Consider the following 112693-nt stretch of genomic DNA (forward strand, 5'->3'; position numbering starts at 1 on the left):
CTACATCATCTACACGTCGGGGTCGACCGGTCGGCCCAAGGGTGCCGCAAACCGCCACGGCGCGCTGTTCAACCGGCTCTGGTGGATGCAGCGGCAATACCGGCTCGATGGCGCCGACACCGTGCTGCAGAAGACGCCGTTCAGCTTTGACGTGTCGGTCTGGGAGTTCTTCTGGCCGCTGATGACCGGCGCGCGGCTGGCGCTGGCCGCGCCGGGCGATCATCGCGATCCGCAGCGCATTGCCGCGCTGATCGCGCAGCATCGGGTCACGACGCTGCACTTCGTGCCGTCGATGCTGCAGGCGTTCGTCGCCGATGCGGCCGTGGCGGACGCCTGCGGCACGCTGCGTCATATCGTCTGCAGCGGCGAGGCGTTGCCCGCCGACCTGGCGCGCCGCACGCTGGCGCTGCTGCCGCACGCGGGGCTGCACAACCTGTACGGCCCCACCGAGGCGGCCATCGACGTCACGCACTGGACCTGCCGCACCGACCCCGGCCACGTGGTGCCGATCGGGCACCCGATTGCCAACGTCAGCGCCCACGTGCTGGACGCGGCGCTGCAACCGGTGCCCGATGGCGTGGCCGGCGAACTCTATCTTGGCGGCGCCGGGCTGGCGCGCGGCTATCTGGGCCGCGCGGCGCTGACGGCCGAGCGCTTCGTGGCCGATCCGCACGGCTCGCACGGCGAGCGGCTCTATCGCACCGGCGACCTCGCGCGGCGGCTGGCCGGCGGGCAGATCGAGTATCTGGGCCGCCTGGACCATCAGGTGAAGATTCGCGGGCTGCGCATCGAACTGGGCGAGATCGAGGCGCGGCTGCTGGCGCACGACAGCGTGCGCGAGGCCGTGGTGATCGCGCAGACGCAGGACGGCCCGGCGCGGCTGGTGGCCTACGTGGTGCCGGTCGCCGGTGCCACGGCGCAGGCCGACACGCTGCGCCAGTGGCTGGCGCAGGCGCTGCCGGACTACATGGTGCCGGGCGCGGTGGTCGTGCTGGACCGCATGCCGGTAACGCCGAATGGCAAGCTGGACCGCCGCGCGCTGCCGTCGCCCGACTTTACGGGCACGGCCGCCTACGAGGCGCCACAGGCCGGGATCGAGGAAACGCTGGCCGGGGTCTGGCGCGACGTGCTGAAGGTGGCGCGCGTGGGCCGGGCCGACAACTTCTTCGAACTGGGCGGCGATTCGATCCTGAGCCTGCAGATCGTGGCCCGCATGCGGGCGCTGGGCTGGCACCTGACGCCGAAGCACCTGTTCGAGGGCCAGACGCTGGCCGTGGTGGCCGCGGCCGCGACCGTGATGGCCGAGTCAGCGGCAGCCGCCCCGCAGGCGCCCCGGCGCCGCGACGCGCTGCGCAGCGGCGATTTTCCGCTGGCGCGGCTGTCGCAGCCGCAACTGGACAGCCTGGGCCTGGACGCCGCGCGCGTGCAGGACATCTATCCGCTGTCGCCGATGCAGGCCGGCATGCTGTACCACAGCGTGGCGCGGGCCGATGCCGGCCATGCCTACATCAACCAGTTGCGCGTTGACATCGACGGGCTGGACCCGGCCCGTTTTGCGCGGGCGTGGCAGGACACGCTGGCCTGCCACGACACGCTGCGCACGGGCTTTGTCCCGCGCGGCGAGCAGCCGCTGCAATGGGTGGCGCACGACGTGGCACTGCCGATTGCCGAGCATGACTGGTCGGGCCGCGACGACCACGCGGCCGCGCTGGACGCCCTGGCGGCCGACGAACTGGCACGGGGCTTCGACCTCGAACAGCCGCCGCTGATGCGGCTGGCGCTGGTGCGCACCGGTGCCGCCCGCCATCATCTGGTGTGGACGGTCCACCACCTGCTGGTCGACGGCTGGAGCACGTCGCAACTGCTGGGCGAAGTGCTGCAGCGCTATGCCGGCGAGCCGGTGAACGCGCCGGCGGGCCGCTTTGCCGACTACATCGGCTGGCTCCAGATGCGCGATGCCGATGCGGCACGGACGTTCTGGGCCGGTGCGCTGGACGGTTTCGACACGCCGACGCGGCTGGCGGAGACCGTGCAGGCGCCCGGGTCGGGCCAGGGCTACGGCCTGTTGCAGCAGGCGTGCAGCCAGGCGATGACCGACCGGCTGGCCGCCTTTGCCCGCGCGCACAAGGTGACGCTGAACACCGTGGTGCAGGCCGCGTGGCTGCTGCTGTTGCAGCGCTACACGGGCCAGCGGCGCGTGGCGTTCGGTGCCACCGTGGCGGGCCGTCCGGCCGACGTGCCGGGCGCGCAGCAGATGCTGGGGCTGTTCATCAACACGCTGCCGGTCATCGCCACGCCGCGCGCCGAGCAGGATATCGGCGAGTGGCTGCGGCAGCTGCAGGCGTTCAACGTGGCGGCGCGCGAGCACGGCCACACGCCGCTGTCCGATATCCAGCGCTGGGGCGGCCAGGCCGGGCAGCGTCTGTTCGACAGCATCCTGGTGTTCGAGAACTTCCCGCTGGAAGACGCGCTGGCGTCGGCCACGCGCAGCGGGCTGCGGCTGGAGACCCAGGGCAGCACGGGCCTGACCGAGTACGAGATGGACGTCGAGGTGAGCCTGCGGCAGACGCTGCGGCTGAGCTTCACGTACATGCGGCGTGCGTTCGACGCGGCGCAGGTGGAACGGCTGGGCGCACAGATGATGGCGCTGCTGGCCGGCATCGACACGGCCGGCACGGTGGGCCGCTGGAGCCTGCTGACGCCGGACGCGCTGGCGGCACTGCTGCAGATCGGCCACGGCATCGCGCCGGCCGATGACTGCCTGCCCGTCCACGCCCATATCGCCCGCCATGCCGCCGCGCAGCCTGACGCCATCGCCGTGATCTGCGGCGAGCAGTCGCTGCGCTATGGCGATCTGCTGGCCCGTGCGGGCCGGCTGGCGGCCACGCTGCGTGCGCGCGGCATCAGCGCAGAGGATCGCGTCGGCATCGCGCTGTCCCGCTCGCCCGACATCATCGTGGCGCTGCTGGCCGTGATGCGGGCCGGGGCGGCCTATGTGCCTTTTGATCCCAGCTATCCGAAGGACCGGCTGGCGTACCTGTTCGACGACAGCGCAATCCGGCTGCTGGTGACCGAGCCGGCGCTGCTCGACGTGTTGCCGGCCCCCGCCGCGCTGCCCGTGCTGACGCTCGACATGGTCAGTGCCGATGTGGCGCCGCTGGGCGAGGTCGCCGTCCATCCGGACCAGCTGGCCTACGTGATCTACACGTCGGGCTCGACGGGCCGGCCCAAGGGCGTGTGCGTGTCGCACGGGCCGCTGGCGATGCATGTGGCGGCGACCATCGACCTCTACGAGATGACGCCCGCCTCGCGCGAGCTGCACTTCCTGTCGTTCGCGTTCGATGGCGCCCACGAGCGCTGGCTTTGCGCGCTGGCTTGCGGCGGCTCGCTGGTGCTGCGCGATGACACGCTCTGGACGCCCGAGCAGACCGCCGAGGCCATGGCCCGCCACGGCGTGACCAACGCCGGTTTTCCGCCGGCCTACCTGCGCCAGTTGGCCGAGCATTGCGAGCAACGCGGCGAGCATCCGCCGGTGGCGCTCTACTCGTTCGGCGGCGAAGCGATGCCGCGCGGTGCCTTTGCGCAGGCGCGCCGGGCGCTGGGTGCCCAGACCTACATCAACGGCTACGGCCCGACCGAGACCGTGGTCACGCCGATGGTGTGGAAGGTCCGGGCCGACGCGGCCGACTTCACCGGTACGTATGCGCCGATTGGCCGCCCCGTGGGCGACCGCCGCTGCTACCTGCTCGATGCCGAACTGAACCTCGTGCCGCCCGGCGTGGCCGGGGAGTTGTATATCGGCGGCGAGGGCCTGGCGCGCGGCTACCTGAACCGCGCGGCGATGACGGCCGAGCGCTTCGTACCGGACCCGTTTGCCGACGACGGCGCACGTCTCTATCGCACTGGCGACCTCGCCCGCTGGCTGCCCGACGGGCAGCTTGAATACCTGGGCCGGATCGACCAGCAGCTCAAGATCCGGGGCTTCCGGATCGAGCCGGGCGAGATCGAGGCGCGGATTGCCGCGCAGGCTGGCGTTGCCCATGCGGCGGTGCTGGCGGTGGACGGGCCATCCGGTGCGCGGCTCGCGGGCTATGTCGTCGCCGCCGACGGGGTGCGCATCGACGTCGACGCAATCCGCGCCGCGCTGGCTGCCGAACTGCCCGACTACATGGTGCCGGCCGCGTTTGTGGTGCTCGACGCGCTGCCGATGACGCCGAACGGCAAGCTGGACCGCCGCGCGCTGCCCGCGCCCGAGGCCGTGACGACCGACCAGTTCGTTGCGCCGCGCACCGAGGCCCAGCGCTGGCTGGCGCAGGTCTGGCAAGACGTGCTGGGCGTGGCGCGCGTGGGGCTGGACGACAACTTCTTCACGCTGGGCGGCGATTCGCTGCTGAGCCTGAAGGTGATTTCGCGGGTGCGGGCCAACAAGACGCTTGGCATCGACCTGAAGCTGCGCGACCTGATGCGTACGCCGACCATCGGCCAGTTGCTGCCCGACGGGCAGGCCGAGGCACCGTCCGCGCCGACGGCGCTGCGCGTGCTGGTGCAGGGGCCGGCCGCCGGCGCGCTGCCGCCGGTGGCGGTGGTCCACGCGGCGCTCGGCACGCTGTTCGACTACGACGCCATCGCCGCCGCGCTGGGGCGCCACTGCACCGTCTACGGCTTCCAGTCGCGCGCGGTGGGCGATCCGGCGTGGCGCGACACGTCGCTGGCCGCGCTGGCGGCCGACTACGTGCGCGAATGGCGCGCCGCGCAGCCACAGGGGCCGTATCGCCTGCTCGGCTGGTCGGTCGGCGCCACGCTGGCTACCTGGATGGCCCGCGAGCTCGAACAGCAGGGGCAGGCAGTGGAATGGCTGGGCCTGGTGGACCCGTTCGTGCCCGAGGCCGCGCCAGCGGACGATACCCAGGCACCGGGCTGGCCCGCCGCGTTGCAGGCGTTCGCCGCGCGCCTGCTGCCCGGCAGCGCGCCGCTGGCGATCTCCACGCCGGTGGCCGCCGCGCCCGATGTGGCTGGCGTGGCCGCACTGCTGGTGCCACTGGTGGCGTCGACGCAGGGGGTGCCCGGCGCCGACGAACTGGCCCAGATGTTCGTCGCCGCGCATCGGCTTGGCGGGCTGGTATCGGCGGAGGCGGCCGTACCTGTCGTACAGGCGCCACGGTTTGTGTGGTGGCGCACGGGTCGTGACGATGCCATCGCACGGCTGGCGCAACGGGCTGGCGAGCCGGCCGGCCAGGCCGTGCTGGACGGCGTGGACCACCACGCCATCGTCCGGGATCCCCGGCTGCTGGCCGATCTTGCCCGCTGGCTCGATGCCCCCGCGCCGGCGCCTGGCACGACAGGGTCCGCCGCCGACGTAGCAGACCGCCGTGCCGCAACCCTCCCGACGTAGGTATTCCGCAATCGCCTCGCAATAGAAATGCGAATGATTTGTATTTAGAATGTGCGCGCCATCAGAAAAACTGCAGAAATCAGGAGAAATATGAAAAGGGGTAGAAGCGGTGGGTCGAGCCAGACCCAGGGGAGCCGTCAACCGTTCGCGCTGACCGCGCTGGCATTGGCCGTATCGATGCAGGCCGCGTACGCGCAGACCAGCGCACCGGCCACGGGTAGCGAGACCACGCTGCCCACGGTCAGCGTACGCGCCGACACCGTGGCCGAAAACTACGGGCCGGCGGGCAAGAAGTCGACCTCGGGCACCAAGTCCGACGTGCCGATCGAGGACACGCCGCAGTCGATCAGCGTGATCACGGCGGACCAGATCCGCAGCCAGGGCTCGACCACGGTCGAGGAATCGCTGCGCTACAGCGCCGGCGTGCGCACGCAGCCGATCGTCGACACGCGGCGCGGCACGTTCTACATCCGCGGCTTCAACGCCGCGCAGAACGGCCAGTACCTGGACGGCCTGAAGCTGCCGTGGTCCGGCGGCTATGCCTACTGGGACATCGACCCGTACAGCCTGGAGCGCGTGGATATCGTGCGCGGGCCGTCGTCGGTGCTGTACGGCCAGACGTCGCCGGGCGGGCTGGTGAACCAGGTCAGCAAGCGTCCGCAGGCCGAGTCGTCCAACGAGATCAACCTGAGCTTCGGCAACTACAACCGCAAGGAAGTCTCGGGCGACTTCACCGGCGCGCTGGACCAGGACGGCAAGGTGCTCTACCGCGTGACCGCGCTGGCGCGCGACAGCGGCACCCAGACCGACCACGCCGACGACAACCGCTTCTTCATCGCGCCGCAGATCACGTGGCGCCCGACCGCCGATACGAACTTCACGTTCTACACGCAGGTCCTGCACGACGACGCCGGCAACAGCGCCAACTTCCTGCCCGCGCTGGGCACCATCACGCCGCTGGCCAACGGGTCGAAGATCCCGACCAGCCTGTTCACCGGCGAGCCCGGCTTTGACCGCTTCAAGCGCGAGCAGTACGTGGCGGGCTACGAGTTCTCGCACCGCGTCAACGACACGCTGACGCTGCGCCAGAACCTGCGCTACGCGCACCAGTACGCCAGCTACGAGAACATCGGCAGCAACAGCGGCCTGGTGGCGAACCCGCCCAACGGCCCGTACCTGCTGCGCCGCCTGGGCCTGCGTTCGAGCGAATCGTTCGACGTGTTCACGGTGGACAACCAGGCCCAGGTCAAGGTCAAGCACGGCATCTTCGATCACACGATCCTGGCCGGCGTGGATTATTCATGGTCGCACTTCGACCGGCTGCTGGGCCAGACCGCCGTGACGCCGGCCTCCGGCATCCCCACCGCCACCACCGAGCCGCCGCTGAACATCTTCAACCCGCAGTACGGCAACTTCGTGCGCACGGCCTACCAGACCGACAGCGACGTGCGCCGCAGCCAGATCGGCTTCTACCTGCAGGACATGCTGCGCGTGGCGGACCGCTTTGTCTTCCAGGCCGCCGGCCGCTACGACAAGGCCCGTGTCGATACCGATACCAAGACGCTGGCAACGGGTGCGGTGGCCAACACCGGCACCAACGACGGCAAGTTCACCGGCCGCGCCGGCGTGCTGTGGGAAGGCCCGTACGGGCTGTCGCCGTACTTCTCGTACTCCACGTCGTTCGAGCCCACCGGCGCCACCACGCTGTTCGGCGGCGGCACGCCCAAGCCCACCACCGGCAAGCAATACGAGGCCGGCCTGAAGTTCCAGCCCGCCGGCAGCCGCAGCTTTGCGCAGCTGTCGCTGTTCAACCTGACGCAGGAAAACGTGCTGACCACGTCGCCGGTGTCGGGCCAGTTCTCGCAGATTGGCGAAGTACGCTCGCGCGGCGTGGAGCTGGAAGGCACCTGGGCTGTCACGCCGAACCTGAACGTGCTGGCGTCGTACACGTACACCGACGCGGAAGTCACCGCGGCCGGCCCGAGCGCGCCGAACGCGGGCAAGACGCCGCAGTACATTCCGAAGCACATGGCGTCGCTGTGGGCCGACTACCGCCTGGGCAGCAACTTCGGCTTCCTGCAGGGCGTGTGGTTGGGCGGCGGCGTGCGCTACGTAAGCAAGACCTACGACCAGACCAACGTGACCGAGGTGCCGGCGTTCACGCTGTTCGACCTGGCCGCCAGCTACTCGTTTGCCAAGCACTACACGTTGCGCCTGAACATCAACAACCTGTTCGACAAGACGTACGTGGCGGCCTGCGACAGCGCGACCAACTGCTACTACGGCCGCCGCCGCACCATCATCGGCACGGCCAGCTACCGCTGGTAAGCTGCGCGTCACCGGCCTGAACGGCCCCGCCTCCGGTACCTGCCGGCGGCGGGGCCGCGCCGCTCAGGAGCCCACATGAAAGCCCCCACCCTGCGCATCTGGTATGCCATCCACCGCTGGACCAGCCTGCTCTGCACGCTGAACCTGCTGGTGCTGTGCGTGACCGGGCTGCTGCTGATCTTCCACGAGGACATCGACGCCCTGCTGGGCCAGGAGCACCACGGCCTGGTGGCCGCCGAGCGCACCGTGGCCGTGCCGGCGCAGCGTCCGCCGCTGCAGTCGCTGGTCGATGCCGCACAGGCCGCGCATCCCGGCCAGGTGGCCAAGTCGATATCGTTTGCCGACGACGATGCCGATGCCGTGGGCGTGCGCGTGGGCCCGCCCGGAGAGCCGAAGCTGCGCAACGGCACGACCACGCAGTTCGACGCGGCCACGGGCGCCACGCGCAAGCCGGGCCCGCCGGGCGAGACGTTCAGCGGCTTCATCCTGAAGCTCCACCTGAACCTGTTCCTGGGGCTGCCCGGGCAGTTCTTCATCGGCTTCATCGGCGTGCTGTTCGTGCTGAGCCTGATCAGCGGGCTGGTGGTCTACGGGCCATTCATGCGCAAGCTGGCGTTCGGGCTGGTGCGGTTCGGCAAGCCGGTGCGGATCGTGCAGGCCGACCTGCACAACCTGTTCGGCATCGTCGTGATGGTCTGGGCGCTGGTGGTGGGGCTGACGGGCACGTTCCTGTCGTTCTCGCCGCTGATCATCGGCGTGTGGCAGAAGACCGAGCTCCAGCACCTGATCGCCACGCTGCCCGGCCCCACGCCGGCCACGTTCGTGCCGGTGGACCGCGCGCTGGAGCAGGCGCACCGCGAGGTGCCGGGCAAGGACCCGGCCTTCGTGTTCTATCCCAATACCGAATTCTCGACCGGCCGCCACTATGGCGTGGTGCTGCGCGGCCATACCGAGCTGCAGAAGCGCGTCTATGCCATCGTGCTGGTCGACGCCGGGGACGGCAGCGTGGCCGCCGTGCGCGGCATGCCGTGGTACCTGCAGGTGCTGCTGCTGTCGGCGCCGTTCCACTTTGGCGACTATGCGGGCCGGCCGTTGCAGATCCTGTGGGCGCTGCTGACCGTCATCACGGCCGGCGCGACGGTCACCGGCTTCATCTTCTGGCTCAAGCGGCCGCGCCGCAGCCGCGAGGACGCGCGCGCGCCGCTGCCACCGCAGTTGTCGGGAGACCAGGCATGAAGCTGATGGACGATACGTGGCCGATGCCGGGGCTGCTGGGCGCGCTGTCGCTGGCAGGGCTGGCCGCCGGCATCTTTGGCGATGGCGCGTGGGACGCGCTGTGCTGGGTCGGGCTTGGCGTGCCCGTGGCCGTCACGGCGTGGTGGCTGTGGCGCCAATGGCGCGCGCGGGACGCGCAGCACTGACCGCCACGCGCGGACACGTGCCGCAGTGGCCTTCCGCCGGCAGCCGGTAGCTGAGGCAGCAGATGCGCCGCACCGGCGCCACGCCCGGCACACCGGGCTCCGCGCCGGGGCGGAACGCGCCATGCAACGGATTGGCGAGGCCGTCGGCGGACACCGCGTGGCCGATCCACGCCAGCACTTCTTCCCTTGCCCCGGCGGACAGCGCCGGATGGACCGCCACCTGGCGCGCGATGCCGGTTGCGGCGACGCCCCCGGTGCACCAGAGCAATCGCTCGGGCACCCTGGCAGCCGCGGCCAGCGCCGCGACGACCTTCGGCATTTCCACATGGACCAGCGGTGACAGCAAGGCCGGCAACGGGGTACCGGCTGGCGCCTGCTCGCCATCGTCGGGCAGGTTCAGGCGGCCGAGATACCCGTTTGCCGCGAGCTGCAGCGACGCCCGGTCGAACGGCAGGCACCGCCGATACACGGCCGCCGCCACCAGCGCGCCCGGCAGCACAGCCTTCGTGTAGTCGCGGAACCACGCAGCCGCCAGCGGGCGGCGATCGGCGCAGCCCAGCGCCTGCGCGACGCGTGCCAGCGCCTCGGTGACCCACGGCTGCGGCACGGCGTCAGCCGGCGCCGCCAGGCACAGGCGGTCCGCGAAGGGGCGCAGCGGGCCGGGGAAGTAAGGGGCCAGGAAGGGAAGCATGGGTTGGGCTTGAGGGTGGCGGTGCTGGAGGCGCTGGCCTTTACTCCCGGCCCCTCCCCCCGCGTGCGGGAGAGCGGAGGAAACATGGCGCACCGCTTTCCACAGCAGACGGATAGCCCGCCGCGAAATTTACCCCTGCCTGGGCCCTAACTTTCGGCCGTCGCCACCCGTCTTCCAGACAGTGTCGATCCGATCCCCTTCCCGCATGTCGCTCATTGCTTCGTTGCCGCGCAAACTGCGGCTGACCATCGTCCTGGCCGCCGGGGCCAGTCTTGCCGCGGGCCTTTGCGCCGTCAGCATGGTCGCGCTGATCAACCGTGTGCTGGCCACCCAGGGCGCCGACGCGCCGCGGCTGGCGCTGCCGTTCGCGGCGCTGGCCATTGCGGTGCTGGCCTGCCGCACGCTGGCGTCCACGCTGTTCGTGCGCGTGAGCCAGAGTGCGCTGGCGCGCATCCGGGCGCAGATCTGCGAGCGTTTTATCGGCGCGCCCTACCCCCACATCGAGCAGACCGGCAACGCGCGCGTGCAGGCCGCGCTGGCCGACGACAGCCAGCACGTGGCCAATGGCCTGTCGGTGATTCCCGTGGTGCTGACCAACGCGATGGTGGTGCTGGGCTGCCTGGGCTACCTGGCGTGGCTGTCGCTGCCGACGTTCGGCATCGCCTGCGCGATCCTGGGCATCGGCTCGTGGGTCTATCACCTGAACCACCGCCGCGCGCTGGTGCACCTGAAGCAGGCCGGCACCGCGCAGGATGCGCTGCACGGCCAGTTCAAGGCGCTGGTGGCCGGCGCCCGCGAACTGAAGCTGAACCACGACAAGCAGCGCAGCTTCCTGCGCGACAGCCTGGGGACCACGCTCGAAGCGGTGCGCAGCGCGCGCACGCGCGGCCTGTCGATCTTCTTCGTCGCGCTGGGCTTTGGCAGCTTCCTGTTCTTCGCGGTGATCGGCGGCGTGCTGTTCGCGCCGCGCGCCACGCCGCTGGACCCCGCCGTGATGACCGGGTTCACGATCATGTTCCTGTACATCATGTCGCCGCTGGAATCGCTGCTCAACGCGCTGCCGGCGCTGAGCATGGGCCGCGTGGCCTACGCGCGTATCGAGGCGCTGGGCGCCGATGCCGAGCCGGAGGCGCCACCGCGCGCGCCGGCCGCCGCGCCGTTTGCGTCGGTGGCGCTGGACGGCGCCAGCCATCGCTACTTCCACGAGGCCGAGAACAGCTTCTTTGCGCTGGGGCCGGTCGATTTGACGCTTCACGCCGGCGAGATCGTGTTCCTGGTGGGCGGCAACGGCAGCGGCAAGACCACGCTGGCCAAGCTGATTGCGGGGCTGTATCCGCCGCTGTCGGGCCACCTGCTGCACAACGGCCGGCCCGCCGATGCCGCGCATCTGGCCGACTATCGCGCGCTGTTCTCGGCCGTGTTCTCGGACTTCCACCTGTTCGACACGCTGCTGGCCCACGACCCGCAGGACGAGGCGCTGGCCAACCGGCTGATCGCGCGCTTCCAGCTTGGCCACAAGGTCAGCGTGCGCGATGGCCGCTTCAGCACGCAGGCGCTGTCGCAGGGCCAGCGCAAGCGGCTGGCGCTGATCGTGGCCTGCCTGGAACGCCGCCCGGTGCTGATCCTGGACGAATGGGCCGCCGACCAGGACCCGCTGTTCAAGGACATTTTCTATCGCGAGGTGCTGCCGGAACTGCGCGCGCAGGGCAAGGCCGTGCTCGTGATCTCGCACGACGACCGCTACTTCGACCTGGCCGACCGCATGATCAAGATCGAGAACGGCCAGATCGTGGCCGATTCCGCCGCGCCGACGCACAGCCAGCCGCTGCCCGTGGCGTCCGCCGCCTGACGCATTCCCAGCCCCGTATCCCATGCCCCTGCATCCCGATCTCGAAGCCCTGCTCGACATGGTGGAAATGGCCACCGCCACGGGCAAGCGCCCGGTCATCCATGAACTGACGCCGGCGCAGGCGCGGCGCGAATTCGACGCGGCGTCGACAGCGCTGGATCTGCCGCCCGCCCCGCTGCCCCGCGTCGAGCCGTTGTCGATTCCCACGCGCGACGGCCAGCGCATCGACGCCCGGCTTTACGCCCCTCGCGCGCATGGCGATGGCGATCCGCTGCCCGTGCTGCTGCACTTTCACAGCGGCGGCTTCACGGTGGGCAGCCTGGACTCCCATGCAGCGCTATGCAGTGCGCTGGCCGCGCGCACGCCGTGCGCCGTGGTGTCGGTAGCGTACCGGCTGGCGCCCGAGCACAAGTTTCCGACGGCCGTGCATGACGCCATCGACGCGCTGGCGTGGCTGGGCGCGCAGGCGCCGGCGCTGGGGCTCGATCCGGCACGCGTCGCCGTGGGGGGCGACAGTGCCGGCGGCACACTGAGCGCCGTGCTGGCACTGGCCGCGCGCGACGATCCGGCGCTGCCCCGGCCTTGCCTGCAGGTGCTGTGCTACGCGGGGCTGGGCGGCACCACGGACACGGCTTCGCACCGGCAATACGGCCAGGGCCACCTGCTCGATACCGACACGATCGAGTGGTTCTACAGCCAGTACCTGCGCGACGCGCGCGACCGCGAGGACTGGCGCTTTGCGCCGCTGCGCGCGGCCGATCACGCTGGCGTGGCGCCCGCGTGGATCGTGCTGGCCGAGTGCGACCCGCTGTGCGACGAGGGCCAAGCCTACGGCCGCAAGCTGGCCGCAGCCGGCGTGCCGATGACCGTGCGCGAGTACCCGGGCATGGTCCACGAGTTCCTGCGCATGGGGAACATCGTGGCCGAGGCCGGGCAGGCGCTCGACGACATCGCCGGGGCGCTGGCCCGGCATTTCACGGCGACGGTGCAGCAGACGGCCGACGCGCTGTAAATCGCGCGCCACGTCCATCGTCTCAACAGGCATGCCGATCCACGCAGCGATGCCCGCTCATTCCGCAGGACAGTAACGATGCCGACTCCGATTCCCGCCTTCACCCACCTATCCTTTGCCGCCCAGCCGGCGCTGCGCTGCACGAGCCGCCATGACGGCCAGTGCCTCACGGTGACGCAGGACGAGCGCCAGCTCGCGCGCTTTGCGCTGGACACCAACGCGCTGCAACTGCTCGAAGGCGACGCCGACGCGCTGGTGCCGGCGGCGATGGCCGCGCTCGATGCCGCCTTTGCCCATGGCGCCGCACGCACGCTGCGGCTGCGCATCGAATCGCGCGACGCCGAGCGGCAGCTTGCCAGCCTGGGCGTGTTCGACAACGGCAGCGCGCACGCCAGCCAGCTCTGGCAGCGGCCGGAGCTGTACCTGGCGCCGTCCGCCGGCCCGTATCCGCTGCGCTACGCGATCACGGACGGCAAGCGCCACCCGCAGCGCCCGCCCAAGCCGTCCGGCGTGGTCTACGCGCGGTACATCCCCTGGCTGGGCCAGACGCTGACGCTGCGCGCCGCCGAACTGGCGCGCGACCTGCCGCTGCTGCATCGCTGGATGAACGACCCCGACGTGGCGTACTTCTGGAACGAGGAAGGCGACGAGGCCAAGCATCGCGCCTATCTGCAGGGGCTGATCGACGACCGCCACATGCTGCCGCTGATTGCCGCGTTCGACGACACGCCGTTCGGCTACTTCGAGGTCTACTGGGCCAAGGAAAACCGCATCGCGCCGTTCTACGACGCGCAGGATCACGACCGCGGCTGGCACGTGCTGATCGGCGAGCCGGCGTTCCGCGGCAAGCAGTTCCTGACCGCGTGGTTCCCGGCCATCCAGCACTACCAGTTCCTGGACGATCCGCGCACGCAGCGCATCGTCGGCGAGCCGCGCGCCGACCACGTGCGCCAGATTGCCAACCTGGACAAGGCAGGCTTCTCGAAGATCAAGGAGTTCGACTTCCCGCACAAGCGCGCGATGCTGGTGATGCTGCTGCGCGAGCGGTTCTTCGGCGAGCACCTGCTGCTGCCGGCGCCGGACGCCCCGCGCCCCTGATTCCCCTGCCAGCCCGCGGGAGCCGTCCCGCCCTTCCCGACTTGTTTCAGCCAAGGACCGAACCCATGACGCTTCGCGACCTCTCACCCGCCGTCCATGACGTGATTGGCATCGGCTTCGGGCCGTCCAACCTGGCGCTCGCCATCGCGCTGCAGGAGCAGGCCGATGCCGGCCGCCCGCTGGACGCCCACTTCCTGGAAAAGCAGCAGCAGTACCACTGGCACGGCAACACGCTGGTATCGCAGAGCGAGATGCAGATCTCGTTCCTGAAAGACCTGGTGTCGATGCGCAACCCCACCAGCCCGTACAGCTTTGTCAACTACCTGCACCGGCACGGCCGGCTGGTGGATTTCATCAACCTGCGCACGTTCTATCCGAGCCGGATGGAATACAACGACTACCTGCGCTGGGCCGCCAGCCACTTTGCCGACCAGTGCAGCCTGGGCGAGGACGTGCAGCGCGTGGAGCCCGATGGTCAGCGCGGCGCCGATGGGCGCATCGACCGCGTGCGGGTGGTGTCCGTCGACGGCCAGGGCCGCGAGCGCGTGCGGGTGGCGCGGTCGGTGGTGCTGTCCACGGGCGGCACGCCGCGCATTCCGGCAGCGTTTGCCGGGCTGCGCGGGCATGCCCGCATCACCCATCACAGCGGCTACCTGAACTGGGTGCGCCAGCAGCCGTGCGCGGCCGGCGAGCCGATGCGGATTGCCGTGGTCGGCGCGGGCCAGAGCGCCGCCGAGGCGTTCATCGACCTGCACGACAACTATCCGTCGGCCAAGGTGGACTGGCTGGTGCGCGGCGCGGCGCTGAAACCGGCCGACGACAGCCCGTTCGTCAACGAGATCTTTGCGCCGGCCTACACCGACGTGGTCTACGAACAGACGCAGGCCGGCCGCGACCGGCTGATCGACGAATACCTGAACACGAACTACTCGGTGATCGATGCCGACCTGATCGAGCGCATCTACGCGATGCTGTACCGCCAGAAGGTGAGCGGCCAGTTCCGCGTGAACCTGCTGACCTGCAAGGCGGCGCTGGCCGCCCACGCGGGTGCGCATGGCGTGGAGCTGACGATCGGGTCGACGGCGCCGACGGCGATGTCCGGTGCGGACGGCGGGTCCGGGCGCGCTTCCGGCGGGGCATCCGATACCGAGACGCGCCGCTATGACGCCGTGGTGCTGGCCACCGGCTACGAGCGCGAGAGCCACCGGCGGCTGCTGGCGCCGCTGGCGGACCACCTGGGCGACTTTTCGGTCGACCGCAACTATCGCGTGCAGGCGTCGGCGGAACTGGCCGTGCCGGTCTATCTGCAAGGCTTCTGCCAGAGCAGCCATGGCCTGAGCGACACGCTGCTGTCCGTGCTGCCGGTGCGCGCCGAGGAAATCGCCAGCGCGATCCACGACGCGCTGCACGCCGGCCGTGGCTGGACGCCTCAGTCGGCGGCCGCCGCAAGCCAGGCCGCCGCGGCCTGAGCGCCAGCCTTCCACTCGCCCGCTTTCCGGGTCCGCATCGGCACATGGCCGGGCGGACCCGCCCGCCTCGCCTGCCGCCCGTCCATCGCGGCGATCCCCTTCCGTCGACAAGGCTTTTTGCCGGAGTTGCCCCGGCGCCACAGCGGTCTGGCGCTGTCCGCGACCAGCCCGGTGTATCCCTAATCGAATGGTGACGAGCGGCGCGGTCGGAAATTTAATCGAGCCGCTCCCGCATGGCCGTTTCCCTAGACGAACCAGCCATCGCGCAATTTAATGGCTTCCACATGCTGGAATCGTGACAGTTTCGGCGCCTGAAGTAACAACAGGGTTACAGTTTAGTTAATTGACTATCATTCTCATTATTATTAACGTACCTGCTCCTGACTGCATCAGCCCCTAGGAGCCGCCCCCGTGATTCCCGCAACCGAAGTTGAGAAACGCCCCGCCGCGCCCGTGGGCGCAGACACGCTATTAGGGTTGTTCATGGAAAACCGGCGCGCGCTGGTGGGTGCCGCCGCCCGCATCGTCGGCTCGCGCGACGTGGCCGAAGACGTGGTGCAGGACGCCTTCCTGCGGCTGCGCGACATGACCGACGACGGCGCCATCCGCTGCCGGCTCAGCTACCTGTTCCAGGTGGTGCGCAACCTGGCCATCGACACCTATCGGCGCCAGTCGCTGGAGCAGCGATGGATGGCCGACGAGGACGAGGGCATCAACGCGCCGTCGCCCACCACCGCGCCGGACCTGATCATGATCGGCCGGCAGGCGCTGTGCGCGCTGGCCGGGGCGCTGGCGGAGCTGCCCGAGCGCACCCAGCGGGCGTTCGAGATGTGCCGCGTGCAGGGGATGGCGCAGAAGGACATCGCGTCGCAGCTGGGCGTGTCGCCCACGCTGGTGAACTTCATGGTGCGCGACGCCTGCATCCATTGCCGCGCCCGGCTGACGCGCCAGCAGGCCATCTGAGCGCGCCCGGCGGCGCCGCGTAGAATGCCGGGCCTTGCCTGCGCACGCGGGCCGTACCGGAGCTTTCCATGCAAGACACCGACATCGACGCGATCACGCAGGCGTTCGCGCTCGTCAGCGAATTCGGCGAAGGCCGCAATCCGCGCTACCGCCCCGCCAGCGAGGCCGAGGCGCTGAAGCTGGCCACCCATCGCCATTACAAGGGCGGGCTATACCGTCGCGTCTTTGAGGCGAAACATTCGGAAGACGGCGACGTGCTGACTGTCTACGTCCATCTCTGGCCGCATGACACGTCGCCGTGGGTGCGCCCGGCGGAGATGTTCCACGGGCGGCTGGAAGACGAGCGGCTGCGCTTCGCGCCGCTCTGAGCCGGGACTGACCGGGCGGCCGGCGGCTCAGGCCTGCGCCGGCACCTGGAACGACGACACCGAGGCGCGCAGCACGTCGGCCTGTTCCTCCAGCGCCTGGGCCGCCGCGGCGGCCTCTTCCACCAGCGCGGCGTTCTGCTGCGTCATCTGGTCCATCTGCGTGACGGCCTTGCCGACCTGGTCGATGCCGGCGCTCTGCTCACGCGACGCGGTGCTGATCTCGCCCATGATCGACGTGACGCGGCCCACGGCCTGCACCAGGTCCTGCATCGTCGTGCCGGCCTTGTCCACCTGCCGCGTGCCGGCTTCCACCTGATCGACAGTATCGGTAATCAGCTGCACGATCTCCTTGGCCGCCGACGCCGAGCGCTGCGCCAGTTCGCGCACCTCGCCCGCCACCACGGCAAAGCCGCGGCCCTGCTCGCCGGCCCGCGCGGCCTCCACGGCGGCGTTCAGCGCCAGGATATTGGTCTGGAACGCGATGCCCTCGATCACGGCCGTGATTTCGCCGATGCGGCGCGACGCCTGCTGGATGCCGCTCATCGTCGACACCACGTTGCGCATGTCCTCGCCGCCGCGCGACGCGGTGTCGGACGCTTCGGCGGCCAGCAGGTTGGCCTGGTGGGCGTTCTCGGCGTTCTGGCGCACGATGGCCGTCAGTTGTTCCATGCTGGCCGCCGTTTCCTGCAGCGCGCTGGCCTGCTGCTCGGTGCGCTGCGACAGGTCCAGGTTGCCAGCCGCGATCTGGCGCGTGGCCGTGGCGATGGCGTCGCTGCCACCGCGCATCGTGTGGATGGCATCGACCAGCCCCGACTGCATCCGCTGCAGGCCCTGCGTCAGGTCGCCCATTTCGTCGTGGCTGGTGGCGCGGATGCGCTCGGTCAGGTCGCCCTGCGAGATACGGCCGAAACTTTCCAGCATGCGCACCAGCGGCACCGAGATGGCGCGGCGCAGGCCGATGGCGCAGGCCAGCGCGCCGGCGATGCCCACGCCGATGGCACCGATCACCATCCACAGGAACCGTTGCGAGCGGGCCGTGGCGTGCTCGTACATCTGCTGCGCCTGGTCGCTCTGGTTGCGTTCCAGCGCGTTCACGGCGGCGGTCAGTTCGACGAACATTGGCGGGATGCGAGCCATGACCTGCTGGTCGACGGCGGCCGTGTCGTGGGCGCGCAGCGCAGCCACCAGCGGCTCGACACCTTCGGTGAAGAACCGCTGGCGCAGCGCCGCCACCTTGTCGGACAGCGCCTGCTCCTCCGGCGACTTGGCCAGCGCCTGGTAGGCGCGCCACGCCTGCTCGGACTTGTCGCGGTAGGCGGCGGCCTTGTCAATGGTGGCCGGCACGTCGGCCGCGTCCGGGTGGAACACGGCGCGGTCCAGCGTGGTGCGCACCACGGCCGCGTTCAATTGCGACGCCGCCACGTAGCGCGTGGAGGCAAGCTGGTTGGTGTAGATCTCGCGGATATCGGCAATGGACGCCCGCATGCCGAACACGCCGATGATGCCGATCAGGGTCAGCAAGGCGGCCAGCACGGCCAGGGCCGCGTTGAGGCGGAAACGGATCGAAAGTCTGGTGGGCATGGTCGCGTATCAGGAAAACCGTTGTCGATGCTGCAGCGCACTAACGGCCGGCCGCCGCCCCGGCTGAAGCTTTTACACGCATGTAGACATATGTAGACATTGGCGCGCGGCGTCGGGCCCACATTGCAAACAATCCGTCCGGATGGTATCTTCCGCCGCCATGAGCGAAGCCCACCGCCGCCCCAAGCAGCCCCAGCTGATCCGCGACCGCCTGATCGCCGCCACCATCGACCTGCTGGTCGAGGAAGGCATTGGCGCGGTCACGCTCAACGCCGTCGCGGCCCGCGCCGGCGTGTCCAAGGGGGGCCTGCAACACCACTTTTCGAGCAAGCAGGAACTGCTGCAGGCGCTGTCGAGCGAGGTGCTCGACCATTTCAAGCGCCAGGTGGAGACCGTGGCGGCGTCTGATACCGAACCGCACGGCCGCCATACGCGCGCCTACCTGCGCGCGTCGGCCGACGGCTTTGTCGAGGCCGGCGAGCGCGAGCTGTGGAAGGCCGCGATGATGCTGGTCATGGCCCGCCCCGAATTCCGCATGCCCTACCAGGCATGGGAGGCCGCGTCGCTGCAGCATGACGCCGCGGGGTGCGACGATGCCACGCGGCTGCTGCTGTGCCGGCTGGCCGCCGACGGCCTGTGGCTGGCCGACCTGCTCGGCCATCGCTCGATCGATCCCACACAACGCGCGGCGCTGGTGCGCCAACTCGAACAGATGACCCGCCCGCGCCCGGCAACAGAACAAGCATGACGCCCCAAGACATTCCGGCATCGGATCTCGATGCCGCGCTGGAACGCGCCCGCGACGCCCTGCTGGACCTGCAGCAGCCCGACGGCCACTGGTGTTTCGAACTTGAATCGGACGCCACGATCACGGCCGAATACATCCTGATGATGCATTTCGTCGACGAGATCGACACCGCGCTGCAGGCCCGCATGGCGCGCTACCTGCGCGCGCTGCAGCGACGCGACCGGCACGGCGCGTGGGACCTGTACTACGGCGGCGACGTCGACGTGTCGTGCAGCGTCAAGGCGTACTTTGCGCTGAAGGCCGCCGGCGATTCGCCCGACGCTCCGCACATGGTGCAGGCGCGCGACGCCATCCTGGCGCACGGGGGCGCGGCGAAATCCAACGTCTTCACGCGCATCCTGCTGGCCACGTTCGGCGAGGTGCCGTGGCGCGCCACGCCGTTCATGCCCGTGGAGTTCGTGCTGTTCCCGCGCTGGGCGCCGATCCACATGGACAAGGTGGCGTACTGGGCGCGGACCACGATGGTGCCGCTGCTGGTGCTGTGCTCGATGCGGGCGCGCGCCAGGAATCCGCTCGGCATCCACGTGCAGGAACTGTTCGTCACGCCGCCCGAGCTGGAGACCGGGTACTTTCCGCGCAAGCGCGGCCTGCAGGGCCTGTTCCTGAAGCTGGACCGCGTGGTGCGCCACGTGGAACCGCTGATCCCGCGCGCGCTGCGCCGCAAGGCCATCGAGCGGGCGGTGCGCTGGAGCGAGGAGCGGATGAACGGCGAGGACGGCTTCGGCGGCATTTTCCCGCCCATGGTCTACGCCTACGAGATGATGGTGCTGATGGGCTATGCCAAGGACCATCCGATGCGGCGCGACTGCATGGACGCGCTGAAAAAGCTGGTGGTGCATCGCGACGACGGCGTGTCGTACTGCCAGCCCTGCCTCTCGCCGGTCTGGGACACCGCGTGGAGCCTGATGGCGCTGGAACAGGCGCCGGCCAGCCCGCGCTCGGCCCAGGCCATCGCGCGCGGCTACGACTGGATGACCGCGCGCCAGGTGCTGGACCTGACCGGCGACTGGCAGCACAACGCCGCGCCGGGCACCCGGCCGGGCGGCTGGGCGTTCCAGTACGAGAATCCCTACTACCCCGACATCGACGATACCGCGGTGGTGCTGGCCATGCTGCACGCGCACGGCCAGCGCACGGGCCAGGCGGAACGGTTCCAGCCGCACGTGGACCGCGCGCTGGACTGGTCGATCGGCCTGCAGTCGAAGAACGGCGGCTTTGGCGCGTTCGACGCCGACTGCGACCGCGACTACCTGAACGCCATCCCGTTCGCCGACCACGGCGCCCTGCTGGACCCGCCGACCGAGGACGTGTCCGGCCGCATGCTGCTGGCCATGGGCGTGACCCGCCGCCCACAGGACGCCACGGCGCGCGACCGCTGCATCGGCTACCTGCGCGACACCCAGCAGCCCGACGGTAGCTGGTGGGGCCGCTGGGGCACCAACTATATCTATGGCACGTGGAGCGTACTGGCCGGCCTGGCGCTGGCCGGCGTCGACCGCAAGCTGCCGATGGTGCGCAAGGCGGTGGACTGGCTGCGCGGCAAGCAACTGGCCGACGGCGGCTGGGGCGAGACGAACGACAGCTACCTGCATCCCGAACTGGCCGGCACGCACGCGGCCGGCAGCACGGCCGAACATACCGCCTGGGCGCTGCTGGGCCAGCTTGCGCTGGGCGAGCATGAATCCGATTCGGTGAAACGCGGCGTGGCGTGGCTGGTGCGCAACCAGGGCGACGACGGCTTCTGGACGCACCCGTTCCACAACGCCCCGGGCTTCCCGCGCATCTTCCACCTGAAGTACCACGGCTACACGGCGTACTTCCCGCTGTGGGCGCTGGGCCGGTACCGGCGGCTGGCCGGCAGGCGGCCGGCAGAAGCCACCCGTCCGGCAGCGGTGCCGGAGCGGGAACTGGCCTGAGGGGCTGGGAGAAAGAAAATGGGGCGCCGGAGCGCCCCATTTTTCCATAGCGCCCGCCATGGGCGCCCTTCCATTCGCGTCAGGCTGGCACCTGCGTACCCGCCCTCTGCTCGTCCGCGTATCGCTGTTTCGCGGCCGCCACGTGGTTGGAGAACACCGGTCTCAGTACCGTGAACGCCAGGAACGCGGCCATCAGGTCCATCGTCGCCACGGTGTAGAGCACAGTGGACCATGTGCCCGTGGCCTCCATCATCAGGTTGCCGATTGGCACGAACAGCGCGCCGATCCCCTTCGCGGTATAGAGCACCCCGTAGATCTTGCCGATGTGCTTGGTGCCGAACGCGTCGCCGGCCAGTGCCGAGAACAGCGAATACACCTCGCCCCACGCCAGGAACACCAGCCCCGACAGGATCAGGAACGCGTACGGGTTGCTGCCGAAGTAGCCCAGCGCGATGATCCCGATGCCTTCGAGCGAGAACGCGATCACCATCGTCTTCTCTCGGCCGATGTTGTCGGAAATCCATCCGAACAACGGTCGGGAGATGCCGTTCATCACGCGGTCGAGCATCAGCGCCAGCGGCAGCGCGGCCATCGTGAAGAAGTACAGGTTGACCTTGAACTCCTTGACGCCGAGGTCCTTGGCAATCACGCCCAGTTGCGCCACGGCCATCATGCCGCCCGTCACCACCAGCACGAACATCACCAGCATCAGCCAGAACAGCTTGGTGCGCAGCGCTTCGCCCAGCGTGTAGTCGCGCGTGGACTGGTAGATCTTGCTGGACGCCTTCACCTCGTTCGCCTGCGGCGCGCGCAGGAACCACGCGGCCAGGAACGCCAGCGAGCCCTGCAGGATGCCGAAGAACATGAACGTGTGCTGGAAGCCCTGCGACTCGATCATCGCCGCGATCGGCAGGATCGTGGCCGCCGAGCCCGCGCCGTAGCCGCCGGCCGTCAGGCCCACGGCCAGGCCGCGGCGGTCCGGGAACCATTTGATGGCGTTGTTGATACAGGTGGCGTAGATCGACCCCACGCCCAGCCCGCCCACGGCGGCGCCAACGTAGAAGCCCATCAGCGTGGTGGCCTGCGAATTGATCACCCAGGCGAAGCCGATGAATAGTGCGCCAAACGCCACCATCAGGCGGGGCCCGAATTTATCGATGAAATACCCCTCGATCGGCGCCAGCCAGGTCTGCACCAGCACGAAGATCGTAAAGGCGATCTGGATATTGGCGCGTGACCAGCCGAATGTGTCCTGGATTTCCGGCACGAACAATGTCCAGGCGTACTGGATATTGGCCGTGGCGATCATGCAGACCACGCCGACCAGGAGCTGCAGCCAGCGGCGGCGTTCCGAAACCTGCGGATTGGGGCGCATGGCCCCCGACGTTGCGTAAGTCATTGCGCGCTCCCTGTAATCGAATGGCCTGCCTTTGTGGGAAATGTCGTTCGATACACCGGCACCGTGCGTTCGAACCTTAATGCGGTCGTGTGCATTTGCGTGTCTCCTGTGTCATCGTTATTTTTGTTGTTGTGCTTATGGATTTGCTTGAAATGCTGCGCAGGACCGCCATTGCCCGATTGCGAGTTGGTACCGAAGCGCGCCAGAACTGTTGCCCGGTGGTGGATCCCAGGCACCGCACCAACGTGTTATTCGTATCCCATATCAAACCTCCGACATATTGAAAAACGCCGAATGAATTACAGATTTGTAATGTTCGACGTAATGTTCGCGTAATCGTGAGCCGCGATAGGTATAAGGTATGTGATATGCCAGGTTAGTCAAGATAAAGGCTGGGCAGGGTTTTCACCATGCCGGGAGGGATTGATGCGGGGGAAAGATCAACCATTTGCCATTAATAATCGCGGGGAATGCATGGATTATCGACAGGCAAAAAAAAGCCCGCAGGCTAGCACAAGCGGGCGGAGGCGTGGAGCGTGACACCAGTTCGCAACACGTAGGCATATTTATAGGTGAAGTTTTGCGGCGCGAAAGGTATATGCAGGGTTTTCGCCAACCATTAATGCATTACATTTTTGTCAGAATTCAAATAGGCGCGGGAAAATAACCCGTTTGCAGTACCCGCCCGCCACGGGCCAACCCGAATGGCCCGGGCATCACAAACCGTGGCGCCCTATGTCTGTGTTGTTCGCGCAACGTATTCCCTCCGCGTGATATGCCCATTTATTTGACAGACGCGTCAGCTTTCTGTTAATAATAATGATTCTCATTTGTGACAATAGTTAGCTGCATGGCTCGCCGGAGACCGCTCACGGGGCTGCGTGTAGTCGACCCACGACGGGCTAGATCATGAGTACGCCAGGCTCCCTCTTTCCTTCGACCATCGAGTCGCTCTATTGCGACCACCATGCATGGCTCAAGGGCTGGCTGCAACGGCGGCTGGGCAGCGCCGAGCAGGCGGCCGACCTGGCCCACGACACCTTCGTCCGGCTGCTGCACAGCGAACGCGTGCCGGCCCGTCTGGACGAACCGCGCGCCTACCTGACGACGGTGGCGCGCAACCTCGTCTCCAACCACTGGCGCCGCGAGCAACTGGAGCGCGCGTATCTGGAAGCGCTGGCCCTGGCGCCGCGCGACGTCGAACTCTCGCCGGAAGACCGCGCGATCCTGTTCGAAACCCTGCTGGAACTCGATCAGTTGCTCGACGGCCTGCCACCGCTGGTGCGGCAGGCGTTCCTGCTGTCGCAGCTCGATGGCCACACGCACGCCCAGGTGGCCGAAGCCCTGGGCATCTCGATTCCCACCGTCAAGCGCTACGTCGTCAAGGGGCTGCAGCAATGCTACTTTGCCGACCTGTCGTTCGTGAGCTGACCGGTGCCCGCATCTTCCTGGTACCGGGCGACCGCCGACGCGGCGACGATTCCCCCGCACGTGGCCGAGCGCGCGCTTGAATGGCTGGTGGAATTGCAGGCCGAGCCCGTCTCGCCGCAGGTGCGGCAGGCGTGGATGCGCTGGCGCGCCGAACATCCCGATCATGAACGCGCGTGGCAGCGCATTGAATCCGTGCGCGGCCGGCTGGCGCCGCTGTCCGCGCCGCAAACGGCCGGACTGGCGCGCGCCGCCCTGGCCACGCCACGCCCGAAGCCACGCCGCCAGGCCATGAAGACGCTGGCCGTGCTGGCCTTTGCCGGCGGGCTCACCTGGACGGCCCGCGAGCACACGCCCTGGCGCCAGTGGATAGCCGACCACCGCACCGCCGTGGGCGAGCGGCGGACCGTGGTGCTGGCCGATGGCACCCGGCTGCAGCTCAATACCGATACCGCCGTGGACGTGCGCTTCGACGCCACCGCGCGCCGCGTGCGCCTGCTGGCCGGCGAAATCCTCGTCACCACGGCAAAGGACCCGCAGGCCGCGCCGCGTCCGTTCTTCGTCGAGACCGCCCAGGGCAGCGCCCACGCGCTGGGTACGCGCTACGCCGTGCGACAGGACGATGCCGACACCGAAGTCTGCGTGTTCGAAGGCGCCGTCGAGATCCGCCCGCACGCGGCGCCCGACCGGCCGCGCGTGCTGCAGGCCGGCGCCTGCGCGCGCTACAGCGTGCAGGCCATTGGCGCGCCCTTCCCCGCCGAAGCGGCGCGCATCGCCTGGGCCGACGGCTTCATCGTCGCGCGCAGCATGCGGCTGGATGCCTTCATCGCCGAGTTGCGGCGCTACAGCCGTGCCGCGCTGTCGTGCGATCCGGCCATCGCCGGCGTGCGCGTGAGCGGGTCGTTCCCGCTCGACGACCTCGGCAAAGTGCTGCAGACGCTGGCCAGCACGCTGAACCTGCGCAAGGAAACCACCACGCGGCTCTGGGGCCAGGACGAGATCCGCCTGGTACCGGCGCCGCGGGCCTGACTGCCGTGCTGTCGCACCGATCGAAAAAAAATGCGCTGGACCTGATCCGTTTTCGAAACTCGCGGGTCAAGGAGGGCAAGAACGTCATTTCACCTCCTATTCGAAAGGTCTGATCATGGGTCCGGTCCCTGCGCGCCAGCGTCCATCCAATCGTGTTTTCCGCCGCAAGCTGCTGACGACGCTGGTCGGCCGCGTCGCCTTTGGCGCCGTGGTGGCCGCGCCGGCGCTGTCCGTGCCGATGGCGGCGCACGCCCAGGCCGCCGCGCGCGCCTACAGCATCCCGGCGGGCTCGCTCGAAGACGCGCTGAGCCGCTTTGGACGCGATGCCGGCATCATGCTGTCGTTCAAGCCCGAAATCACGGCCGGGCGCCAGAGCGCCGGCCTGCAAGGCACCTACACCCCGCGCGCCGGCCTGGACGCGCTGCTGGCCAACACCGGCCTGGAAGTGGCGCAGCAAGCCAACGGCAGCTACCTGATCAACGGCCCGGCCGGCGGCGGCACGGCCGATGGCGCCCGCACGCTGCCGGTGGTCACCGTATCGGCGGCCGGTGCCCATGACCTGCCCGGCGCCTACGCCGGCGGCCAGGTGGCGCGCGGCGGCGGCCTGGGCGTGCTCGGCACGTCCGACGTGATGGACCAGCCGTTCAGCACCACCAACTACACCAGCGACATCATCGAGAACACGCAGGCACGCACGCTGGCCGACGTGGTCATCAACGACGCCTCGGTGCGCACGCTGACGTCGCGCGGCGGCTTTGGCGAGGACTTCCAGATTCGCGGCTACACCGTGGCCAGCGGCGACGTGGGCCTGAACGGCCTGTACGGCATGGCATCGTCCAGCCGCATGCCGGCCGCCATCATGGAGCGGGTGGAGGTGCTCAAGGGCCCCGGCACGCTGATGTACGGCATCGGCCCCAACGGCAGCATCGGCGGCGCCATCAACGTGGTGACCAAGCGCGCGGGCGACGAGCCGCTGACCCGCCTGACTACCACCTACGAGAGCAAGTCGCTGTTCGGCGTGCAGGCCGACGTGGGCCGCCGCTTTGGCGAGAACAAGGAATGGGGCGTGCGCGTCAACGGCGTGTTCCGGGGCGGCGATACCACGCTCGACGACGGCCGCCAGAAACAGGGCGTGGGCGCGCTGGCGCTGGACTATCGCGGCAAGAAGCTGCGCTGGTCGCTGGATACGTACACGCAGCACGAAGGCACCGACAACTTCCGCCCGCAGATCGGCTTCCAGGCCGGCGTGACGAAGATTCCGGACGCGCCGTCGGGCCACCGCAACTTCTACCCCGGCACCGAGCTGTGGCTGCACGACACGGCCGTGATGTCGCGGCTGGAATACGACATCCTGCCGAACCTGACCGTCTACGCGGCCGGCGGCTACCGCGACGGGTCGGCCTACCAGACCTTCCCGCTGGGCCCGGCCAACGCGCAGGGCAACTTCAACGTCACGAACGCGTTCTACGACTCGTACAGCAAGACCTGGACGGCCGACGTGGGCGCGCGCACGTCGTTCAGCACGTTCGGCATTGGCCACACGGTCACGGCCAGCTTCTCGCGGCTGGAGCAGGAGCTGGGCAACGCCTACGTGCCGTCGTCGGCACCGGCCCAGGCGTCGAACCTCTACAACCCCGTGCCGCTGACGCCGGTGGTGGGCACCCGCATCGACGCCACCAAGGCATCCGAATCGGCGCTCACGAGCTTCACGCTGACCGATACGCTGGCCATGTTCGACGACCGCCTGCTGCTGACCGGCGGCCTGCGCCACCAGCGCGTGGGGTTGGACAACTTCAGCACCACCACGGGCGCCCGGCAGTCCAGCTACGACGAAAGCGCGGTGTCGCCGCTGGCGGGCATCGTCATCAAGCCGGTGAAGAACGTGTCGCTGTACGGCAACTTCACCTCGGGCCTGTCGCGCGGCGGCGTGGCACCCACCACGGCCGCCAACGCGGGCCAGGTCTTCCCGCCGTACAAGTCCAACCAGTACGAGGGCGGCGTGAAGGTGGACTGGGGCACGGTCACCACGACGGTGTCGGCCTTCCAGATCGAGCGCCCGAGCGCCATCACCGACCCCGCCACCAACCTCTACAGCTTCGACGGCGAGCAGCGCAACCGCGGCATCGAGCTGTCGGCCTATGGCGAAGTGGTGCGCGGCCTGCGCCTGATGGCCAGCGCCACGTTCTACGACGCCAAGCTGACGCAGACCGCCGGCGGCGTGAACGACGGCAACAAGGCCAACGGCGTGCCGAACAACGCGTTCAACCTGGGCGCCGACTGGGACGTGCCCTGGGTGCCGGGCCTGAGCGTCAACGGGCGGATCATCCACACGTCGTCGCTGTACTTCAACGCGACCAACACGCTGAGCATGCCGAGCTGGACCCGCTACGACATCGGTGCCCGCTATCGCACCAAGGTCATGGGCAAGTCGGTGGTGTTCCGTGCCAACATCGAAAACCTGTTCAACTCGAACTACTGGCTCGTGAGCGGCACTTACGCTACTGTTGCGGCACCGCGCACGGTCTTCCTGTCCGCGCAGTTCGATTTCTGACCCAACACGACGAGGCCCTATGCACCCGCGCATTACCGTAGCTGCTGCCCTGCTTGCCCTGACCGGCGCCGCCCAGGCGCACCAGATCTGGATCGAACAGCCGGCCGGGCAGCCGGCCACCATCCGCTTCGGCGAATTCGGCGAGAACCTGCGCGAAGTCTCGCCGGGGCTGCTGGACAAGTTCGTGGCGCCCACGGCCACGCTGATCTCGGCCAGCGGCGAGAAAACCGCCACCGCCAGCAAGACCGGCAACGGCCTGCAACTGCCGTTCACGCTGGGCGAGCGCGACGCGCTGGTGGCCGAGGACGCCCGCTACCCGCTCTACACGGGCAAGCGCGCCGACAAGGAATTCACGAACCGCTACCATCCGGCCGCGCGCTGGGTGTCCGACTTCGCCGCCCAGCCGCCCCGGCTGACGCTGGATCTGGTGCCGGCCGGCCAGCCGGGCGCGTTCAAGGCGTACTACCAGGGCAAGCCGCTGCCCAAGGCCAAGGTCGCGCTGGTCACGCAGTCGGGCTGGGCCAAGGAAGGCCGCACCGACGAGCAGGGCCTGGTGACGTTCGACATGCCGTGGAAGGGCATGTACGTGGCCGAGCTGCAGCACAACGACCCCGCCGGCGGCGAGCGCCAGGGCACCAACGGCGTGGAGAAGTACACGGCGGCCAGCTACGTCACGTCGGTGACCTACGTGAAGCGCGACGGCATCGACCCGATCCCGGCCGGCCCGGCGGCCACGCCGAACAAGTAAGCCGCCCGGCCTGCCTTCGCTTGCTGCCGGCGGTTGGGTGTCTGGCTGCTGCGCGGTGTCGCGATGGGGAACGCCGGCCCTCTCCCCCACCCCTCTCTCGCGCGCGGGAGAGGGGAGCGCATAACCAAGTCACGCGCCTTGCGGCAGCGCGCGTCCGTCTACCTGCCTGCTACCGTCCCTTCACCGTCTCCACCGCGTCCAGGATCACCTTCGCCACGTCGGCCGGGCGCGATTGCTGGGGGACGTGGCTGGTCGGCAGCGTGGTGACCTTGGCGTCGATCCGCTTGGCCATCGCGCGCTCCAGGTCGGGCGGGATCATCCGGTCGTTGGCGCTGACGATGTACCACGACGGCCGGCTGGCCCACGCTGCCACGGTCGTTTTCTCGCCGAACGCCTTGGCCTGGATCGGCCCCTGCGTGGCTGCCATCACGCGCGCCTGCGCCGCGGGCACGTCCTGCGCAAAGTCGCTGGCCACGGCCTCGGGCGGCAGCGACAGGTAGCCGTCCTTGTCGGCCACGAGCTTGCCGATGCCCGGCGCGGGCGGAAATGCCTTGCCGGCTTCCTCGGTGGACTGCCCGGCCTCGGGCGCGAACGCGGCCACGTAGACCAGCGCCGATACCTTGTCGTTGGCGCCCGCCTCCGTAATCACCGTGCCGCCCCAGGAATGGCCCACCAGCACCACCTTGCCGGGCTGGTTGTCGATCGCCCGGCGCGTGGCCGCCACGTCGCCCGCCAGCGATTCCAACCCGTTCTGCACCGCCTGCACCTTCACGCCGCGCGCCTGCAGCAGCGGGATCACCTTGGCCCAGTCCGAGCCATCGGCAAAGGCGCCGTGGACGATGACGACGGTGGGCGTCTGCGCCTTGTCGGCAGCCTGCGCCGCGGGCGCGGCCGAGACCGCCGACGCCGCGCCCAGACCCAGGGCAGCCACCGCCAGCGATGCAATCGTTCGTTTCAACATGGGATCTCTCCAGATTCACTATTGGGTGAAGGCCGGCATGGAGCGCGCCTGCCACGCGACGGCCAATGCCGCGCACGCGGTAGCCACGGCGAGCATCGCCGCGGCCAGCGTCAGCCCCTGGAGCGCACCGGGCGGCAGCGACGAGAACGCGGCCCTCGCCATCTGCACCGCAATATTCCATTTCGACATGGGTGGCTCCTGCCTGACCGTGGTTTGGCGGCGCCCCGTGCGCCGGCCATGGAGCCTATTGGAAGGGATGGACGTATCGCGCCCGTGTGTCGCACCCGGCCGTTGCGTGTGCCGACGTATCGCCGGTCCGCGCGGATACAGAACGGTACAAACCGGGCGCCGGCACCGGCCGGCCAGACCTCAGATGCGCCGGGCCTGCGCGCGCAGCCCGGCAAAGACGCGCTCGGCCACGTCGGCGGGAAATCCGGCGGGCAGTTCGCTGGCCGTGGCGTCGATGGCCGGCGCCACGGCGTCCTTCAGGCCGGCCAGGATGGCCTCGACCTCGTCGGCGGGCAGCCCCACCCGGCGCCCCTGCTCCAGCCAGTGCCGCCGCAGGATCTGCGCCACGCGATAGTGGTTCTGGCTGCCGCGTACCGCCATGGCCAGCCGCGCCTTCTGCGGAGCCAACTGGTTGGTGCCGCTGCCCATGATCGGATACGCGGAGAGCACGTCGTAGAGCGGCGTGGACCAGTAGCGGCCGCCGGGCCCGATCGACAGGCTGAAGTTCTTGGCATGGCCGTCCGTGGCGGCCAGCAGCCAGAACAGGATCTGCGCGGTGAAGAACTGCCGCCGGTCATGGCCCGGCGTCTCGGACCCGGCCAGCACCGCCATGATGTCGGCAATGCCCGGCCCGCCGTCGGCCTGGTACTTCGACAGCGGCGACAGGCCCAGCGCCTGGCAGAAATCCTCCTGGGGCAGGCGGATGATCCAGCTTCCATCGGGTGCCAGCCGGCGGTCGAAGCGCGTCACGGCCAGCACCTTCTGGTCCTCGAACGTGGCGATGGCGCAATCGGCCACCGCCAGCCCGAAATGCCGCACCAGCCGCGCGCACAGCCATTCGTTCTCCACCGACGTGCGCATGTCGGCCCGCATGTTGCCCACCAGCCCCAGCGGCAGCTTGAGGATGTGCGAGGTTGGCGTGCTGCCGTGGGGCAGCAGCCAGCGGCCTTCGTGATACAGCAGCGCGGTCTTTTCCTGCGCGCCGGCGATCGACAGGCGCAGGTCGCTGTCGTCGTCGTGCTGGCCCAGCGGCACGCTGCGCGTGGCGTCGCGCAGCAGCCGGGCGATGGCGGCTTCGTCCAGCGGCGTGCCGTCGATGCTGCGCAGGTGCTCGGGCGCCGCATCGGCCGGCAGCAGTTGCAGCGCGCCGACGCAATCGCGGCCCAGCGCGGCCAGCAGCTCGAACGGCCCCGTGCCCTGCGTGCGGTGCCGCTGGGCCAGCCGGCGGCGGATGGCGTCGCTGTCGGGCAGCAGGTTGTCGAAATAGTCGGTCACCACCCGGCCACGGTACGGCAGCGCGTCGGAGCGGAACGGCAGCGACAGCGATAGCGGCCGGCCCTGGCTGCTGGCCATCCAGTCGGCGTCGTAGGCGAAGGACTCGCCGTCCGGGCCGTGCTCCCAGATGCCGGTCAGCCAGCCGTTCATCCACACGCCCAGCCGGCGCCGCAGCGCGCGTCGACCCATTTACCAGTCCTCCCCCGGCGCCGTCCGGGGCTTGCGCGAACGGGCCGGCCTGGCTGTCTTGGCGGCGGGCGGGGTTTTCGGGGCGTTGGCTTTCGGGGCTTTCGACGCCTTGGCCGCCGTCCCGGCATCGATCTGGCCGCGCGGCGTCAGGGCCAGGTCCACCTCCAGTGCCTGCAGCGCCGCCAGCACGCGTGCCATGCTGGCCCGGCCGGGATTGGCTTCCAGCCGCGCGTAGCTCTGCTGGCTGACGCCCAGCCGCGCGGCCAGTTCGGCCTGGGTCAGGCCGCGCGCCTTGCGAAACCCCTGCAGCACGGGGCTGAGCTGGCTCAGGATGCGGATCGGGTAGGTCGTGGACATGGCGGGACAGGATGGATGGGGGCGGCCGACATCGTATCGGTTGTAAAGGCGTTTTACACCGTAAACGTTGTATTGGCAATTTACAACGTATTGGTTGTAAAACGTCGATACAACCGATAGGTTGTACGAGTTGGCGTGCCGGGCGCCGCTGGTCGCCTCGTGGCCCGGTGCCGTGCTACAGTCGCGGCCGATGGCGTCCGCCCGATCCGAACCCGAACCGCCGCCCATGCCAGAGCGCCCAGAGCCCACCAAGACCCCGGCGATGAACGTCAAGACCGCCTTGCGCGTGATCGAGATCATCGAGACCTTCGCGCGCGAGCGTCGCGCGCTGTCGCTGTCCGAACTGGCCCGCCTGCTGGCGGTGCCCGCGTCGAGCTGCCTGGCGCTGATCCGCACGCTGACCTCGCTCGGCTACCTTTACGAAACCGCGCGCCGCCAGGGCTACTACCCCACCGGCCGCCTGCTGGCGATGGCCCAGCAGATCGCCCGGCACGACCCCGTGCTGGACCGCGTGCACGGCACCATGAGCGAACTGCGCGATGCCACCGGCGAAACCATCGTCATCGGCAAGCTCCACGAAGGCACGGCGGTGGTCTATCTGGACGTGCTGGAGTCCCCGCACGCCATCCGCTACATCGCCACGGCCGGCGAGCGGCGCGAGCTGCATGCCAACTCCATCGGCAAGGCGCTGCTGGCCGCGATGGACGACGGCGAGCGCGCGGCGCTGCTGCCCCGCCTGACGTTCCAGCATTTCACGCCGCGCACGCTGACCACGCCGGACGCGCTCGAAGCAGACCTGCGCCAGGCGCGCGAGCGCGGCGCCTATGTCAATCTCAGTGAATCGATGCCCGACGTGGGCGCGTTGGCGTGGCCGGTGCGGCTGTCCGGCGAGTGCTACGCGATCTCGATTGCCGGGCCGGTGTACCGGATCGAGCCGCATCTGGACCGCTACGCCGCCATCCTGCGCGCGGCCTGCGCGTCGCTGGAAAAGACCTGAACCGGCCGGCGGCCGGGGCGTTCAGTCGACCGTTTCGCGCGCATCCAGCCGCCAGCCCGTGGCCTGCGGCAACTCCAGTTCGTCGACCAGCGTGGCAGCCGCCAGCGCCAGCACGGCGTTCTTGCGCTGCCAGGTCAGCCCGTTGGCCTGTTCCAGCGGCGCCGGCACGGCCTGCACCACGTGACCCACCATCGTCTGGAACAGGTTGCCGCCATGGCACTTGATCCACGCTTCCTTGAGCGTCCAGAGCTGGAAGAACGCGAGCATGCGCGCATCGTCGTCGCCGCGCGCCAGCAGCGCCGGCAGCGCGGCCCGCTCGGCCTCGGTCGTGGTGGCCTCGATCAGCGTGTCGAGATGCTTGCGCGGCTGCAGTTCCTCGATGTCGACACCGACAGGCATGTCCGACACCGCGCACGCCAGATGGTCGCCCGAGTGGGCAATCGACACGAACACCGGCGTGCCCACCATCCCGCCCGTGTGCGTGGCCAGCGGCGGCGCATCCTCGGCCGCCGACAGCGCCCATTCGGACGCATCCCCGCCAAACGTCACCGCCAGCAGCCGGCGCGCCAGCCAGCGCCCGGCGGCAAACTGCTCCGCGCGCTGCTGCGCCCGCATCTCGGCCAGCCGCGCCAGTTCCTCCGGCGACATCCACCGGCTGACAGGCGGCGCCATGGCGGCAAAGGCCATGACCGATCCGGTGCGCAGGGCGAGCGGCATGGCTTTGGTCTCTATGGGCGGCGAGGCTGGGGGCGCCGTGCGTTACTGCGCCACGCGGGCGAAGGTGCCCTTGAGCGCCACGCCCACCACCACGGCGCCGGCATGGCATTCGTAGTCGGTGGCGTTCGCGTTGGTGTCCTTCCTGTAGTAGCTGACCATGTCGATCACGGCGTTGGCGCCGAGCGTCCTGGCCTTGTCCTGGAACGAGATCAGCGCCGACAACGCGGCCCATCGGCAGGCATCCTCGTCGCTCTTGCCCACGCCGTTCGTCTTGCGGTTCGATACGTCGCTGTCCTTCTTCTCCAGCACCGTCGGCGTGGGCGCTCCCGCCAGGTAGAACTTCACCGAGCCGTCGAGCTTTTCCTTGGCCTCGGGCATGTTGAGCACGTCTGCCAGCGGCAGCATGTACTTGGTATCGCGCGCCGCGGCGGGCGTCGAAAGCAGCGAAGCAGCACAGGCCACGGCGGCCAGCGGGAGGGCGAATTTCATTGATCTTCCTTTTTCTGGTTGTGGATCAGGTTGAAACAACTGCCGTACGGATGACTTGACTGCTGCCACTGGCGGGGCCCGCCCACCTTCAATCGGTCCAGCGGCGGAACACCAGCGAGGTGTTGATGCCGCCGAACGCGAAATTGTTGCTCATCACATGATCGGTGTCGATCCGGCGGCCCTCGCCCATGATGTAGTCGAGCGGCGCGCAGCGCGGATCGGGGTCCGACAGGTTGATCGTCGGCGCGAACCACCCGTCGCGCATCATCTCGATCGACATCCACGCTTCCAGCGCCCCGCAGGCGCCGAGCGTATGCCCCATGTAGCTCTTGAGCGAACTGACTGGCACGCGGGCGCCCAGCACCTCGTGCGTGGCATGCGATTCGGCCACGTCGCCGTGGTCGGTTGCCGTGCCATGCGCGTTGACGTAGCCGATGGCCTCGGGCGACAGGCTGGCGTCTTCCAGCGCAAGCCGGATGGCATCGGCCATGGTCCGCGCCTGCGGCTGGGTGACGTGCGCGCCGTCGCTGTTGGTGCCGTAGCCGACGATCTCCGCCAGGATCCGCGCGCCGCGGGCCCGCGCATGCTCCAGCTCTTCCAGGACCAGCGTGCCGGCGCCCTCGCCAAGCACCAGGCCGTCGCGGTTCACATCGAACGGCCGGGGCGTGGTTTCCGGCGCATCGTTGCGCGTGCTCGTGGCAAACAGCGTGTCGAAGACCGCCGCTTCGGTCGCGTCCAGTTCTTCGGCGCCGCCCGCCAGCATCAACGTCTGACGGCCCGCGCGGATGGTCTCGAACGCGTACCCGATGCCGTGGCTGCCCGACGTGCACGCGCTCGACGTGGTCAGGATGCGGCCCGTGATGCCGAAGAAGACGCCGATATTGACGGCCGTGGTGTGGGGCATCATGCGGATGTACGTGGTCGCGCTGATGTCCTCGGTGGTCCGGTCGACCATCATGCGGGCGAAATCCTGCACCGCCGCCGGCGAGCCGGTCGACGAACCATAGGCCACGCCCATGCGGCCACCGGTCACCAGCGGGCTGCCCGTCAGGCCGGCATCGGCCAGCGCGGCCTCGCTGGCCATCACGGCCATCAGCGACACGCGTCCCATCGACCGCGTCAGCTTGCGCGTGTAGTGCGACGGCGGCGTGAAAGCGGGCACGGGCGCGCCCAGCCACGTGTTCAGGCCGCGGATGTCCTCCCAATCCGGCATGCGGACCACGGCACTGCGCCCGCCGGCCAGGCGTTGACGCACCGTGGCCCAGTCATTGCCCAGGGCGCTGATCGCCCCGGCGCCGGTTACGACGACCCGCTTCATCCGAACATCCCCCCGTTCACCGAAATCACCTGCCGTGTAATGTAACCGGCATCCGGCGACAGCAGGAAAGCCACCGTGGCGGCCACCTCGTCCGGCGTTCCCATCCGCCGGGCGGGGATCATTTTCAGCGCCTCCTCCAGCACATGCGCGTCCACCATCTCTGTGTCGATCAAGCCCGGCGCCACGCAGTTCACCGTGATCTGGCGCTTGGCCAGTTCGATCGCCAGCGCCTTGGTGGCGCCGATGATGCCGGCCTTGGCGGCGCTGTAGTTGGTCTGGCCCCGGTTGCCGACCAGCCCCGATACCGAAGACAGCGTGACGATACGGCCGGGCTGCCGCCGCTGCACCATCGGCATGACCAGCGGATTCAGCACGTTGTAGAACGCGTCGAGGTTGGTGTGCACGACGTCGTCCCATTCCTCGCCCGTCATGGCGGGAAATGCCGCGTCGCGGGCAATGCCGGCGTTGCACACCACACCGTAGTAGCAGCCGTGCTTCTCGACGTCCGCCAGCAGCACTTCCGCCGTGGCGTCGCGCTGCGCGATGTCGAAGGCGAGCACGCGCGCGTTGCGGCCGAATGCGCGCACGGCATCGGCCACGGACTCCGCTTCGTCGCGGCGCGAGCGGTAATGCACCACCAGGTCGTAGCCGTCGCGCGCCAGGCGCAATGCGATGGCGCGGCCAATGCCCCGCGAGGATCCCGTGACCAGCACGGTCTTGTTCGTCATGCTTGCTGCCCCTGGAGAAAAGCCTCCGCATCCCCAGGCTGGAACACGGAAACGTTGGCGCGGGCCACTTCACGGCCATCCAGCGCCAGTGTGCAGGCGAACATGCCCAGGCCGTTGTCGCCCACCAGTTCGGCCTGCACGGAAATCGTCAGTACGCCGCCGACCGGGAATGCGGCCACGTCGCACGCGTAGCGGCGCGACCCGAGCAGAAAGCCGATGCCGGGCGCCCGCCCCGCCGCACGGTCCTTCACCCCGGCCCATGCCGCGATCGTCTGCGCCATGTACTCGATGCCGACCCAGCCAGGCATGCCGTCGTCGGCCACGAACAACTGCGTGGGACGCACCGTGGCACGCGCCACACAGTGCTCCGCATCCGCCTCGACCAGTTCGTCGATCAGGCGCATGGCCCCGGCATGGGGCACCACCTCGGCCACCGGGGGCAACGGTATATGCGATATCGGTTCGGTTGTCGCCATCTTTACCCCTCCGCCAGCACCAGCACGCTGTTGCTGCCGCCAAACGCAAACGAATTGCTCATCACATGGCGCACCGGCCGGCCCAGCGATTCGTCCGCACCCACCACATGCAGGGCCGGAAGCGTGGCGTCGGCCGCGCGATCCCACCAGTGCGCGGGCAGGCGCCCTTGCGAATTGTCGGTCAAGGTCAGGAACATCAGCGCGGCTTCCACCGCGCCGGCCGCCCCCAGCGTGTGGCCGGTCTGCGGCTTGGTGGAACTGACGGGCACGTCGGCGCCAAGCAGGTCCATCACGGCGCGGGACTCCATCGCGTCATTCTGTTCGGTCGCCGTGCCATGCAGGTTCAGGTAGTCGATATCGGCGGCCTGCAGGCCCGCGCGGTGCAGCGCCTGCGCCATGGCCGTCCGTGCGCCCAGCCCGTCCGGATGGGGCGCCGACATGTGATGCGCATCCGAAGTCTCGCCCCAGCCGGCCAGGCGCACCGGCCCGGCTTCGCGCGACATCAGGAACAATGCCGCCCCTTCGCCGAGGTTGATGCCATGGCGATGGGCGGACAACGGATTGCAGCGCTCCGCGCTGATCGATTCGAGCGAACGGAACCCGGCAATCGTGAAGGCGCAGAGCGTGTCCACGCCGCCGGCAATGGCGACGTCGACCACGCCCTGCTCCAGCAGCCGGCCCGCCGCCGCCAGCGCCTTGGCACTGGAAGAACAGGCCGTGGAAATGGTATAGGCCGGCCCGGCCACGCCCAACGCCAGGGCGAGATACTGCGCCGGCGACCCCAGTTCCTGCTGGCCGTAGTGGAACGCCGCCGGCCACTGACCGGTCTGCTGCCGTGCCCGCACGGCTGTCTCGCCGTCGCTGATGCCCGACGTACTGGTGCCGAGCACGATTGCCACCCGCGTCGGGCCCACCCGCGCGACGGCGGCGTCCACGGCCGGCCGCAACGCTGCCAGCGTGCGGTCCAGCAGCGCGTTGTTGCGACTGAACAGCGCCGGTGGGACGCCTTCGGGCAGGTCGGACGCCGCAATCGGTTCGCGTACCGTCCCCAGGTGCAGCGGTGTGCCCGGCGTATAGCGGTCGGTGGTTTCGCCACCCGACGGCCCGTCGGTCCGCCAGAGCGCCGCGCGCACCGCATCGTTGCCGCTGCCGAGCGCGCAGATCACGTTCATCGCATTGAGATAGACCGTCATCGCGCGCCTCCTGTCTCCTGCAGCGTCCGAATCGTCAGCCGGTAGCCGTCGCGATGCTGCACGAACAGCGTGGTTCGGGCATCGGGATAACGGATTTCCGCGACGACCTCGTCACCGGCGCGCAACTGGCGCAACCCTGGCGAGGCATCCACCCGCCAGCCAGCGGGCAGTGCGGCCTGGATGGCCGGCACGGGCCACAGCGACAGTTGCAGATCACTGAGGATACGCTCGGGCAGCAACTCCTGGGGCGCCCACGGCGCGCGCGTGACGCGCAGGTCGCGCCCGTCCCAGTCGAGCCGGGCCAGCACCTGCCCGCCCGCCACGGCGGCAAGCCGCGTGCGCTGTGCATCGGCCTCAAGCAAGGCCACGATGTCGCGCGTCTGTTCGCCTTGGGGCGACGGGTACTGCACGGTGATCTGCTGCTGCAGTTGCAGCGTCCGGCCCAGCGATGCAGGCGGCAGCCGCAGCAACGGTACCGCTTCGGCGGACTGTGTGCGGGCCGGCGGCTCCACGGCACGCGGCGCGGACGCGCAGCCGGCCAGCGCCACCGTCCCCGCCAGTGCCACCCCTGCGATCCATCGGAGAAAAGGACTCAGGCCGTGCAAAGCTGCTCCAGCACCTTGAGACGCCGCTTCGATTCGGCCACGTACGGGTTATCCCGGTCCCACGCATAGCCGGCCAGGATCGAGGAAATCATCTGGCGGATCTCCGGCGTGCTGTCCGGATAGAAGATCACCTTCTGGAAGGTGCCGTCATACCAGCCCTCCACATAGGTGCGGAAGCAGTCCACGCCGCCCTTCAGCGGCCTGGCAAAGTCCGCGTCCCAGTCGACCTGCTCGCCCGCGAGCTGGCGCGCCACGCATGCCGCCGCCAGGCTGGCCGACTTGAATGCGATGGTCACGCCCGACGAGAACACGGGGTCGAGGAACTCGCCGGCATTGCCCAGCAGCGCATATCCCTTGCCCCACAGCGAACTGACATTGGCCGAGTAGCCGACGATCTGCCGGGCCGGCGTGTCCCAGTTGGCATTGCCCAGCAGCCCGGCCAGCCCCGGCTCCTCGAACACCAGCGTCTTGAGCCTGGCCATTTCGTCGCCGGGATAGCGGTCGAGGAACGACTTCTCCGCCACCACGCCCTGCGAGCAACGGCCATTCGAGAACGGAATCGTCCAGTACCAGACGTCGGTGTGCTCGGGATGCACGCTGATCAGGATCTTGTTGCGGTCGAACGCGCCCACCGGCACGCGATCCTCCACATGCGTGAAGATCGCGGCCCGCACCGGGAAGTTCGACGGGGATTCGAGCTGCAGCAGGCGCGGCAGGATGCGGCCGAAGCCGGACGCATCGAGCAGGAAGCGCGGCTCGACCAGGTAGGATTGGCCATCCGGGGCGCGAACGGTCACCAGCGGCTGGGCGCCATTCACGTCGACGGCTTCCACCACATGCCGGAAGCGGACCTCGGCACCCTGCTTCTCGGCCTCGCGGATCAGCACGTTGTCGAAATCCGCGCGCTGCACCTGGTAGGTGGTGCCCCAGCCGGGCGAGAACTTGTCGCGGAAGTCGAACGCCGTATGGCGGCCCGCGTGCGAGAAGGCCGCGCCGTTCTTGTGCTGGAAGCCGGCCTCGACCACGGCCTGCAGCATCCCGGCCTCCTCGATGTACGCCATGCTCTGCGGCAGCAGGCTCTCGCCGATCGAAAAGCGCGGAAACTGCTCCTTCTCGATCACCAGCACGCCAATGCCCCGCTTGCGCAGCAGCCCCGCCGCCACCGACCCCGCAGGACCGGCGCCGACGATCAGCACATCAACCTGTTCCTTCTTCATGAGGATCAACCCTGTTCAATGTTGTGATGGGGTGGACTGGCCGCCGGGCGAAGCCACGGCGACAAGAACCATACGGCACCCACGCCCGTCAGCATGGTCATGCCAAACGCATGCAACGCCGGCGTCGACGACAGCGCAAGCAGGCCGAACGCAAGCAGCGTGCTGGCCGCGCCAAGGACGATGGCCGTCCACGACACGCCATCGCCCGGATGCTCCAGCAGAAAGATGCCGTAGTCGACACCCACGCCAAGCAGCAGTGCCAGCGCGAGCACCGAGAACAACTGCAACGGCACGTGCAGCCAGCCGAGCGCGGCCACGCTGATGGCCGCCGCCAGCAGCGTGGGCACCAGTGCGCGCCATCCGGCACGCCCGTAGCGCCACGCCAGCAACAGCGCAACCCCGGCCGCACCGGCCAGCAACAGCCAGCTCATCAGCACGCGGTAGTGGCGCAGCAGGCCCGACAGATCCGCGATGCGGTCCACCCATTCGGCGCCCCGCACTTCACCAACCGCCCGCGCGATGCCCGGCATCACCGCCGGCTTGTCCAGCCCGCGCAGCAGCATCACGCTGGCGTAGCCATTGCCTTCGCGTCCCAGCCAGAGGTGGCGCAGCGTGCCGGACACCGGATGCGCGAGCCATGCATCGAGGGTCAGCACGGCATCGCCACCCTTCGCGCCGGGCGCGGCGATGGTACCGCCGAGCGCCCTCGCCACGCTTTGGCGTACCGCAATTTCCTGCCGATCAGCGAGCGCCGCATCGGCGCGCTGGCGGGCAGCGGACGGTACCCAGTCGGACACCGAAAGGAATCCCGCCAGATCGCCGCGCGCGATCGCATCGCCGAGCCTTGCCTTGACCACTTCCTCGCGCGCCAGCACCTCGTCCGGCGTGGCGCCACGCACGAGCACGAACTGCGCCGGGCTGGGCGTGCCGAGCAATCGGCCAGCGGTGCGCTGCGCCTCCACCAGCGCAGGCGGCGAACTCTGCAGTTGGCGCACATCGTCGACCACACGTACCTGCAAGACGCCTGGCACGATGAACAACGCCAGCACGGCCAGCGCCATCCACGTGCGTCGATCGTTGCGGACGCTGGGCCAGCGGCCCAGGCTGCCGGCCAGCCACGTGGACAGCCGGGTCTGGCGCAACGTGCCGCGATCGAGCAGCGGGAACCAGAACGCCACGGTCAGGAAGGCGCAGACAAGCCCGACGGCCGAGAACAGCGCCATCTGGCGCAAGCCAGGAAAAGGTGCGACGCCCAGCGCCATGTACGCCACGACACTCGTGAGCAGCGCAAGCGCGAGGCCCGGCAACAGGAACCGCATCACGGCGGGCGGCGTCGCGCGCGGCATGGACTGCCGCGTGACGAAGTAGTGGATGCCGAAATCCTCGGCCACACCGACCAGACTGGCGCCGAACACCAGCGTGACGAGGTGTACCCGGTCGAAGACGATGGCGGTGGCGGAAACCGCCGCGGCCGTGCCGATCACCAGCGACAGCCCGACCAGCAAGATCGGCCGCAGCGACCGGAACGCCAGCCACACCAGCAGCAGCACGGCGGCCAGCGAGCCCCAGCCGATCACGTTCATCTCCCAGTTGGCTTGCGCGGCGGCGGCCTCCGCATGCAGCGGGATGCCGGCGGCAATCACCCGCACGCCATCGTCGCCCTGCCGCGCCGCGTGCTCGGCCGCGACCAGCAGATCGCTGTAGTCCGTGCTGCCACTGACGGAGAAAGCCGGCTTGGTGATGCGATACGACAGCAGCGCCCACTCCTTGCCATCGCCCGACAGCGATGCCAATCCATCACGCTCGTGCACACGGGTGACGGCCGCGCGCGACAGCCACCAGTCCTGCCAGAGCCCCAGCGGGTCTGCCGCCCAGTCGGTCAGGCGCGGCCCCGTCGACAGCTGGTACAGCCTGGTGAGGGCCTGCTGGGCGAGCGTATCGGCATCGGCCGTGGCAAGCTGCGCGCGCTGCGCATCGGTCAGCAGCCGATCGCGCCACGGCCGGTAGAACGCCAGCGCGGCATCGAAATCGAATGCCGCGATCTTGTCGACGGGCTTGAGCAGGGACGCCTGCCGCGCCGTGGCCGCACTGAACCGCTCGGCGGCGGCGCGCGTGCGCGACCAGTCGTCGCTGCCCACGAGCACGATCACTTCCTGCTCCACGCCTTCGGCCAGCCGACGCAGCACGCGGTCCGCCGTCGCCGTGCGCTCGCTCGTCGGCAGCAGCGCCAGCACGTCGGTATCCAGCCGCGATGCCCGCCAGAACGCCACCTGGTGTGCCACCAGCGCCAGCACGAACAGCAGCCAGCCAACGGCGAGCCATCGCTCGATCCGGGTCAGCCCGCCGCGCATCGCCACGCCCGCCGTCTCACTCAAAACGCTGCTCCTCGGCGGGCGTCAGGCTGGCGGCCGAGACGGGACCGATCATCTTCACGACGGTGCTGTCGCCGCCCGCCTCTTGCAGCCGGACATCGCGCACGAACCTGTCGCCCGCGAGCTCGATGCGGGTGAACACGCGGCGCATGCCGGCGTCGGTCGGCGTCAGCGTCAATGTCCAGCCCGCCTTGCCGACGAGCTTGCCCGTGACGTCAAAGCGCGTCTGCAGGCTACGCAGATCGCCCCGCAGCACGGCGATCATCGATTCGCCAACCACGCGCATCGCCGGCTGCGAATCGGCCTGCATCTGCTGCTGCACCTTGCCGTCCGCCCCCCGCATCACCAACCGGTCGGGCGTGACCAACAGGCTCGACGCAAACGGCTCGCGCGTTGCCCACACCACGCCGCGGCCCTTGGCCAGCACGAAATCGCCACGCGAGACCAATGGGTGGCTGAAACCCGGCAGCTTGCGGGTCTGCTCGAACTGGCCGCGGATCACCGGCGCATCGGCCAGCCGCGCGGCGACATCGCCAAGCAGATCGGCGGCATGGGCTGGCAAGCCCAGCAACATCGCCGCGCCAAGCATCAACTGGCGGCGGTTCATGGCGTGATCCCCAGCTTTTCCAGCAGTACCGGCGGGCAGACGTACAGCATCTCCTGCGTCTCGATGTCCACCGCCACCTGGATCGAGTAGCCCTTCGTCAGGCGCTGGCCGGATGCGGCATCACGGATCTCGTAGTCGATCTTGAGCCGGTTCTCCCATTCGACGATCGACGCGTGCACGACCACCGCTTGCCCGTAGACCAGCGGCCGCACGTACTTGACCCGCAGGTCGACCACCGGCCACGCATAGCCCGAATCGCGCATCTGCGGGTAGTCGTAGTCGATGGTCTGCAGCAGCGCGCAACGCGCCAGCTCGAAATAGCGGATGTAGTTGCCGTGCCAGACCACGTTCATCGGATCGAGATCGTGGAAAGCCGGGGTCAGCGTAATGGCGTGGTGGAAGACTTTTGACATGGGAATCGGTGAGCGCAGGCCGCTCAAGCCTCCTGCGCGCCCTGGCGGCCGACGGTCACGGGATCGTCGGCCCAGAATTCGTAGAAATTGAACCAGTCGTAGGGCGACTGCACGACCAGTGCCTCCAGCCACGCGGCGTAGGCGGTGGCCAGCGCCACGAGCGCCTGCTCGCGGCGCGCCCGGGGCAGGTTCACCTCGTGCGCGATCTCGGTGAAGCGCAGCAGATGGCCCTCGCGCTGACGCACGCAGCCCATCGCATAGAGCGGGCAGCGCATCAGCGCGGCAAGCACATAGGGGCCGACGGGAAAGCGCGCCGGGTCGCCCATGAACGGCACTCGTACCGCGCGGCCACCGTGGGCCGGCGCGCGGTCGCCAGCAATGGCCACGAACTCGCCGGCCTGCACCTTCGCGGTCAATTCCAGCGCCGTGGCGGGCGAGATATCGTCCACCTGGTAAAGCTGCACGCCGGACCTGGGATCGATCCGCGACAGGATGCGGTTGAAACGCTCGGCATGATGCGTGTGGACCAGCACGGTCAGCCGCATGCCGTTGCGCTGGTTGGCCAGCACCCGGCACAGCTCCAGGCAGCCCATGTGCGCGGTCATGATGATGCCGCCCTGCCCGCGCGCGATCTGTTCGAGCAGCACCTCGTTGCCTTCGCGCCTGACGCTGCCGAATCGATACTGGCCGCCGATGGCCAGCAACTTGTCCAGCAGCGTATCGGCAAACGAGAACAGGTGGCGCAGCGTATGCCGCCACGTGGGCCGGCCACCGATGGTGCCGGCGGTGCGCTCCACGCGCGTCAGGAAGTCGAGCGACGAGCGGCGGGCGAGCGGGTGGGTCAGCCAGTAGTAGCTGACCACCGGATAGACGACCAGGCGGAACAGCGTGCGGCCGAAGATCCGGTTCAGGAAATACAGGCACCAGACGCCCCAGACGCATGTGACCTCGCCGATCGTGCTCCAGTGGCGCGAGCGTGCCGCGGCGGCAGTGCTTGCCGGATTCGAGTGCGCCGCGCTCATGCCGCCACCTTGCGCCAGAGCAGGCGCGGCAGACGCCAGACCATGCCGAAGAACAGCCGCGTATGCATGCGCGAGATCAGCACGTTGTCCCGCAACGCCTGGAAATGCGACACGCCGTCGGCGGGATACGTGACGCGCGTGGGCACATTGACGATCCGCACGCCGCGCCACACCAGATGCACGAGCACCTCGGTATCGAACTCCATGCGGCGGCCCAGCCGTACCTCGCGCATCAGCCGCGTGACCGCGGCCAGCGGGTAGACGCGCAGGCCGCACATCGAATCGCGAATCTCGAAGGACAGGGTGTTGATCCACACCCAGACGTGCGTCAGGTAGCGCGCGTACAACCGGTGCTTCGGCACCGACGCGTCGTAGACGGGATGCCCGCAGATCATCGCCTGGGGATCGGCTTCGGCCAGCGCGAGGAACTGGGGAATGCACGCGGCGTCATGCTGTCCATCGGCATCGATCTGCAACGCGTGGGTGTAGCCGAGTTCCGCGGCCGCCTCGAAGCCCGCCATGATCGCGCCGCCCTTGCCCTGGTTCTGCGGCAGGCGCACCAGGCGGATGCGGGCGGGATGGGCGTCGGCAATCTCGCGCAGCACGCGCTCGCAGGCCGGGCCGCTGCCGTCATCGACCAGCAGGCACGGAATCGGATGCCGCAGGATGGCGTCGACCATCGCGCCGATCGCGCCTTCGTGGTCGTAGACGGGCACCAGCACCACGGGCCGGAAGCTGGCATCGGAGCAGGACTGCTGCGTGGGGCTCATGGCGCTTCGGGATGGAACATGATCCGGCCGCTGGCGTGCGGCCCGGCATCGGACGTCAGCCGGAACCCCAGCGCGCGCACGTCGGCCTGCCACATCAGCGCTAGCTGCACGGTACTGTTCGGACGGATGACGGCCTGGAACTTGAGCACGTCGAGCCGGGCGAAGCGTTGACGCGGCGGCACGTCAAGCTTCTGCGGCGCAAGCGCCATGACCCAGTCTACCTGTGCAACGCCGGGCACGATCGGCGCCCCGGGAAAGTGTCCGTCGAACACGGCAAGGTCTTCCGCCACGTACAGCTCGGCGGTCGCCGATGTTGCGTCGTGGTCGAGCCAGCGCACCTCTGGCACCGTGCGGCGGAACACTTCGCGCAGCATCGCTTCAGTGGTCTTGCCTTGCGCGTTGCAAGGCAGCGCGGGCAGGAACGCCCAGCGGCGCGGCAGGGCCACCGGGTCGATGGCGCCAGCCAGATGCTTGCGCAGGACGGCGCTCACCGCACCCCGGCCGTCCGCTTCGAGCTGCGCGTGAGCGGCTTCGTCCAGCACGACGGCGGCGGCCACACGCATGCCGACATCGAGTTCGACCATGACCACCCGCGCTTCGCGCACGCCCGGCGCGGCGGCCAGGGACTGTTCGATCTGGGTCAGCGAGATGCGCTTCTCCTCGATCTTGACGATGCGGTCGGCCCGGCCGGCCAGCACGAAGCTGTCGTCACCGGCAGGCAGCGCGCGGTCCGCGCAGACATGCCAGCCGTCATCGGGCAGGTGCGGCGAGCGGACCGCCAGGTAGCCGTCCTGGAGCCGCCACGCAATGCCGGGCAGCGCGTTCCAGCGATCGGCGTGCACGGTGCGCTGGCGCCATGCGATGCCGCCCGTTTCCGAACTGCCGAACACTTCGATGGGCGAGTGGCCGATATGGCGCAGCACATCGGCGGCGGCTTCGGGCGGCAGCGGTCCGCCCGAAGAAAACACCGCGCGGACCGACCTGCGTACCGCGGCCCAGTCCAGCGCGGCCGGCATGCGCTTCAAATGGGCGGGGCTGCTGACGAACACGGCGGGAGCGGCATCGGCCTGGCATGCCGCGACCAGTTCTTCGTGGAACGCAAACCGGGCTGCACGCATGGGACGCCCCACCGCCAGCGGCCACAGCACCGTGAACAGCAGGCCATAGATGTGCTGGTGGGAAACGGTGCAGAGTACGCGCGTATCCGGGGTGCAGTGCTGCCCGAACGCCTGCTGCAGCGTGTGGACTTCCGCGTCCAGCTGCGCGAGCCGCTTGTGGATCGCGCCCGGCACGCCGGTGGAACCGGACGTGAACAGCGTGACCCAGGTGTCGTGGGTGGCGAGCATCGGCCAATCGACGTCGGGGTCGAGGTCCGCGTCCGTGGCGGCGACGGGCACGCGGGCATCGGGCAATTCACCGGCCCAGCCGTCGCTCTCCGAGCGCAGCGCCGCGAGCGTTTCGGGCCGCGTATCGCCCGGCAGCACCACGTGCTTGCCGGCGTACCAGGCGCCGAACAGCGCGGCGGCAAACTCGGCCACATCCTCGATATGGATCGCCCAGCGCGCGCCGGGCGCATCGGCCAGCATGCGGCGCCACGCTGCGGCACGCGCCACGAAGCGTTGGGCGCCGACACCGCTGGCGGCATCGCCTGCCACGCATCGCGCAACCGGCGCATCGGCCAGCGCCGCCATGACCCCACCCAGGCCGGTCCACGCCGGCTTTCCCTCAACCATGACGTTTCTCCGCGCCGCGCGCCTTGACGCGCTGGCGCACGAGCCATTCGCCGGCAAACATCGCGCCGATCAGGCCATAAGCAATGGCGCCGTTGTAGAGCGCCCAGACTCGGTCATTGGCGGCAAAGGCCGTGATGGCCGCGATCGTGCCGTTACAGACGAAAAATACGCACCATGCCTGCGTGACGCGGCGCGTGTAGGCCACCCCGCTCGGCGGCAGGTCCGGCTCCCGCATCCGCGCCAGGCGCTCGACCAGCGTGGGCGGATAGCGCAGCGTCCAGCCGAATACCCCCAGCATCGCCACGTTGACCAGCACCGGGTACAACTTCAGCGGCAGCGCGTGGCCGGACGCCATGACGACCACTGCAAGGGCGGCCGCCAGCAGCGCCATCACGCGCCAGCCGGCCTGGCGACTCGTCCCCGCGCGCAGCAGCGCGAGCGCGACCAGCGCCAGCGCCATCACGCGCGGCGAGAAATGCTGCAGCCCAAGGTAGATCACCAGCGGATAGGACAGCGTGAGCAGTCCCAGCCCCCACTTGCGCCAGGCCATGCTCGGCGTCAGGCCGTTGCCGGGGAGTCGATCAGCAGCGCCAGCGCCTGCACCACGTCCTGCACGGTGCGCACGGACTTGAACTGCTCGGGCTTGAGTGGCTTGTTCAGCATTGGCTTGAGCTTCACCAGCAGGTCCACCGCGTCGATGCTGTCGATGTCGAGGTCGTCGTACAGACGCGCCTCCGGCGTGATGCGGGCCGGCTCGATCTCGAAGGTTTCCTCAAGAACCGCGGCCACGCGCGCGAAGATTTCGTCATGGGTCATGTCGGACTCCGTGTCTGGGCAGGATTACTGTGTCGATGGATCAGGCCGGCGCCTGCCCGCGCTGTTCGGCCACGAAGGCAGCGAGCGCGGACACGCTGGCAAAGCGGGCGCGAACCGCTTCCTTGTCGCCATTCATGGTGATGCCATAGCGCTTCTGCAGCGCCAGGCCAAGCTCCAGCGCGTCGATGGAATCGAGGCCGAGACCTTCGATGAACAGCGGCGCCGCCGGGTCGATATCATCCGCGGTCACGTCCTCGAGGGACAGCGACGAGATGATAAGTTCCTTGATTTCTTGCTCAAGCGCCTTCACGGCGGATCTCCCTGGAGAAAAATTCGGATAGCGATTGCGTCAGGTGACGCACGGCCAGCGCGTCGTCCAGCCCCGTCGGCACCCATTCGGATACCGCCACGTCGGGATGGACGTCGATGACGAACCGGGGCCGGCGCACCGGCACGTGGTACCACTTCTCGCCCTTGGTCAGCGTGGGCGGATGGCAGCGGATGACCACCGGCGTCAGCGCGAACCCGCCGCGCACGGCAACGTTCGCGGCCCCGCGCAGCAGTTGCAGCGCCTGCCCGGGACGCGTGCGCGTGCCTTCGGGAAAGATGATGAGGTTGTTGCCCGCGCGCAGCGAGGCGATGCAGTCGTCGACCATGGCCGCGCCGGCATCGTTGCGGACCCAGCCGGTGGCAAGCACCGGACCGCGCGTAAACGGGTTGCGCACGAGTGCGGACTTGACCACGCAATCCGGACGCGGTGTGAGCGACATCAGGAACACCACGTCGATCAACGACGGATGGTTGGCAACGATCAGCAGGCCCTGCCGGCGCAGACGCTCGGCATGGCGCACTTCATGGCGGATGACGCCCACCGTGTGCATTAGCCAGACAAACAGACGGAAGGCATGATGGATCAAGCCGCGGCAGGCGCGCTGGCGTGTCTGCGTGGACCACGGCAGGATCGCCAGCACCGGAAACACCAGCACCCGCAGCAGCAGGCCGCCCACGCCGAAGCTGGAAAAGCAGAAGCCGGTGGCGCAGACCCGCCACATGCGGTCCAGGCGTTCAACCATGACGTTGCCACCTCCAGATCGCGCGCTCGCCACGATGCGGCAGTGCCGGTTCGCCTGCCAGCATGAACCGCAGCACGTCGAGCCCATGGGGAAGCGCGTGGCGGACGGGATGGCTGTCGCCAGCGCTGCGCGGCTGCACGATGTCGAGCGTGAAAACAGGTTTGCCGGCCTGGGGACGGCCGATGCGCCAGGCCCAGCCATACAGGCAGCCCGGCTCGTCGGCGAATTCGGCATAGGCCTCGGGCAGCGGCGCGTCGTAGCAGACCAGCAGGACCTCGTCGGCGCCGTCGGCCAGCAGGGCGCAGGCCTCGACGACCGCGGTTTCCACCGTATCGCGCCCTGCGGCGACGGCCTGCAGGTTCGAGGCGTCGCCCCGGTCGATCGTGAACATGGCGCCGATCGCGTTGTGGACCGACAGCCCGAACGCGGTGGGCGACAACGGCTCGCCGGCAGCCAGCTCACTGAGCATCTCGAACGCGCGCTGGGTATCGCCATGGCGCGATGCGAAGACAGCGGGACGGTGGGGCGCACCGTCGCCCTCGCCGAGCTCGGCCACCACGTCGTAAGTGGGATGCAGGGCTGCCTTGCCAATTGCATTGACGCGCCGGCGCAACATCGGGGCCATGGCCTGGAGTGCCGGCAGGGCCGTGCCATCGGGCAGCCAGGGCGCCAACGCCCAGGCCTGCCAGGCTTCAGGCGTATGCAATGCCGGCGCTATCGCCGCCCATGCGCGAATTCCAAATTCCATTGCCATGCCAATCGCGTGGGTGAATGTGAACCCGGGCTCGCCTCAGGCGTTGGCCACGGCGAACGAGAATGGCGCGCGCAAGGCGACCATGTCCGCGCGACCCCGGGGACAGTTCCGCATTTTTCCCTGAAATTAGTGTCAAAGACCGATCAGATCGACGACGTTGTATGTATTTTGTAGCGCACGGGCGTTCGTCGCCCTGGCCCGGCGCCGGCAGCATCCGGACATGCCAGCGTGCGCCACAACGGCTTTCATGGTGTCGGTTCCGGCACCCTCGCCTGCACCCCTCCGACAGGGGGCAAGGCGGGCATCGCGAACTTCTACCCCGCGTTTTTGTCAGGGCCGAATTCTCGCATAAAGGGTGTGCGCGAGGCTATGGCGCAACCGTAACGTTCCTGCGCAAATGTAACGGGGCGGAAGCAGCCCTCACTGACTGCTCCCGCCCCGTTCCGGAGATCGGAAATCTACGGTGTATCAGCGCTTGGCTGGCAGGATCTTTCCCTCCACCTGGCCAAATCCCACCCGATACCCCTCCCCCTGGCACCAGCCCGTCATGACGACCGAATCGCCGTCCTCCAGGAAGCCGCGCGTGGTGCCATCTGCCAGCGTCACCGGCTCGGCGCCGTTGCGGGTGGTTTCCAGCAGGCTGCCGAACGAATCGGGCGTGGTGCCGCTGATCGTGCCGGAGCCCATCAGGTCGCCCACGCGGACGTTGCAGCCGGACACGGTGTGGTGAGCCAGTTGCTGGGCCATCGTCCAGTACATCGCCTTGAAGTTGGTGCGGCAGACCGTGGTGGCGGCCGGGGCGCCAGCGGGTTGAAGGGCCACTTCCAGGGCGATGTCGTAGGCGTTGCGCGCCGGCTGGCGCAGGTAGTCGAGCGGCTCGGGCGATTGCTCGGGGTTGTCGCTGCGGAACGGTTCGAGCGCTTCCATCGTCACGATCCATGGCGAGATCGACGTCCCGAAGCCCTTGCTGTTGAACGGGCCCAGCGGCACGTATTCCCATTGCTGGATATCGCGGGCGCTCCAGTCGTTCAGGATGACCATGCCGAACATGTGCGACGAGGCGTCGGCGGTGCTGACCGGCTCGCCCAGCGTCGACGGCTTGCCGACGATGAACGCCATTTCCAGCTCGTAGTCGAGCTTGCGGCACGGGCTGAACACGGGGCGCGGCTGGTCCGGCAGCTTGATCTGGCCGTTCGGGCGGCGCAGCGGCGTGCCGCTGACCACCACGGAACTGGCCCGGCCGTTGTAGCCGATGGGGATTTCCAGCCAGTTCGGCAGCAGCGCGTTGGCCGGGTCGCGGAACATGCGGCCGACGTTGGTGGCGTGCTCGCGCGACGAATAGAAGTCGGTGTAGCCGGGGATGTCCACCGGCAGGTGCATCGTGGCCGATGCCATCGGCACCAGCGCCTTGTCGCGCAGCGCCGCGTTGCCGGCCAGCGTCTGGTCGTCGCTGGACAGCAAGGCGGTCAGCCGCGCGCGCGTTTCCGACCACACGGGCTTGCCGAGCGCGATGAAGCGGTTCAGGCTGGCTCCGGCAAACGTGCCGCGGGCAGCAGCCGGCAGCAGGCCGGCGTCGTCGAGCACGGACAGGTCGAGCACCTGGTCGCCGATGGCCACACCGGCGCGCGGCGTGCCGCCGGCGGTGGAAAAGATGCCGTAGGGCAGGTTCTGGAGCGGGAAATGGGTCTTGCCGTCGTTGGCCGAGGCAACCCAGCTGGTCTTGGGGGCGGTCATTGTTGTGGCACTCCGGAAATCAGCGCACGTTCGGATTGAAATGCTTCTTCAGGCCCTGCCAGCACGTGTAGTAGTCGTGCTGCAGCAGCGCCGATTCGGCGGCGTAGCGGGTGGGGCGGATCACGCCCGGCGTCTCGAACATGAACGCCATGGTGTCCTGGATATGGTGCGGCGTGCCCGTATCGGCCGCGCTGGCCCGCTCGAACGTCTCGGCATCGGGGCCGTGGCCACTCATGCAGTTGTGCAGGCTGGCGCCGCCCGGGGCAAAGCCGTCGGCCTTGGCGTCGTAGACGCCGGCAATCAGGCCCATGAACTCGCTGGCGATATTGCGATGGAACCAGGGCGGGCGGAACGTATCCTGCGCGGCCAGCCAGCGCGGGCCGAAGATCACGAAGTCGATGGTGTCGACGCCCGGCGTGTCCGACGGCGCCTGCAGCACCAGGAAGATCGACGGGTCCGGATGGTCGAAGCTGATCGAACCGATCGTGTTGAAGTGCCGCAGGTCGTACTTGTACGGCGCGTAGTTGCCGTGCCACGCCACCACGTCCAGCGGCGAATGGTCGATCTCGGCCCGCCACAGGTTGCCCTGGAAGCGGGCGATCAGCTCGAAGCTGCCTTCGCGGTCCTCGTAGCTGGCCACGGGCGTCAGGAAGTCGCGCGGGTTGGCCAGGCCGTTCGAGCCGATCACGCCAAGGTCGGGCAGCTTGAACAGCGCGCCGTAGTTCTCGCAGATATAGCCGCGCGCCTGGCCGTCGGGCAGTTCCACGCGGAAACGCACGCCGCGCGGAATCACGACGATCTCCTGCGGCTCCACGGCCAGCCGGCCCATCTCGGTGGCGATCAGCAGGCGGCCCTGCTGCGGCACGATCAGCATCTCGCCGTCGGCGTTGTAGAAGAACCGGTCCTGCATGGACTGGTTGGCCAGGTACAGGTGGATGCCGCAGCCGGTCTGCGCCTCCGGGCCGCCATTGCCGGCCATCGTGACGATGCCGTCGACGAAGTCGGTGGGCGCGGCCGGCATCGGCGGCGGATTCCAGCGCATCTGGTTGGGCGACGGCGGCACTTCGTCAAAACGGCTCAGCCAGCGGCCGTTGTCGATGCGCTCGAACGGCTTGTGCATGGCCGCCGGGCGCATCCGGTACAGCCACGACCGCCGGTTGTGGGCGCGCGGCGCGGTGAACGCCGTGCCGGAAATCTGCTCGGCATACAGGCCGTACGGCGCCCGCTGCGGGGAATTGCGGCCCACCGGCAGCGCGCCGGGCAAGGCTTCCGTGGCGAATTCGTTGGCAAAGCCGGACATGTACTGGGCCACGTGCGTCTCGGCCGCGTGCAATTGTGTCTGCGTCATGAAGTCTTCCTCTCACACCTCCGCCGGCCGGCAGGCCAGCGTGCGTCTCATCGGCATGGCGTGGTCGCCACGTCCGTGAATTACGAATAGTAAAACCGATTCACCAAATCGTAATAACGTTGCCGCGCGATGTCAAACCACAATTACGATAGGCGAGCGGGGACGGGCCAGCCGGTGTGGCGGGCGGACAGGAAGGTGGAAACGGAAAAAAAGCGGAACGCAGCGGCGCGGGCGACGCTGGGACAACGCCCGCGAGGGGCGCCGGACAGGCAGGACATGGCACAGGCCGGACGGCCTGGCTTGGATGGAAATGCACGACAGGGCAGATCGATCGACCTGCCCTGTCGCGAATTCCTCGGGTCAGACGGGCTTGTGGCCCTCTCCCGGCGTGGATCCGGAACCGAATCCACCTGACGTGGGGCTCGATGCAGCCGGCGCTGCAGCCTGGGCGGGCTGGCCTGCCATCGACGCCGCCGTCACGCCGCCGTTGCGGCTGGCAATGAATGCGTTGACGTCGGCGGCAAGGTGTTGCGGCGCCAGCACGACTTCCAGCCCCAGCGCCTCGCAGGCCGCCAGGAAAGTGGACATGCGCGGGTCGGCCTGGCCCGATTCGGCACGAAGATATGCCTCGCGGGAAATCCCGGCCTTACGGGCGACGTCCTCCTGCTTGAGCTTGCGCGCTCGACGCAACGCCCGCAGTTGCCGGAACGGTTCGCTAGCGCCTCTTGGCACGGCTGTACTGTTCATGTCGGTCTCCAGTCACCAGTGAAAAAAAAGTGCGCGGACGTGCATTCGAGTATAGAGCACGTTAAGCGTTCCGTAAGGTCTGTTGTGGAACACTTTTACAGATTTCTTATGATGGCTTGATCCTGACGCCCGGACCCTCGTCCAAAAGACGGATACCGCACATCATCCTCCTCCCGCCCCCACATAACGAGAATGCACGCTTTGCGTTGACGTCACATCAGTATCGTCCATGTGTGGCACAAGGCAAGTTGACAAACCGACCGGTCGTGCTATTCTCCAGCGCATGCAAAAGGGACAGCTCACGCGCACCGCGATCATCGAACAGGCCTTGCAGGCGGCCTCGCAGGTCGGCTTCGAGCAGTTGTCGCTGGCCTCGCTGGCCGCCGACACCAACATGTCGAAGAGCGGCCTGTATGCCCACTTCAAGTCGAAAGAGGCGCTGCAGGAAGCCGTGCTGGGTCGCGCGATGGAACGGTTCTCGGAAATCGTCGTGCAGCCGGCCATGCGCGTGGACCGCGGCGCCGGGCGGCTGGAGACCCTGTTCGACGGATATCTGACGTGGATTGCCGGCGCCGTGAGCGAAGGCGGTTGCGTGTTCATGGCGCTGTCCCAGGAGTACCGTAACCGGCCTGGCGTGATACGCGACAAGCTGGTGCAGGCGTTCAAGGACTGGCACAGCACCATCGTGCGCGTCGTGAGCGACGCCATCGACGAAGGCGATCTGCGCGCCGACACCGACGCGCGTCAGTTTGCGTTCGAGATGGTCGGCGTGGGCATGTCGTACCACCAGGCATCGCGGCTGATGGCGCGCAGCGACGCCGAAACGATGGCACGTCGCGCGTTCGCGCGACTGGTCAATGACTTCAGAGAGAATCGCGCCGAGGCGTCCGCCCGGCCATATTGAATCCAGTTCCCACGGCAAGGTTGCCGTGTTTTCTTGCCTGGAAAATAGCACGACCGGTCGGTCGTAAAGCATAAAAAAATTCACCCAAAAGGGTCTTGCCGCCGCTCAGGTGGGCAACGTATCAGCCGGAGGTATTCGTCGTGCCGCAAGTGCTGTCATCCACATCCCGCCCCGCCCCGTCCTCGCCGCGTGGCAACCCCCCGAATCGTCGTGGCCTCGGCCAAACGCTGGAGGCCGCCGTCGCGGCCTGGCAACGGCTGCGCTGGCAGGCCGGCAGCCTGTTCTTTCCGACGGCGACCGCGCACGCGCTGGAACGCCTCTGGTTCAGCCCGCCGCAAGGGCGCATCAGCCCCGAAGGCCGCCGCCTGCTCGATTCTGCGCGCACGGAATGGGCCCTCGTGACCGGCCAGGGCGGCAGCCGCCGCGTGCGCGTGTATCGGTGGGGCAGCAAGGGCCCGGTGGTGCTGCTGGCGCATGGCTGGGGCGGCAACGCCGGGCAATGGCACGCGATAGCGACCGGGCTGCTGGCGGCCGGGATGCGCGTCGTGGCCTTCGACGCGCTGTCGCACGGCGCGTCCGATGCCGGCGCGCGTGGCCAGCAGCAGTCGTCGGTGCTGGAGATGGCGCGCTCGCTGCTGGCAGTGGCGTGGCATGTCGGGCCGGTCCACGCGGTGGTCGCCCACTCGCTGGGCGGCGCGGCGGCGGCGCAGGCCATCCGCGAGGGATTGCCGACCCGCGGCGTGGCGATGATCGGCTCGCCCGCCGACATGTACGACGCCTGCTCCACGCTCGCCTGGCGTCTCGGCGCCGCGCCGCGCGTGCTCGACCGCATGCGCGCGCTGAGCGAACAGTGGCTGGGCGCACCGTGGTCGAGCTTCAACGTGCCCGACATCGGCCGTACGCGGCCCGTGCCGCCCGTGCTGGTCATCCACGACCGCGACGACAAGGAAGTGCGCTGGGAAGACGGCGCGGCCATCGCAGGCGCGTGGCCCGACGCGCGGCTCATCACGACCGAGGGCCTGGGCCATCGCCGCATCCTGCGCGATGCGGAAGTCGTGTCGCATGTCGCCCATTTCATCTGCGGACTGGCCGCCGCTCCGGCCGTGCCGCCCATCCGCACGGCGCCGGCCCGCCAGACGTCCGCGCCGCACTGAGCCCGCCTGCTCCCCCTTCCCTGCTCGCCCACCCTGCTTCCGGCCTCGGCCGGAAGCGCTCGTTGGTGATTGGGACGCTTGGCGGTTAATTGCTAAACAGCTACCAACAACCTTCCACGCCATAAAAAAAGCCCGCTTTCGCGGGCTTTCTCGTCAGGGATGGTCCAGCAACCAGACGATCACGTCAGATCTTCAGGTACCGCGCGATACCCCATCGGCGTCGAGGCGTCCTGGACGTACTTCTTTGCGTGGGCTTCCCGCATCGGCTTGAGGACGAAGATCGCCATCAGTGCCGAGATGGCAGCCATGCCCGACGCCAGCATGAACACCGCGTACCAGTCGCCCGTGGCGGCCGTGATGACGCTTGAGAACGGTACCAGCAGCGCTGCCGTGCCCTTGGCCGTGTAAAGCATGCCGGCGTTGGTGGCGGCGAATTTGGGACCGAACGTGTCGCCGCAGGTGGCCGGGAACAGGCTGTAGATCTCGCCCCAGGCGAAGAACACGATGCCGGTCAGCACCACGAACGCCACGGGGTTGTGGCCGTAGCGGGCCAGCAGCAGGATGCCCACCGCTTCCACCGCAAAGGCCAGGAACATCGTGTTTTCACGGCCGATGTTGTCGGATACCCATCCAAAGAACGGCCGGGTCAGCCCGTTCAGCACGCGGTCGATGGTCAGCGCGAAGGTCAGGGCCGGCAACGTCAGGCCCATGATCGACACTGGCGAGTCATGCAGGCCGAAGTCCTTGGCGATGGGGCCGAGCTGGGCCGTCGCCATCAGGCCGCCGGCTGCCATCATCACGAACATCGCGTACATGACCCAGAAGATCGGCGACGACAGCACCTGGCGCGGCGACGCGTTGTAGGTGGCGGCGGCCTTGAGCGTCGATTTCACTTCGCCGAGGATCTTGGTCGACGGCGGCAGCAGCAGCACCCCCAGCAGCATCACGATCAGGCCCTGGCCAAGGCCGAACGACAGGAACGTCGATTCGTAGCCGCTGGTCTTGATCATGTTGGCGATAGGCACCACGGTGGCCGCGGAACCGGCGCCAAACCCGGCGGCGGTCAGCCCGGCCGCCAGCCCGCGACGGTTGGGAAACCACTTCAGCGCATTGCCGACGCAGGTGCCATAGACCGCCCCGGCACCCACCCCGCCGATGGCGGCGGCCACGTACAGCATCGGCAGCGTGGAGGCCACCGAGTTCAACGCCCAGGCCACTGCGCAGAGCAGCCCCCCGCCCACCACCACCGGGCGCGGGCCGTACTTGTCGACGAGGTAGCCTTCGATCGGCACGAGCCAGGTCTCGGTCACCACGAAAATGGTGAACGCCACCTGGATGGCCGTGCGGCCCCAGTGGTATTTCTCGTCGATCGGGTTGACGAACAGTGTCCAGCCGTATTGCATGTTGGCGATCATCGCCATGCAGATCACGCCAAATACGAGCTGCATCCACGGCGATGCATACCACGACGCTTGCGCGCGTGCGCTTTGCTGACTTTCCATGGTGTCTCCTTCTAGGTGGGTGGTCCCACCGTTGTGGAATGGGCATCTGCATTGGATGCCATGGTGTCTACTGCCTGGTGTTTCTTGGGTAGGTCTTGTTGTGGTGAGTCTTCTTATGGTGAGTCTGTTGTGCTGTCTTGTTATGCGGCCGGCTGAACCGTCCTAGTGCTATACAGTATGTGATATATCAACCAAGTCAAGCCGATTCGGCGCGATACCTGACTGCTCAAGAAGACAATCGAAAGTGCGCAGTGGCGAGATGGTCCGCACTGGTGCAGCGGTCGCATGAAAACTGCATCGCCAGGCCGGGCACTTCCCTTTCGGATCAACCACTTGGAGATGGATCGGGCATCAATGAAAAATGCTGCGGCGCATGTCACGGATAACCCGTGCTAGGGAAAGTCCGGAGTCCCGGAAACGCTGAAATCTCGCCATGGCGACGCGAAAGCGCGGGCCGTGCGGCGAGGCGCGAGACAGAGAAATCGTCAAGGAATGGGGAGGTTTGCCGGACTGCGTCGGGACCTGAGGTCCGCGGGCGCAGGGGCATGGAGAACTGCAGAGAAGACGGCCGCTGAGGACTGCTTGAACTCAACTACTGCGGGGGTTGCCGGCCGCTACAACACCCAGACTGCAACTACTTGAGACTGATGACTGACTGAATGGCGATCAGGCGTGCAGGAAGCGCGGCTGGAGCACCATGTCCGAAGCCGAGCTGCCGATGCCGGTCGATTCTTCCGACGAGCCCAGTCCAGCGAAACGGCCGTGTTCCTGGGCGGTGGTCAGCAGACCCATCGGCAGGACGGTGGCGAGCACGTAAGTCACGGTGACACCCAGCGAAAGGACACCGAGGGCGAGGATGGTAAGCAGCGTGGCGTTCATGAAAACTCCTAAGTCGTAAGGATCAAGGTGGATTCATTATATGCTGCACTGCGAGGTCTGTAAATATTTGGTATGTGGTATATCAGTAGAGTTTTTGCTCCAAAAACAACAACGCACCCCGGGGGGTGCGTTGTGCGTCTCAAAAGAAGATGTCGAAGGGTGCGCTACGGGCAGATCAGCTCCGAAAAATGTCGATAGCGACACAAATCACGCTATCGCACCGCACCAGATGAATCCCGTTCATCGCCCTACCCTACTTTCTTCAGCAAACCCTGGTCGTACTCCTGGGCGCGCAGGTTGTCCCACACGGCCGCGGCATTGGGCTTCAGCGAGCGGGCCTTGCGCCGGACCAGCATGACGTTCGACGTCACCTGTGGCCGCAGCGGGCGCAACACCGCGGCTGGCGCCATGCCGCTGGCCTGCGCGCGAGACGGCACGACGCCGATGCCGAGCCCCATCGCCACCATGCCGAAGATGGCCGCGAAATGCCCGAGCAATTGCAGCGAGCCGGGCCGCACGTGGTACGTGGACAGCGCGCGCTCCACGGCCGGCTGCACGCCCGAGTTCTGATCGAGGGCCAGCACCGACGCGTCAGCCAGTTCGCCCCACCCCAGCGACTCGCGCGCCGCCAGCGGATGGTCCGCCGGCAGGACCGCTTGCAGCGGATCGGTGCACAGCGGCTCGCAATACAGGTCGTCACACGCGGCGGGGTTGCTGGCGATGCCGAAATCGACCTCGCCGCTGCGCACGCTCTGCAGCACCGAGTCATGCGCCTTGTCGCGCAGCGTGATGCCGATGCCCGGCCACGCCTTGCGGCACCCGGCCAGCCACATCGGCACCGACATCGACGACAGCACCGGATCAGTAGCGATCTGCACCGTGCCCTGCGATGGCTTGCAGGTGCCGTGGCTGTCCCGCAGCGTCTGCTCGACCTCCTCGATCAGATGGCAGATGCGTTGCGACAGCATCTCGCCGGCGTCGGTCAGCTCCACCTGCCGCGTGGTGCGATCGAACAGCCGCTGGTCGATTTCTTCTTCCAGCTCGCGCACGCTGCGGCTGATGGCCGACTGCGTGAGGCCAAGCTCGGCCGCCGCGCGCGTAAAGCTCTTCTGGCGCGCCACCGCGGCGAACGCCTTCAACTGAGGAAGCGAAACATTCATGGTGCCGCTCCTTCCTGTGCGGGGACTACTGGGGTTGGGAGCGCCGGCTATTCGCCTTTGCCCGTGGATAGACCGGCCAGGTAGCCGTTGTCGCCGACCGTCCTGGCCGCCGCGTGGCCGGTGATGAAGCGCCGGCGCATCGGTTGCAGCACGAACTTTGCCGATAGCCCTGCCGCCACGGTCATGACGGCCGCCACTGCGAACACCAGGTTCCAGCCCCCGGTATGCGACAGCACCGATGCCAGCGGCACCAGCAGCGCGGCCGTGCCCTTGGCCGTGTACAGCGTGCCGGCGTTGGCGGCGGCAAACTTGCTGCCGAACGTATCGGCACACAGCGCCGGGAAGATCGAGAAGATCTCGCCCCAGAACAGGAACGTCAGCGCCGCGAACAGCATGAACCAGTACGGGTTGTGTCCCAGCTCCAGCAGGCCGATCAGCGACAGCCCCTCGCCGATGAAGATCACGAACATCGTGTTCTCGCGCCCGATGCGGTCCGAGACCAGCCCGCACAGCGGCCGCGTCAGCCCGTTGCAAAGATTGTCGATCGACAGCGTCATCGTCAGCAGCGGCAGCGTCATGCCCAGCATGGTCACCGGCATCGTGGCGAAGCCGAAGTCCTTGGCAATCGGGCCCAGCTGCGCCGTGGCCATGATGCCGCCGGCCGCCACCGCCACGAACGAGGCGTAGATCACCCAGAACACCGGCGTGCGCACCATCTGGCCCGGCGTGAACTCCACCGGATTGGTCAGGATGGCCTTGTTGGCCTTCACGCCCTTCGGCGGCTGCGGCTTCACCAGCAGCAGCGCCATCGCAAAGATCAGCACGCCCTGCAGGATGCCGAACGTGAAGAACGCATGCTCGTAGCCCGACTTCTGGATCATGTTGGCGATCGGGATCACGGTCAGGGCCGAGCCGGCACCAAAGCCGGCCGCGGTCAGGCCGGCGGCCAGGCCCCGCTTGTCCGGGAACCACTTCAGCGCGTTGCCCACGCAGGTGCCATAGACCCCGCCCGCGCCAATCCCGGCAATCACGGCGGCCGTGTAGAGCATCGGCAGCGACGTGGCATAGGAATTCATGACCCACGCCAGCCCGGCGCAGATCGCCCCGCCGGCCACCACGGGACGCGGGCCGAACTTGTCGACGAGCCAGCCTTCCAGCGGCACGAGCCAGGTTTCGGTGACGATAAAAATGGAAAAGGCGACCTGGATCGCAGAGTCGCCCCAATGGTGCTTGGCGTTCATGGGCGCCACGAACAGCGTCCAGCCATACTGGAGGTTCGCCACGAGGCCCATGCAAAGTACGCCGATGAATAGCTGGAACCAGCGGTTGCGGAGCAGACCGCCGTTGGTGTCGCCCATGGCGGGGCCTGTCGCATCGAAGTGCGCCATGTCGTTGTCTCCTTGCATTAGTGTCTTTCGCGCTCTGCGGCGCGCGTTGTGGGCTGGCCTGGGGGGACGCCCGACTTTCACTACTCAATGAGCGCCTGACATTGCGGCACTGAATTCGTGGATTGATGCTACTTCAAACTTAGATCAGCACAGCATAAAGTTTTTTATTATGATCATTGACGATCGTTTATAGATTGCGGGAAATCGTTCAATGAAGAATGCCACGCTGCGCCAGCTGAAAGTATTCGAAACGGTGGCCCGCCACCTGAGCTTTTCGCGCGCGGCGGAGGAGTTGCACCTCACCCAACCCGCTGTTTCCACACAGGTTCGGCAGCTGGAGCAGCACGTGGGGCTGCCGCTCTTCGAACAGCTCGGCAAGCGCATCTACCTGACGCCGGCGGGCACCGAGATGCTCCACTACAGCCGCAGCATCATCCAGCAATTCCGCGAAGCGGAAGACGCGATGGCGCAGCTTAAGGGTATATCCGGGGGGCGGCTCAACGTCGCCGTGATCAGCGCCGGTGACTATTTCTTCCCGCGGCTGCTGGCCGAATTCATGAACCGGCATGATGGCGTCACGCTCAACCTTGCAGTGCACAACCGCGAGGAACTGCTGCACCAGCTGGGCGGCAACCTGACCGACCTGGCCGTGATGGTGCGCCCGCCGGAGGGCATGGATACCATTGCCGAGCCGTTCGCGCCCCACCCCTATGTGATCGTCGCCGCGCCAAACCACCCGCTGGTGGGCGAGCGCAACATCCCGCTGGCCGGCCTGACCGAGGAAGCGTTCGTGTCGCGCGAGAAAGGATCGGACACCTGGAACTCGATGCAGGAAGGCTTTGCGGGCCGGCTGTCGAACCTGCGCATCGCCATGGAGATCAAGAGCACCGAGACGATCAAGCAGGCCGTGATCGCCAACATGGGCATTGCGTTCCTGTCCGCGCACACGGTGGGGCTGGAGCTGCAGGCCGGCAAGCTCGCGGTGCTGGACATCCAGGGCTTCCCGGTCATGCTCAACTGGTATGTCGTCCACCGCAAGAACAAGCGCCTGCCGCCCGTGGCGCTGGCTTTCAAGCAGTTCCTGATGGAAGAAGGCCACACGCTGATCCAGCAGATCACGGGCGTGGAAGGCTTGATCCGCCCCCATCGGCCCAAGTCATCCCATACATAAACGATGACTTATGGTTTTGCGCTGAAACTTTAATTATCGTAAATCGTTCCCCGGGCCTAAGCTCCACTTCACACGCGAAAGACGTGTGTTGTTCAACCCGAGGAGACGATCATGAACCACCTCCAGTCAGACGCGCCCGCCACCGCCGCAATGTCGGCGGCCGTCAGCGAGATGCGCCGTCCTGATCGTGACAACCAGTTGGCGGCCTTCAACGCCGCGTTCGAAGAACTCGGCCTGCGCTTCCGCTGGGACATGCCGATGTTCGACTGGCTTTGCGGCATCGAATGCGAGAAGACGCGCGTCACGCGCTACATCGAGCAATACCATGCCCACCTGCTCACGGCCTATGACGCGCCGTTCCTGAGCCAGCTGATTTTCGACAAGAAGAACGCGTACCTGAAGGCCCGCGAAGGCGCCGGCATCAACTGATTCCGCGCAACGCCTTCCTGGCGCCGACACCGTCCGCTGCGGGCCCCTTCAAGGGGCCCGTTGCTTTTATAGGCGGTCGTGGCCCCAAGCATCCTTTCCAGCACATCTCCTTGCATTCGTTGGTATATCACATACCATATTCCAATAACGATATCAGACCGGCAGCAGTTTGCCGGCCAGACGCACAAGGAGACACGTGAATATTCACGAGCATCAGGCAAAGGAGCTGCTGAGGCGCTACGACGTGCCCGTCCCCCCGGGCTGCGTGGCCTTCACGCCGGACGAGGCCGCCCACGCCGCACGCAAGCTGGGAGGTCCGGCCTGGATCGTCAAGGCGCAGATCCACGCCGGCGGCCGCGATGTAGGGCGCTTTGCCGGCGATGATTCGGGACAGGGCGGCGTCCGCGTCGCCACGTCGATCGACGCGGTGCAAGCCCACGCGGCCCAGATGCTGGGCCAGACCCTGGTGACCGGCCAGACCGGGCCGGCGGGACGGACGGTGCGGCGCTTCTACGTCGAGAAAGGCGTGGAGGTGGAGCGCGAGCTGTTCCTGGGCATCGAGATCGACCGCGCCACGTCGCGGGTCGCCATGCTGGCCGCCCCCGATGGCGACGCGGGCACCCGCGCCCTCAAGGTGACGATCGATCCGGCCACCGGCATCCAGCCGTTCCATGCGCGCCGGCTGGCCTGCGCGATGGGGCTGTCCGGCCGGCAGGTAGACGCCGCCACGCGCTTTGTCCATGCCGCTTACCGCGCCTTTACCGAGCTCGATGCCTCGCTGCTGGAAATCCATCCGCTCGGCGTCACCGGCTGCGGCGACCTGATCGCGCTGGACGCGACCTTCCGGTTCGACGACAGCGCCCTCTTCCGCCATCCCGAGATCGAGGCCATGCGCGACGAGAGCGAGGAAGACCCCGTCGAGGCCGAGGCGGCGCACCACGGGCTGGCCTATGTGCGGCTGGGCGGCAATATCGGCTGCGTGGCCAACGGCGCCGGCCTGGCGATGGCCACCATGGACCTCGTCCGGCTGGGCGGCGCCGAACCGGCCAGCTTCCTCGACCTGCGCAGCGACGCCACGCCGGAACACTTCGCTGAAGCCTTGCGGCTGCTGCGGGCCGACCGGCAGGTCGAAGGCATCCTGCTCAACCTTTTTGGCGCCACCGTCCACTGCGACGCGATGGCCGAAAGCGTGGTCGCCGCCGTGCGGGACACTGACCTGACCCTGCCGATCGTCGTCCGGCTCGAAGGCATCCGTGCCGACCTGGGCCGCCAGATCCTGCGCGATGCGGGCCTGCCCATCGTCTGCGCCAGCCATCTGGCCGAGGCAGCCGGGAAAATCGTGGCCGCCGTCGGCGCCAGCCGCAAGAAAGGAGCGCCATGCCTGTGCTGATCGACAAGAACACGCGCGTGATCTGCCAGGGCTTTACCGGCGCGCAGGGTACGTTCCATGCCGAACAGGCGCTGGCCTACGGCACGAACATGGTCGGCGGCGTCACGCCGGGCCGTGGCGGCGAATCGCACCTGGGCCTGCCCGTGTTCGACACCGTGGCCGCGGCGGCTGAGGCCACCGGCGCCAATGCGTCGGTCATCTACGTGCCGCCCGCGTCGGCCGCCGATGCGATCCTGGAGGCCATCGACGCCGGCATCGCGCTGATCGTCTGCATCACGGAAGGCGTGCCGGTCATGGACATGGTGCGCGTCAAGCGGGCGTTGTCAGGCTCCGCCAGCCGCCTTGTCGGGCCGAACAGCCCGGGGATCATCACGCCCGGCCAGTGCATGATCGGCGCGATGCCGGGGCCGCTCCACGCGCCGGGCCGGATCGGCGTGGTGTCGCGCTCGGGCACGCTGGCCTATGAAGCGGTGGCACAGACCACGGCGGCCGGGCTCGGGCAATCGACCTGCATCGGCATTGGCAGCGACCCGGTGCACGGCACGGACTTCATCGACTGCCTGGCGTTGTTCATGGCCGACGACCAGACCGAAGGCATCCTGATGATCGGGGAAATCGGCGGCTCGGCCGAGGAGGAAGCCGCGCGGTTCTTGCGCGACGCGCGCCGGCGCAAGCCGGTGGTGGGCTACATCGCCGGGGCCACGGCGCCGCCGGGACGCCGCATGGGCCATGCGGGCGCCATCGTCTCGAACGGGATGGGCGCGGCACAGGCCAAGATCGACGCCCTGCGCGGCGCCGGCGTCCACGTGGCCATGTCGCCCACGGAACTGGGGTCGACCATGGCGGCGGCGTTGAAATAGGCAGCGGGAGCGGGCTGGCCCCGCCCCCCTGTGCACCGAAGCGGCGGACGAGAAGTCCGCCCGGCCTGCGTCAGCCAGCGCCGGCCACGGCCGCCGCCTTGGCTTCCAGCTCGGTAATGCGCTTGCGCAGCGCGCGTTCTTCCTGGAAGCGCGCGGTCTCGTCGCGGATCACCGCCACGATGCCGGTGATTTCGCCGCCGGCGCCGTGCATCAGCGCCACGGTAAAGGCGATCGACATCGCGTCTCCGCGCTTGTTGACCGCCGGCACCTTCAGCAGGTCGTGGCCGTAGCGGGTCTGGCCCGTGGCCATGGTCTTGTCGTAGCCCTCCCAGTGCCGCGCGCGCAGCCGCTCGGGAATGATCAGGTCCAGCGACTTGCCCAGGGCTTCTTCCTGGGTATAGCCGAACATGTATTCGGCGGCCGGGTTCCACAGCGTGATGGCGCCGTCGGGGCCGGAGATGATGACCGCGTCGCCGATGGCGGACACCAGTTGCTGGTAGTCGATTTCAGTCTGCATGGTCATTCCTGAGGAATGGGGAGAAGGATCTGCTGCACCGCCCGGTCAGCGGGCGGCTCATTATGGCACCGGCCTTGCGGCCGGGCCGTCGGGGCGTCCGGGAGCCCAAAACACGCCGGGGCCGCGTGGCATGCCATCCACGCGGCCCCGGCACCCGGACGCTGGCCCCAGGGCGCCAGCACCTGGGTCAGATGACCTGGGCCTCGCGCAAGCGGGAGATATCCTCCTCGCTGTAGCCCAGCCCGGCCAGCACCTGCTCGCTGTGCTCGCCCAGCAGCGGCGACCCGGTGATCTCGGGCTTCATGTCCGAGAACTTGATCGGGCTGCCCACCGTCAGGTACGTGCCACGCTGCTTGTGCGGCACCTCCACGATCGACCCGCTCTTGCGCAGCGATTCATCCGCGGCGATTTCCTTCATCGACAGCACCGGCGCGCAGGGGATGTCGAACTTGCGCAGGATGTCCACTGCTTCGTACTTGGTCTTGTCGGCCAGCCAGGCTTCGATGGTGTTGAAGATGTCGAAGATGTGCGGCTGGCGCGCCTTGGGCGTGTTGTAGTTCGGGTCGGTGATCCACTCTTCCTTGCCCAGCGCCTTGCAGATCGGCTCCCAGGCGTGGCCCTGGATCGTGAAGTAGATGTACGCGTTGGGATCGGTCTCCCAGCCCTTGCACTTCAGCACCCAGCCCGGCTGGCCGCCACCGCCGGCGTTGCCGCCACGCGGCACCACGTCGGTGAACGTGCCGTGCGGGTACTGGGGATACTCTTCCAGGTAGCCCAGGCGGTCCAGGCGCTGCTGGTCGCGCAGCTTCACGCGGCACAGGTTCAGCACGGCGTCCTGCATCGACACGGCCACCTTCTGGCCCTTGCCGGTCTGCTGGCGGCCGATGATGGCCGTCAGGATGCCGATGGCCAGGTGCATGCCGGTGTTGGAATCGCCCAGCGCGGCAGCCGACACGGTCGGCGGGCCGTCCCAGAAGCCCGTGGTGGATGCGGCACCGCCCGCGCACTGCGCCACGTTCTCGTAGACCTTCAGGTCTTCATAGTGGTGGCCGTCGCTGAAGCCCTTGACCGATGCCACGATCATCATCGGGTTCAGCTCGTTGATGCGCTCCCACGAGAAGCCCATGCGGTCCAGCGCGCCCGGGCCGAAGTTTTCCACCAGCACGTCCGACTCGCGGATGAGCTGCTCCAGGATCTTCTTGCCTTCCGGCTTCTTGGTGTCCAGCGTCAGCGAGCGCTTGTTGCTGTTCAGCATCGTGAAGTACAGCGCGTCGGCGTCCGGAACGTCGCGAAGCTGCGTGCGGGTAACGTCGCCCGATCCCGGGCGCTCCACCTTGATCACGTCCGCGCCAAACCACGCCAGAAGCTGCGTGCAGGCGGGGCCGGCCTGGACATGCGTGAAGTCGATGATCTTGATGCCGTTCAGAGGTAGGTTCACGTTCTGTCTCCCATTGGAATGGAGGTGAAATGCAGGGGATTACTTCTTGGCCGAGCTTTGCGGATTGAGGTTGGTCAGCCGACCGCTTTCGGTGCCCGCGGCCGGATCGATCACGGCGTTGACCAGCGTGGGCTTGCCCGACCGCAGCGCGTCGCGCACCGCGGCTTCGAGTTCCTGGGGCGTGGTGGCGGTGTGGCCCGCGCCACCAAACGCCTCCATCATCTTGTCGTAGCGGGCGCCCGGCACGAACATCGTGACCGCCGGGTCCTTGCCGCCCGACGGGTTGACGTCGATGCCCTTGTAGACACCGTTGTTGTTGAACACGACCACGCAGATCGGCAGGTTGTAGCGGCAGATCGTCTCAACTTCCATGCCCGAGAAGCCGAACGCGCTGTCGCCGCACACGGCCAGCACCGGCTTGCCGGTTTCCACCGCCGCGGCCACCGCGTAGCCCATGCCCACGCCCATCACGCCCCAGGTGCCCACGTCCAGGCGCTTGCGCGGCTGGTACATGTCGATCACGGCGCGCGCGTAGTCCAGCGTGTTGGCGCCTTCGTTGACGAACGGAATGTCCGGATGGTCCTTGACCACGTCCTTCAGCACGCGCAGCGCGCTGTGGAAGTTCATCGGCGACGTATCCCTGGCCAGCGTCTCGGCCATCTTCGACAGGTTCTTGTCCTTGCGCTCCTCCACCGCGCCCAGCCAGTCGGCGCCCGGCTTGGCAAAGTCGTTGCCGATCTTGCCCAGCAGTGCCGACACGCACGAGCCGATGTCACCGATCACCGGCGCGGCGATGGCCACGTTGCTGTCGATCTCGGTCGGCGAGATGTCGATCTGGATGAACTGCTTCGGCTTGCCCCAGGTCTTGCCCTTGCCGTGCGACAGCAGCCAGTTCAGGCGGGCGCCCACCAGCATCACCACGTCGGCTTCGGCCAGCACGTACGACCGCGCGGCCGACGCCGACTGCGGGTGCGTGTCAGGCAGCAGGCCCTTGGCCATCGACATCGGCAGGTACGGGATGCCGGTCTTCTCGACCAGCGCGCGGATATCGGCATCGGCGCGGGCATACGCGGCGCCCTTGCCCAGCAGGATCAGCGGACGCTTGGCGCCCTTGAGCAGCTCCACGGCGCGGTCCACCGCGTCCGGCGCGGGCAGCTGGCGCGGGGCGGGATCAACAACCTTGATCAGCGACTTGCGGCCCTGCTCGGCTTCCATCGACTGGGCCAGCAGCTTGGCCGGCAGGTCGAGGTAGACCCCGCCCGGACGGCCCGATACGGCCGCGCGGATGGCGCGGGCCACGCCTACGCCGATGTCTTCGGCGTGCAGCACGCGGAAGGCGGCCTTGGCGTGCGGACGGGCGATGGCCAACTGGTCCATCTCCTCGTAGTCACCCTGCTGCAGGTCGACGATCTCGCGCTCGCTGGAGCCGCTGATCAGGATCATCGGGAAGCAGTTGGTGGTGGCGTTGGCCAGCGCCGTCAGCCCGTTCAGGAAGCCGGGCGCCGACACGGTCAGGCAAACCCCGGGCTTCTGCGTCAGAAAGCCGGCGATGGCCGCCGCGTTGCCTGCGTTCTGCTCATGGCGGAAGCTGATGACGCGCATGCCGTTGGCCTGCGCCAGGCGGGCCAGATCGGTGACCGGAATGCCGGGCAGGCCGTAGATGTTCTCGATGCCATTGAGCTTCAGCGCGTCAATGACCAGATGAAAACCATCCGTTTGTGCCTGTTGCTCTTCCACAGCGTGACGCTGCAGTTCGTTGCCGACTTCTGCCATGGTTGCTTCCTTCTTTGCAAAGTGACGGTGATGGGAATGTCTCTGCTGGGATGTCTTCAACGGCTGCCCCGGTGTCTCCTCCTGAGGCCGCATCCGCCGGCGACGCTGAAATACGGTATGTGATATATCAACAATCGGCAAGGAATTTTCCCGTGTTGCGACCAACTTTCGTCGATGCAACGCAGCATTTCCTGCAAACCGGGGCGTAAAAAAGACAACGCCCCGCCCTGCCCAGGCGCAGCCGGCTTCAGCCGCGCATGTGGTTGACCAGCGCGCCGATCCCGCGGATCGACACCTCCACGACCGCGCCGTCCTTCATCGATCCAACCCCGATCGACGTGCCGACGGCAATCACGTCGCCCGGCATCAGCGTCATGTCCTGCGACAGCCGGCTGACTTGCTCTTCTGGCGAAAACACGATGTCCGACAGCGGGTAGTTCTGCCGCTCGACGCCGTCCAGGCGGGTCACCACGCTGGCGGCGCGCCAGTCGAAATCGCGGACGATGGCCGGCCCGATGCACCCGAAGGTGTCCGAGCCCTTGGCGCGCGTCCACTGCGGGAAATTGGGATCGGCGTTGAGCAGTTCGCCCGCCGTGACGTCGTTGACGATGGTGTAGCCAAAGATGTGCGACGCCGCCGCGCTGAGCGGCACGTTGCGGCATTCGCGGCCGATGACGATGCCGAGTTCGCCCTCGTAGGCGATCTTGCCGGTGTAGCCACTCGGCCGCACGATCGCGTCGCCGGGGCCCGCCAGGGAGCTAGCCGGCTTGAGCAGGAACAGCGGATGCACGGGCACCGACTTTTCCAGCCGGGCCGCCAGCGCGTGGAAGTTGTTCCATAGCGCCACGATCTTGCCGGGCTGGCACGGCGCCAGCAGTTCCAGCGCGCCATAGCTGTAGGTGTTGCCCGTGGGGCGGGGATCGGCATAGCCGGGACCATCGTATTCGATGACCCGGTCGGCATCGGCGTCGTCGATCCGGCCGTAAGCGGTGTCGCCGTCAGGACGGCGGAAGCGAATCCAGGTTTGCACGGCAGCGTTCCTTCGGCAGGCGGCGGGCGTGCCGCGCCTGCGCTGTCAGCGGAAATGGAGCCCCTGTCAGGGGCCGTGGAGATGGGCCCGCGCGGGCTGGGCGCCGGCGTCTAGATGGCCCCCGCCACGCGCAGCGCGGCAATCTGCGCCGGCGAGCGGCCCAGCCATTCCAGGATCTCGTCGGTGTGCTCGCCCAGCAGCGGCGAACGCTCCACGCTGACCGGCGACGCCGACATCATGATCGGCGAGCCAAGCTGCACGTACTTGCCGCGCGCCGGATGCTCCAGCTCCACCAGGTAGCCGCGCTCGTAGAGCGAGCGGTCCTCGATCAGGTCCTTCATCGACAGGATCGGGCCGCACGGCACGTCCACCTGGTTCAGCGCGTTCATCACCTCGAACTTGCTGCGGCCCTGCGTCCACTGCTCGATGATGCCGAAGCAGGTGGACAGCTTTTTCAGCCGCACTTCCGGCGTGGCGAATTCCGGATCGGTGATCAGGTCCTCGCGGCGGCACAGGCGCATCAGCGGCTCCCAGCCCTGCGGCTGGATGATGACGTAGACGTAGTCGTTGGGGCCGCCCGGCGCGCAACGCAGCGCGGCGCCCGGCTGGCCGCCGCCCGACGCGTTGCCGGCGCGCGGCACGTGGTCGTCGAACTGTTCATTGGGATATTCGCGCAACGGGCCGGCCTCCAGACGCTGCTGGTCGCGCAGCTTCACGCGGCACAGGTTCAGCACGGCGTCCTGCATGGCCACTTCCACGCGCTGGCCGCGGCCCGAATGCTCGCGCTGCAGCAAGGCGGCCAGAATGCCGACCACGCAGTGCACGCCGGTGCCCGAATCACCAATCTGCGCGCCCGTCACCATCGGCGTGCCGTGGGCCTCGCCGGTGGTCGAGGCCGAGCCGCCCATGCACTGCGCCACGTTCTCATACGCCTTGCAGTCCTGGTACGGGCCGGGGCCGAAGCCCTTGATCGACGCATAGATCATGCGCGGATTCAGGTTCTGGATGTGGTCCCAGTCGAACCCGGCGCGAGCCAGCACCCCCGGGCCGAAGTTCTCGATCAGCACGTCGCTCTGCTGGATCAGGTCTTCCAGCAGCGCCTTGCCCTCCGGCGTCTTCATGTTCAGCGTCAGGCTGCGCTTGTTGCTGTTCAGCATGGTGAAGTACAGGCTGTCGGCATTCGGCACGTCGCGCAACTGCGCGCGCGTGATGTCGCCCCGGCCCGGCATTTCAACCTTGATCACGTCGGCCCCCATCCATGCCATCAACTGCGTGGCCGACGGACCGGCCTGCACATGGGTCATGTCAAGGATGCGGATGCCATCCAAAGCTTTGCGCTGCTCCGGGCTGCTGGTGTCGCTGGGGTTCCGGCTCTCGGCCATGCTTGTCTCCTGGGTTTGCGTGTTCTTTTGACATACAGTATGTGGTATATCACGGAGATGCAAGAGGGTTTCACCCCCATATGCGCAGGTTTCGTCGTTGCAGCGCAGCAAACGCAATTTGGCCGCACGCGCAGCCTTGCAAAAGGCTGTTCAGGGGGATTCAGAGACCGGGAGAACGGCGCTCACACGCCAAGGACGACGCGCCGCGTGCCGGGGGGCGGCGGATGGGGAGATGGGAAGGGAGGTGCCGGCGCGTGCTCGCACCGGCCAATGCTCAGCGGCCAAACATCGCGTGACGCGACAGGCCGCTCAATCCAGGAAATCGCAATACTTTTGCACGTATTCGGCCAGGTCCAGCGAGTGCTGGCGCACCAGGCGCTCGGCCAGTTCCGTGTCGCGCTTTTCCAGCGCCTCGATGATCCGCAGATGGTCGACGATCGATCGCGCCGCGCGGTCGCTCTGCGAGATCGTCATCTTCCGAATGGCGCGCACATGGACAAATATGTTCTTGATCTGGTCCATGATGATCTGCGACTTCGACAGCTGCACGATCGCCTGGTGGAACGCGATGTTGGCGTCGGAGTATTCCTCGATATGCTCGGCCGGCGTCGAATCGCGGAAGCTGTCGAACATATGGCGCAGCTTGCCGATTTCCTCGTCCGAGGCGTTCTCGGTGGCCAGCCGCGCGGCCATGCTCTCCAGCGCGGCCCAGACCTGGATCATCTCCACGATCTCGCGCTTGGTCTTGCGCGTGATATAGATACCCCGGCGCGGCACAGTGCGCAGGAAGCCTTCCTGCTCCAGCAGCGTCATGGCCTCGCGGATCGGCGTGCGGCTCACGCCCAGCGCTTCGGACAGCACGCGCTCGTCCAGCCTCACCTCCTCGCGCGACTGGTAGATGTCGGCGTCGGCAATGGCCTGGCGCAGCATCGCGTACGCCTGGTCGCGCAGGCTGGCGCCCGCATTGATCGGTTGCAGCGACAGGGACAGCCCGTGCGGCTGTACATGCGGCTGGACTTCGGGTTGGCTTTGGGCAGACATGAATGCACTCATCAGTGGCCGGAGCCCCGGGTGCCGGTTGGCACCCGGTGGCGGCCGACCCTTCGCGAACGTCATTCCATCCAGTTTGGCATGGCGCCATGCGTCCTGCTCATCTATCTTGGGCAGGCGCGCATGGCAACGCGGGCGAAGGGGCCGATCCGGCCTTTCGTATATGGTATATCACATCGAAGGCAGGACCGGAGGGTCATTGCCCTCCGCCCTCAGGCCGCGCGCGCCACTGGCACCGCTGAGGCCTGTGCCGCCGGCGCCGCCTGCGCTGCCTTTGCCATGGTGTCGCGCTGCTTGATCAGGCCCAGCACCGCGTCGATCATCGGCGTCGGCTGGCCAATCATCCGACCCATTTCCTGGACCACCGTCAGCAGCGGGTCGATTTCCATCGCCCTGCCCGCCTCCAGGTCCTGCAGCATCGACGTCTTGTGCGCCCCCACCGCGCCCGCACCATCGATGCGGCGCTCCACGTCGACGCGGAAATGCACGCCAAAGCTTTCGGCGATGGCCTTTGCCTCCAGCATCATCTGCTTCGACAGCGCCCGGGTGGCCGGGTCCGACGTGATGACATCCAGCGTCCCGTGGGTCAGCGCGCTGATGGGGTTGAAGCACAGGTTGCCCCACAGCTTGAGCCAGATCTCGTCGCGGATGTTGTCCCGGACCGGCGCGTCCAGGTCGGCCTGGCCCATGATCTCGGCCAGCCGCGTCACGCGCGCGGAACGGCTGCCATCGGGCTCGCCGATCGGAAATTTCTTGCCATAGACGTGCTTGATGACGCCCGGCGCCACGATCTCGGCCGCCGGGTACAGCACGCAGCCGATGGCGCGCTCCGGCCCCAGGCCATTCCACTGCTTGCCGCCCGGGTCCACCGATTCCAGCGTGCGGCCGGCGAATTCGCCGCCATGCTGGTGGAAGTACCAGTACGGAATGCCATTGACGCCGGTCACCACAGCCGTGTCCGGGCCCAGCAGCGGTTGCATCAGGTCCACTACGCCCGGCACCTGGTGCGCCTTGAGCGTGATGAACACGTAGTCCTGCGGGCCCAGTTCGCGCGGATCGTTGGTACATCGCACTTTCGCCACGCGCTCCTCGCCCTCGATCTGCAGGCGCACGCCGTGGGCCTGCATCGCGGCCAGGTGCGGCCCGCGGGCGATGAAGCTGACGTCGGCCCCGGCCAACGCCAACTGCGCGCCCATGTAGCCGCCGATGGCGCCGGCCCCATAGATACAAATCTTCATGGTTGTCTCCTCGATTGTGATGATAGTGATGCGTTAGATGTCTTGGTATATCACATACTATATTTCACAATCGCGGTTCGACAACCTCGATCTGCATCCGCGCGCGCACTGACCTGCTGTACCGGTTCCGTCCACGCCGGGGTGTGCGCTACCATGTGGGCTGTTGTCCGCTTGCGGGCCGCCGCCCCGGCCTGTCGTCCACCGTCCCCCCGGAGATCTGGAGTCCGCATGGAAACATTGCTCGCACTGGTACGCGACCCGTCCGCCTGGGCCGCGCTGGCCACGCTGGTGGCCATGGAGATTGTGCTCGGCATCGACAACCTCATCTTCATATCGATCCTCACCAACAAGCTCCCCGAGCAAACCCGGGAAAAGGCCCGCCGCATCGGTATCGGCCTGGCGCTGATCCTGCGGCTGGCGCTGCTGGCCACCATCGCGATCATCGTGGCGCTGACCGAGCCGGTTTTCACGATCTTCGGCAAGGGCATCTCGTGGCGGGACATCATCCTGATGGCCGGCGGTGCATTCCTGGTCTGGAAGGCGACGCGCGAGATCCACCAGCACGTGGCGCCCGACGCCGAGCACGGCGACGAAGCGGCAAAGGTGCGCGCGGTGCCCAGCTTTGCCGCCGCCATCGGCCAGATCCTGGTGCTGGACCTGGTGTTCTCGATCGACAGCATCATCACGGCCGTCGGCATGACCGATCACGTACCGATCATGTTCGTGGCCGTGATCGCCGCCGTGACCGTGATGCTGGTGGCCGCCACGCCGCTGGCCAACTTCATCAACCGCAATCCGACCATCGTGATGCTGGCGCTGGCCTTCCTGATCATGATCGGGATGACGCTGATTGCCGACGGCCTGGGCCATCACGTGCCCAAGGGCTACATCTATACGGCGATGGCGTTCTCCACGGCCGTGGAGGGGCTGAACATGCTGGCGCGCCGGCGCCGCGAGAAGGCGCGCGGCAGCCACCCGGCCTGATCCAGTCTGCGGCAGGCCGGGCAGTGGTCCGGCCTCAGCCGTTGCGGAACAGGAAGCTGTAGGCGCTCAGCGCCGGGACGCCGCCCAGGTGGGCGTACAGCACGCGCGAGCCGGCGGGAAATTCGCCACGGCGGACCATGTCGATCATGCCGTGCATCGACTTACCCTCGTAGACCGGGTCGGTCATCATGCCTTCGTAGCGCGCGCAGGTGCGGATGGCCTCCAGCGTGCCCTCGGACGGCAGCCCGTACTCCGGGCCGCCATAGCGCGTGTCCAGCACGACATCGGCGGCGACGATATCGCGGTCCAGTCCGACCAGCCCGGCCGTGTGCTTGGCAATCCGCAGGATCTGGGCGTGCGTCTGCTCAGGCTTGGCCGACGCGTCGATGCCGATCACGCGGTCCGCCCGGCCATCGGCCGCGAAACCGACCACCATCCCCGCCTGCGTGCTGCCCGTGACCGAGCACACGACGATGTAGTCGAACCGGAAGCCCAGTTCGGCTTCCTGCGCCCGCACTTCCTCGGCAAACCCGACGAAACCAAGCCCGCCCAGCGGATGCTCGGAGCAGCCGGCCGGAATCGGATACGGCTTGCCGCCGGCCTGCCGCACGCTCTCCATCGCCTCTTCCCAACTCTTGCGGATGCCGATGTCGAAGCCGTCGGCCACCAGCCGCACGTCGGCGCCCATCATCCGCGACATCTGGATATTGCCGACGCGGTCGTACACGGCATCGGCGTAGTTGACCCAGTTCTCCTGCACCAGCACGCACTTCAGGCCCAGGTGCGCGGCCACGGCGGCCACCTGGCGCGTCTGGTTGGACTGGATGCCGCCGATGGACACCAGCGTGTCGCACCCCTGCGCCAGCGCATCCGGAATCAGGTATTCGAGCTTGCGGGTCTTGTTGCCGCCGAACGCCAGGCCGCTGTTGCAGTCCTCGCGCTTGGCGTACAGCTCGACCTTGCCGCCCAGATGGTCCGACAGGCGTTTCAGCGGCTGGATCGGCGTGGGGCCGAACGTCAGGGGATAACGGGGAAAGCGTTCCAGATGCATGGTGGCAGCTCCATCTCGATAGGTGGGGAAACAGCCTCCATGCTAGGGAAAACGACTCGAAACGTGGTTGCAAAGAATGTCGTTTCGCCACACTATCGGGTATCGATAAGGGCATTCGACCTTTTAATATTCCGCCAATCATTCCATGAAAGAAACAAAATTTCGCACCCGGAAGCAAACCCCGGCGTCGGAGCCCGCGGACACGCCGTTACCGCATGTCAACGCGCTGGACCGGGCCGACAAGGCCATCCTGCGCGCGTTGCAGCAGGATGCGTCGATCTCCAACGTGGCGCTGGCCGCCAAGGTGAACCTGAGCCCGCCCGCGTGCCTGCGCCGGGTGGAGCGGCTCAAGGAGATGGGCATGATTCGCGGCATCGTGGCGCTGCTGAACCCGAAGGCGCTCGATGCCGGGATGCTGGTGATGATCGGCGTGGTGCTGGACCGCTCGACGCCCGAATCCTTCGCGCAGTTCGAGACGGCCGCGCAGAAGGTGTCCGGCTGCATGGAATGCCACGTGGTGACCGGCGAGTTCGACTATTTCCTGCTGGTGCGCACACGCGACAGCGACAGCTTCAACCGCCTGCACGCGGAGCAGCTGCTCTACCTGCCCGGCGTTCGGCAGATTCGGTCGTTCATGGTGCTCAAGCAGGTCCTCTCGACGACGCAGTTCCCCATTTGAGCCAGGTCAGGGGCGTGATGCCGGGTGACGGCGCAACCCCGGCGCACCCGGTCCGCCGATGTAGAATCGTGCGTTTTGGCCGATTTGCGGTGTCCGCCTGATACCGACCATCGGCCCGACCGGATAACCGCCTGATTCATTTCGGTTATTCTCCAAAAACCGGCTGTCCTGCAGTCAACTCCTGACGTTTTCATGCTTCCTACGGACCTGGCTGGCGCCGACGGCGACCAGAGTGCTTCGTTGCCGCGTTCCGAGCGGGCCTATCAACAATTGCGTGCCGCCATCCAGGCAGGCCAGCTGCCGCCGGGTACCCGTCTGCGTGAAGTGGAACTGGCCGAGTCGCTGGGGCTGTCGCGCACGCCGGTGCGCGAGGCGCTGTCGCGGCTGGAATCCGAGGGCCTGGTGGTCAACGAGCCCAACCGGGGCATGATGGTCACGCGGCTGGACGCCAGCATGGTCAGTGAGCTCTACGTGATGCGCGAGGTGCTGGAATCGACGGCGGCGGCGCTGGCAGCCCGGCACGCGACCGATGTGGAAATCTCGCTGCTGCGCGACATCGTCGAGCGCGACCTGTCGTTCGCCGAAGACCCCGACAAGCTGGCGATGAACAACCGCCTGTTCCACGAGACGCTGCACCGCTGCGCGCACAATCGCTACCTGCTCAAGACCCTGCGCTCGCTGCACGAGTCGATGGCGCTGCTGGGCCGGTCGACACTGGCGGTGCCGGGCCGGGCGCGTGGCTCGTACGAGGAACACATGGCGCTGGTGGAAGCACTGGAGGCGCGCAACCCCGAGCAGGCCGAACTGATCACGCGGCGCCATATCCAGCAGGCGTACAAGGTGCGGCTGTCGCTCTGGATCGAGGAACAATCGGGCAGCTAGGCCCGCCCCGCTCTGCCCCGCATGGCCCCACATGGCTCCGCTCCGACGGGGCCATTATTCTATGGGGCCGAAAAGTGTGTTCCGCCGTTGCGCTTTTCCGCAACGATCGCAGCCGCTATCTTCTTCCCAGGGCTGCAGGAACTCTCTCCCTTTCAGCCCCACGTCACCTCCGTGGCGGTTTTTTCATGATTGGCGCGGGCGCGCACGGCTCTCAGGCGTGCGACATGGCCGGCGCGGGCGCGGCAGCTTGCCGCGCCTACCTTTTTCCCGCCGTTCCCCTCAAGGAGTCGCCATGACCGGCCCGTCCGTCAAGATCCCCGGCCCCGACCATCCCATCACGATCACCCCGCAGCGCCAGCGCGTCGTCGTCAAGGCCGGCGGCCATGTCGTCGCCGATTCCCGCCGGGCGCTGAACCTGCAGGAAGCGTCCTATCCCGCCGTGCAGTACATCCCGCGCGAGGACGTGGACATGGCGCAACTGTCGCCTACGTCACATACAAGCCACTGCCCGTACAAGGGCGACGCCAGCTACTTCAGCATCGCCTCGGCGGGCGCCCGCGGCGACAACGCGGTCTGGAGCTACGAGCAGCCGCACGCCGCCGTGGCCCAAATTGCCGGCCACGTCGCGTTCTACCCGAACCGCGTCGACAGCATCGAACTGCTCGACTGAGCCCGCGAAAATGAAAAAAACCGGCCCGCCGCACATTTGAGCCGTGTGCGGCGGGCCGGTTCTTTATATGGCGATGCGGCGCCTGGGGGCGCCGCTCACGCAATCAGCGTCGGCCGATCAGCCGTTCGCGTAGACCACCTTGGCCTTGCGCGCTTCCGCCTGCAGGCGGGTGAAAACGTTCTGGACGGCGGCGATCACGCGCTTCACGTCGTTGGCGAAGCCCAGGCTTTGCGCGCCCAGTTCGCGGTCGATGAGGTCACGTTCCAGTTGATCGGTCAGCTTGATATCGGATTGGGTGTTCATGGCGTCCTTCCTTACAGGGATTACCCTTATGGGGTTTTCCCGAATTGTAGCAGAGCGATTGCGGCAATGCAGCATTAGGTAATAGTGCGTATGGAAGGAGGCGCGCCATTTCACCCTCTCCGGGCACCCGCCGCCGAGCCAAAGTGGCGCCGGGCATGCCTGGCGTCGCCGAATAGCGACTGATCTTCCACATATCGCAATGGAATTTCGTAATCCGAAACAATCTGTTGCGATCGGCACCGTGGTATGGATGCATCACCGGGCGCCAAGACCGCTAGGGTAAGCACCGACGCCCCGCGCCTTGCCTCGCACCCCCCCGGTTCCTATCCTTGTTCCATGATTTGTCCGGACAAAATAATAAATCGGACAAGATGATCCCGATCCGGCTCCAGCCGGACTTCATCGCAGGAAAGAGGAGACAACCGCATGACTGCGCCCCACACCCTCACGGCCATCGCGCTGGGCCTTGCCGTGATCGCCCTGCCCGCGCGGGCCGAGTTCCCCGACAAGACGGTGCGGATCGTCGTGCCGTATTCGGCCGGCGGCGGCACCGACATCGTCGCCCGCCGCCTGGCCGAGCGCCTGACGCCCCGGCTCAAGCAGTCGGTCGTGGTCGATAACCGGCCTGGTGCCAACGGCATCATCGGCACCGAATACGTCGTCAAGTCGCCGCCCGACGGCCATACCTACGTGCTCGTGGTGAACACCCACCTGCTCAACCCCATCCTCTACAAGAAGTTGCCGTACGACACCTTCGCGGATCTGGTTGGCGTCACCATGGTTTGCCAGTCGCCGCTGGTCTTCGTCACGCAGAGCGAATTCCCGGCCAGGAACGCGGTGGAGTTTGCCCGCCACGTCAAGGCCAAGCCGGACAAGTACTCCTACGGCAGCTCCGAGAACATGACCCGGCTGGTCGGCGAGATGTACAACAAGTACCAGCACCTGGACATGGTCAACGTGGCCTACAAGGGCGGCGCGCCGCTGATGACCGACGTGATCGGCGGCGTGACCACGGTCGGCGTGACCAGCGTGCTGACCGCCAAGCCGTTCATCACGGCCGGCAAGCTGCGCCCGCTGGCGGTGACCGGCGCGCAGCGCACGCCGGCGCTGCCCAACGTGCCCACCATGATCGAGTCCGGCATGAAGGACTTCGAGGTCTACACGTCCTACAGCCTCTACGCCCCGGCCAGGACGCCCAAGGCGGCGCTGGAGCGGATGCAGAAGGAAATCCACGAGATCGTGATGGCGCCCGACATGAAGGAAATCCTCGCCGAACAGGCGGCCACGCCCGTGGCCCAGCCGGTGGACGCGTTCAACGAGCAGGTGAAGAAGGACTTTGCCTTCTGGCAGCGCCTGGCCAAGGAAGTCAACCTGCAAGCAGAGTGAGGCAAGCGAACATGACCCCCCAAGACACCCCGTCTGTCGATGCCATCCGCCCCGTGCCCGGCGGCTGGACCCGCGCCGACATGGAGCGCGACACAAGCTGGATCCACGTGCTCGATGCCGAGGAAATCGCCGCGTTCGAGCAGGCCCTGCGTCATGCGCTGGCCACCGGCAAGGACATGTTCGACATGTCGATCGAGGATTTTCCGCTCGACGCCCGCGTGCGCCGCCGCCTGGTGACGCTGGTCGACGATACCCAGGGCGGCTTTGGCGTCAAGCTGCTGCGCGGCTTTCCGGTCGAGCGCTGGGACGTGGATGCGCTGCGCAAGCTGTTCTGGGGCATCGGCCTGCTGCTAGGCGTGCCGCGTCCGCAGGGCAAGCTGAGCCAGTTCGTCTCCGACGTGCGCGATGCCGGCGGCACCTACCGCTCCAGCACCGGCCGCGGCTACAACACGCGCTCGGGCCTGGACTTCCACGCCGATGGCAGCGACATGGTCGGCCTGTTCTGCGTGCGCACGGCCAGGCGCGGCGGCTCCAGCCTCATCACCAGTTCCATCGCCGCGCACAACGAGATGGTGCGCCAGCGGCCGGACCTGGCCGCCGAGCTCTACGCGCCGCTGATCTTCAGCCGCCAGGGCGAACAGGCGCCCGAGGAAGCCCCGTGGTATGCCGCGCCGATCTTTGGCGTGCGCGACGGCCACTTTGCGTGCCGCCACATCCGCAACCACATCAAGGGCGCGCAGGCCACGTTTCCGGACGTGCCGCGCCTGTCGCCAGGGCAGACCGAGGCGCTGGACCTGTTCGATGCGCTGCTGGCGCGCGAGGACCTGTGCTACGACATGGACCTGCAGCCCGGCGACATCCAGCTCCTGAACAACCATATCGTGCTGCACTCGCGCACCGAGTACGAGGACCATCCCGAACCCGAGCGCAAGCGCCACCTGTTCCGGCTCTGGCTGTCGCTGCCCCAGGCGCAGCCGCTGCCGCTGGGCTGGCTCGACGCCTACAAGGACGTGGACGCCGCCTGCGTGCGCGGCGGATTCCGCGGCACCGGCATCACCCCCGAAATCCGCGCGTTCGAAGCCCGCATGGCCAACGCCCACGGCATGAAACTGCGCATCTACCCCGTCAAGGAAGCCGCCTGATGACCGCCACCCCCTCCCAGGGCGCCGCCCGCCCGTCGATCCGCGAACTGCTGGCGCGCAAGCGCCTGATCGCCGCGCCCGGCGTGTTCGACATGATCTCGGTGCGCATTGCCACGCGCATGGGGTTCGACTGCCTCTACATGACCGGCTACGGCACCGTGGCCTCGTACCTGGGCCTGCCCGACGCGGGCCTGGCCACCTACACCGACATGGTCAACCGCGTCGGCGCGTTCTGCTCGGCGGCCACGGTGCCGATGATCTGCGATGGCGATACCGGCTACGGCGGCCTGCTCAACGTCGCCCACACCGTGCGCGGCTACGAACGGGCCGGCGCCAGCGTGATCCAGCTCGAAGACCAGGAATTCCCGAAGAAATGCGGCCATACGCCGGGCCGGCGCGTGATTCCCGTCGAGGACATGGTCAAGAAGATCCAGGTGGCCGTGGAAGCGCGCGAGAGCCGCGACTTCCTGATCCTGGCCCGCACCGACGCGCGCACCACGCTGGGCCTGGACGAGGCGCTGCGCCGCGCCGAAGCCTACGCGCAGGCCGGCGCCGACATCCTGTTCGTGGAATCGCCCGAGTCCGAGCAAGAACTGGAGACCATCGGCCGCACCTTCGACCTGCCGCTGCTGGTCAACGTGGTGGAAACGGGCCGCACGCCGGTGCTGCCGGCCGAAACGCTGGAGCAGATGGGCTTCGCCATCGCCATCTATCCCGCCGTCGGCTTCCTGGCGATGGGCAAGGCGCTGGAGGACGTCTACGGCCACCTGCAGACGCACCGCACGTCGCTGGGCATCGGCGACCGGCTCTACGACTTCCCGCGCTTCAACACGCTGATGGATTTCGAATCGGTCTGGGATTTCGACAAGCGGCACGCTTCATGATCGCTGCCCCGCCGGCCGGCGGGGCCGCTTGCCCGCGCGGCGGGGTGCCGGCTATGCTCCGTTACCGATGACCCCGTGACCGCCACCTGAGGCTTGCCCTGCGATCCATGGAACAAGGCAGCACCCTTCCAGACGACTTTGCCGACGCGGACGCCGACGTGCGCGCCGACGCCAGCCCGCGCTACCTGGCGCTGGCCCGCAGCCTGCGCGCCGAGATCGAATCGGGCACCTACCCCGTGGGCGGCAAGCTGCCGACCGAGATGGAACTGTGCAAGCAGTTCGGCGCCAGCCGCCACACGGTGCGCGCCGCCATCGAACGGCTGGTGCGGCTTGGCATGATCAAGCGCACGCCGCGCGTGGGTACCGTGGTCACGGCCGCGCGCGCCAAGCAGGGCTACGAACTGGCCGTGGGCCAGGTGGGCGACCTGCTCCAGTACGCGGCCACCACGCGCATGCGCGTGCTGTCGCGCGACCTGCGCGAGGTGGGCGACGATGCCGATCCCGTGCTGCACCCGTACCAGGGCCAGCTCTGGCTGGTGATCCGGGGCGTGCGCACCGGCGAGGATGCCGGGACGCCGATCTGCTACAACGAGGTCTGGGTCCACCCCGACTACCGCGGCGTGCGCGGCGCCGAGCAGGACATCGAGGCGTCGGTCTTCCACCTGATCGAGCAGCAGTTCAACGTCTCGGTCTCGCGCATCGAGCAGGTCATCCACGCGGCGGCGCTGCCCGCCGACATCGCCGCGCTGCTGGGCATGCCGGCCGGCGCTGCGGGCCTGTGGATCAACCGCCAGTACCGCGACACCGCCGGCAACCTGATCGAGATGGCGTGGTCGGTGCATCCGGCGGAGCGCTTCTCGTACCGGATGGTGCTCGACCGCACCTGGCGCAGCGGCCGCGCGCAGCAGGACGGCTGATCCCCTGCGCGGCCGGCGTCATGCCAGCCGTCCGCCATGGACCGGGCGTCCCGCCCTGCGGCATCGGCACGTTCAGCAATTCAGGCCGCCGCGGCGGCTTCCTGCAAGGCGGCCAGCACGTTGCGGGCCGCGCCCACGCCCATGTTCACGTAGGCGGCGTCGCTGACGCCGCCGATATGGGGCGAAAGAATCAGGTTCGGCACCTGCTGGAACGGGTGCGGCACGGGCATCGGCTCCACGGCAAAGCTGTCGAGCCCGGCCGCGTAGAGCTTGCCGCTGGTCAGCGCCTCGGCCAGCGCCGCCTCGTCGATCAGGCCACCCCGCGCCGTGTTCACCAGGATCGCGCCGTCCTTGAACAGCGCCAGCGTGTCGCGGTTCAGCATGCCGCGGTTCTCGTCGGTCAGCGGGCAGTGCAGCGACACGACGTCCGACTGGCGGTACAGGTCGTGCAGGGCGTCCACCCGCGTCACGCCATCGGGCACCGTCTTCGCGTACGGATCGAACGCGATGACCCGCATGCCCAGCGCCACGCCAGTGACGGCCGCCCGCCGGCCGATCTCGCCCAGCCCCACCAGGCCCAGCGTGCGGCCGTTCAGCTCGATGGTCTTGTGGATCGACTTGTCCCAATGGCCGGCGCGCATGCGGTCGTTCAGGTGCGGTACCGCCTTGGCGCAGGCCAGGATCAGCGCCCAGGCGTGCTCGGCCACGGCGGCCGCGTTGGCCCCCACCGCCGCCCGGACCGCGATGCCGCGCGCGGCGGCGGCCTGCTGGTCGATCACGTCGATGCCGCTGCCGTGCTTGGAGATGACCTTCAGCGACGGCGCGGCGTCCATCACGGAGGCGCCGATCTTGCCGTAGCGGACGATGATCGCCACCGGGTCCGTGGCCCTGGCCAGCGCCACCACGGTGTCCTCGCTGCACTGCTTGCCGGCAAAGCTGACCTCGAAATCGTTCAGCAGCGCCAGCGCCTGCGGCGCCAGGTCGTTGCCGGTCACCAGCAGCGCGGGCTTTTTCACGGCGGTCACAGCGATTCCCCTTCGGCCAGCACGCCGGCGGCGCGCAGTTCCTTGTCCAGCCAGCCCGGACGCAGCTCGCCGGCCCGGATCGCCGCGATGCGCCTGGCCTCGACATCAACCTTCTTCTGCGCCAGTTCCAGGATGGCCGGCACGTCCTCGCGCGGAATGACCACCACGCCGTCGGCATCGCCGACGATCAGGTCGCCCGGGTTGACCGCCACGCCGGCCACGGCGGCCGGCCAGTTCACAAGCCCGCCGATGGCCTTGGTGGGCCCGCACGGGTTGGTGCCGGCCGAGAACACCGGGAACGGGCCGCTGGCCAGTTCGTGCGAATCGCGCACGGCGGCGTCGATCACGAAGCCGGCCACGCCAGACGCCTGCGCCTGCGTGGCCATGATTTCGCCGCACAGCGCGGCGGTCTGGTCGCCCTTGCCGTCCACGACGATCACGTCGCCGGGCTGGGCGATGGCCAGCGCGACGTGGAACATCAGGTTGTCGCCGGGCCGGACCTCCACGGTCAGCGCCGGGCCGCACACCTTCATCGCGGGCGACAGGCCCTGCACGCGGGCGTTCATCGTGCCGCGGCGGCCGACCACGTCGGCCAGGATGGCGGCCTGGAATGTCGAGGCGCGCTCGACCAGTTCGGGCGACACGCGCGGATAGTCGCGACGGATCGCGGGGGACGCTTTGGCTTGGCTCATGTACGGCTCCAGGTAAGACGGAAATACGGGAATACGGGAATCGGGGGACCGGTGGGTCGGCGCCTACTTCGTGGCCGCGATCTTCCAGAGGCTTTCGAACTTGCCGCGCTGCGTGGCCATGTGCTGGGTCCACGCCGCGCCGGACAGATACGAGATACCGCGCGCCTCATTGACGGCGCGGGCCAGGAATTCGGGGTCCTTCGTGGTGGCCTCGATGGCGTCCTGCAGGCGCTTGGCGATCTGCGGCGGCAGGCCGCGCGGGGCGGCAAAGCCGCGCTCGGACGAAATCGTGATGTCCAGCTTCTGCTCGCGGGCCGTCGGCACGTCGGCCACCAGGCCGGGGCGGCGCTCGGCGCCTAGCTGGGCCAGCACCTTCACGTCCTTCGACGCGCGGTCGGCCTCGGTGAACTCGGTCGTGCTCATCGCCATCAGGTCGATGTGGTGGCCCAGCAGGCTGGTCTTGGTCTGCGACGTGCCCGCAAACGGGATGTGGTTGACCTTGGCGCCCGTGGCCTGCTGCAGCGCCAGCGCCGCCATGTGGCCGTTGGTGCCGATGCCGTTGCTGCCCATCGACAGCCCCTCGGGGTTGGCCTTGAGCTGCTTCACGAGATCGGCCATCGACGCCAGCTTGCTGTCGCCGGCCACCACGAACATGGCCGGATCGTCGATCACGCGCGCCAGCGGCACGATGGCGGCCGGGTCGTACTTCGGCTTGCGCTGGATGGGGATGGTCAGCAGCGACGGCGTGGACACGATGCCGATCGTGTAGCCGTCGGCCGCCGCGCGGGACAGCGCCGAGTAGGCGATCTCGCCCGACGCGCCCGGCTTGTTCACGACGACGATGCGCGCCTTGCCGCCCAGGTGCTTCTGCAGGAACGGCGTCATGGCCCGGGCCAGCAGGTCGGTGCCGCCTCCGGCGGCAAACCCGACGTAGACCTCGATGGGCCGGTCGTCCGGCCACGCGGCACGGGCCGGCGCGGCCGTCACGGCCAGCGCCGCCGCCAGGGCACACATCGAAAAGAACAGGGGTCGCACTGCACGCATGAGTTGTCTCCGTCTGACGCGTTGTATTCTGTACAACGTCGTTTCATTAATATGCGACCACTATAGTCCGGTACGCTTCGCCTTCCGATTATCGTTAACCCGTGTACTGTGCAAAACCACGTTGTACATCGTACAATCGCCGGCATGGCATCCGGGGGAAGGACACATGAGTAATCACGGCGTGGCAGCGGTCGAGAAGGCACTCGGGCTGCTGGACTGTTTCCGGCTCGGCGCGACAACCATGTCGCTGGCGCAACTGGCCACCGCATCGGGCATGCACAAGACCACGGTCTTCCGGCTGCTGAATTCGCTGGAACGGATGAGCTACGTGGTGCGCACGGCTGACAGCCGCTACGCGCTGGGCCCGCGCCTGCTCTACCTGGGCAAGCTCTACGAGCAGTCGTTCCAGCTCGGCACCGTGATCGAACCTGTGCTGCAGGACCTGGCGCTGGCGACGAAGGAAAGCGCGTCGTACTACGTGCTGCACGGCGACGAGCAGCGCATGTGCCTGTATCGCGCGGAGCCCAGCGAGGGCCTGCGCGAGACGCGGCTGCCGGGCACCATCCTGCCGCTCGACGACACGGCCATCGGATCGGTACTGAAGTACTGGGGAAAGGACGATGCCAGCGCGCGCCGCGAGGAACCGCTGCCGTGGTTCACCTCGGGCTTCCGGGACATCTACACCGCCGCGTTTGCCACCCCGCTGTTCGGCGCCGGCGACAAGTTCATGGCCGCGCTGACGCTCTCCGGCCCCGCGTCCAGGCTGGAGGCGGCCAACCGTGCAGACATCGCCCGCGTGCAGCTCGTGGCCGCCGCCAGGCTGTCACGCCGGCTGGGCGCGAGCGCGTTGTGGTGCGAGAAGGTCTACGGCGCGGCGGCGCGCGCATCGGACTGACCGGGCAGCCTGACGCGATGATCGGCGCGTCCGCCCCGCCCGGAACGATAGTTGCAGCGCCAAGGTCCCGCCCACCCTATCGGAGACCGAAATGAGCATCTTCAAGGACATCCTGAACAAGCTGCTGCACCGCGGCCAGTCCGCCTCGGCGCAGACCACCGCCACGGCCACGCCTGGGACTACGCCCGGCGCCACGCCGGGCACCACGGCACCGGGCGCCAGCCCCGCCGCGCCGGCACCGGGTGCCACGCCCCCCGCTGGCAGTGCCCCGGCGCAGGGCCAGCAGCCGCTGTCGCAGGTGGACGTCGAGGCCGTCATGGACAAGGCCGCCAGCGAGGCCGGCCAGCCGTTGAACTGGCGCACGTCGATCGTCGACACGCTCAAGGCGCTGGGCATCGACAGCAGCCTGGAACACCGCAAGGCGCTGGCCAAGGAGCTGAACTACACCGGCGACACCAACGATTCGGCGGCCATGAACATGTGGCTCCACAAGCGCGTGATGCAGGAACTGGCGGCCAATGGCGGCAAGCTGCCGAAGGACCTGACCGACTGACTTTCTGACACCCGCCGTGCAAGATTGCGCCGCAGCTTCTGCAATGCACGGCGGGCCGCCGGTCAGGCGCGGCGCGTGGGGGCCTGCCTTTCGCCCCCGGTGTCGCGCTTGCGCAGCGATCCGAACCGGTTGGCATAGAGCCACGTGAACTCGGCCCCCAGCAGGAAGATCTGCGCGGAGTAGTAGACCCACACCAGCACCACCACCAGCGACCCGGCCGCACCGTAGCCGGTGGCCACGCCGGTCTTGCCGATGTACAGCCCGATCAGCAGCTTGCCCACCGTGAACATCACCGACGTGACCACGGCGCCAAGCCACACGTCGGGCCAGCGCACATCGGCGTGCGGCATGATCTTGTAGATCATCGCGAACACCACGGTCACCAGCCCGAAGCTCAGCGCCATGTCGATCAGGTGACCGATGGCCTCGCCCTCGCCCAGCATCGGCGACCAGTACCGCCCGATGGCGGCCAGCGCGGCGCTGGCCACGAGCGACACGATCAGCAGGAAGCCGATGCCGAGGATCATGCCGAACGACAGCACCCGGGCGCGCAGCAGTTCCCAGATGCCCGACGGCTTCTTGCGCTCCGGCACGCGCCAGATCCGGTCCAGCGCGTCCTGCAGCTCCGCGAACACCGTGGTGGCGCCCACCAGCAGCGTCACCATGCTCAGCAGCGCGGTCAGCGTGCCTTTTTCCGGCGAACTGAGCGATACCAGCATGCTTTCGATGGCCTTGGCGCCTTCCTCGCCCACCATGCCGCCGATCTGGTCGACCACGGCGCCGCGCGCGGCCTCGGCGCCGAAGGCCAGCCCCGCCACCGAGATCACGATCAGCAGCAGCGGCGCCACCGAGAAGATCGTGTAGTACGCCAGCGCGGCGCCCATGCTGGGCGCGTAGTCGTCCAGCCAGGCGGAAAACGTGTCCTTGAGCAGGACCCAGAAAGTACCGAATGACCGTCCGGCCATGAGCTCGCGTTGCATCGTCGCCCTCCTTCGCTGGCGCTGCCTGTCTGAAGCCTAGTGGCCGATGCCGCGCACGGGTATCGGTCACGGTCTGACATGCGCCGCGCCGGGGGCGTACCGGCATGGCCATTGCATGCGCATTGCCACATCATCCACATGCCAGGAGCACGCCATGGCGACGATCTCGAAGGGCGACAAGGTCAAGTGGCAGACCTCGCAGGGCCAGACCGAAGGCACCGTCACGCGCAAGGTGACCGGCACCGCCAAGGCGGGCGGCCACGTGGCCAAGGCGTCGGCCAAGGACCCGCAGTACGAGGTGCGCAGCGCCAAGACCGGCAAGAAGGCGATCCACAAGGCCGGGGCGCTGAAGAAGGCGCGCTGACCGGCCCGCCGCCGGACTACGACCAGCCACCGCCCAGCGCGCGGAAGGCCGCTACCGCGGCGCGTGCGTTGTCGGCGCGCACGCGGGCCTGCTGGTCGCGGGCGGCCAGCAGTTGCCGGTCTTCCTCCAGCACCTCGAACAGGCTGACGGCGCCGCCCTTGTACGCCTCCTCGGACGCATTGCGCGCCCGCTCGTGCGCCGATACCTCCTTGTCGAGTTCCACCCGCTGGGCGTCGAGCTGCGTCAGCGTGACCAGCGCGTTCTCCACGTCCTCGGTGGCCTGCAGCATGGCCCGGCGATACCCGGCCAGCGCTTCCGCGTAGGCGCCGTTGGCCCCAGCCACCTCGGCGTCCACGCGGCCGAAATCGAACAGCCGCCAGCGCAGGCCGGCCGTGGCGGCGGGCTGGAATGCCTGCGCGGTGAACAGCTTGCCGGCCGACAGGCTTTCGAAGCCCAGCAGCGCCGACAGCGACAGCTTGGGGTAATACTCGGCCGTCGCCACGCCGATCCGCGCGTTCGACGCCGCCAGCCGGCGCTCGGCCGCGATCACGTCGGGGCGCCGTTGCAGCAGGTTGGCCGGCCCCTGCGCCAGCGCCACCTGCGGCACCGTCAGCGCCGCCGGCGCCTCGCGCAGTTCGGCGGCATAGGTGCCCGGCTGCGCGCCCATCAGCACGTCCAGCCGGTTCAGTTGCGTGTCCAGTTCGATCCGCAACGGCGGGATCGTGACGCGCGTCTGCGCCACGCGCGCTTCCGCCTGCGCCAGTTCGCGCTCGGCGCCGATGCCATCGGCCAGCCGCAGCCGCACCAGTTCCAGCAGCCGCTGGTCCGTCGTCTCCTGCTGCCGCGCGATGGCGATACGGTCCTGCGCGGCCCGCACGCGAAAGTACGCGTCGGCGGCCTCGGCGGCCACCAGGATCCGCACACCCACGTGGCTGGCCTGCGCGGCCTGCCACTCGGCATCGGCCGCCTCGGCGCCGCGCCGCAGCCCGCCCGCGAGGTCGATTTCCCACGTGGCCGCCGCGCCCACCGCGTAGAGCGTCTGCCCGCGCGTGTAGCCGGGCAGCGTGCTGCCGATCTTGCCCAGCGGGCTTTCCAGTGACTGGCGCTGCTTCGTGACGTCGCCGTAGGCACTGGCCTGCGGCAGCAGTTCGGCGCCAGCAAACCGGGCCGCCGCGCGCGCCTGCTCCACCCGCGCCAGCGACGCCGCCAGATCCAGGTTCTGATCCAGCGCGCGCTGGACGATCCGCGTGAGCTGCGGATCGGCAAACCCGTCCCACCAGGTATCGAGCGAGACCGGCGGCCGTGCCTCGTTGATCGCCGCCAGCGCCGCCGCGTGCGGGTAGACCTGCGGCATGGCCGTGGCGGGCGCCCGGTAGTCGGGGCCCACCGCGCACGCCGCCATGCCGAACATCGCGGCCAACGCCGCCGCCAGCGTTGTCGCGTGGCGCCCCCATCCCTGTGCCTGCTCCGTCATTTCCGTTCCTTTCGTCAGATCGATGCGAAAAGTTAGTTGCATCTTGATAGTGACTAGCCTAGACTAACTTTCATATTGATAGCAACCAATTTCTTGCGGGAGGCCGAACGATGCAGAAAACCGCGCACAAGGACGGCGCCTGCCCGACGGCGCGGGCGATTGCACGGGTAGGCGACACGTGGTCGGTGCTGATCCTGCGCGAGGCGTTCGACGGCACCGCCCGCTTCGACGACTTTCAGAAGCGGCTCGGCATCGCGCCGAACATGCTGACCCGGCGGCTGAACAGCCTGGTCGACGAAGGATTGCTGGCGCGCCGCCCGTACTGCGCCCACCCGCCGCGCGACGAGTACGTGCTGACCAACCGGGGCCGCGATTTCCGGCCCGTGCTGCTGACGCTGATGGACTGGGGCGACCGCCATTTCGCGGACCAGACCGGCACGGTGCGGCTGGTGGAGCGCCAGACCGGGCGCACCGTGCGCATCGCGCTGGTCGATGCCGATACGGGCCAGCGCATCACCGAGACCGACCACTACATCGCCGCCGGCGACGCCGCCAGCCCGGCCCTGCGCGCGCGGCTGGCACGTTCGGCCCCGCCCGGCACGCCGCCCGCATCGCATCCCACCCCTTCTTCATCCCCGACTTCCCGCGCCTGACAAAGGCGCGTTGCCGCTACGGAGCGTTTCCCATGACAAGCAGTACGACGACCGCCGACCGCGTGCCCGCAGGCGCCGCCACCCCCACGGCCCAGCCCGCCAGACCCGGCCGCAAGGCCCTGCTGATCCGCGCCGGCGCCGCGCTGGTGGTGCTGGCCGCGGCTGGCTATGGCTACCACTGGTGGACTGACGCGCGGTTCGTGCAGGAGACCGACGACGCCTACGTGGGCGGCGACGTCACGCTGATTGCCGCCAAGGTGCCCGGCTACCTGACCGAGGTGCGCGTGACCGACAACCAGGCCGTGCGCGCCGGCGACGTGCTGGCCCGCATCGACGACCGCGACTACCGCGCCGCGCTGGCCCGGGCCGAGGGCGCCGTGGCCGCGCAGCAGGCGCTGATCGCCAACCTGGATGCCCGCGCTCGGCTTCAGGACGCCGTGATCGCCGAGGCCCGCGCCGGCGTGACGGCCGCCGATGCCGAAACCCTGCGCGCCCGCGACGACCAGACGCGCTACGCCAGCCTGGTGGCCAAGTCGGCCGTGTCGATCCAGAGCGCGCAGAAGGCCAACGCCGATTTCAAGCAGTCGCTGGCCCACGGCCAGAAGGCCAAGGCCAGCGTGGAGGCCGCGCGCCGGCAACTCGACGTGATTGCCACGCAGAAGCAGCAGGCCGAAGCCGCGCTGGCGCAGGCCGTGGCCGAGCGCGACATCGCACGGCTGAACCTGAGCTACACGGAACTGCGCGCGCCCGTGGACGGCACCGTCGGCAACCGCCGCGCGCGCGTGGGCGCCTACGCGGCCAGCGGCGGACAGTTGCTGTCGATCGTGCCCGCGCGCGGCCTCTGGGTCGATGCGAACTTCAAGGAAGGCCAGCTCGCGCATATGCAGCCCGGCATGCGCGCCACGATCGTGGCCGACGTGCTGCCCGGCAAGGTCTTCCACGGCCGCGTGGAAAGCCTGGCGCCGGCCACGGGCGCCCAGTTCAGCGTGCTGCCGCCCGAGAACGCCACCGGCAACTTCACCAAGATCGTCCAGCGCGTGCCGGTGCGGATCGTGCTCGACGATGCCGACGCGCGGCTGGGCGTGCTGCGGCCGGGCCTGTCGGTCGTGGCCGAGATCGACACCCACGCGGGCCGCACCGACACCGCTGACGTGGCCACCGCCGCACCGGGCAAGTCATGAGCACCGCCGTCGCTGCCGGACCGGGCGCCACCGTGCCCGCCCCGCCCGCGCTGCCTTCCCCCGCCGAACTGCCCATCGCCACGCGCGTGCTGGCGTTCGGCACGATGTGCGTGGGCATGTTCATCGCGCTGCTCGACATCCAGATCGTGTCCGCGTCGCTGCGCGACATCGGCGGCGGGCTGTCGGCGGGCACCGACGAGACGGTCTGGGTGCAGACCGCGTACCTGATCGCGGAGATCATCGTGATCCCGCTGTCGGGCTGGCTGGCGCGCGTGATGTCCACGCGCTGGCTGTTCTCGGCGTCCGCGGCCGGCTTCACGCTGACCAGCCTGCTGTGCGGCGTGGCGTGGAACATCGACAGCATGATCGCCTTTCGCGCGGCGCAGGGCTTTCTGGGCGGGTCGATGATCCCGATGGTCTTCACCACCGCGTTCGCGTTCTTCGCCGGGCGCCAGCGCGTGGCGGCGGCGGCCATCGTGGGCGGGCTGGCGTCGCTGGCGCCCACGCTGGGCCCCACCATCGGCGGCTGGATCACCGACAACTACTCGTGGCACTGGCTGTTTTTCATCAACCTCGTGCCGGGCATCTTCGTCACGGTCATGGTGCCGGTCCTGGTGAAGATCGACCAGCCCGACTGGTCGCTGCTCAAGGGCGCCGACTACCTGGGCATGCTGCTGCTGGCGCTGTCGCTGGGCTGCCTGGAATACACGCTGGAAGAAGGCCCGCGCTGGGACTGGTTCGGCGACCCGACCATCGTCGCCACCGCGTGGATCTCCGGCATCGCCGGGGCGGCGTTCCTGTGGCGCTCGCTGACGTACGCCAACCCCGTGGTGGACCTGCGCGCGCTGAAAGACCGCAATTTCGCGCTGGGCTGTTTCTTCTCGTTCGTCACCGGCATCGGCATCTTCGCCACCATCTACCTGACGCCGCTGTTCCTGGGCCAGGTGCGCGGCTACAGCGCGCTGCAGACCGGGCTGGCCATCTTCTCCACGGGCGTGTTCCAGGTGATGTCGATCCCGCTCTACTCGTATCTGGCCAACCGCGTGGACCTGCGCTGGCTGCTGATGGTGGGCCTGTCGATGTTCGCGCTGTCGATGTGGAGCTTTGCGCCGATCACGCATGACTGGGGCAGCACGGAGCTGCTGCTGCCGCAGGCGCTGCGCGGCATGGGCCAGCAGTTCGCCGTGGCGCCCACGGTCACGCTGACGCTGGGCGCGCTGCCGCCAGCGCGGCTGAAGCTGGCTTCCGGCCTGTTCAACCTGATGCGCAACCTGGGCGGCGCCATCGGCATCGCCGTGTGCGGGACGATCCTGAACGACCGCACGAACCTGCATTTCCTGCGGCTCGCCGAGCATCTGAACATCCGCAACGAGGCCATGGCCGAGTTCCTGGGCCACAGCACGGCCCACCTGTCCGCGCTGGGCAACGAGGTGACCGACGGCCACGCCGCCGCCGTGCGCCAGCTCTGGACGCTGGTCATGCGCGAGGCCCATACGCTGACCTATGCCGATGCGTTCCTGGTCATCCTGGTCTGCTTTGTCGTGGCCATCCCGCTGGTGCCGCTGATGCGCAGGATTGCCCCGCCCAAGGCGCCATCGGCCGATGCACACTGACCGGCGGCCCCCTACACTGTCGAAAACACCCATGGAGACGACATGACGACCCCCCCATCCCCAGCGAAGGTTGCCCTGGTCATCGGCGCGGGCGACGCCACGGGCGGCGCCATTGCGCGGCGCTTTGCGCGCGAGGGCTACATCGCCTGCGTCACGCGCCGATCGGCGGACAAGCTGCAGCCGCTGGTGGACCGCATCCGCGCCGATGGCGGCCAGGCGTTCGGCTACGCCAGCGACGCGCGGCAGGAAGACGCGGTGGCGCAGCTATTCGACCAGATCGAGGCCGAGCATGGCCCGGTGGAGGTGCTGGTCTTCAACATCGGCGCCAACGTGCCGTGCAGCATCCTGGAAGAGACGCCGCGCAAGTACTTCAAGATCTGGGAGATGGCCTGCTTTGGCGGCTTCCTGACCGCGCAGGCCGCCGCGCGCCGGATGGTGGCGCGGGGCCGGGGCACGATCCTGTTCACCGGGGCCACGGCCGCGCTGCGCGGCAGCGCCAACTTTGCCGCGTTTGCCGGCGCCAAGCACGCGCTGCGCGCGCTGGCGCAGAGCATGGCGCGCGAGCTGGGGCCGCGCAACATCCACGTGGCCCACGTGGTGGTGGACGGCGCCATCGACACCGCGTTCATCCGCGACACGTTCCCGGACCGCTACGCGCTCAAGGACCAGGACGGCATCCTGAACCCCGAGCACATCGCCGACAACTACTGGTACCTGCACACGCAGCCGCGCGACGCCTGGACGTTCGAGCTGGACCTGCGGCCGTACATGGAACGCTGGTAGCCCGCCGCCGCGCTTCACGCGCGCGAGTCGGCCGGCCACGGGGCCGGCGGCGCGGCACGGCTGCTGCTGAACCGGCCGTCATCGACGCGGGGCTGCCACGTGCTGTCCAGCGCCGGGCGCGCGGGCGCCGGGGCGGGCATGGGCGTCGCCAGCAGATAGCGGCGGCTGGTTTCGAGGAACAACGTCGGGGCAACCACGGAAAGCGTCATGCCAGCACCTCGGAGCGATAAGGACGAGCGATAAGGACCAATGGCTTCGATGCTATCGCCTGCACGCCGCGCTGGCTGCTGTACGAGAGGCTCGGGCCACCCAGCCAGTCGCTTATCCGTCTCATCCGTTCGGATAGGGTGCCGACCCGACCGGGGCACCCTGGGCGCCCCGGAGCGCTACTACGCGGGCCTGACCTGCGCGATGACGACCAGGATCACGGCCGCGTTGCCCGGCTGCTGGCTCTGCGCGTAGACCGAGCGCGCGTGGCCGGCCTGGTCGCCCAGCACCTCGGCAAACAGTTCGGACGCCCCGTCGATCACGGCCGGCTGCTCCAGCATGCCGGGCGCGCTGGTCACGTAGCCTTCCACGCGCACGATGTGGTCCAGCCGCGCAAAGCCGCCCAGATGGGCGTCGATCTGCGCCAGCACGTTCAGCGCCGCCAACTGCGCAGCCTGCCTGCCCTGCTCCACGGTCAGGTCCTTGCCGACCTGGCCCTGCCAGACCACCTGCCCGTCGCGCAGTGGCAACTGGCCGGAGATGAACAGCAGGTCGCCGGCCTGGCTCACGGCGGTGTAGCGGCCCAGCGGGCGCGGCGGCGGGGGCAGGGTCAGGCCCAGCGCGGCCAGTTTCGATGCGACGGTCATGGTGACTCCGTGGAAGGTTGGGGTTGCGGATGACTATAGGCGCCGGGCCGCAGGCGGGGAACGGGCCGGCGGGAACATCGATTGATACGCCATGGAACAAATCGGCCGTCCGGCGGGCCATCGCATACACTGGCGGCCATCGCCCCTGCCTCCCCTGCCGCCCCGACCATGAAGCGCCAATTCGACGACCTCCAGCTTGGCAGCATCGAACTCTTCTGCCTGGCAGCCGAACTGGGCAGCTTCACGGCGGCCGCGGTGGCGGCGGGCGTGACGCCGGCGGCGGTCAGCCGCAGCGTGTCGCGGCTGGAGGAACGGCTGGCGGTCCGGCTGTTCGTGCGCACCACGCGCCAGATCCGGCTGACCGACGAGGGCCGCACCTACTTCGAGGAAACCCGCCAGGCGCTGGCGCAGCTGGTGGACGCCGAGCGGCAGATCAGCGGCCAGCACGCCACGCCGGCCGGCCGGCTGCGCATCAGCCTGCCCACGCCCTACGCGCACTACCGCGTGCTGCCGGTGCTGCCCGAATTCCGCGAGCGCTACCCGGACGTGGACATCGACGTCCACATCAGCAACCGCAACGTCGACTTTGCCGACGATACCTACGACCTCTCGGTGCGAGGCCGCGCGCCCGACGATTCCACGCTGATCGCCCGCAAGCTCGAAGACGCCGAGATGGTCGTGGTGGGCACGCCGGCCTACCTGAAGCGCCACGGCACGCCGGCCACGCTGGACGACCTGCTGGCCCACGCGTGCATCCAGTTCGAGCGGCCCAGCAGCGGGCGCCGCATCCCATGGACGTTCCGCCAGGACGGCGAGGACGTCGACGTGGTCACCACGGGCCCGTATGGCACGTCCGAGGACGCGCTGGGCGGCGCCACGCTGGCCCGCGCAGGCGCCGGGCTGTTCCAGACCTACCGCTTCGTCGTGGAGCAGGACCTGCGCGACGGCACGCTGGTCGAGGTGCTGCAGGACTTTGGCGGCAGCACGCGGCCGTTCGTCCTGCTCTATCCGCACGCCCGCCACGTCTCGCGCCGCGTGCGCGCCTTCGTCGACTTCCTGGTCGAGAAGTTTTCCGCGTAGCTGACACGGCCGCGCGCCGGCCACTTGTTACCGGCGCGCACAAGTGTTTGTGCCGTGGTGCCGTTCAATCCCCCGCCCGCCTCACCTACATTTCCAGCCATCGACCACGACGGTTCGATTGGCAAGGACGCCAAGGTCATCCAGACAAACGAGGCACATCATGAGCACCACGCAAACCACCACCCCCACCACCACCCAGAAGGTCGCCATCGTCACGGGCGCCTCGCAAGGCATCGGCGCCGAGCTGGTCAAGGCATACCGCCAGCGCGGCTACCGCGTCGTGGCCACGGCCCGCGGCATCCAGCAGCCCGACGATGCGGACGTGCTGGCCGTGCCGGGCGACATTGCCGACCCGGAGACCGCGCGGCGCGTGGTCGGCCAGGCCATCGAGCGCTTTGGCCGCGTCGACGCGCTGGTCAACAACGCCGGCATCTTCATCGCCAAGCCGTTCACGGCCTACACGGCCGAGGACTACGCCGCCAAGACTGGCGTGAACCTGGCCGGCTTCTTCCACATCACGCAGCTTGCCATCGCGCAGATGGAAAAGCAGGGCAGCGGCCATGTGGTCAGCATCACCACGAGCCTCGTCGACCATGCCATCGATGGCGTGCCGTCGGTGCTGGCGTCGCTGACCAAGGGCGGCATCAACGCGGCCACCAAGTCGCTGGCCGTCGAGTACGCCAAGCGTGGCATCCGCGTCAACGCGGTGTCGCCCGGCATCATCAAGTCGCCGATGCACGCACCGGAAACCCACGCGGCGCTGGGCGCGCTCCACCCGATGGGCCGCATGGGCGAAATGAGCGATATCGCCGAGGCCGTGCTGTTCCTGGAATCGGCGCCGTTCGTGACCGGCGAGATCCTGCACGTCGACGGCGGCCAGAGCGCCGGCCACTGACCCACCGCGCCACCCGGCAGGCCACCCCGGCCTGCCTGCGGACGGCCCGCCGCGCCCGGTGGGCCGTTGTCCTGTCTGGCGCCCGGACACGGGTAAACCCTTGGTCGCGCGGCGTGTAGGTGGAGGCCCGGTCTCCTAGACTGGAGGTTTTCCTCACCCGGAACCCCCCGACCATGGCCACGATAGAAGTGAAGGTGCCCCAGCTTTCCGAATCCGTCTCGGAAGCCACGCTGATCCAGTGGAAGAAAAAGCCCGGCGAGGCCGTGCAGCGCGACGAGATCCTGGTGGAACTGGAAACCGACAAGGTGACGCTGGAGGTGCCTTGCCCCGACAACGGCGTGCTGGCCCAGATCGTCAAGCCCGACGGGGCCACGGTGCATGCCGACGAGGTGATTGCAGTGGTCGATACCGAAGGCAAGGCCGCGCCGGCCCCGGCGCCCAAGGCAGCGGCCCCCGCCCCGGCACCGGCCGCGTCCCAGGCTGCCCCGGCACCCGCTCCCGCCGCCGCACCGGCACCGGTCGCCGGTGGCGCCAGCGCGTCGGCGCAGGCCGATTTCGACGTAATCGTGATCGGCTCCGGCCCGGGCGGCTACATCGCCGCCATCCGCGCCGCGCAGCTTGGCAAGACCGTGGCCTGCATCGAGGAATGGAAGGACGAGGCCGGCAAGCCGCGCCTGGGCGGCACCTGCCTGAACGTGGGCTGCATTCCCAGCAAGGCGCTGCTGGCGTCGTCCGAGCATTTCGAGCACGCCCAGCACGGCATGGCCGACCACGGGGTGCAGATCAAGGGCGTGACGCTGGACCTGCCGCAGATGATCCGGCGCAAGGCCGCCATCGTCGACAAGTTCACGGGCGGCGTGGAATTCCTGTTCCGCAAGAACAAGGTCACGTGGATCAAGGGCCATGGCAAGCTCAAGGGCCGAGGCGCGGACGGCGTGGTCACCGTCGAGGCCGGCGAAGCGGGCAATACCAAGCCCTACACGGCGCGCAACGTGATCATCGCCACGGGCTCCAAGGCGCGCCACCTGCCCGACGTGCCGGTGGACAACAAGATCGTCTCCGACAACGAGGGCGCGCTGTCGTTCGACACCGTGCCCAAGCGGCTGGCCGTGATCGGCGCAGGCGTGATCGGGCTGGAGCTGGGCTCGGTCTGGCGCCGGCTGGGCGCCGAGGTGACGATCCTGGAAGCGCTGCCGACGTTTCTGGGCAGCGTCGACGAAGCCATCGCCAAGGAGGCGGCCAAGCTGTTCAAGAAGCAGGGGCTGACGATCCACCTGGGCGTCACCATCGGCGAGGTCAAGGCGAAGGCCAAGGGCGTCAGCATCGCCTACAAGGACAAGGACGGCGCCGAGCAGAAGCTCGAAGCCGACCGACTGATCGTGTCGATCGGCCGCGTGCCGAACACCGACGACCTGGGCCTGGACGCCGTGGGCCTGGCCGCCGATGCGCGCGGCTTCATCCCCGTGGACGATCACTGCCGCACCACGGTGCCCGGCATCTACGCCATCGGCGATGTGGTGCGCGGCCCGATGCTGGCCCACAAGGCCGAGGACGAAGGCGTGATGGTGGCCGAGATCATCGACGGCCAGAAGCCGCACATCGACTACAACTGCATCCCGTGGGTGATCTACACCGAGCCCGAGATCGCGTGGGTGGGCAAGACCGAGGCCCAGCTCAAGGCCGAAGGCCGCGCGTACCGCACCGGCCAGTTCCCGATGCAGGCCAACGGCCGCGCAATGGGCATGGGCCGGCCGGACGGCTTCATCAAGATGATTGCCGACGCGCAGACCGACGAGCTACTGGGCGTGCACATCATCTCGGCCAATGCCTCGGACCTGATCGCCGAGGGCGTGGCGGCGCTGGAGTTCAAGGCCGCGTCCGAGGACATCGGCATCATCAGCCATCCGCACCCGTCGCTGTCCGAGGTCATGCGCGAGGCCGCGCTGGCGGTGCAGAAGCGGGCGCTGAACATGTAGCGCTAGTCCAGCGCCGAGACAAAGCGCGTGCGGTATTCCGCCGGCTTCGGCAAAGACATCGAGCGGCCCCGCAGCTCGGCCTGGCGCGGCTGACTAGCCCGGCCCGGCCGCGAAGCGCTGCACCAGCGCGGTCATCGCGCGCAGGCCCACGGGCTTTTCGAGCAAGAGGTCCGCGCCGGCGGCCCGGCAGTCACGCCGCAGCGCCTCGGTGATGCTGACGGTAATGACGACGATGCGCACGCGCGACCCTTGCGCCTGCGCCGCCTGCCGCACCGCGCGCACCAGCGCCAGGCCATCCATGCCGGGCAGCCCGACGTCGGTCAGCAGCAGCGCCGCCCCGCCCTGCCGCCGCGCGGCCCAGGCGTCGTCGCCACGCGCGCAGGCCACCACCTCGCAGCCGCCGATACGCAGCAGTTGCTCCTGCATCATCAGCAGGTAGGCGGGATGGTCCTCGGCAATCACCACGCGCGGCAGCGGCGCCGGCGCGCCGGACGGGCTGGCATCGGGGTGAGAGACGAGCGTGGAAGCAGGCTGGACGACGTGCGAAGGCATGCCACGATTGTCGCGGCTGGCCTGGCCGCGCGGTGGCGGAAACGTCGGCAAATCAATGCGGAAATTTCCGCAACCGCGTGGCGTCCGCTTAACTTGAGATGTTGCGGAGCGGCTGCCCGTCGGCCCAGCGGCGCAGGTTGTGCAGGAAGATCTCCACCACGCGCGCCGCGTTGCCGTCCGAGAACCCGGCGCTGTGCGGCGTGGCGATGACGTTGGGCAGCGACCAGAGCGGCGACGTGGCCGGCAGCGGTTCATGCGCAAAGACGTCCAGGAACGCGCCGCCCAGGTGCTGCGCGCGCAGCGCATCGATCAGCGCGGCTTCGTCGACCACCTCGCCGCGCGCCACGTTCACAAGCCGGGCGTCGGCGGGCAGCCGTTGCAGCGCCGCGCGGCTGACCAGCCCGCGCGTGACGTCGGTCAGCGGGCAGGCCAGGATCAGCCAGTCAGTGCGCGGCAGCACCGTGTCGAACTGGTCGAACGTCACGGTCTCGAAGCCGCCCGCCACCGGCGCGGCGCGCTGCCGGACCACGGTCACGCCCACGCCCAGTACAGCCAGCACGGCGCCGATCTGCTGTCCGATCGGGCCCCAGCCCACGATGGTGGCGTGCTGGCCCTGCAGGTCGCGCGGCAGGCCGCTGCCGATCAGCGGCGCCCAGCGGCTGGCCCGCTGCGCGTCGATCAATTGCGGCAGGTGGCGCGCCAGTGCCAGCAGCCCGGCCAGCGCGGTCTGCGCCACGACGCCGGCGTTGGCCCCGGACGACGTGGTCACCGTCACGCCGCGCGCGCGGAGCTGGCCGTAGATCGCCCGGTCGGCACCGGCCGAGTGCGCGTGCGCCCAGCGCAGCGACGGCGCCTGCAGCATGGCCGTATAGAACCGCTGCGTGGCGGGCAGGATTTCGTGCTTGGTCGACAGCCCGGTCACGTCGCGCGAGACGAACGCCAGATCGGCATCCACGGCGCGCGCATCGTCGACGTCCGGCACCACCACCGGCTGCCACGCGCGGCCCTGGCCCAGCGCGGCGTCGATGGCCGGCCGGTGCGCGTCGAGCGTGGCGGCCGACAGCAGGATCCGCAGGGGCGCGCTGGCCATGGCGCTCAATCGACCGTGGCGCCGGAGGCTTTCACCACGGCCTTCCACTTGACGTATTCCTTGCGTGTGAAGTCTCCGAACTGCTTCGCCGATCCGCCCACCGGGTCGGCGCCTTCGCGGATCATCTGCGCCTGCAGCGACGGCAGCGCCTCGTTGACGGCCTGGTTGACCTTGGTGATCACGTCCTGCGGGGTGCCCTTGGGCGCGAAGAAGCCGAACCACGAGCCGGCCTCGAAGCCGGGGTAGCCCTTTTCCGCCACGGTGGGCAGGTCGGGCAGCGAGCGCGACCGCTTGGCGCTGGACACTGCCAGCGCGCGCAGCTTGCCGGCCTGGATATGCGGCATCACCGACGGAATCGTCGCGAACATGAACTGGATGCGGCCCGACAGCAGGTCGTTCAGCGCATCGGCGCCCTTGTACGGAATGTGCGTGGCTTGCGTGCCCATGCGCTCGGTCAGCATGTAGCCCGACAGGTGCGACGACGTGCCCACGCCCGTGGAGCTGTAGTTGAGCTTGCCGGGATTGGCCTTGGCGTAGGCAACGAACTCCTCGAACGTCTTGACCGGCAGCGACGGATGCACGACCAGCACGTTGGGCACGTCGGCAATCTGCACCACCGGCACCAGGTCGGTCAGCGGGTCGTAGTTGAGCTTCTTGTAGAGCGACTGGTTGATCGAGATCGGCCCCACGGAGTTCACCAGCAGCGTGTAGCCGTCGGCCGGCGCGCGCACCACGAACTCGGTGCCGATGTTGCCGCCGGCGCCAGGGCGGTTGTCCACCACGAACGACTGCTTAAAGCGCTGCGCCAGGATCTGACTGACGCTGCGCGCGAGCATGTCGGTGGTGCCGCCGGCCGTGAAAGCCACGACCACGCGCACGGGCTTGGTTGGGTAGTCGTCGGCACGGGCCGGCTGGGCCAGCAGCGCGCCGGCCGCCAGCACGGCGGACAGCAGCCAGGGCGCGGCAGGCTGGGTCAGGGCGAATCGGTTCATGGTTGTCTCCGTTCCAGTCGTTGTTGTAGGTGTCGTCGTTGTGGGGCCGGGCTCCGGCCGTCAGTCGAAGCCGTAGAGCCGTGCCGGGTTCGTCACCAGCACGCGCTGCCGCGCCGCCTCGTCGGGCAGCCAGCGCGCCAGCAGGTTGAACAGCACGCCGTCGTCGGGCATCTGCGCCGGATCGAAATAGTTGATGTGCGGCCAGTCCGAGCCCCAGACGATCTGTTCCGGGTTGGCGGCCAGCAGCGCGGCGACGAAGGCGTCCACGTCGCGGTACGGCGCGCCGGCCGGCTGCAGGCGGTCTGCGCCGGAAATCTTGGTCCATGCCACGCCATCGGCCAGCAGCGCGCACAGCGCCTGGAAGCCCGGATCGCCCACGCCGCGCGACGTGGCCATGCGGCCCATGTGGTCGATCACCAGCGGCAGGCCCAGTGCGCGCAGGCGGGGCCCGAGCGTGACCAGGTCGGGTGCATGGATCCAGATCTGCGCGTGCCAGCCGCGCGCCTTCAGGCGCGGCGCCAGCGCCTCCAGCACGTCGATGCCCACGCCGTTGCGGTACACCGCGTGGCCGTCGAGCTGGTACAGGTTGAAGCGCACGCCGCGCACGCCGGCGTCGTGCCAGGCGTCGAGCTGCGCATCGGTGGTATCGGCGGCCGGTACGGCGATGCCGCGCAGGCGGCCGGGGTACTGGCGCAGGGCGTCGGTCACCACGCTGTTGTCGGTGCCGCTGGCGCTGGCCGTGACCAGCACGCCGCGCGTGAGCCCCAGCGCATCGAGATGGGCCATGAAGGCGTCGGCGGGATGCTCGGCAGGCGTGTAGCTGCGGTCGTCGGCCAGCGGATAGCGCGCGAACGGGCCGAACACATGGGCGTGGCTGTCGCAGGCGCCCGGGGGCGCGCGGAACGCCGGCGGCGTGATATCGGCCAGCGGCGGCAGGCAGGGACGTGTCATGCCGGCGCTCCTATTCCGCGGCCTTCAGGCGGCCGGCCGTGGCCAGCGCCTGGGCGCGCGCATCTTCCTTCTGCAGCGACGCCAGCAGCTCCTGCGGCGTCGACCCCTGGGCCACGCTGCCCACGTTCTGGAGCCGGCTCCGGACGCTGCCCTCGGCCAGCGCCTTGCGCAGCGCCGCGTTGATCGTGTCGATGACCTTGGCCGGCGTGCCCGCCGGCGCCAGCAGGCCGGTGGCCGTGGTGGCCTCGAAGTTGGCCAGCCCCGCCTCGCGCAGCGTCTGCACCTTGGGCAGCGCGGCATCGCGCTCGCGCGACATCACGGCCAGCGCCCGCAGCGCGCCCGACTGGATATGCGGCGCGGAACTGGTGAGCTGGTCCACCACGAAGTCGATCTGCCCGCCCATCAGGTCCACCAGCGCCGGGGCCGAGCCCTTGTACGGCACCTGGTTGAAGCGGACCTTGGCGGCGTCTTCGAGCTGCAGCAGCGCCATGTGGTTGGTGGTGCCCGGCCCGGCATGGCCGGCGGCCAGCTTGCCGGCGTTGGCGCGCGCGAAGGCCAGCAGCGCGTCGACATCCTTGAACCGCGTATCGCCACCCTTGACCACGATCACCAGCGCCGTGGTCGACACCAGCCCCACCGGCGCAAAGCTCGCCAGCTTGAAGTTGGTGCGGGTCATCTTGGGCAGCACCACCAACGCGTTGGGCGTGGTCACCAGCAGCGTGCTGCCATCGGGCTCGGCCCGCGCCACGGCCGACGCCCCGATCACGCCGCCGGCCCCGGGCCGGTTGTCGACAATCACGTTGCGGCCGAGCGTCTGCTCCAGCGCCGGCGCGATGGCGCGCGCCACCACGTCCAGATTGCCACCGGGCGCAAACGGCACCACCAGCGTGACGGGCTTGTCCTGCGCACGGACATCAAGCACATAAGGGGCGGCGCCCAGCGCCAGCATCCGCGCCAGCATGGTTCTGCGGTTCATCGTGTCTCCTCCACACTCTGCAGGGTGTTTCTGATCTGGCTTGTTTTAAAGCTCCCCTCTCCCGCCTGCGGGAGAGGGGTTGGGGGTGAGGGCCAGCAGTTCACATTGCGACGTCGGTCGGCAAGCAGAACCTCCACGCCCTCTCCCCCGGCCCCTCTCCCGCTTTGCGGGAGAGGGGAGAAAACCGCAAGCCAGGGCCCGCCGCCGTTACTCCCGATACCCCGGATCGATGCGATCCAGCTTGCGCAGCAGCGCGGGCCATTCCATCAGTCCGTACGGGCGGCGGGTGCCGGGCTGGTAGTTGTTCCAGGTTTCCTCCAGCACGTTGGCGGGCACCTGCTGGAGCGGTGTGTTGCACGACATGGCGGCCACCTGCGAGCGGCAGGCCAATTCCAGGCGGTGCATCCAGTTGAAGGCTTCGCCGACCGAGTTGCCCACGGTCAGCGCGCCGTGGTTGCGCAGGATCAGCGCCTCGCCGCGGCCCAGGTCGGCGATCAGGGATTCCTGCTCGGCGGTGTCCAGCACCACGCCCTGGTAGTCGTGGTAGCCGATCTTCAGGAAGCGCATGGCGGTCTGGGTGATCGGCAGTAGGCCGCATGCCAGCGACGACACGGCCATCGAGGCCCAGCTGTGGGTGTGGATCACGCACGCCACTTCGGGCCGGGCGTGGTGGACGGCGCTGTGGATCACGTAGCCGGCCTTGTTGATGCCGTAGTCCAGCGCGCCGAAATCGGGCTTGGACAGGATCTTGCCGTCGTGGTCCACCTTGATCAGGCAGGACGCCGTGATCTCCTCGTACATCATGCCGTACGGGTTGATCAGGAAGGCGTTGTCCTCGTCGGGCACGCGCACGGAGATGTGGTTGGCCATCATGTCGGCCATGCCATAGAGCTCGACCAGCCGGTAGCACGCGGCCAGGTCCACGCGCGCCTGCCATTCCGCCTCGCTGCATTGGCCGCGCATCGACGGGATGTTCAGCACACCGGGTTTCGTCATGATGGGTCTCCTTTGGGGATTTCGGTTTTCTTTTGCGATGCGGTTCAGTCCGCGCCCAGCGCGAGATCGCTGGGCCGGCGTTTTTCGATGTGGTACTTGAGCAGCGCCGCGCTGCGGAAGATGCCGTGCGCGAACTTGCCGTAGGGCAGCGTCAGGAACAGCGCCATGACGATGCCCAGGTGCACGGCCAGCAGCGACGCCATGGCGCCCGTGTCGCGCAGCGCCAGCAGCGCCAGGCCGCTGGCGCTGGTCAGGAACAGCAGCGCGATGAAGCCGCGGTCCATTGGCTTCTGCTTCGTGTCCATGGTGCGCTCGTCGCGGCGCAGGTTCAGCCACAGCAGCCCGGCCGGGCCGATCAGCAGCCCGATGCCGCCCGCGATGCCCAGCAGCACCGGCACGCTCGTCACCGGGTACGGCGCGTGCAGGTCAAGCAGGTAGTGGTACAGCGTGGCCACGGCGGTAGCCGCGAAGCACAGCATGAAGCCGTAGAACGTGAAGTGGTGGAAGCGCCGGCGCAGCAGCGTGAAGGCGTCGTCGTCGTTGTTGCAGCCCTTGCCGTGGCCGCCGTCCAGGTACTTGAGCTTCAGCGCGTCGTGCGCGGCCCCGCCCACGGCGGCGCCCCGTGCGTCGCCGCTGCGCTCGCCGGGCGTGACGCGGCGCCAGAAGCGCGTGACGCCGATGCCCAGCGCCACCACGGCGAACAGGAACACCGCGCCAAACATCGCCGCCAGCAGGTTGTGCGGAAAGATCGCGTAGAAGTTGCCGGCCAGCGGTTCATGCCACAGCGTGCCGCGCATGGCCAGCACCATCAGCAGGAACAGCGCCAGCCCGCCGGCCAGCGCCAGCGCCATGGTCGTGCCGGCGCGCCGGTACAGCCCGCCCAGCGCCGCCGGGAACGCATAGTCGCCGTAGGTCTGCACGCGCACCTTGGCCATGGCCTGGGGGATGTTCACCGCAAACTCGTGCGGCGGCGCGTACTGGCAGGCGTGGTAGCAGGCGCCGCAGTTGTGGCACAGGTTGGCCAGGTAGTGGATGTCCGCCTTCGGAAACTCCAGCCGGCGCGTCATGGCCGGAAACACAGCGCAGAAGCCCTCGCAGTAGCGGCACGCGTTGCAGATCTGCAGCGTGCGGGCCACCTCGGCCTCGTCGGTGGTCAATGGCAGCGCGCCGTTGGCCAGCGCCGCCGCCTCGCGCGTCAGCGCTTCAAGATGTTGCATGTTCCTTTTCCTTCGATACCCGCGATGCGTGCGGCGCCAGGGCGGCCATGCGGGCCGCGGCCAGTGCCGCCTGCGTGCCGGCGATGCGGCCGAACGCCGTGCCGATGGCCATGCCCACGCCGGCCGTGTAGCCCTTGCCCAGCACGTTGCCGGCCATCATCTCGCCAGCCACGTACAGGTTCGGGCTCGGCTGCCCGCCGAAATGCACGGCCGATGCCTCGTTGACCTTGAGCCCCAGGTACGTGAACGTGATGCCGGGCCGCAGCGCGTAGCCGTAGAACGGCGCCGTGTCGATCGGCCGCGCCCAGTGGGTCTTGGCCGGGGACACGCCCTCGGTGTGGCAGTCGTCCAGTACCGTGTGGTCGAACGTGCCAACGCGGCAGGCGGCGTTGTAGTCGCCGATGGTGCGCAGGAACGTGGCTTCGTCCAGCCCGAGCTTGCGCGCCAGTTCGGGCAGCGTGTCGGCCTTCACGCCGGGGAACACCGGCGGCATGAAACGGCCCACGGCCTTGGCGTCGATGATGGAATAGCCGATCTGCTGCGGCTGCTGGGCCACCAGGCGGCCCCAGATCGCGTAGCGCTTGGGCCAGAAGTCCTCGCCCTCGTCGTAGAAGCGCTCGGCGTTGGCGTTCAGCACCACGCCCAGCGACACGCAGTCGATCCGCGTGCAGATGCCGCCGTCGTACAGCGGCGCGCGCGCGTCGATGGCCACGCAGTGGGACTGGGACGGATCGCCGATGGCGTCCGCGCCCGCGTCGATCATGTATTTGAGCAGCACGCCCATGTTGAAGCGCGTGCCACGGATCAGGAAGTTATCGGCCGGCCATTCGCCGCGCTCGTTCTGGCCCCAGGCGTCGCGCAGCCATTCGCGGTTCGACTCGAAGCCGCCGGCGGCCAGCACGCAGGCGCGCGCCTCGATGCGCTCGGCGCCGATGCGCGCCGCCACGAAGCGGTCGCCGTCCAGCTCGATTGCATCGACCGGCGCGTTGTAGCGGATCTGCACGCCAAGCTGCTCGGCGCTGCGGTAGTACGCGTTGACCAGCGCCTTGCCGCCGCCCATGAAGAACGCGTTGGTGCGTGCCACGTGCAGCGCGCCAGACAGCGGCGGCTGGAAGTTCACGCCGTGGCGGCGCATCCAGTCGCGGCACGTGGACGACGCCCGGATCGCCAGCCGCGCCAGCGTCTCGTTGGTCAGGCCGCCGGTTACCTTGAGCAGGTCCTGCCAGTATTCCTCTTCGGGATAGGCGTCGATCAGCACGTCCTGCGGCGCGTCATGCATGCAGCGCAGGTTGCGGGTATGGGACGAATTGCCGCCGCGCCATTCGCGCGGGGCGGCTTCCAGCAGCATCACGCTGGCACCGGCCTCGCGGGCCATCAGCGCGGCGCAGAGCGCGGCATTGCCGCCGCCGATCACAAGGACGTCGATCATGCGCGGCAGCCCTGCCGGCGGGTGGGGGGAGTGGGAATGGACACGACAATGCCTTCTGTAGTCTGTCCGGCACTCTATCCGCCGTGCGGAACGCTGCTAAGCCCCGGCCCGGCATGGGGGTATCACGATTCGTGATGACCCCGGGCCGCCACCCGCCCCGGCGCGGTCAGCCGCCGCTGCCGGGCACCTTGCCGCGCGTCTGGGCGGCGCGCAGGAAATCGAAGTCGACGCCCTGGTCGGCCTGGTTCACGGCGCTCAGGAACAGCTTGCGATAGCCGCGCTCGGCCGTCGGTTCCACCACGGGCCGCTCGGCCGCGCGCCGCGCCAGTTCGGCGTCGCTGACGTCCAGGTGCAGCGTGCGGCTGGCCACGGACAGGCTGATGCGGTCGCCATCGCGCACGTGGGCCAGCGGGCCGCCCACGGCAGCCTCGGGCGTCACATGCAGCACGATGGTGCCGAATGCCGTGCCGCTCATGCGGCCGTCCGATATCCGTACGATGTCCTTGACGCCGGCCCGCGCCAGCTTGCGCGGAATCGGGATATAGCCGGCCTCGGGCATGCCGGGCGCACCCTTGGGGCCGATGCGCTTGAGCACGAGGATGTCGTCGGCCGTGACGTCCAGGTCGTCGCGGTCGATGCGGTTGGCCAGGTCCTCGGCGTCCTCGAACACCACGGCGCGCCCGACGTGCTCCATGAGCCGGGGGTCGGCCGCCGACTGCTTGATGATGGCCCCGCCCGGCGCCAGGTTGCCGCGCAGCACCGCGATGCCGCCCTGCGGATAGATCGGGTGGGCGCGCGGGCGCACCACGTCCTGGGCAAAGCCGGGCCCGGCCCGCTCGATTTCCTCGCCCAGCGTGCGCCCGGTCACGGTCAGCGCGTCCAGGTGCAGCAGCGGCTTCAGCTCGCGCAGCAGCGTGGCCATGCCGCCCGCGTGGTGGAAATCCTCCATGTAGTGGTCGCCGGACGGCTTCAGGTCCAGCAGCACCGGCGTATCGCGGCCCATGCGGTCCAGCGCGGCCAGGTCGATGTCGTAGCCCATGCGGCCGGCGATGGCGGCCAGGTGCACGATGCCGTTGGTGGACCCGCCAATCGCCAGCAGCACGCGCATGGCGTTCTCGAATGCGGCCGGCGTCAGGATGCGGTCGATGGTCAGCCGTTCGCGGGCCATGCGCACGGCCTGCTCGCCGGTCTGCTCGGCCACGCGGATGCGGTCGGCCGTCACGGCCGGGGGCGACGCGCCGCCAGGCACCGTCATGCCCAGCGCCTCGGCAATGCAGGCCATCGTGCTGGCCGTGCCCATGACCGAGCACGTGCCCACGCTGGCCACAAGCTGGTTGTTGACGTCGGCAATCTCGTCCGCGTCGATCTCCTCCGCGCGAAAGCGCCCCCAGTAGCGCCGGCAGTCGGTGCAGGCGCCCACACGCTCGCCGCGGTGCGAGCCGGTCAGCATCGAGCCGGTAATCAGCTGGATGGCCGGGATGCCGGCCGACGCGGCGCCCATCAGTTGCGCGGGCACGGTCTTGTCGCAGCCGCCGATCAGCACCACCGCGTCCATCGGCTGCGCGCGGATCATCTCCTCGGTGTCCATCGACATGAGGTTGCGCAGGTACATGCTGGTGGGCGCGGAAAAGCTTTCGTGGACCGAGATCGTCGGGAAGTCCATCGGCAGGCCGCCGGCCAGCATGATGCCGCGGCGTACCGCGTCGATCAGCTGCGGCATGTTGCCGTGGCACGGGTTGTAGGCGCTGCCGGTGTTGACGATGCCGACCACGGGGCGGTCCAGCGCCGCGTCGGTGTAGCCGGCGCCCTTGATGAACGCCTTGCGCAGGAACAGCGAGAAACCGCGGTCCCCGTAGTGGGTCAGGCCCTTGGAGATCCCGGTGGCGGCGGCTTCCGGGGCGATGTCATGGCGCGGGGCGCCGTCGGGGTGCTGGTCTTCGCTGGACATGAGGCTTCCTGCTGGCGGTTGCGGGAGCGGCGCGGCGTGTGGCGCGCCTGGCGTCCCCGAGCATAGCGGAATGGGCGGCCCCGCGCCCGCTGGCCGGCGGCCCTAGCCTTCCAGCAGCCTCGCGCCGTGCCACTCGCCCGAACGCACCAGCCCGCGCGCCGTGTCACCCAGCACCACGCGCAGCGCCAGCGCGGCCGGCGACAGTTCGTCGTCGGACAGGCTGCACAGCAGGTTGCGCCGGCCGACCTGCGGATCGTCGATCTGGGCCAGGTGAAAGCGCGTCTCGGCGTCCGGATAGCGGCCGACCGCCGCCCACGGCTGCAGCGTGGCGCCAAAGCCCATGTCGACGGCATCCATCAGCATGGCCAGCGAATCGACCTCCTGCACCACGTGCGGCGTGACCTTGGCGCGCGCGAACGCGGCGTCCAGCGTGCTGCGCAGCCCGTGCACGCCGCTGGGCATGATCAGCGGCACACCGGCCAGGTCCGCCATCGTGCGCTGCGCGGGCGGATCGGCGCGGCCCTGCGGCAGGCTGCGGCGCGACTGGATCAGGAACAGCGTTTCCTCCAGCAGCGGCAGCACGGTCCAGCGCCGGGCCGCGTGCGTGCCGAACAGCACGGCCAGGTCAAGCTGCCGCGCGTTGAGCATGGCCGTCAGGTGCCCGGAGAGACTTTCGACGATATGCAGCCGGACGTCGGGATACCGCTCGCGCATCGCGCGGATCAGCGGCACGCCGATCACCGACGCCGTGGTCGGCGCCAGCCCCACGCTCACCGCGCCGGACAGCCGCGCCTGGTGCGCAGCCCGGCGGGCCTGCTCGGCATGGCGCAGCGTGAGCTGCGCTTCGTGGAAGAACGCCAGGCCGGCCTCGGTGGGCGTCACGCCCTGCGGCGTGCGGCGCAGCAGGCGGGTGGCCAGCTCGCTTTCCAGCCGGCTGATCTGCTGGCTCACGGCCGACTGGACCATGTCCAGTTCCAGCGCGGCCCGGCTCATGCTGCCCAGTTCGACCACCCGCACGAAATACTGAAGCTGGCGCAATTCCATCTGGCTCCCCCGGCTGGCCGGCCCGCCCGCGCCAGCGGGGGTCGGCTCCCATGTTCCCGGGTCTTATACCAGATACGGGCGCGCCGCGGCGCCCGGGAGACAACCATCGGCCAACTCACCCCCCCGCCACCTTCACCAACCCATCCGCGCGGAACATTGCCTTGATGCCCCGCACGGCCTGGCGGATGCGGGATTCGTTTTCGATCAGCGCGAAGCGGACGTACTCGTCGCCGAAGTCGCCGAAGCCGATGCCCGGGGACACCGACACCTTGGCCTTGGCCAGCAACTGTTTCGAGAATTCCAGCGACCCCAGCGCGCGGTACGGCTCGGGAATCCGCGCCCAGATGTACATCGACGCCTTCGGGATATCGACCGGCCAGCCGGCCTCGATCAGGCCGCGCGCCAGCACGTCGCGCCGCGCCTGGTACTGCGCGGCAATCTCCTTCACGCATTGCTGGTCGCCTTCCAGCGCGGCGATGGCCGCCACCTGCAGCGGCGTGAACGTGCCGTAATCGTGGTAGCTCTTGATGCGGGTCAGCGCGGCCACGAGGTCCGGGTTGCCGACCATGAAGCCGATGCGCCAGCCCGCCATGTTGTAGCTCTTGGACAGCGTGAAGAATTCCACGGCGATGTCCTTGGCACCCGGCACCTGCATGATCGACGGCGCCTTCCAGCCGTCGAACACGATGTCGGCGTAGGCCAGGTCGTGCACCACGAAGATGTCGTGCTTGCGTGCCAGCGCGATCACGCGTTCGAAGAAGTCCAGCTCCACGCATGCCGCCGTCGGGTTCGACGGAAAGCCCAGCACGATCATCTTGGGCTTGGGGTAGCTGCCGCGGATGGCGCGCTCCAGCTCGGCAAAGAAGTCGATGTCCGGCGTCAGCGGCACCGAGCGGATATCCGCCCCGGCGATGACCGCGCCGTAGATGTGGATCGGGTAGCTCGGATCGGGCACCAGCACGGTATCGCCCCGGTCCAGCGTGGCCAGCATCAGGTGCGCCAGCCCTTCCTTCGACCCGATCGTGACGATCGCCTCGCGGTCGGGGTCGATCTCCACGTCGTAGCGGTCGCGGTACCAGTGCGAGATGGCGCGGCGCAGGCGCGGGATGCCCTTGGACGCCGAATAGCCATGCGTGTCCGGCCGCTGCGCGGCGTCGACGAGCTTGGCCACGATATGCGGCGGCGTGGCCCCGTCGGGGTTGCCCATGCTCATGTCGATGATGTCCTCGCCACGGCGGCGGGCGGCCATCTTGAGCTCGGCGGTGATGTTGAAGACGTAGGGGGGAAGGCGATCGATGCGCGCAAAGCGGCGCTTGCCGGATTCGGCAGTCATGGAGGAGTCCTTTACGTAAGCGCCCGGAACCGTCCGAGCGACGTCGTGGCCGTTGTCTCGGCCACTGGGGACTGATCATAGCCAGCCGCGCGCGATCGCACAACTGGCCGTCGCCACAAAAATCAGAACATGCCGCCCGGCGGGCTGGTGGGACGGTCCGCCGGCAGGTTGCGCACGATGCAGTCCAGCGCGTCGGCGTTGGCCTTGCTGCCGCCGAACGTGGCGGCGATGGCGTCGCGGTACTGCGGCACGGTGATGCGGTTGTAGTAGAGCCGCGACGTCTGGTCCAGCCAGTAGACGTAGTTGCTGTCGCTGTCGTCCGATCCGCTGCGCAGCCATTCGCCCAGCGGCTGGCTGCCCAGGCGCGTATTGGCGCAGACGTCCTGCACCTTGTCCAGATAGCTGTTGAGGCCGCGCGCCTCGTAGTTGCGGAACGAATCGGGCGCGCAGGCGGCCAGTCCGATCGAGGCTGTCAGGGCGGCGAGCAACAGGGGCAGACGTGGCATGGCGGGGTCCGTGGCAATGGGCGTGCTGGCAGTGTAGCCGCGCCGCACGCCCGCGCAAACCATACTTTGGGTTCAGTCGTCCAGCGTCTCGTGGACGGCCGCGTTGCCGCGCTTCCAGTAGGCCGACGCGCGGATGCGCGTCTTGTGGATGCCGCGCTCGTTCACCAGGTGCTGGCGCACCTCGCGCATCGCGGCGGCCTCGCCGGCGGCCCAGACGTAGCCCTCGCCCTGCGGCAGCGTCAGCCAGCGCAGCGTGGGGGTGAGCTGGCTGCCTTCCGGCACGTCGCCGCCCTGTGCATCGCGGTGGGCATCGCGGAAGATCCAGTGCACCTCGGCGTGCGGGCCGGTGGCCAGCGGGATGCGCGCCGATGCATCGGCCACCTCGGCCACGACGATCACGCGCGCATCGGGCCCCAGTTCCTCGATGCGGCGGCCGATGGCCGGCAGCGCGGTGTCGTCGCCGATCAGCAGGTGCCAGTCGAACCCGTGCGGAATCACGAACGACCCGCGCGGGCCGCCCACGCCCAGGGCCTGCCCCGGCCGGGCCTGCGCCGCCCACGTGGACGCCGGGCCATCGCCATGCAACACGAACTCGATGTCGAGCTCGCGCGCGGCGTTGTCGTAGCGGCGCGGCGTGTAGTCGCGCGCCTGGGGCCGGGGCTGGCCCTCGGGGAACACGATGCCGTCGGGGCCTACCTCGGGCAACACCGGCTGGTGGGTGCCCGGCGCGGGAAAGAAGACCTTGACGTGGTCGTCGAACGATGCGGATACGAAGTCGGCCAGGTCGTCGCCCCCCAGCGTCACGCGCAGCAACTGCGGCGACACCTGGCGCGTGCGCAGCACCTGCAGCCGGCGCATCTTCAGCGGATGGCGCACGCGCTGCACGGTCAGGTCGCGGTTATCGCTCATGGTCAACCCCCCGGCTGGCTGGCGCCGCGTTCGATCTCGTCGACGGCGCGTTCGAGGATGGCGGCGATGCGGCGCTGCTCGTCGGCCGGCGCGCCGCTGCGCATCATCAGCATCTGCTTGAGCCGCGCGCGGGCCTGCACCAGTTCCGGCGTCCAGCCGCCTTCTTCCACGTCGCGCTGGGGCTGGCCGCTCATGGCGCGGCGCATGAAGTCCATCTTGCGCGCCACGTGCTGCAGGCGCGCCACCATCTGCTCCAGGCGGGCGCGGTGCTGGTCCAGGTAGGAGCGGCCGGCCTGGGATAGCTGGTAGCGCTTCTTGTTGCCTTCCAGGTCGACAGTGGCATAGCCCACGTCCTCCAGGAACGTCAGCGCCGGGTAGACCACGCCCGGGCTGGGCTTGTAGAAGCCGCCGGTGCGCGTCTCCAGCGCCTTGATCAACTCGTAGCCGTGCGACGGCTTTTCGTCGAGCAGCGACAGCAGCAGCAGTTGCAGGTCCTCGGCGCTGAACTTGCGGCCCCGGCGCAGGTTGTCGCCGTCAAAGCCGTCGTCGCCGCCGAAGTCTCCCCCGCCGCCGCCCGACCAGAAGCCGCCCCGCCCCATCGCCGCCATCATCATCCGGCCCATGCCGTGGTGGAAGGGATGGCCGTGGCCGTGAGCGTGGCCGTGGTGGCCCCGGTGTCCGAAAAGATGTCGCATCGTGCACTCCGTTATGTCGTAAGACGTATCGTAAGATATATATCGTACGATATAAAGTCAAGACGGATTTCGCGCTGCCAACTGGGCCGGACAACCGCGCGGAGTTCCTGTCACAATGCAAGCCACCCCGGCCCCGCGCCGGCGGCCAAAGACCCGACACGACCACGACGGAGACAGCCCATGACCAGGCAGGTGGAGTTTTTCTTCGATTTCGGCAGCCCCTATTCGTATCTCGCCTACAAGGAACTGCCGCGCGTGGCGGCCCGCACGGGCGCCACGATCGTCTGGCGGCCGATGCTGCTGGGCGGGGTGTTCAAGGCGACGGGCAACCATAGCCCGATGGAGATCGTGGCCAAGCGCCAGTGGTCCGATAGCGACCTGACCTGCTGGGCGCGCCGCTACGGCGTGCCGTTCCGGCACAACCCGCACTTTCCGGTCAACACGCTGGCGCTGATGCGCGGCGCGGTGGGCTACCAGCGCAAGGGCGACGCCGACTTCCAGCGCTACGTGGACGCCATCTACACGGCGATGTGGGAAGCCGGCCGCAACCTCAACGATCCGAACGAGATTGGCAAGGTGCTAGCCGAGGCGGGGCTGGACCCGCGCGAGGCGCTGGCGATGCTGGACGATCCCGAGGTCAAGGCCGAACTGAAGCGCGCGACGGAAGACGCCGTGGCGCGCGGCATTTTTGGCGCGCCAAGCTTTATCGTCGACGGCCAGCTTTACTGGGGCAACGACCGGCTGCTGTTCGTCGAGGAACAGCTCGCCGGCTGAGCGCGCCGCCCGGGGGTCAGGCCAGCCGGAACGTCGCCACGGCGGCGGCTAGCTGGTTGGCCTGGGCTTCGAGCGAATCGGCGGCGGCGGCCGCCTGCTCCACCAGCGCGGCATTCTGCTGGTTGACCTGCTCCATCTGCGACACGGCCTCGCTGACCTGCGTGATGCCGCTGGACTGCTCGATCGACGCCGCCGAGATCTCGCTCACGGTATCGGCCAGCCGCTTCACGGCCGCCACGATTTCCTCGATGGTGCTGCCGGCCTGCTCCACCTGCTGGCTGCCGGCGTCCACCTTGTCGACCGACGAGTCGATCAGCCCCTTGATCTCCTTGGCGGCATTGGCGCTGCGCTGCGCCAGGCTGCGCACCTCGCCGGCCACCACGGCAAACCCCCGGCCCTGCTCGCCGGCCCGCGCGGCCTCCACGGCGGCGTTCAGCGCCAGGATATTGGTCTGGAACGCAATGCCGTCGATCACGCCGATGATGTCGACGATCTTCTGCGAACTGCTGTTGATCTCGCTCATCGTATGCACGACGCCGCGCACCACCTCGCCACCGCGCGCGGCCAGGTCTGCCGCGTTGCGGGCCAACGTGCTGGCATGCGTGGCGCTCTCGGCATTGCTGCCGACGGTGGAGGTCAGCTCCTCCATGCTGGCGGCGGTCTGCTCCAGCGCCGACGACTGCTCCTCGGTACGCGACGACAGGTCCGTGTTGCCGGCGGCAATCTCGCGCGCGCCGGTGGTCACCGCATCGGAACCCGCGCGCACCTTGGCCACGGTCTGCGTCAGCCCCGCCTGCATGCGGGACACCGCATCGAGCAACTGGCCGATCTCGTTGCGGCCCGCGCGCGGCACGTCGATGGTCAGG

Annotated in this window: 105 protein-coding genes and 2 pseudogenes (2 of these 107 only partly in view); 43 read left to right on the forward strand and 64 right to left on the reverse strand. The window is 68.5% G+C overall.

The features are described from left to right. From QTN24_RS10265 to QTN24_RS10280, 5 genes and pseudogenes are all read left to right on the forward strand, one after another. A pseudogene (locus tag QTN24_RS10265) lies at positions 1–1381 on the forward strand (amino acid adenylation domain-containing protein) (its annotated part extends 6449 nt beyond the left edge of the window); the annotation flags it as partial. A 54-nt stretch (positions 1382–1435) separates the two neighbouring features. After that, positions 1436–5392: pseudogene (locus QTN24_RS24935) on the forward strand (amino acid adenylation domain-containing protein); the annotation flags it as partial. A gap of 90 nt (positions 5393–5482) precedes the next feature. Beyond that, positions 5483–7720, forward strand: coding sequence for a TonB-dependent siderophore receptor (locus tag QTN24_RS10270; RefSeq protein WP_313836816.1), 2238 nt, complete (start codon positions 5483–5485; stop codon positions 7718–7720). A gap of 75 nt (positions 7721–7795) precedes the next feature. After that, complete coding sequence (locus tag QTN24_RS10275) at positions 7796–8956, forward strand: PepSY-associated TM helix domain-containing protein (RefSeq protein WP_124685209.1); 1161 nt, start codon at positions 7796–7798, stop codon at positions 8954–8956. After that, on the forward strand, positions 8953–9141 hold the full coding sequence (locus tag QTN24_RS10280; protein WP_313836819.1) for a hypothetical protein: 189 nt from the start codon (positions 8953–8955) through the stop codon (positions 9139–9141). The genes QTN24_RS10275 and QTN24_RS10280 overlap by 4 nt, the downstream gene beginning before the upstream one ends. On the opposite strand, the gene fhuF is transcribed toward QTN24_RS10280, so the two are convergent. Continuing rightward, positions 9089–9832 (reverse strand): siderophore-iron reductase FhuF, encoded by a 744-nt coding sequence (fhuF, locus tag QTN24_RS10285; protein ID WP_313836821.1) that lies wholly within the window; start codon positions 9830–9832, stop codon positions 9089–9091. The genes QTN24_RS10280 and fhuF overlap by 53 nt on opposite strands. 205 nt (positions 9833–10037) lie before the next feature. On the opposite strand from fhuF, the gene QTN24_RS10290 reads away from it, so the two are divergent. From QTN24_RS10290 to QTN24_RS10315, 6 genes are all read left to right on the forward strand, one after another. After that, positions 10038–11681, forward strand: coding sequence for a cyclic peptide export ABC transporter (locus tag QTN24_RS10290; RefSeq protein WP_313836831.1), 1644 nt, complete (start codon positions 10038–10040; stop codon positions 11679–11681). A 22-nt stretch (positions 11682–11703) separates the two neighbouring features. After that, entirely contained in the window at positions 11704–12693 is a 990-nt protein-coding gene (locus tag QTN24_RS10295; protein ID WP_313836835.1) for an alpha/beta hydrolase, read from the forward strand. A gap of 78 nt (positions 12694–12771) precedes the next feature. Then, the gene (locus QTN24_RS10300; protein ID WP_313836837.1) at positions 12772–13791 is read left to right on the forward strand and encodes a GNAT family N-acetyltransferase; all 1020 of its coding nucleotides are present in this window, start codon (positions 12772–12774) and stop codon (positions 13789–13791) included. Positions 13792–13856: 65 nt separating this feature from the next. Next, positions 13857–15260, forward strand: a complete 1404-nt coding sequence (locus QTN24_RS10305) for a lysine N(6)-hydroxylase/L-ornithine N(5)-oxygenase family protein (protein ID WP_313836839.1) — start codon at positions 13857–13859, stop codon at positions 15258–15260. Positions 15261–15671: 411 nt separating this feature from the next. After that, a complete protein-coding gene (locus QTN24_RS10310) occupies positions 15672–16223 on the forward strand; it encodes an RNA polymerase factor sigma-70 (RefSeq protein ID WP_301337491.1) in 552 nt (183 codons plus the stop codon). 173 nt (positions 16224–16396) lie between these two features. Then, positions 16397–16591 carry a DUF1653 domain-containing protein gene (locus QTN24_RS10315; RefSeq protein ID WP_253700388.1) on the forward strand — a complete coding sequence of 65 codons (195 nt, stop codon included), beginning with the start codon at positions 16397–16399 and terminating at the stop codon, positions 16589–16591. Between the two features lie 27 nt (positions 16592–16618). Here QTN24_RS10315 and QTN24_RS10320 read toward each other — a convergent pair whose 3' ends face one another. Beyond that, positions 16619–18172, reverse strand: a complete 1554-nt coding sequence (locus QTN24_RS10320) for a methyl-accepting chemotaxis protein (RefSeq protein ID WP_313836842.1) — start codon at positions 18170–18172, stop codon at positions 16619–16621. 160 nt (positions 18173–18332) lie between these two features. Here QTN24_RS10320 and QTN24_RS10325 point away from each other — a divergent pair, with 160 nt between their 5' ends. Both QTN24_RS10325 and shc read left to right on the forward strand, forming a co-directional pair. Then, positions 18333–18920 (forward strand): TetR/AcrR family transcriptional regulator, encoded by a 588-nt coding sequence (locus QTN24_RS10325; protein WP_124685219.1) that lies wholly within the window; start codon positions 18333–18335, stop codon positions 18918–18920. Beyond that, positions 18917–20896 carry a squalene--hopene cyclase gene (gene shc, locus QTN24_RS10330; protein ID WP_313836848.1) on the forward strand — a complete coding sequence of 660 codons (1980 nt, stop codon included), beginning with the start codon at positions 18917–18919 and terminating at the stop codon, positions 20894–20896. The genes QTN24_RS10325 and shc overlap by 4 nt, the downstream gene beginning before the upstream one ends. 79 nt (positions 20897–20975) lie before the next feature. Here the strand turns inward: shc and oxlT (QTN24_RS10335) are convergent, their stop codons facing one another. Then, complete coding sequence (gene oxlT / locus QTN24_RS10335; RefSeq protein WP_124685221.1) at positions 20976–22295, reverse strand: oxalate/formate MFS antiporter; 1320 nt, start codon at positions 22293–22295, stop codon at positions 20976–20978. A 909-nt stretch (positions 22296–23204) separates the two neighbouring features. Here oxlT (QTN24_RS10335) and QTN24_RS10340 point away from each other — a divergent pair. From QTN24_RS10340 to QTN24_RS10355, 4 genes are all read left to right on the forward strand, one after another. After that, on the forward strand, positions 23205–23726 hold the full coding sequence (locus tag QTN24_RS10340; protein WP_124685222.1) for a sigma-70 family RNA polymerase sigma factor: 522 nt from the start codon (positions 23205–23207) through the stop codon (positions 23724–23726). 3 nt (positions 23727–23729) lie between these two features. Continuing rightward, positions 23730–24752, forward strand: a complete 1023-nt coding sequence (locus tag QTN24_RS10345; protein WP_313836851.1) for a FecR domain-containing protein — start codon at positions 23730–23732, stop codon at positions 24750–24752. A gap of 115 nt (positions 24753–24867) precedes the next feature. Beyond that, positions 24868–27303 (forward strand): TonB-dependent receptor, encoded by a 2436-nt coding sequence (locus tag QTN24_RS10350; RefSeq protein ID WP_313836853.1) that lies wholly within the window; start codon positions 24868–24870, stop codon positions 27301–27303. A 19-nt stretch (positions 27304–27322) separates the two neighbouring features. Continuing rightward, positions 27323–28051, forward strand: coding sequence for a DUF4198 domain-containing protein (locus tag QTN24_RS10355; RefSeq protein WP_124685225.1), 729 nt, complete (start codon positions 27323–27325; stop codon positions 28049–28051). A 169-nt stretch (positions 28052–28220) separates the two neighbouring features. Here QTN24_RS10355 and QTN24_RS10360 read toward each other — a convergent pair whose 3' ends face one another. From QTN24_RS10360 to QTN24_RS10375, 4 genes are all read right to left on the reverse strand, one after another. Continuing rightward, positions 28221–29012 (reverse strand): alpha/beta hydrolase, encoded by a 792-nt coding sequence (locus QTN24_RS10360; protein WP_313836855.1) that lies wholly within the window; start codon positions 29010–29012, stop codon positions 28221–28223. 18 nt (positions 29013–29030) lie between these two features. Continuing rightward, positions 29031–29201 (reverse strand): hypothetical protein, encoded by a 171-nt coding sequence (locus QTN24_RS10365; protein ID WP_313836857.1) that lies wholly within the window; start codon positions 29199–29201, stop codon positions 29031–29033. Between the two features lie 180 nt (positions 29202–29381). Next, positions 29382–30704, reverse strand: coding sequence for a type II toxin-antitoxin system HipA family toxin (locus QTN24_RS10370; protein WP_313836858.1), 1323 nt, complete (start codon positions 30702–30704; stop codon positions 29382–29384). Next, complete coding sequence (locus QTN24_RS10375; protein WP_313836860.1) at positions 30705–31061, reverse strand: helix-turn-helix transcriptional regulator; 357 nt, start codon at positions 31059–31061, stop codon at positions 30705–30707. Between the two features lie 262 nt (positions 31062–31323). Between QTN24_RS10375 and QTN24_RS10380 the strand changes: the two genes are divergently transcribed. Further along, positions 31324–32058: an IclR family transcriptional regulator gene (locus tag QTN24_RS10380; protein WP_313837087.1), complete on the forward strand. Its 735-nt coding sequence runs from the start codon at positions 31324–31326 to the stop codon at positions 32056–32058. Between the two features lie 21 nt (positions 32059–32079). Here QTN24_RS10380 and QTN24_RS10385 read toward each other — a convergent pair whose 3' ends face one another. From QTN24_RS10385 to QTN24_RS10490, 22 genes are all read right to left on the reverse strand, one after another. After that, a complete protein-coding gene (locus QTN24_RS10385; RefSeq protein WP_124685228.1) occupies positions 32080–32775 on the reverse strand; it encodes a 4'-phosphopantetheinyl transferase family protein in 696 nt (231 codons plus the stop codon). Between the two features lie 42 nt (positions 32776–32817). Then, the gene (locus QTN24_RS10390; RefSeq protein WP_124685229.1) at positions 32818–33264 is read right to left on the reverse strand and encodes an excinuclease ATPase subunit; all 447 of its coding nucleotides are present in this window, start codon (positions 33262–33264) and stop codon (positions 32818–32820) included. 88 nt (positions 33265–33352) lie between these two features. Beyond that, the gene (locus tag QTN24_RS10395; protein WP_313836865.1) at positions 33353–34582 is read right to left on the reverse strand and encodes a beta-ketoacyl-ACP synthase; all 1230 of its coding nucleotides are present in this window, start codon (positions 34580–34582) and stop codon (positions 33353–33355) included. Further along, positions 34579–35310, reverse strand: a complete 732-nt coding sequence (gene fabG / locus QTN24_RS10400; protein ID WP_124685231.1) for a 3-oxoacyl-ACP reductase FabG — start codon at positions 35308–35310, stop codon at positions 34579–34581. The genes QTN24_RS10395 and fabG overlap by 4 nt, the downstream gene beginning before the upstream one ends. Further along, on the reverse strand, positions 35307–35786 hold the full coding sequence (locus QTN24_RS10405) for a hotdog family protein (protein ID WP_313836868.1): 480 nt from the start codon (positions 35784–35786) through the stop codon (positions 35307–35309). The genes fabG and QTN24_RS10405 overlap by 4 nt, the downstream gene beginning before the upstream one ends. Before the next feature lie 2 nt (positions 35787–35788). Beyond that, the gene (locus QTN24_RS10410) at positions 35789–36979 is read right to left on the reverse strand and encodes a beta-ketoacyl-ACP synthase (RefSeq protein WP_313836870.1); all 1191 of its coding nucleotides are present in this window, start codon (positions 36977–36979) and stop codon (positions 35789–35791) included. After that, positions 36976–37545, reverse strand: a complete 570-nt coding sequence (locus QTN24_RS10415) for a DUF3261 domain-containing protein (RefSeq protein WP_313836871.1) — start codon at positions 37543–37545, stop codon at positions 36976–36978. The genes QTN24_RS10410 and QTN24_RS10415 overlap by 4 nt, the downstream gene beginning before the upstream one ends. 26 nt (positions 37546–37571) lie before the next feature. Next, the gene (locus QTN24_RS10420; RefSeq protein WP_313836872.1) at positions 37572–38801 is read right to left on the reverse strand and encodes an NAD(P)/FAD-dependent oxidoreductase; all 1230 of its coding nucleotides are present in this window, start codon (positions 38799–38801) and stop codon (positions 37572–37574) included. Positions 38802–38806: 5 nt separating this feature from the next. Next, a complete protein-coding gene (locus QTN24_RS10425) occupies positions 38807–41176 on the reverse strand; it encodes a hypothetical protein (RefSeq protein WP_313836874.1) in 2370 nt (789 codons plus the stop codon). Further along, entirely contained in the window at positions 41169–41780 is a 612-nt protein-coding gene (locus QTN24_RS10430; RefSeq protein ID WP_313836875.1) for an outer membrane lipoprotein carrier protein LolA, read from the reverse strand. The genes QTN24_RS10425 and QTN24_RS10430 overlap by 8 nt, the downstream gene beginning before the upstream one ends. Then, entirely contained in the window at positions 41777–42193 is a 417-nt protein-coding gene (locus QTN24_RS10435) for an acyl-CoA thioesterase (RefSeq protein ID WP_313836877.1), read from the reverse strand. The genes QTN24_RS10430 and QTN24_RS10435 overlap by 4 nt, the downstream gene beginning before the upstream one ends. 23 nt (positions 42194–42216) lie before the next feature. After that, positions 42217–43215, reverse strand: coding sequence for an acyltransferase (locus QTN24_RS10440; protein ID WP_124685238.1), 999 nt, complete (start codon positions 43213–43215; stop codon positions 42217–42219). Then, positions 43212–43985, reverse strand: a complete 774-nt coding sequence (locus QTN24_RS10445) for a glycosyltransferase family 2 protein (protein WP_124685239.1) — start codon at positions 43983–43985, stop codon at positions 43212–43214. Before QTN24_RS10445 ends, QTN24_RS10440 begins: the two co-directional genes overlap by 4 nt. Continuing rightward, entirely contained in the window at positions 43982–45718 is a 1737-nt protein-coding gene (locus QTN24_RS10450; RefSeq protein ID WP_313836880.1) for an AMP-binding protein, read from the reverse strand. The genes QTN24_RS10445 and QTN24_RS10450 overlap by 4 nt, the downstream gene beginning before the upstream one ends. Beyond that, positions 45711–46268 (reverse strand): hypothetical protein, encoded by a 558-nt coding sequence (locus QTN24_RS10455; protein WP_313836882.1) that lies wholly within the window; start codon positions 46266–46268, stop codon positions 45711–45713. The genes QTN24_RS10450 and QTN24_RS10455 overlap by 8 nt, the downstream gene beginning before the upstream one ends. Positions 46269–46276: 8 nt before the next feature. Next, positions 46277–46534, reverse strand: a complete 258-nt coding sequence (locus QTN24_RS10460; RefSeq protein WP_124685241.1) for an acyl carrier protein — start codon at positions 46532–46534, stop codon at positions 46277–46279. A gap of 40 nt (positions 46535–46574) precedes the next feature. Next, positions 46575–46844, reverse strand: a complete 270-nt coding sequence (locus QTN24_RS10465) for a phosphopantetheine-binding protein (protein ID WP_313836885.1) — start codon at positions 46842–46844, stop codon at positions 46575–46577. Continuing rightward, positions 46831–47607 carry a lysophospholipid acyltransferase family protein gene (locus tag QTN24_RS10470; RefSeq protein ID WP_313836887.1) on the reverse strand — a complete coding sequence of 259 codons (777 nt, stop codon included), beginning with the start codon at positions 47605–47607 and terminating at the stop codon, positions 46831–46833. The genes QTN24_RS10465 and QTN24_RS10470 overlap by 14 nt, the downstream gene beginning before the upstream one ends. Continuing rightward, a complete protein-coding gene (locus QTN24_RS10475; protein WP_313836888.1) occupies positions 47600–48361 on the reverse strand; it encodes a beta-ketoacyl synthase chain length factor in 762 nt (253 codons plus the stop codon). Before QTN24_RS10475 ends, QTN24_RS10470 begins: the two co-directional genes overlap by 8 nt. 468 nt (positions 48362–48829) lie before the next feature. Continuing rightward, on the reverse strand, positions 48830–50095 hold the full coding sequence (fahA, locus tag QTN24_RS10480; protein WP_313836889.1) for a fumarylacetoacetase: 1266 nt from the start codon (positions 50093–50095) through the stop codon (positions 48830–48832). A gap of 19 nt (positions 50096–50114) precedes the next feature. Continuing rightward, entirely contained in the window at positions 50115–51443 is a 1329-nt protein-coding gene (hmgA, locus tag QTN24_RS10485; protein WP_313836891.1) for a homogentisate 1,2-dioxygenase, read from the reverse strand. Positions 51444–51803: 360 nt separating this feature from the next. Continuing rightward, complete coding sequence (locus QTN24_RS10490) at positions 51804–52190, reverse strand: helix-turn-helix domain-containing protein (RefSeq protein ID WP_124685247.1); 387 nt, start codon at positions 52188–52190, stop codon at positions 51804–51806. A gap of 283 nt (positions 52191–52473) precedes the next feature. Between QTN24_RS10490 and QTN24_RS10495 the strand changes: the two genes are divergently transcribed. Together QTN24_RS10495 and QTN24_RS10500 are read left to right on the forward strand one after the other, a co-directional pair. Further along, on the forward strand, positions 52474–53094 hold the full coding sequence (locus tag QTN24_RS10495; protein ID WP_124685248.1) for a TetR/AcrR family transcriptional regulator: 621 nt from the start codon (positions 52474–52476) through the stop codon (positions 53092–53094). A 140-nt stretch (positions 53095–53234) separates the two neighbouring features. Beyond that, on the forward strand, positions 53235–54248 hold the full coding sequence (locus QTN24_RS10500; RefSeq protein WP_409559001.1) for an alpha/beta fold hydrolase: 1014 nt from the start codon (positions 53235–53237) through the stop codon (positions 54246–54248). Between the two features lie 179 nt (positions 54249–54427). Here QTN24_RS10500 and oxlT (QTN24_RS10505) read toward each other — a convergent pair whose 3' ends face one another. The 4 genes from oxlT (QTN24_RS10505) to oxlT (QTN24_RS10520) form a co-directional block, all read right to left on the reverse strand. After that, entirely contained in the window at positions 54428–55750 is a 1323-nt protein-coding gene (gene oxlT / locus QTN24_RS10505) for an oxalate/formate MFS antiporter (RefSeq protein ID WP_124685250.1), read from the reverse strand. Positions 55751–56416: 666 nt separating this feature from the next. Then, positions 56417–56629 (reverse strand): hypothetical protein, encoded by a 213-nt coding sequence (locus QTN24_RS10510; RefSeq protein WP_124685251.1) that lies wholly within the window; start codon positions 56627–56629, stop codon positions 56417–56419. Positions 56630–56877: 248 nt separating this feature from the next. Beyond that, on the reverse strand, positions 56878–57789 hold the full coding sequence (locus QTN24_RS10515; protein WP_124685252.1) for a LysR family transcriptional regulator: 912 nt from the start codon (positions 57787–57789) through the stop codon (positions 56878–56880). A 47-nt stretch (positions 57790–57836) separates the two neighbouring features. Next, positions 57837–59177 (reverse strand): oxalate/formate MFS antiporter, encoded by a 1341-nt coding sequence (gene oxlT / locus QTN24_RS10520; RefSeq protein ID WP_313836896.1) that lies wholly within the window; start codon positions 59175–59177, stop codon positions 57837–57839. A 211-nt stretch (positions 59178–59388) separates the two neighbouring features. On the opposite strand from oxlT (QTN24_RS10520), the gene QTN24_RS10525 reads away from it, so the two are divergent. From QTN24_RS10525 to sucD, 4 genes are all read left to right on the forward strand, one after another. Next, positions 59389–60348: a LysR family transcriptional regulator gene (locus QTN24_RS10525; protein ID WP_124685254.1), complete on the forward strand. Its 960-nt coding sequence runs from the start codon at positions 59389–59391 to the stop codon at positions 60346–60348. 111 nt (positions 60349–60459) lie between these two features. Beyond that, positions 60460–60777, forward strand: a complete 318-nt coding sequence (locus QTN24_RS10530) for a LysR family transcriptional regulator (RefSeq protein WP_124685255.1) — start codon at positions 60460–60462, stop codon at positions 60775–60777. 196 nt (positions 60778–60973) lie between these two features. After that, positions 60974–62167 carry an ADP-forming succinate--CoA ligase subunit beta gene (gene sucC / locus QTN24_RS10535; RefSeq protein WP_313836898.1) on the forward strand — a complete coding sequence of 398 codons (1194 nt, stop codon included), beginning with the start codon at positions 60974–60976 and terminating at the stop codon, positions 62165–62167. Beyond that, entirely contained in the window at positions 62155–63027 is an 873-nt protein-coding gene (gene sucD, locus QTN24_RS10540; RefSeq protein WP_313836899.1) for a succinate--CoA ligase subunit alpha, read from the forward strand. The genes sucC and sucD overlap by 13 nt, the downstream gene beginning before the upstream one ends. Before the next feature lie 70 nt (positions 63028–63097). Here sucD and QTN24_RS10545 read toward each other — a convergent pair whose 3' ends face one another. From QTN24_RS10545 to QTN24_RS10575, 7 genes are all read right to left on the reverse strand, one after another. Further along, positions 63098–63544 (reverse strand): PAS domain S-box protein, encoded by a 447-nt coding sequence (locus tag QTN24_RS10545; RefSeq protein WP_313836901.1) that lies wholly within the window; start codon positions 63542–63544, stop codon positions 63098–63100. Between the two features lie 187 nt (positions 63545–63731). Next, positions 63732–64982 carry a formyl-CoA transferase gene (gene frc, locus QTN24_RS10550; RefSeq protein ID WP_313836903.1) on the reverse strand — a complete coding sequence of 417 codons (1251 nt, stop codon included), beginning with the start codon at positions 64980–64982 and terminating at the stop codon, positions 63732–63734. A 39-nt stretch (positions 64983–65021) separates the two neighbouring features. Beyond that, positions 65022–66755, reverse strand: coding sequence for an oxalyl-CoA decarboxylase (gene oxc, locus QTN24_RS10555; protein WP_124685260.1), 1734 nt, complete (start codon positions 66753–66755; stop codon positions 65022–65024). A gap of 247 nt (positions 66756–67002) precedes the next feature. Continuing rightward, complete coding sequence (locus tag QTN24_RS10560) at positions 67003–67785, reverse strand: fumarylacetoacetate hydrolase family protein (protein WP_313836906.1); 783 nt, start codon at positions 67783–67785, stop codon at positions 67003–67005. A gap of 110 nt (positions 67786–67895) precedes the next feature. Continuing rightward, a complete protein-coding gene (gene frc / locus QTN24_RS10565) occupies positions 67896–69167 on the reverse strand; it encodes a formyl-CoA transferase (protein ID WP_124685262.1) in 1272 nt (423 codons plus the stop codon). Positions 69168–69476: 309 nt separating this feature from the next. After that, the gene (locus QTN24_RS10570) at positions 69477–70208 is read right to left on the reverse strand and encodes a GntR family transcriptional regulator (protein WP_124685263.1); all 732 of its coding nucleotides are present in this window, start codon (positions 70206–70208) and stop codon (positions 69477–69479) included. 221 nt (positions 70209–70429) lie between these two features. After that, on the reverse strand, positions 70430–71455 hold the full coding sequence (locus tag QTN24_RS10575; RefSeq protein WP_313836909.1) for a 2-dehydropantoate 2-reductase: 1026 nt from the start codon (positions 71453–71455) through the stop codon (positions 70430–70432). 228 nt (positions 71456–71683) lie between these two features. Between QTN24_RS10575 and QTN24_RS10580 the strand changes: the two genes are divergently transcribed. Next, entirely contained in the window at positions 71684–72439 is a 756-nt protein-coding gene (locus tag QTN24_RS10580; protein ID WP_124685265.1) for a TerC family protein, read from the forward strand. A gap of 34 nt (positions 72440–72473) precedes the next feature. On the opposite strand, the gene QTN24_RS10585 is transcribed toward QTN24_RS10580, so the two are convergent. After that, complete coding sequence (locus tag QTN24_RS10585) at positions 72474–73490, reverse strand: 1-aminocyclopropane-1-carboxylate deaminase (protein WP_313836910.1); 1017 nt, start codon at positions 73488–73490, stop codon at positions 72474–72476. A gap of 145 nt (positions 73491–73635) precedes the next feature. On the opposite strand from QTN24_RS10585, the gene QTN24_RS10590 reads away from it, so the two are divergent. The 3 genes from QTN24_RS10590 (at position 73636) to QTN24_RS10600 (ending at position 75721) form a co-directional block, all read left to right on the forward strand. Next, positions 73636–74169 (forward strand): Lrp/AsnC family transcriptional regulator, encoded by a 534-nt coding sequence (locus QTN24_RS10590; RefSeq protein ID WP_313836911.1) that lies wholly within the window; start codon positions 73636–73638, stop codon positions 74167–74169. A gap of 192 nt (positions 74170–74361) precedes the next feature. Next, positions 74362–75051, forward strand: coding sequence for a GntR family transcriptional regulator (locus QTN24_RS10595; protein WP_124685267.1), 690 nt, complete (start codon positions 74362–74364; stop codon positions 75049–75051). A gap of 292 nt (positions 75052–75343) precedes the next feature. After that, positions 75344–75721: a DUF427 domain-containing protein gene (locus tag QTN24_RS10600; protein ID WP_313836913.1), complete on the forward strand. Its 378-nt coding sequence runs from the start codon at positions 75344–75346 to the stop codon at positions 75719–75721. Positions 75722–75838: 117 nt separating this feature from the next. On the opposite strand, the gene QTN24_RS10605 is transcribed toward QTN24_RS10600, so the two are convergent. Next, complete coding sequence (locus QTN24_RS10605; RefSeq protein ID WP_124685269.1) at positions 75839–76024, reverse strand: hypothetical protein; 186 nt, start codon at positions 76022–76024, stop codon at positions 75839–75841. A 426-nt stretch (positions 76025–76450) separates the two neighbouring features. Between QTN24_RS10605 and QTN24_RS10610 the strand changes: the two genes are divergently transcribed. From QTN24_RS10610 to QTN24_RS10625, 4 genes are all read left to right on the forward strand, one after another. Then, a complete protein-coding gene (locus QTN24_RS10610) occupies positions 76451–77410 on the forward strand; it encodes a tripartite tricarboxylate transporter substrate binding protein (protein ID WP_124685270.1) in 960 nt (319 codons plus the stop codon). Between the two features lie 11 nt (positions 77411–77421). Then, the gene (locus tag QTN24_RS10615; RefSeq protein WP_313836916.1) at positions 77422–78552 is read left to right on the forward strand and encodes a TauD/TfdA family dioxygenase; all 1131 of its coding nucleotides are present in this window, start codon (positions 77422–77424) and stop codon (positions 78550–78552) included. A gap of 92 nt (positions 78553–78644) precedes the next feature. Further along, complete coding sequence (locus QTN24_RS10620; protein ID WP_409559008.1) at positions 78645–79436, forward strand: oxaloacetate decarboxylase; 792 nt, start codon at positions 78645–78647, stop codon at positions 79434–79436. A gap of 107 nt (positions 79437–79543) precedes the next feature. Next, the gene (locus QTN24_RS10625) at positions 79544–80353 is read left to right on the forward strand and encodes a GntR family transcriptional regulator (RefSeq protein ID WP_124685273.1); all 810 of its coding nucleotides are present in this window, start codon (positions 79544–79546) and stop codon (positions 80351–80353) included. A gap of 80 nt (positions 80354–80433) precedes the next feature. Here QTN24_RS10625 and QTN24_RS10630 read toward each other — a convergent pair whose 3' ends face one another. The 3 genes from QTN24_RS10630 to QTN24_RS10640 form a co-directional block, all read right to left on the reverse strand. Beyond that, a complete protein-coding gene (locus QTN24_RS10630; RefSeq protein WP_313836920.1) occupies positions 80434–81378 on the reverse strand; it encodes an NAD(P)-dependent oxidoreductase in 945 nt (314 codons plus the stop codon). Continuing rightward, positions 81375–82070: an RraA family protein gene (locus tag QTN24_RS10635; RefSeq protein WP_313836922.1), complete on the reverse strand. Its 696-nt coding sequence runs from the start codon at positions 82068–82070 to the stop codon at positions 81375–81377. The genes QTN24_RS10630 and QTN24_RS10635 overlap by 4 nt, the downstream gene beginning before the upstream one ends. 63 nt (positions 82071–82133) lie before the next feature. Further along, on the reverse strand, positions 82134–83114 hold the full coding sequence (locus QTN24_RS10640; protein WP_313836923.1) for a tripartite tricarboxylate transporter substrate binding protein: 981 nt from the start codon (positions 83112–83114) through the stop codon (positions 82134–82136). A gap of 166 nt (positions 83115–83280) precedes the next feature. Here QTN24_RS10640 and QTN24_RS10645 point away from each other — a divergent pair, with 166 nt between their 5' ends. Further along, positions 83281–84009 carry an IclR family transcriptional regulator gene (locus tag QTN24_RS10645; protein WP_124685277.1) on the forward strand — a complete coding sequence of 243 codons (729 nt, stop codon included), beginning with the start codon at positions 83281–83283 and terminating at the stop codon, positions 84007–84009. A gap of 91 nt (positions 84010–84100) precedes the next feature. Beyond that, positions 84101–84562 carry a DUF3597 domain-containing protein gene (locus QTN24_RS10650; RefSeq protein WP_313836925.1) on the forward strand — a complete coding sequence of 154 codons (462 nt, stop codon included), beginning with the start codon at positions 84101–84103 and terminating at the stop codon, positions 84560–84562. A gap of 62 nt (positions 84563–84624) precedes the next feature. On the opposite strand, the gene QTN24_RS10655 is transcribed toward QTN24_RS10650, so the two are convergent. Next, positions 84625–85542 carry a YihY/virulence factor BrkB family protein gene (locus tag QTN24_RS10655; protein WP_409559002.1) on the reverse strand — a complete coding sequence of 306 codons (918 nt, stop codon included), beginning with the start codon at positions 85540–85542 and terminating at the stop codon, positions 84625–84627. A 154-nt stretch (positions 85543–85696) separates the two neighbouring features. On the opposite strand from QTN24_RS10655, the gene QTN24_RS10660 reads away from it, so the two are divergent. Next, entirely contained in the window at positions 85697–85906 is a 210-nt protein-coding gene (locus QTN24_RS10660; protein ID WP_124685279.1) for a DUF2945 domain-containing protein, read from the forward strand. 16 nt (positions 85907–85922) lie between these two features. On the opposite strand, the gene QTN24_RS10665 is transcribed toward QTN24_RS10660, so the two are convergent. Continuing rightward, a complete protein-coding gene (locus QTN24_RS10665; protein WP_313836928.1) occupies positions 85923–87380 on the reverse strand; it encodes an efflux transporter outer membrane subunit in 1458 nt (485 codons plus the stop codon). A 110-nt stretch (positions 87381–87490) separates the two neighbouring features. On the opposite strand from QTN24_RS10665, the gene QTN24_RS10670 reads away from it, so the two are divergent. The 4 genes from QTN24_RS10670 to QTN24_RS10685 are packed head-to-tail and all read left to right on the forward strand — an operon-like array spanning position 87491 to position 91610. Beyond that, positions 87491–88033 carry a helix-turn-helix domain-containing protein gene (locus QTN24_RS10670; RefSeq protein ID WP_313836930.1) on the forward strand — a complete coding sequence of 181 codons (543 nt, stop codon included), beginning with the start codon at positions 87491–87493 and terminating at the stop codon, positions 88031–88033. Between the two features lie 32 nt (positions 88034–88065). After that, positions 88066–89214 (forward strand): HlyD family secretion protein, encoded by a 1149-nt coding sequence (locus QTN24_RS10675; protein ID WP_313836932.1) that lies wholly within the window; start codon positions 88066–88068, stop codon positions 89212–89214. Continuing rightward, positions 89211–90827, forward strand: coding sequence for a DHA2 family efflux MFS transporter permease subunit (locus tag QTN24_RS10680; protein WP_313836934.1), 1617 nt, complete (start codon positions 89211–89213; stop codon positions 90825–90827). Before QTN24_RS10675 ends, QTN24_RS10680 begins: the two co-directional genes overlap by 4 nt. A gap of 42 nt (positions 90828–90869) precedes the next feature. Continuing rightward, the gene (locus QTN24_RS10685; protein WP_124685284.1) at positions 90870–91610 is read left to right on the forward strand and encodes an SDR family oxidoreductase; all 741 of its coding nucleotides are present in this window, start codon (positions 90870–90872) and stop codon (positions 91608–91610) included. 14 nt (positions 91611–91624) lie between these two features. Here QTN24_RS10685 and QTN24_RS10690 read toward each other — a convergent pair whose 3' ends face one another. Beyond that, positions 91625–91819 carry a hypothetical protein gene (locus QTN24_RS10690; protein WP_313836937.1) on the reverse strand — a complete coding sequence of 65 codons (195 nt, stop codon included), beginning with the start codon at positions 91817–91819 and terminating at the stop codon, positions 91625–91627. Between the two features lie 180 nt (positions 91820–91999). After that, positions 92000–92464 (reverse strand): RidA family protein, encoded by a 465-nt coding sequence (locus QTN24_RS10695; protein ID WP_313836938.1) that lies wholly within the window; start codon positions 92462–92464, stop codon positions 92000–92002. A 168-nt stretch (positions 92465–92632) separates the two neighbouring features. Here QTN24_RS10695 and QTN24_RS10700 point away from each other — a divergent pair, with 168 nt between their 5' ends. The 3 genes from QTN24_RS10700 to lpdA all read left to right on the forward strand — a co-directional run bounded on the left by QTN24_RS10700 (position 92633) and on the right by lpdA (position 96415). Continuing rightward, positions 92633–93544 (forward strand): LysR family transcriptional regulator, encoded by a 912-nt coding sequence (locus QTN24_RS10700; RefSeq protein ID WP_313836940.1) that lies wholly within the window; start codon positions 92633–92635, stop codon positions 93542–93544. Between the two features lie 160 nt (positions 93545–93704). Next, complete coding sequence (locus tag QTN24_RS10705) at positions 93705–94439, forward strand: SDR family NAD(P)-dependent oxidoreductase (protein ID WP_124685288.1); 735 nt, start codon at positions 93705–93707, stop codon at positions 94437–94439. A 173-nt stretch (positions 94440–94612) separates the two neighbouring features. Next, positions 94613–96415 carry a dihydrolipoyl dehydrogenase gene (gene lpdA / locus QTN24_RS10715; RefSeq protein WP_409559003.1) on the forward strand — a complete coding sequence of 601 codons (1803 nt, stop codon included), beginning with the start codon at positions 94613–94615 and terminating at the stop codon, positions 96413–96415. Between the two features lie 93 nt (positions 96416–96508). On the opposite strand, the gene QTN24_RS10720 is transcribed toward lpdA, so the two are convergent. The 14 genes from QTN24_RS10720 to QTN24_RS10785 all read right to left on the reverse strand — a co-directional run bounded on the left by QTN24_RS10720 (position 96509) and on the right by QTN24_RS10785 (position 111053). Beyond that, positions 96509–96967: a response regulator gene (locus QTN24_RS10720; RefSeq protein WP_313836941.1), complete on the reverse strand. Its 459-nt coding sequence runs from the start codon at positions 96965–96967 to the stop codon at positions 96509–96511. Between the two features lie 88 nt (positions 96968–97055). Then, positions 97056–98057, reverse strand: a complete 1002-nt coding sequence (locus tag QTN24_RS10725; RefSeq protein WP_313836943.1) for a D-2-hydroxyacid dehydrogenase — start codon at positions 98055–98057, stop codon at positions 97056–97058. 5 nt (positions 98058–98062) lie between these two features. Then, positions 98063–99049 (reverse strand): Bug family tripartite tricarboxylate transporter substrate binding protein, encoded by a 987-nt coding sequence (locus QTN24_RS10730; protein WP_124685292.1) that lies wholly within the window; start codon positions 99047–99049, stop codon positions 98063–98065. 60 nt (positions 99050–99109) lie between these two features. Further along, positions 99110–100000, reverse strand: a complete 891-nt coding sequence (locus QTN24_RS10735; RefSeq protein WP_313836944.1) for an amidohydrolase family protein — start codon at positions 99998–100000, stop codon at positions 99110–99112. A 10-nt stretch (positions 100001–100010) separates the two neighbouring features. Beyond that, on the reverse strand, positions 100011–100976 hold the full coding sequence (locus tag QTN24_RS10740) for a tripartite tricarboxylate transporter substrate binding protein (protein WP_253700246.1): 966 nt from the start codon (positions 100974–100976) through the stop codon (positions 100011–100013). A gap of 207 nt (positions 100977–101183) precedes the next feature. Then, positions 101184–101972: a class II aldolase/adducin family protein gene (locus tag QTN24_RS10745; RefSeq protein WP_124685294.1), complete on the reverse strand. Its 789-nt coding sequence runs from the start codon at positions 101970–101972 to the stop codon at positions 101184–101186. 44 nt (positions 101973–102016) lie between these two features. Then, on the reverse strand, positions 102017–103189 hold the full coding sequence (gene tcuB, locus QTN24_RS10750; RefSeq protein ID WP_313836949.1) for a tricarballylate utilization 4Fe-4S protein TcuB: 1173 nt from the start codon (positions 103187–103189) through the stop codon (positions 102017–102019). Beyond that, the gene (gene tcuA, locus QTN24_RS10755) at positions 103176–104618 is read right to left on the reverse strand and encodes an FAD-dependent tricarballylate dehydrogenase TcuA (protein ID WP_313836951.1); all 1443 of its coding nucleotides are present in this window, start codon (positions 104616–104618) and stop codon (positions 103176–103178) included. Before tcuA ends, tcuB begins: the two co-directional genes overlap by 14 nt. A 166-nt stretch (positions 104619–104784) precedes the next feature. After that, on the reverse strand, positions 104785–106566 hold the full coding sequence (locus QTN24_RS10760) for an IlvD/Edd family dehydratase (RefSeq protein ID WP_313836953.1): 1782 nt from the start codon (positions 106564–106566) through the stop codon (positions 104785–104787). A 102-nt stretch (positions 106567–106668) separates the two neighbouring features. After that, a complete protein-coding gene (locus tag QTN24_RS10765) occupies positions 106669–107610 on the reverse strand; it encodes a LysR substrate-binding domain-containing protein (protein WP_124685298.1) in 942 nt (313 codons plus the stop codon). 115 nt (positions 107611–107725) lie between these two features. After that, entirely contained in the window at positions 107726–108943 is a 1218-nt protein-coding gene (gene alaC / locus QTN24_RS10770) for an alanine transaminase (protein WP_313836956.1), read from the reverse strand. A 122-nt stretch (positions 108944–109065) separates the two neighbouring features. Continuing rightward, positions 109066–109449 carry a hypothetical protein gene (locus QTN24_RS10775; RefSeq protein WP_313836958.1) on the reverse strand — a complete coding sequence of 128 codons (384 nt, stop codon included), beginning with the start codon at positions 109447–109449 and terminating at the stop codon, positions 109066–109068. Between the two features lie 72 nt (positions 109450–109521). Beyond that, positions 109522–110358, reverse strand: coding sequence for a siderophore-interacting protein (locus QTN24_RS10780; RefSeq protein ID WP_313836960.1), 837 nt, complete (start codon positions 110356–110358; stop codon positions 109522–109524). A 2-nt stretch (positions 110359–110360) separates the two neighbouring features. Further along, positions 110361–111053 carry a PadR family transcriptional regulator gene (locus QTN24_RS10785; protein WP_313836962.1) on the reverse strand — a complete coding sequence of 231 codons (693 nt, stop codon included), beginning with the start codon at positions 111051–111053 and terminating at the stop codon, positions 110361–110363. A 180-nt stretch (positions 111054–111233) separates the two neighbouring features. On the opposite strand from QTN24_RS10785, the gene QTN24_RS10790 reads away from it, so the two are divergent. Continuing rightward, positions 111234–111827 carry a 2-hydroxychromene-2-carboxylate isomerase gene (locus tag QTN24_RS10790; protein WP_313836964.1) on the forward strand — a complete coding sequence of 198 codons (594 nt, stop codon included), beginning with the start codon at positions 111234–111236 and terminating at the stop codon, positions 111825–111827. Between the two features lie 16 nt (positions 111828–111843). On the opposite strand, the gene QTN24_RS10795 is transcribed toward QTN24_RS10790, so the two are convergent. Continuing rightward, on the reverse strand, positions 111844–112693 hold the 3' portion of the coding sequence (locus QTN24_RS10795; RefSeq protein WP_313836966.1) for a methyl-accepting chemotaxis protein. The gene runs 695 nt beyond the window's last position; the window shows 850 of its 1545 coding nt (coding positions 696–1545); its start codon lies off the right edge, out of view; it ends in the stop codon at positions 111844–111846.

Origin of the sequence: Cupriavidus sp. SZY C1 (genome assembly GCF_032190535.1) — a bacterium.
In the GTDB taxonomy this organism is placed as follows: Bacteria; Pseudomonadota; Gammaproteobacteria; order Burkholderiales; family Burkholderiaceae; genus Cupriavidus; species Cupriavidus pauculus_C.

Excerpts from the sequence above, each read along its gene's own strand:
- QTN24_RS10790 (WP_313836964.1), top strand. The coding sequence starts at position 111,234 with ATGACCAGGCAGGTGGAGTTTTTCTTCGATTTCGGCAGCCCCTATTCG.
- QTN24_RS10290 (WP_313836831.1), top strand. The coding sequence starts at position 10,038 with ATGTCGCTCATTGCTTCGTTGCCGCGCAAACTGCGGCTGACCATCGTC.
- QTN24_RS10390 (WP_124685229.1), bottom strand. The coding sequence starts at position 33,264 with ATGAAATTCGCCCTCCCGCTGGCCGCCGTGGCCTGTGCTGCTTCGCTG.
- fabG (WP_124685231.1), bottom strand. The coding sequence starts at position 35,310 with ATGACGAACAAGACCGTGCTGGTCACGGGATCCTCGCGGGGCATTGGC.
- QTN24_RS10620 (WP_409559008.1), top strand. The coding sequence starts at position 78,645 with ATGATCTCGGTGCGCATTGCCACGCGCATGGGGTTCGACTGCCTCTAC.
- QTN24_RS10785 (WP_313836962.1), bottom strand. The coding sequence starts at position 111,053 with ATGCGACATCTTTTCGGACACCGGGGCCACCACGGCCACGCTCACGGC.
- QTN24_RS10590 (WP_313836911.1), top strand. The coding sequence starts at position 73,636 with ATGAAAGAAACAAAATTTCGCACCCGGAAGCAAACCCCGGCGTCGGAG.
- QTN24_RS10340 (WP_124685222.1), top strand. The coding sequence starts at position 23,205 with ATGAGTACGCCAGGCTCCCTCTTTCCTTCGACCATCGAGTCGCTCTAT.
- sucD (WP_313836899.1), top strand. The coding sequence starts at position 62,155 with ATGCCTGTGCTGATCGACAAGAACACGCGCGTGATCTGCCAGGGCTTT.
- tcuB (WP_313836949.1), bottom strand. The coding sequence starts at position 103,189 with ATGCAACATCTTGAAGCGCTGACGCGCGAGGCGGCGGCGCTGGCCAAC.
- QTN24_RS10650 (WP_313836925.1), top strand. The coding sequence starts at position 84,101 with ATGAGCATCTTCAAGGACATCCTGAACAAGCTGCTGCACCGCGGCCAG.
- QTN24_RS10575 (WP_313836909.1), bottom strand. The coding sequence starts at position 71,455 with ATGAAGATTTGTATCTATGGGGCCGGCGCCATCGGCGGCTACATGGGC.
- QTN24_RS10355 (WP_124685225.1), top strand. The coding sequence starts at position 27,323 with ATGCACCCGCGCATTACCGTAGCTGCTGCCCTGCTTGCCCTGACCGGC.
- oxlT (WP_124685250.1), bottom strand. The coding sequence starts at position 55,750 with ATGGAAAGTCAGCAAAGCGCACGCGCGCAAGCGTCGTGGTATGCATCG.
- QTN24_RS10765 (WP_124685298.1), bottom strand. The coding sequence starts at position 107,610 with ATGGAATTGCGCCAGCTTCAGTATTTCGTGCGGGTGGTCGAACTGGGC.
- QTN24_RS10580 (WP_124685265.1), top strand. The coding sequence starts at position 71,684 with ATGGAAACATTGCTCGCACTGGTACGCGACCCGTCCGCCTGGGCCGCG.
- QTN24_RS10670 (WP_313836930.1), top strand. The coding sequence starts at position 87,491 with ATGCAGAAAACCGCGCACAAGGACGGCGCCTGCCCGACGGCGCGGGCG.
- QTN24_RS10350 (WP_313836853.1), top strand. The coding sequence starts at position 24,868 with ATGGGTCCGGTCCCTGCGCGCCAGCGTCCATCCAATCGTGTTTTCCGC.
- QTN24_RS10510 (WP_124685251.1), bottom strand. The coding sequence starts at position 56,629 with ATGAACGCCACGCTGCTTACCATCCTCGCCCTCGGTGTCCTTTCGCTG.
- QTN24_RS10655 (WP_409559002.1), bottom strand. The coding sequence starts at position 85,542 with ATGCAACGCGAGCTCATGGCCGGACGGTCATTCGGTACTTTCTGGGTC.
- QTN24_RS10775 (WP_313836958.1), bottom strand. The coding sequence starts at position 109,449 with ATGCCACGTCTGCCCCTGTTGCTCGCCGCCCTGACAGCCTCGATCGGA.
- QTN24_RS10735 (WP_313836944.1), bottom strand. The coding sequence starts at position 100,000 with ATGACACGTCCCTGCCTGCCGCCGCTGGCCGATATCACGCCGCCGGCG.
- QTN24_RS10470 (WP_313836887.1), bottom strand. The coding sequence starts at position 47,607 with ATGGTTGAACGCCTGGACCGCATGTGGCGGGTCTGCGCCACCGGCTTC.
- QTN24_RS10665 (WP_313836928.1), bottom strand. The coding sequence starts at position 87,380 with ATGACGGAGCAGGCACAGGGATGGGGGCGCCACGCGACAACGCTGGCG.
- QTN24_RS10305 (WP_313836839.1), top strand. The coding sequence starts at position 13,857 with ATGACGCTTCGCGACCTCTCACCCGCCGTCCATGACGTGATTGGCATC.
- QTN24_RS10385 (WP_124685228.1), bottom strand. The coding sequence starts at position 32,775 with ATGCCGCTCGCCCTGCGCACCGGATCGGTCATGGCCTTTGCCGCCATG.
- QTN24_RS10595 (WP_124685267.1), top strand. The coding sequence starts at position 74,362 with ATGCTTCCTACGGACCTGGCTGGCGCCGACGGCGACCAGAGTGCTTCG.
- QTN24_RS10435 (WP_313836877.1), bottom strand. The coding sequence starts at position 42,193 with ATGTCAAAAGTCTTCCACCACGCCATTACGCTGACCCCGGCTTTCCAC.
- QTN24_RS10530 (WP_124685255.1), top strand. The coding sequence starts at position 60,460 with ATGAACCACCTCCAGTCAGACGCGCCCGCCACCGCCGCAATGTCGGCG.
- oxc (WP_124685260.1), bottom strand. The coding sequence starts at position 66,755 with ATGGCAGAAGTCGGCAACGAACTGCAGCGTCACGCTGTGGAAGAGCAA.
- QTN24_RS10275 (WP_124685209.1), top strand. The coding sequence starts at position 7,796 with ATGAAAGCCCCCACCCTGCGCATCTGGTATGCCATCCACCGCTGGACC.
- QTN24_RS10380 (WP_313837087.1), top strand. The coding sequence starts at position 31,324 with ATGAACGTCAAGACCGCCTTGCGCGTGATCGAGATCATCGAGACCTTC.
- shc (WP_313836848.1), top strand. The coding sequence starts at position 18,917 with ATGACGCCCCAAGACATTCCGGCATCGGATCTCGATGCCGCGCTGGAA.
- lpdA (WP_409559003.1), top strand. The coding sequence starts at position 94,613 with ATGGCCACGATAGAAGTGAAGGTGCCCCAGCTTTCCGAATCCGTCTCG.
- QTN24_RS10780 (WP_313836960.1), bottom strand. The coding sequence starts at position 110,358 with ATGAGCGATAACCGCGACCTGACCGTGCAGCGCGTGCGCCATCCGCTG.
- QTN24_RS10705 (WP_124685288.1), top strand. The coding sequence starts at position 93,705 with ATGAGCACCACGCAAACCACCACCCCCACCACCACCCAGAAGGTCGCC.
- QTN24_RS10570 (WP_124685263.1), bottom strand. The coding sequence starts at position 70,208 with ATGTCTGCCCAAAGCCAACCCGAAGTCCAGCCGCATGTACAGCCGCAC.
- QTN24_RS10720 (WP_313836941.1), bottom strand. The coding sequence starts at position 96,967 with ATGCCTTCGCACGTCGTCCAGCCTGCTTCCACGCTCGTCTCTCACCCC.
- QTN24_RS10320 (WP_313836842.1), bottom strand. The coding sequence starts at position 18,172 with ATGCCCACCAGACTTTCGATCCGTTTCCGCCTCAACGCGGCCCTGGCC.
- QTN24_RS10360 (WP_313836855.1), bottom strand. The coding sequence starts at position 29,012 with ATGTTGAAACGAACGATTGCATCGCTGGCGGTGGCTGCCCTGGGTCTG.
- QTN24_RS10375 (WP_313836860.1), bottom strand. The coding sequence starts at position 31,061 with ATGTCCACGACCTACCCGATCCGCATCCTGAGCCAGCTCAGCCCCGTG.
- QTN24_RS10365 (WP_313836857.1), bottom strand. The coding sequence starts at position 29,201 with ATGTCGAAATGGAATATTGCGGTGCAGATGGCGAGGGCCGCGTTCTCG.
- QTN24_RS10745 (WP_124685294.1), bottom strand. The coding sequence starts at position 101,972 with ATGACGAAACCCGGTGTGCTGAACATCCCGTCGATGCGCGGCCAATGC.
- QTN24_RS10405 (WP_313836868.1), bottom strand. The coding sequence starts at position 35,786 with ATGGCGACAACCGAACCGATATCGCATATACCGTTGCCCCCGGTGGCC.
- QTN24_RS10645 (WP_124685277.1), top strand. The coding sequence starts at position 83,281 with ATGAGTAATCACGGCGTGGCAGCGGTCGAGAAGGCACTCGGGCTGCTG.
- QTN24_RS10495 (WP_124685248.1), top strand. The coding sequence starts at position 52,474 with ATGCAAAAGGGACAGCTCACGCGCACCGCGATCATCGAACAGGCCTTG.
- alaC (WP_313836956.1), bottom strand. The coding sequence starts at position 108,943 with ATGACTGCCGAATCCGGCAAGCGCCGCTTTGCGCGCATCGATCGCCTT.
- tcuA (WP_313836951.1), bottom strand. The coding sequence starts at position 104,618 with ATGATCGACGTCCTTGTGATCGGCGGCGGCAATGCCGCGCTCTGCGCC.
- QTN24_RS10460 (WP_124685241.1), bottom strand. The coding sequence starts at position 46,534 with ATGACCCATGACGAAATCTTCGCGCGCGTGGCCGCGGTTCTTGAGGAA.
- QTN24_RS10660 (WP_124685279.1), top strand. The coding sequence starts at position 85,697 with ATGGCGACGATCTCGAAGGGCGACAAGGTCAAGTGGCAGACCTCGCAG.
- oxlT (WP_124685221.1), bottom strand. The coding sequence starts at position 22,295 with ATGACTTACGCAACGTCGGGGGCCATGCGCCCCAATCCGCAGGTTTCG.
- QTN24_RS10635 (WP_313836922.1), bottom strand. The coding sequence starts at position 82,070 with ATGAGCCAAGCCAAAGCGTCCCCCGCGATCCGTCGCGACTATCCGCGC.
- oxlT (WP_313836896.1), bottom strand. The coding sequence starts at position 59,177 with ATGGCGCACTTCGATGCGACAGGCCCCGCCATGGGCGACACCAACGGC.
- QTN24_RS10675 (WP_313836932.1), top strand. The coding sequence starts at position 88,066 with ATGACAAGCAGTACGACGACCGCCGACCGCGTGCCCGCAGGCGCCGCC.
- QTN24_RS10585 (WP_313836910.1), bottom strand. The coding sequence starts at position 73,490 with ATGCATCTGGAACGCTTTCCCCGTTATCCCCTGACGTTCGGCCCCACG.
- QTN24_RS10455 (WP_313836882.1), bottom strand. The coding sequence starts at position 46,268 with ATGGCCTGGCGCAAGTGGGGGCTGGGACTGCTCACGCTGTCCTATCCG.
- QTN24_RS10370 (WP_313836858.1), bottom strand. The coding sequence starts at position 30,704 with ATGGGTCGACGCGCGCTGCGGCGCCGGCTGGGCGTGTGGATGAACGGC.
- QTN24_RS10515 (WP_124685252.1), bottom strand. The coding sequence starts at position 57,789 with ATGAATGTTTCGCTTCCTCAGTTGAAGGCGTTCGCCGCGGTGGCGCGC.
- QTN24_RS10605 (WP_124685269.1), bottom strand. The coding sequence starts at position 76,024 with ATGAACACCCAATCCGATATCAAGCTGACCGATCAACTGGAACGTGAC.
- QTN24_RS10615 (WP_313836916.1), top strand. The coding sequence starts at position 77,422 with ATGACCCCCCAAGACACCCCGTCTGTCGATGCCATCCGCCCCGTGCCC.
- QTN24_RS10295 (WP_313836835.1), top strand. The coding sequence starts at position 11,704 with ATGCCCCTGCATCCCGATCTCGAAGCCCTGCTCGACATGGTGGAAATG.
- QTN24_RS10640 (WP_313836923.1), bottom strand. The coding sequence starts at position 83,114 with ATGCGTGCAGTGCGACCCCTGTTCTTTTCGATGTGTGCCCTGGCGGCG.
- QTN24_RS10280 (WP_313836819.1), top strand. The coding sequence starts at position 8,953 with ATGAAGCTGATGGACGATACGTGGCCGATGCCGGGGCTGCTGGGCGCG.
- QTN24_RS10450 (WP_313836880.1), bottom strand. The coding sequence starts at position 45,718 with ATGGTTGAGGGAAAGCCGGCGTGGACCGGCCTGGGTGGGGTCATGGCG.
- QTN24_RS10610 (WP_124685270.1), top strand. The coding sequence starts at position 76,451 with ATGACTGCGCCCCACACCCTCACGGCCATCGCGCTGGGCCTTGCCGTG.
- QTN24_RS10685 (WP_124685284.1), top strand. The coding sequence starts at position 90,870 with ATGACGACCCCCCCATCCCCAGCGAAGGTTGCCCTGGTCATCGGCGCG.
- QTN24_RS10600 (WP_313836913.1), top strand. The coding sequence starts at position 75,344 with ATGACCGGCCCGTCCGTCAAGATCCCCGGCCCCGACCATCCCATCACG.
- QTN24_RS10490 (WP_124685247.1), bottom strand. The coding sequence starts at position 52,190 with ATGAACAGTACAGCCGTGCCAAGAGGCGCTAGCGAACCGTTCCGGCAA.
- QTN24_RS10695 (WP_313836938.1), bottom strand. The coding sequence starts at position 92,464 with ATGACCGTCGCATCGAAACTGGCCGCGCTGGGCCTGACCCTGCCCCCG.
- fahA (WP_313836889.1), bottom strand. The coding sequence starts at position 50,095 with ATGACCGCCCCCAAGACCAGCTGGGTTGCCTCGGCCAACGACGGCAAG.
- QTN24_RS10690 (WP_313836937.1), bottom strand. The coding sequence starts at position 91,819 with ATGACGCTTTCCGTGGTTGCCCCGACGTTGTTCCTCGAAACCAGCCGC.
- fhuF (WP_313836821.1), bottom strand. The coding sequence starts at position 9,832 with ATGCTTCCCTTCCTGGCCCCTTACTTCCCCGGCCCGCTGCGCCCCTTC.
- QTN24_RS10395 (WP_313836865.1), bottom strand. The coding sequence starts at position 34,582 with ATGAAGCGGGTCGTCGTAACCGGCGCCGGGGCGATCAGCGCCCTGGGC.
- QTN24_RS10760 (WP_313836953.1), bottom strand. The coding sequence starts at position 106,566 with ATGTCCAGCGAAGACCAGCACCCCGACGGCGCCCCGCGCCATGACATC.
- QTN24_RS10445 (WP_124685239.1), bottom strand. The coding sequence starts at position 43,985 with ATGAGCCCCACGCAGCAGTCCTGCTCCGATGCCAGCTTCCGGCCCGTG.
- QTN24_RS10440 (WP_124685238.1), bottom strand. The coding sequence starts at position 43,215 with ATGAGCGCGGCGCACTCGAATCCGGCAAGCACTGCCGCCGCGGCACGC.
- QTN24_RS10430 (WP_313836875.1), bottom strand. The coding sequence starts at position 41,780 with ATGAACCGCCGCCAGTTGATGCTTGGCGCGGCGATGTTGCTGGGCTTG.
- QTN24_RS10680 (WP_313836934.1), top strand. The coding sequence starts at position 89,211 with ATGAGCACCGCCGTCGCTGCCGGACCGGGCGCCACCGTGCCCGCCCCG.
- QTN24_RS10730 (WP_124685292.1), bottom strand. The coding sequence starts at position 99,049 with ATGAACCGATTCGCCCTGACCCAGCCTGCCGCGCCCTGGCTGCTGTCC.
- QTN24_RS10740 (WP_253700246.1), bottom strand. The coding sequence starts at position 100,976 with ATGAACCGCAGAACCATGCTGGCGCGGATGCTGGCGCTGGGCGCCGCC.
- QTN24_RS10420 (WP_313836872.1), bottom strand. The coding sequence starts at position 38,801 with ATGAAGAAGGAACAGGTTGATGTGCTGATCGTCGGCGCCGGTCCTGCG.
- QTN24_RS10545 (WP_313836901.1), bottom strand. The coding sequence starts at position 63,544 with ATGCAGACTGAAATCGACTACCAGCAACTGGTGTCCGCCATCGGCGAC.
- QTN24_RS10700 (WP_313836940.1), top strand. The coding sequence starts at position 92,633 with ATGAAGCGCCAATTCGACGACCTCCAGCTTGGCAGCATCGAACTCTTC.
- QTN24_RS10410 (WP_313836870.1), bottom strand. The coding sequence starts at position 36,979 with ATGACGGTCTATCTCAATGCGATGAACGTGATCTGCGCGCTCGGCAGC.
- QTN24_RS10525 (WP_124685254.1), top strand. The coding sequence starts at position 59,389 with ATGAAGAATGCCACGCTGCGCCAGCTGAAAGTATTCGAAACGGTGGCC.
- QTN24_RS10475 (WP_313836888.1), bottom strand. The coding sequence starts at position 48,361 with ATGGCAATGGAATTTGGAATTCGCGCATGGGCGGCGATAGCGCCGGCA.
- frc (WP_124685262.1), bottom strand. The coding sequence starts at position 69,167 with ATGGCCGAGAGCCGGAACCCCAGCGACACCAGCAGCCCGGAGCAGCGC.
- QTN24_RS10270 (WP_313836816.1), top strand. The coding sequence starts at position 5,483 with ATGAAAAGGGGTAGAAGCGGTGGGTCGAGCCAGACCCAGGGGAGCCGT.
- QTN24_RS10725 (WP_313836943.1), bottom strand. The coding sequence starts at position 98,057 with ATGGCCAGCGCGCCCCTGCGGATCCTGCTGTCGGCCGCCACGCTCGAC.
- QTN24_RS10325 (WP_124685219.1), top strand. The coding sequence starts at position 18,333 with ATGAGCGAAGCCCACCGCCGCCCCAAGCAGCCCCAGCTGATCCGCGAC.
- hmgA (WP_313836891.1), bottom strand. The coding sequence starts at position 51,443 with ATGACGCAGACACAATTGCACGCGGCCGAGACGCACGTGGCCCAGTAC.
- QTN24_RS10300 (WP_313836837.1), top strand. The coding sequence starts at position 12,772 with ATGCCGACTCCGATTCCCGCCTTCACCCACCTATCCTTTGCCGCCCAG.
- QTN24_RS10625 (WP_124685273.1), top strand. The coding sequence starts at position 79,544 with ATGGAACAAGGCAGCACCCTTCCAGACGACTTTGCCGACGCGGACGCC.